This is a genomic window from Streptomyces sulfonofaciens, assembly GCF_014656295.1.
Lineage (GTDB): Bacteria > Actinomycetota > Actinomycetes > Streptomycetales > Streptomycetaceae > Streptomyces > Streptomyces sulfonofaciens.
The window spans coordinates 115,343-228,540 of sequence record NZ_BNCD01000010.1; the positions used below are offsets into that span (position 1 = coordinate 115,343).

Consider the following 113,198-nt stretch of genomic DNA (forward strand, 5'->3'; position numbering starts at 1 on the left):
CGTGACAACTCCCTGGCGGCCGGCCCCGACGACGTCGGCGTGCCCTGGGCGATCGGCTCGGCGGACGGCGGCCACGACGCGGTCCACCCGGACCTGGGCACCATCGACGACTTCGACGCGTTCGTGCGGCGGGCCGCGGGTCTGCGCCTGGAGGTCGCACTCGACCTGGCCCTGCAGTGCTCGCCCGACCACCCCTGGGTGCGGGAGCACCCCGAGTGGTTCCGGCACCGGCCGGACGGCAGCATCGCCCACGCGGAGAACCCGCCGAAGAAGTACCAGGACATCTATCCGCTCAGTTTCGACGAGGACATGCCGGGACTGGTCGCGGAGACCACCCGCATTCTGCGTTTCTGGATGGCGCACGGCGTGCGCATCTTCCGGGTGGACAATCCGCACACCAAACCCGTGGTGTTCTGGGAGCAGGTCATCGCGGACATCAACGGCACCGACCCGGACGTCATTTTCCTGGCGGAGGCATTCACCCGCCCCGCCATGCTGAGGACGCTGGCCGCCGTCGGATTCCAGCAGTCGTACACCTACTTCACCTGGCGGAATTCCAAGCGCGAGATCACCGAATACCTCACCGAACTCTCCGGCGAGACGGCCGCCTACCTGCGGCCCAACCTCTTCGTCAACACCCCGGACATCCTCCACGCCTACCTGCAGGAAGGCGGGCGGCCGGCGTTCGAGGTGCGGGCGGTGCTCGCGGCGACGCTCTCGCCGTCCTGGGGCGTGTACAGCGGCTTCGAATTGTGCGAGAACACTCCGCTGCGCACGGGCAGCGAAGAGTACCTGCATTCCGAGAAGTACGAACTGCGCCCGCGTGACTGGGACGCTGCGGAACGCGAGGGACGCACCATCGCACCCCTGATTGCGGCACTCAACCGCATCCGGCGCCGCAACCCCGCCCTGCAGCAGTTGCGGAACCTCCACTTCCACAAAACCGACGACAACTCCGTCATCGCTTACTCAAAAGCTGCCGCAGGCACCCGTGGCTCGAATACCGTTCTGGTGGTCGCAAACCTCGACCCCCACCACACCCACGAGACCACGGTGTCGTTGGACATGCCGCGGCTGGGGTTCGACTGGCACGAGCCCCTGCCGGTGCGCGACGAGCTCACCGGCGAGACCTATCACTGGGGCAGGGCCAACTACGTGCGTCTGGAGCCGAGCCGCGCTGCTGCGCACGTCTTCACCGTCCTGCGACCGTCCCCGCCGATCGGAGGGTCACCCACATCATGATCGTCAATGAACCCGTCCCGGACACCTTCGAGGACACTCCCGCAAAGGACCGGGACCCCGAGTGGTTCAAGCGTGCCGTCTTCTACGAAGTACTCGTCCGGTCCTTCCAGGACAGCAACGGCGACGGCATCGGCGACCTCAAGGGCATCACCGCCAAGCTCGACTACCTCCAGTGGCTGGGCGTGGACTGCCTCTGGCTGCCGCCGTTCTTCAAGTCGCCGCTGCGCGACGGCGGTTACGACGTGTCCGACTACACGTCCGTGCTGCCGGAGTTCGGCGACCTCGCCGACTTCGTGGAGTTCGTGGACGCGGCGCACCACCGCGGCATGCGGGTCGTCATCGACTTCGTGATGAACCACACCAGCGACCAGCACCCGTGGTTCCAGGAGTCCCGCACCGATCCGGAGGGACCCTACGGCGACTACTACGTCTGGGCGGACGACGACAAGAAGTACCAGGACGCCCGGATCATCTTCGTCGACACGGAGGCGTCCAACTGGACCTTCGACCCGGTGCGCAAGCAGTACTACTGGCACCGGTTCTTCTCCCACCAGCCGGACCTCAACTACGAGAACCCCGCGGTGCAGGAGGAGATCCTGGCCGCGCTGCGGTTCTGGCTGGACCTCGGCATCGACGGCTTCCGCCTCGACGCGGTGCCGTACCTGTACGCGGAGGAGGGCACCAACTGCGAGAACCTGCCCGCCACCCACGCCATGCTGAAGCGGGTGCGCGCCGAGATCGACGCGCACTATCCCGACACCGTGCTGCTGGCCGAGGCCAACCAGTGGCCCGAGGACGTCGTCGACTACTTCGGCGACTTCACGGGCGGCGGCGACGAGTGCCACATGGCCTTCCACTTCCCGGTGATGCCGCGGATCTTCATGGCGGTCAGGCGGGAGTCGCGCTACCCGGTCTCGGAGATCCTGGCCAAGACCCCGCAGATCCCCTCCGGCTGCCAGTGGGGCATCTTCCTGCGCAACCACGACGAGCTGACCCTCGAAATGGTCACCGACGAAGAGCGCGACTACATGTACGCGGAGTACGCCAAGGACCCGCGGATGCGCGCGAACATCGGCATCCGGCGGCGGCTCGCCCCGCTGCTCGACAACGACCGCAACCAGATCGAGCTGTTCACCGCCCTGCTCCTGTCCCTGCCCGGCTCGCCGATCCTCTACTACGGCGACGAGATCGGCATGGGCGACAACATCTGGCTGGGCGACAGGGACGCGGTGCGCACCCCGATGCAGTGGACGCCCGACCGCAACGCCGGCTTCTCGTCCAGTGACCCCGGCCGGCTCTACCTGCCGACCATCATGGACCCGGTCTACGGCTACCAGGTCACCAATGTCGAGGCGTCCATGTCCTCGCCGTCCTCGCTGCTGCACTGGACGCGCCGGATGATCGAGATCCGCAAGCAGAACCCCGCCTTCGGCCTGGGCAGCTACACGGAGCTGCCGTCCACCAACCCCGCCGTACTGGCCTTCCTGCGCGAGCACGGCGACGACCTGGTCCTGTGCGTGCACAACTTCTCGCGGTTCGCCCAGCCGACGGAGCTGGATCTGCGGGCCTTCGAGGGGCGCCACCCGGTGGAGCTGATCGGCGGGGTGCGGTTCCCCGCGATCGGCGAGTGGCCCTACCTGCTCACCCTGGCGGGCCACGGCTTCTACTGGTTCCGGCTGCGCAAGGACACCTCCACCGCGACGGCCGCGGTGGCCTCCCTGGGCACGGGCACGGGGGCGTCCACCACGGGCGCCACGGCCACGAGCGGTGCACAGGACCGGACGGGCACCGGCACCGCCACGGTCCCCTCCCCGGCCCCGGCCCCGGTCGCGGGCGGGACGACCGGCCACGGCGTCGGCGCTGCGGACGCCACCGCCCGGTCCGCCGCGTCCTGCTCCACCGCGTCCCCGGCCACCGGACCCGGCAGGTAGCGCCGGGCGCCCGGGCGGCCCCGGCCCACCGCCGTCCGCCCGGGCGCCACACCCCGCCGAGTCCGTAAGGACCACCCTGACCCGACACGTCCCGTACAGCCGCGCGGTGATCGCCGCATTCCGGGACACTGACGCGCAATTCGAGTGGTGCCTGGGGAAAGGACGAGACGCCATGTCGGAAGCCGCCACACATCCCGGCACGGCGTCCCTCGCCTGCCCCGAACTGCTCGTCTCGCTCGACGCGCTGCTGCGCGGCTGGCTGCCACGGCAGCGCTGGTTCGCCGGCAAGGGCCGGCCCGTCACCGGCTTCTCGCTGGTCTCCGCGACCGAGTTGCTGCCCGCCGCCCCGCCCAGCGCCCGGGACGTGGCAGCCGACACCGGTCCCGGTCTGCTGCACCTGCTGGTACGGGCCGAGCAGCCGGCTCTCGGCACCCGCGGGGGCCCCGCCCGGCCCGGCGACTGCTACCAGTTGCTGCTAGGCGTGCGCGAGGGCCTTCCGCCCGACCTGGCCCCCGCGCTGATCGGCGAGGTCGCCCAGGGTCCGCTGGCCGGCCGCACGGTCTACGAGGCGCTGTACGACCCGCGCCTCGCCGAGGTCCTGCTGGAGGCGTTGCGCAGGCGCGCACGCATCGGCGGACTGCGCTTCGAGCGCGACGCGGACGCCGAGATCGGCCGGGGCCTGGTGCCGCGGGTACTGGGCGCGGAGCAGTCCAACTCCTCGCTGGTCTACGGGGACAGGTTCATCCTCAAGCTGTTCCGGCGCATCGTGCCGGGCACCAACCCCGACCTGGAGCTGCCGCACGCCCTGGCCCGTACCGCCTGCCCGCGGGTGCCGCCGCCGGCCGCCTGGTTCGTGGCGGACGCACGGGGCACTGCCGGCGGGCAGGGCCCCGTGGGGGCGCGCGGCACGGCGGACACGCGCGGCACGGCGACCGCGCGGGGCACGGCCGCGTACCCCTCCGCCCCAACCGGCCCGGCCGGTCCGTCAGGCCCGTCAGGTCCGTCAGGTCCTTCAGGTCCTTCAGGTCCTTCCGCTGTGCCCGGGCCCGGTCCGCACGGGCCGCGGCCGGGCCCCGGCACGGACGGCCACCGGCGCGCGGGCCGGGGCTGCTGCCCACCGCCGGCCGCGGGCCGCCACGCGGCCGGGCCGGCCGAGGACGTCCTGGTGCTCGGTGTGCTCCAGCCCTTCCTCAAGGGCGCCGCGGACGGCTGGGAGCTGGCACTGAGCGAGCTGGCCAGGGGCGAGGACTTCCGCGCCGAGGCGCGGGCACTGGGCCGTGCCACGGCCGAGGTGCACACCGCCCTCGCCCGTGCGCTGCCGACGGTCACACTGGGCCGCCGCCAGATGGAGCGGCTCGCACGGGGCATGACGGACCGCCTGGACGCGGCGGTGCAGGCGGTGCCGGCGCTGCGACCCTACGCACCGGGGCTGCGGTCCGCCTATGACGCGCTGGCCACCCTGGGCACCCGGGGGGACCTCTGGTCGGCCCAGCGCGTGCACGGCGACCTGCACCTCGGGCAGTGCCTGCGGGCGCCGTCCGGCGAGTGGTCGCTGATCGACTTCGAGGGCGAGCCGGCGCGTCCGCTGGCGGAGCGCCGGATGCCGCAGCCGCCCGTGCGGGACATCGCCGGGATACTCCGCTCCTTCGACTACGCGGCCCGCTCGCACCGGCCCTGGGCGCCCGCCTGGGCACACGGCTGCCGCGGCGCGTACTGCACGGGCTACGCGGAGGTGTCGGGCCACGATCCCCGCGCGGACCCGGTACTGCTGCGGGCCTACGAGACGGACAAGGCGATCTACGAGGTGATGTACGAGGCGCGGCACCGTCCCGACTGGCTGCCCGTCCCGCTCGCCGCCATGCACCGCCTGGCCACCGCAGACGACCTGTGAGACCCGACGCCGACGACCTGTGAGACCCGACGCCCACCTCCCCCAGCGCCGTCCAGGCCCTGGGTGGCACCCCAAGGAGGCTCCCCCGTGACCCGCCCACGCTCCGGCCGGCCCTCGTCCCCCGGCAAGACCCCGGCTCCCGCGCAGCCGCCCGCCACCGCGTCCGTACCCGCCGCGACCCGCTCACCGGAGGACCCGCCAGGCAGGGGGGACACGGCGGTGGGGAACCCCGCGGGGGACCGGCAGCGGACGGCGGGGACGGTAAGGCGGACGGGGACCGCCGGACAGCGCACGGCCGCGGCCGCGGCCGGGAAGGGGACCGCCACCACCGGACAGCGCACGGCCACGACCGGCAGGCGGACCGCCACCACCAGGCAGACGGCAGCCACCACCACCGGGAAGGCCACCACCAGGAAGACGGCAGCCACCACCACCGGGAAGGCCACCACCGGGAAGGCCACCACCGGGAAGGCCACCACCGGGAAGGCATCCGGCCGCCGGGCGGCCTCGGCGGGCGGGCGCGGGGCGGGCCCCGGGGTCGGAGCGGCGCGTACCGAGGGGACGGCGCGCACCGGTGGGGCGAGCGCGGGCGGCACCGGCGGCGCGGGTGCGGGCGGCACCGGCGGCGCGGGTGCGGGTGGTCCGGGCCGGGCCCGGGCGGCCCGGACGCCGCGCGGGGCCGCCGGGCCGGTGGGCGCCCGGACGACCGCGGTACCGGACCCGGACCGGGAGCGGCTGCTCGCGGGGACGCACCACGACCCGCACGCCGTGCTGGGGGCGCACCTGGCCGGGGACGAGGTGGTGTTCCGCGCGCTGCGGCCCTGCGCGCGGGCGGTCACCGTGGTCGCCGGGGACGCGCGCACCGAGTTGCGGGACGACGGCGGCGGCTTCTTCTCCGGGACGCTGCCGCTGACCGCCGTCCCCGAGTACCGGCTGCTCGTCGCCTATCCCGGCACGGCGGCGGACACCGCGCAGGACGGCGGCCCGCGGACGGGCACGCCACCGGCACCGCGGGCGGACGCGGCGACCGGCACCGGCAGAGGCACCGGGACGGGTACCGGCACCGGCAGAGGCACCGGAACCGGCAGAGGCGCCGACACGAAGGCCGCCGGCGGCCCCCCTCCGGTCGCTCGCGCGGGGGCCGCCGACGGTACCGGGCCGGACGCCCGCACCCGGGCCGCCGCCGAGGCGCGCGTGCCGGACGTCGTGCACGAGACGGAGGACGCCTACCGCTTCCTGCCCTCACTGGGCGCGTTCGACCTGCACCTGATCAGCGAGGGCCGCCACGAGCAGCTCTGGCTGGCGCTGGGCGCCCGGCCCATGGTCCACCAGGGCGTGGCGGGCACCCGCTTCACCGTGTGGGCGCCGAACGCGCGCGGGGTGCGGGTGGTCGGCGGCTTCAACTACTGGGACGGCACCGGCTTCGCCATGCGCTCGCTCGGCTCCTGCGGCGTCTGGGAACTCTTCGTGCCGGGCGTCGGCGAGGGCGAGCTGTACAAGTTCGAGATCACACGCCCGGACGGCACCAGGACGCTGCGCGCGGACCCGCTCGCCCGCCGCACCGAGGCACCGCCCGCCACCGCGTCCGTCGTCTTCGCCTCGCACCACGAGTGGCACGACGACGCCTGGCTCGCGCGCCGCGCCCGCGGATCGGTGCACGAGGCACCGTTCTCCGTGTACGAGGTGCACCTGCCCTCCTGGCGCCCCGGGCTCTCCTACCGCCGGCTCGCCGAGCAACTGCCCGCCTACGTCTCCGACCTGGGCTTCACCCACGTCGAGTTCATGCCGGTCGCCGAACACCCGTTCGGTGGCTCGTGGGGGTACCAGGTCACCGGGTTCTACGCGCCGACGGCCCGGATGGGCACCCCGGACGACTTCAAGTTCCTCGTGGACGCGCTGCACCGGGCGGGCATCGGGGTGCTGATGGACTGGGTGCCCGCGCACTTCCCGCGAGACGAGTGGGCGCTGGCCGAGTTCGACGGCCGCCCGCTGTACGAGCACCAGGACCCGGTGCGGGCCGCGCATCCCGACTGGGGGACGCTGGAGTTCGACTACGGACGCCCCGAGGTGCGCAACTTCCTGGTGGCCAACGCGGTGTACTGGTGCGAGGAGTTCCACATCGACGGGCTGCGGGTGGACGCGGTGGCCTCCATGCTCTACCTGGACTACTCCCGCGGTCCCGGCCGCTGGACACCGAACGCGCACGGCGGCCGGGAGGACCTGGACGCCGTGGCGTTCCTCCAGGAGATGAACGCCACCGTGTACCGGCGCGTGCCCGGTGTGGTGACCATCGCGGAGGAGTCCACGGCCTGGGACGGCGTCACCCGCCCGACCCACCACACCGGCGCCGGCGGCGCGGGCGGCCTGGGCTTCGGACTGAAGTGGAACATGGGCTGGATGCACGACTCGCTCGGTTACCTGGCGCACGAACCCGTGCACCGCAAGTACCACCACCACGAGATGACGTTCTCCATGGTGTACGCGTACAGCGAGAACTACGTCCTGCCGATCTCGCACGACGAGGTGGTGCACGGCAAGCGCGCCCTCGTCTCGAAGATGCCCGGGGACTGGTGGCAGCAGCGCGCCAACCACCGCGCCTACCTGGGCTTCATGTGGGCCCATCCTGGCAAGCAGTTGCTCTTCATGGGGCAGGAGTTCGCGCAGGGCGCCGAGTGGTCGGAGGGGCACGGCCCCGACTGGTGGCTCCTGGACCCGTCCTACCCGGCGGAACCGGACCACCGCGGCGTACGGGACTTGGTCCGCGACCTGAACGCGGTCTACTGGGGCGAGCCGGCGCTGTGGCAGCGCGACAGCGACCCGGGAGGCTTCGCCTGGGTGCTGGGGGACGCGGCGGAGGACAACGTCTTCGCGTTCCTGCGGTTCGCCGCGAACGGCTCTCCGCTGCTGTCGGTCTGCAACTTCTCACCCGTGGTGCGGCACGCCTTCCGGCTCGGTGTGCCCGAGGCGGAGGCCGCCTGGCACGAGGTACTGAACACCGACGATCCCCGGTACGGCGGGAGCGGGGTGCGCAACACGGGCGTCCTGAAGGCGGAGCCGGTACCGGCCGGCGGCCGCCCGACGAGCCTGGCGCTGACGCTGCCGCCGCTGGCGACCCTCTGGCTACGCCCCGTGTAGGCAGGCCGGTGCAGGCGGGGCCCGTGCAGGCGGGGCCCGTGCAGGCGGCGCCCGGCGCACGGTGCGGGCGCCGCTCCTGCCCCGGTCCGCGGGCCGCTACGGGACTCCCCGCTCCCGGCCTGCGGGATCCGTACGTCTGGGTTTCCATGGAGACGACCGGTAATCGGCCAGGAGGCTCCCCGACGGCACACGCGATCGAGAGGACCACCCATGCCCACTGTGCAGACCCGTGACGGTGTGGAGATCTACTACAAGGACTGGGGAAGCGGGCGCCCGGTCGTCTTCTGCCACGGCTGGCCACTGAACGCGGACGCCTGGGACGACCAGATGAAGCACGTCGCCGACAACGGCTTCCGCGGCATCGCCCACGACCGCCGCGGTCACGGCCGTTCCGAGCAGCCCTGGGGCGGCTACGACTTCGACACGTTCGCCGACGACCTGAACGACCTGATCAACGCGCTCGACCTGCGGGACGTCACACTGGTCGCGCACTCCATGGGCGGCGGCGAGCTGGCCCGCTACATCGGCAGGCACGGCACCCAGCGGATCAGCCGGGCCGTCCTGCTGTCGGCGATCACGCCGCTGATGATCAAGACGGACGCCAACCCCGAGGGAGTGCCGGCGAAGGTCTTCGAGGACATCAAGAGCGGCATCGTCGGCGAGCGCTCGCAGTTCTGGCAGGACCTCTCGGAGTCCTTCTTCGGCGCCAACCGCCGCGGGAACCGGGTGACGGAGGGCAACCGGGACGCGTTCTGGCTCATGGCGATGCACGAGAGCATCGAGGCCGGCGTGAAGTGCGTGGACGCATTCGCGCGGACCGATTTCACGGAGGACCTGAAGAAATTCGGGGTACCGACGCTGGTGGTGCACGGCGACGACGACCAGATCGTGCCGATCGACGCCACGGGGCGGAAGTCGGTGCGGCTCATTCCCGATGCGACGCTGAAGGTGTACGAGGGGGCCTCGCACGGGCTGGCAATGGTCCCCGGCGACAAGGAGAAATTCAACAGGGACCTGCTGGAATTCCTCACGGGCTGACCGGTCCGCCCTTCGGCGGACCGCCCCGTGCGGCCCGGCGGCCGAGCACCGCCCCGGGCCCGTCCTCGAACACCGGGCGGGCCCGGGGCGGCGGCACGCCCGGTGGGCGCACGGGACCCCGCCGCGGCCCGCCCGGTGGGCCGCGGCGGTCCTACGGCGCGAGGCCGGCCGGCAGGTCACCCGTGTGGACGACGCCGAGCGCCTGGGTCGCCCGGGTCAGGGCGACGTACAGATCGCTCGTCCCGAAGGCACCGGGCTCCACCACGAGCACGCTGTCGAACTCCAGACCCTTCGCCTGCCGCGGATCCAGCAGGACCACCGCCCGCGTCAGATCGGGCTCCTGGCCGGCCGCGGCGCCGGCCACCCGCTCCGCGATCGCCGTGTGCAGCTCACGCGGCGCGATCACCGCGAGGCGGCCCTCCCGGGGCATCAGCTCCGCCACTCCGTCGGCCACGGCCGCCGCCAGTTGCTGCGCACCGGCCGCGCGGACCCACGGCCGCACCCCGGTCGCCCGCACCGAGCGGGGCGGCTCGAAGCCGGGGCGCTCCGCGCGGACCACCGCAGCGGCGAGGTCCATGATCTCCGCCGGGGTGCGGTAGTTCACGGCGAGCCTGGTGTGCTCCCAGCGGTCGGCGACGTACGGGGCGAGGATCGCGTCCCACGAGCCGACGCCGGCCTCCTCCGCGGTCTGCGCGGGATCGCCGACCAGCGTCATGGAGCGCGTCGGGCAGCGCCGCATCAGCAGCCGCCAGGCCATCGGCGACAGCTCCTGCGCCTCGTCGACGATGATGTGCCCGAACGCCCAGGTCCGGTCGGCCGCCGCCCGCTGCGCGGCGCTGCGGTGGTCGTCCTCGTCCTGCCGCTCGGCCATCCGCTCGGCGTCGATGATGTCGTGCGCGCCCAGCACCTCGGAATCGTCGTCGTGCTTGTCGTCGAACTCGTAGGTCCGCGACGCGTACGACACCTCCAGCACGCCCTGCGCGTACGCGACCTTCTCGCTGCGCTCACGCTCGGCGGCCGCGCGCGCCGCCCGGTCGTCCTCCCCCAGCAGCTCCGCCGCCTCGTCGAGCAGCGCCACGTCCGCCGGGGTCCACGCGCGGGTGGTGCGCCGGATCACGGCCGCGTCCTCGTCGCTGAGGTGGGTCGGCTCGGCGAGGAAGTCCGCGACGAGCCGCTGCGGGGTGAGCCTCGGCCAGAGGTGGTCGACGGCGGTCCACACCTCCGGATTCGCGGCCAGCTCGTCCCGGATCTGGGTGATGTCGCTGTCGTCCAGCAGATTGCTGCCGTCGTAGGGGTCGGTGCCGATCCGCTCGGCGAGCATGTCCGTGAGCGTGTTCAGGATGTGGCCCTCGAAGTGCTCCCGCGCGACGTTGTGCGGCAGCCGTGCCTCACGCGTACGGTCCCTGGCCACCCGGACCAGACCCGCGTCCAGCATCAGGACCTCGCGGTCGTGCTCGATGGCGATCACCGGGTCGGGCAGCGCCTGCCGGTCGGCCAGCACGGCCGCCAGCACGTCGGCCATCTCCGCGCGGCCCTTGACGGCGGCGGCACGCGGTGTGTCCCGGCCGGTGGCACGCACGCCCGGGTACAGCTCGCCCGGACTGGCCAGCAGCACACCCGTCTCGCCCAGCGACGGCAGCACCTCGCCGATGTAGCCGAGGAAGGCCGGGTTCGGGCCGACGATCAGCACGGCCCGCCGGGCCAGCAGCTCCCGGTGCTCGTAGAGCAGATAGGCGGCGCGGTGCAGCGCCACGGCCGTCTTGCCGGTGCCGGGACCGCCCTCGACGACCAGGACACCCCGGTGCGGGGCACGGATGATGCGGTCCTGGTCGGCCTGGATGGTCCGCACGATGTCACCCATACGGCCGGTGCGTGCGGTGTTCAGCGCGGCGAGCAGCACCGCGTCCCCCGTGCGGTCCTCGTGGCCGGTGCGCTCCCGGTCGGTCAGGTCGAGCAGCTCGTCGTGCAGCGCCGTGACCTCCCGGCCGTGGGTGGTGATGTGCCGGCGGCGGCGCAGGCCCATCGGCGTGTGGCCGGTGGCCAGGTAGAACGGGCGGGCGACCGGGGCGCGCCAGTCGACGAGGATCGGTGCGCGCTCACCCGTCCCGTCCGGGTGGTCCTCGCGCAGCCCGATCCGGCCGATGTGGTGGTCGCCGCCGTCGGCCAGGTCGATTCGGCCGAAGCAGAGCGAGCCGTCCACCGCGTTGAGCGCGGCCAGCAGCCCCGAGCGCTCGGCGACGTTGATGTCCCGCTCCAGACGGGCCTGCGCACCGGTGCCCACCGGTTCGAGTGCCTCCTGCACGGAGCCCTCCGCCCGGCTCCGCAGGGCGTCCACATGCTCATAGAGGCGGTCGATGAATTTCTGCTCGGCCAGCAATTCCTGGTCAGGAACATCGCCGTGCGATGCGTTTGACAATTCGACTCCCACCCCGATAGACTGCCGCTGTCAGCTTTTGATGAAGGCTTTTACTTGTGCAGGCCTTCCGACGGTGGGTCCGACCGGAGGACGAACCTCCGAGAACACGTCAGGAAGCAGACACGAAAACCCAATATACGCAGCGAAATCCCCCGGCTGTCAATTCGCCGGGGGATTTTTCGTGTGCATGCGAGCACAGAACTCGGCCGCCGCGCCGAGGTGGCCGCCCCGTGCGGCCGGCCGCCTCGAACGACATACGCGAAGGAGCCCGGTGGGCGTCCACGACACCCACCGGGCTCCGCCCCCGCCCCCCTCCCGGGCCGGGTGGACCCGACCGGCGGCCGGGTGCGCCCGCCCGGGACACCCGACCGCGAGCCCCGCCGCCCCTGGGCCACCGCCCGGGACCACAGCGCCTCGGCGCGGGTTACAGCACCTCGGCGAGGTCCTGCATCAGCCGCCGCTTGGGCCGCGCACCCACCATCGACTTCACTGGCCTGCCGTCCCGGAAGACCATCAGCGTCGGCGTCCCCATCACGCCGTACGCCACCGCCGTCGACGGATTCCTGTCCACGTCGAGCTGGACCACCTTCAACCGCTCGGCCTCCTCGCCCGCGATCTCGGCGAGCACAGGACCGAGCTGCCGGCACGGACCGCACCAGTCCGCCATGAACTCCACCAGTACCGGACGGTCCGCACCCACGACCTCGCTCTCGAAGTCGGCGTCCGTCACCTCAGGTACCCCTGCCGCCTTGATCACGGTTGTCGTCCTCCCAGTTCGCAACGGGGCTCCGGACCGTCCGGGGCCAGCGCATCGGCGGCCAGTGCGTCACGTGCCCGCTCCGCGTCGGCCAACTGCGCGCGCACCTGGGCGCGGACCGAGAGCAGGTCGGCGACCAGCCGGTCGAGTTCGTCGAGCTTGCGGCGGTACACGGCGAGCGACGCGGGACAGGAGTCCCCCGCCGGGTGGCCGGCTCGCAGGCACTCGACGAACGGCCGCGTCTCCTCCAGGTCGAAGCCGAAGTCGCGCAGTGTCCTGATCTGCTCAAGCAGCCGCAGGTCGGTCTCGTCGTACGTGCGGTAGCCGTTGGGGCCCCGCCGCGCGGGCAGCAGGCCTCGGGACTCGTAGTAGCGGAGCGTACGGGTGCTCGTGCCGGCCCGTCGTGCCAGTTCACCGATGCGCATGCCCCCGAACGTAAGCCTTGACGCGGGCGTCAAGGCAAGCGCCGGCGCCGCCCAGGCCCCGGACTCCTGCCCGCCCGCCGGACGGGCCCCGCACGGGGCTTCGCACAGGCCCGTGCCGCACGGGGAGTTCATCCCCTCTTCCGCTCCGCTCCCCGCCTCACGTGCGATGCGGCCGGACCCGCCGGGGTCCGCGACCGGGCCACCGGCCGCACCATCGCGGTCCCCCGGACCAGGCCCGCCTCGCGGACGGCTGTCCGCTCCGCGAGAACCGCACCGCCCACGAGCCGTCGCCCACCCGCTTCCGCCGCGGACGGCCGTCACCAGGACCGTGGCCGTCCCGCCCGCGGTCGACCGGAACACCGGGGGCGACACCGGCCGTTGGACCGCGGACCCCTGCCCGGGCTGCCGCTCAGATCCGGTCGGCGAGGTCGGCGACCGCCTGCGCGCAGCCCCAGGACAGGGTGATGCCCGCCCCTCCGTGTCCGTAGCAGGCGATGACGGGCAGGGCGTGGCCCGGCACATGCTCCAGGCGGATGGCGTCCCGGGCGGGGCGCAGGCCCACGGCACGGGAGAGGACGGGCCGGCCGGCCAGGGCGGGCACGAGGGCGCACACCCGGCGGAGGATCTCCCGCTCCGTCCCGGCATCCGGTGCGGTGTCCCAGGACCCGATCTCCCCCGTCCCTCCGCAGACGACCTCCCCGCGGCGGGGCACGACGTACGCGAGACCGCCGGGGTGGTCCTCGTCGGTGATCCATTCGGTGATCCCGGGATCGGGCAGGCGCAGGACCTGCCCGCGCACCGGATACACCGAGTCGTCGTCGAGGAGGTCCCCCGAGCGCATGCCCGCGGCGACGACGACCAGGTCGGTGCCGCCTGCCCGTCCTGCACCGCCCGCGAGGTCGTCGACGCGGCCGACCGTGCGGGTGGCGAACCGCACGCCGAGAGCGGCGCAGCGAGCGCGCAGCCAGGGCAGGTAGTGCGGCATGGAGATCACCGGCAGCACCGCCCGTACGCCCGCCACGGCCCCGGGGGGCAGTTCGTCCGCGGTCGCCTCGCGGTACTTGGGGACGGCCTCGGTCCACGAGCGGTCCGCGTCCGCGCTCCGTTCCACCACGGTGCCCGGCCGCAGGTCGACCCCGGTGCCGCGATCCGCGGCGAGCTGCTCGAAGCGCCTCCTGGCAGCCAGCAGCCACGGCACGAGGAACGGGGACGCGCCGCTGCGGTGCGGAAACCACAGGGCGGCGGCGACCCCGGACACGCTCGCCTCCGCGGTCCGGTCGGCGATCACCGTGACGCTGTGGCCGCGCAGGGCCAGTTCGTGGGCCGTGCTCAGACCCATGACACCCGCGCCCAGCACGCTGACACGCCCCGCCACCATGACGACACCGCCCCTCTCGTCCTCGATCCGGCAATGATCCGGCCTGGGCCCCGGTCCCCGCCAGAGGCCGCTGTGTCCGCCGTATCCGTCACGCGGTTTCCCGACGGCCCCCCGCCGTCCTCGCAGGGCCCGGGAACGGTACGCACACCACGCCGGTGCGGAACGCACGCGGGCCGGCAGCGCGTGAGCCGCACTCGTACCTCCCGCCCGGCAGCCCCCGGGCAGCCGGGCGGAAGCCGGGCTGTTGGCGGGCAACGGCATCCGGCGTTGTCATGACGCACGGTGAGGTATTAGGGTCACTCAGGTGACTGCCGGGTCGGCCATGGGCCATACACGAGTGGGGCACCCGGCCTCGGCGTGAGCCCGAGGCGGGCGAGAGCCCCGCCCTTCCTCCGCGTCCTCCCTCCCAGCGCCCCCACGCGGCGCTCCACAGCGGATCCAGGACCCGGAGACACATCCACACATGCCACAAGATCAGCAGCACCGGCAGAAGCCCGTATCGCCGGGCGCCGTCCAGCTCAACCACACCGCCGTCCACGCCACGGACCGCCACCTGTCGGCCGAGTTCATCGCAGCGGTCCTGGGGCTGGAGGTCGGCGCCCCCTTCGGGCCGTTCCTGCCCGTCGACCTGGCCAACGGGGTGACACTCGACTACTACGAGAAGCGCGACGAGCCGATCCAGTCGCAGCACTACGCGTTCCTCGTGCCCGACGACCGGTTCGACACCATGATCGCCCGACTGGAGGCGGTCGGGGTCACCTACCACGCCGATCCCGGCCACACCGAACCCGGCCGGATCAACCGCCTCTTCGGCGGTCGCGGCGCCTACTTCGACGACCCGGACGGCCACAACATGGAGATCATGACTCGGCCCTACGTCCGGCCGTAGCAGGCCGCCCGGCGCCGTCGGGTCCACGCGCCCTGTGACTCCCCGGCCCGCGCCGCGAGCCAACGCCCGGGTCGCCGAGCCGGTCGGGGAGTCATCGCGGGGATCGCAGCCGCCCAGCGAGAAGCCCCGCTGCCCACGCGCACCCGGCACCCACGCGCACCCGGCAGGCCCGGATCCGCCGACAGGGCGGGGCGGGGGCAGGGCCTTCGGCGGGGTTGGCGCCCCGCCGTCCCGCCGCGGCCCGCGGCCCCGGCCCGCGGACGGCGGGGACCGCCCCGTGGCGACGGCACCGGCCCCGCCGCCCCCGCCCCGGCCGATGACGCAGCCCCGAACCGCTATCGGGGGGCGGGCTCGTTCGACTGCGCAGGCACGGCCGTCTCCCCCGACGTCAGGCCCGCGGTGGACTCGTCGACGAGGGTCGTCTCGTCGAACGGCACCTCGCCCGCGAGTACCTGCTCGACCCGGGCCTTGTCGATCTCCTTGGTCCAGGTGCCGACCAGGACCGCGGCGACCGCGTTGCCCGCGAAGTTGGTGAGGGCGCGGGCCTCGCTCATGAAGCGGTCGACGCCGACGATCAGGCCGACGCCGTCCAGCAGCTCGGGCCGGTGCGACTGGAGGCCGCCGGCCAGGGTGGCCAGGCCCGCGCCGGTCACCCCCGCCGCACCCTTGGACGCGATCACCATGAACACCAGCAGCGATATCTGCTCGCCCGCGCTCAGCGGCTTGTCCATGGCGTTGGCGACGAACAGCGAGGCCATCGTCAGGTAGATCGCGGTGCCGTCCAGGTTGAACGAGTAACCGGTCGGCACGGTGATGCCGACCACCGGCCTGCTGATGCCGAGGTGCTCCATCTTCGCGATCAGCCGCGGCAGCGCCGACTCGGAGGACGACGTGGACAGGATCAGCAGGAACTCGCGCGCCAGATAGCTCAGCAGCCTGAAGATGCTGACTCCCGCGATCAGGCGCAGCAGGGAGCCGAGCACGACGAAGACGAACACGATGCAGGTGATGTAGAAGCCGATCATGATCACGGCGAGTGACTTCAGCGCGGCGACGCCGGTCTCGCCGACCACCGCCGCCATGGCGCCGAACGCACCCACCGGCGCGACCCACATGATCATCGACAGCACGCGGAAGACCAGCCGCTGGATGTGCGCGATACCGGTGAGCACCGGCTGGCCCGCGCTGCCGAGGGCCTGGAGCGCGAAGCCGACCAGCAGCGCCACGAGCAGCGTCTGCAGCACCTCGCCCTCGGTGAACGCGGACAGCAGGCTGGTCGGGATGATGCCGAGCAGGAAGTCCGTGGTGGACGACGAGGCGCCCTCGGCCTGTGCGGCGCCCGCGTGCCGGGCCGCCTCGGTCAGGTGCAGGCCGCTGCCCGGCTCCAGGATGTTGCCGACGACCAGGCCGAGCGCGAGGGCCACCGTCGACATCACCAGGAAGTAGACCAGTGCGAGGCCGCCCACCGCACCGACCTTGGACGCCTTGCGCACCGAGCCGACGCCCAGCACGATCGTGCAGAAGATGATCGGCGAGATCATCATCGTGATCAGGTTCACGAATCCGGTGCCGAGCGGCTTCAGTTCGACGGCGAAGTCGGGTGCGGCGAAGCCGACCACGATGCCGAGCACCACCGCGACGACAACGGTGAGGTAGAGGTAGTGCGTTCTGTCCCGCTTGGCGGCCGGTGCCACCTGAGGAGCTGTCACGGGGGTGCCTCCTTGACGACTGTCCGGTGACTATCCCCCAGGGCGTGGGGACGGTCACGCTTCCGTTCATTTAGTTCATGCTCGAAGGATTGTGGCCCTCTCGCGCCGGCCCGGTCGCAACTGCCCTGCGGCCGATAACAACTTGACACGGCGCGCCCTCGTGTCGACGCACGACCATTGACCCTGCTCACGACCGCCGCTTACGTTCACCGGGCAGCCACCGCCACGCCCGTGGCGACCCGGCCAGTTCCGGCCACGCAGGAGGTTGTGCCCGTGCGCCCCACCGCTCGCTCCGCCACAGTCGCCCTTGCCGCACTGCTCGCCGCCGGCTCCCTCGCCGCCTGCGGCGGGAGTTCAGGCAGCGATCCCGACACCGTCAAGATCGCGTACGAACGCAGCACCGACAACAAGGTCCGCTTCATGGACCAGTTCCTGGAGCAGATGAAGAAGGAGTTCGAGAAGGAACATCCGGGCAAGAAGGTCGACCTCATCCCGATCCAGGCGTCGCAGAACGACTACGCCACCAAGGCGCAGCAGATGATGCGCTCGCCCAAGACCGCGCCCGACCTGGTCTACGAGGACACCTTCCGGATCAACTCGGACATCGAGGCGGGCTATCTGAAGCCGCTGGACGGCTACATCGCCAAGTGGAGCACCTGGGACCAGTTCCTGCCCACCGCCAAGGCGGCGGCGAAGGCGCAGGACGGCAAGACGTACGGCGTCCCGGACGGCACCGACACCCGCGGCCTGTGGTTCAACAAGAAGATCTTCGCCAAGGCCGGGCTGCCCGCGAACTGGCAGCCGAAGACCTGGGACGACATCCTCGCCGCGGCCCGCACCATCAAGAAGAAGGTCCCCGGTGTCATCCCGCTGAACGTGTTCACGGGCAAGGCACCCGGCGAGGTCTCGGTGATGCAGGGCTTCGAGATGCTGCTGTACGGCACCGGCGACGGCCGGAACCCGATGTACGACCCGGCGTCCAAGAAGTGGGTGACGGGCAGCAAGGGCTTCAGGGACGCCCTTCAGTTCGTGAGGACGGTGTACGGCGAGAAGCTCGGCCCGGACGTCTCGGACGCGCTGGACCCCAACGTCAACACCACCTCCGCCAACGAGTGGCTGCCGGAGGGCAAGCTCGCCATCTCGCTGGACGGCTCCTGGCTGGGCCAGTTCTGGATCAGCAACGGGTCGCACGAGTGGCCGGCCTGGAAGACGGACCTCGGCCAGGCGGCGATGCCCACCCAGCACGGGCAGGCGCCCGGGAAGGTCTCCATGTCCGGCGGCTGGGCCTGGTCGATCCCGCAGAAGGCCGGCAACCCGGACCTCGCCTTCGACTTCGTCAAGACCATGCAGAAGCCGGCGAACGCGGCGCACTGGGACATCGTCGACGCGCAGATCGCGGTCCGCAAGGACGTCGCCGCCAACCAGGAGTACCTGCACTCGATGCCCGGCATCGACTTCTTCACGCAACTGGTGAAGTACACGCACTACCGTCCCGCGCTGCCGGTCTACCCGCAGGTCTCGTCCGCGATCGGCGACGCCATGGAGTCGGTCACCACGGGCGACGCCTCTCCGTTGGCCGCGGCGAAGACCTATGACGGCCAGTTGCGGGACATCGCCCAGGGCGCCGTGGTGACGAAGTGAGCGCCGTCGAGGCGGCGGGGCCCGCGGCCGCGTGCCGCGGCGGCGCCCCGCCGCCCCCGCCCGGCGGGCGCCGGGCCCGCGGGGCGGGGCCGCTGCGCTGGCTGCCCGTCGTCCCGGCGACCGTGCTGCTCCTGCTGTTCCTCGCGGGGCCGATCGTCTACTGCGTCTACACGGCGTTCACCGACATGCAGCTCACCGGGTCGTCGCACACGGACTTCGTCGGCCTCGACAACTTCCGGCGGGCGTTCACCGACCCGGAGTTCCGCAACGCGGTGTGGCTGACGCTGGTCTTCACCGTCATCTCCTCGATCGTCGGGCAGAACACGCTCGGACTCGTGCTCGCGGGTCTGATGCGGCAGGCGGCGAAGTGGGTGCGCACGCTCACCGGTTCGTTGGTGATCACGGCCTGGGTGCTCCCGGAGATCGTCGCCGCGTTCCTGCTGTACGCGTTCTTCCGCCGCGAGGGGACCCTGAACGCCATCCTTCACTGGCTCCATCTGCCGTCCCAGAACTGGCTGTTCACGCTGCCGATCCTCGCGGTGTCCTTCGCCAACGTCTGGCGCGGCACCGCCTTCTCGATGCTGATCTACTCGGCGGCGCTCTCCGAGGTGCCGAAGGAGATCACCGAGGCCGCCGAGGTCGACGGTGCGAGCGGCTGGCGGCGGGTGTGGCACGTGACGCTGCCGATGATCAGCAGGTCCATCGGCACCAATCTGATGCTGAACACCCTCCAGACGCTGTCCGTGTTCGGCCTGATCTGGGCCATGACCCGAGGCGGCCCCGGAAACCGGTCCACGACCCTGCCGGTGATGATGTACGACCAGGCGTTCAACAAGAGCCTGATCGGCTACGGCACGGCGATCGCGCTGCTGTTGCTGCTGGTGGGGGCGCTGTTCTCGCTGGTGTACCTGCGTCTTGTACGAACGGAGGTGTGAGGGCCGGTGTCCCTGCCGTCCTTGCTGCGGGTGCCGGTGCTGCGGCGCCCGACGCGTGCCAGGATCGCCGCGAGCGCCGCGCTGCTGGTGGCCGCGGTGGCCTTCGCGCTGCCGCTGGTCTGGCTGGTCCTCTCGTCCATCGACTCCCAGGCCGACCTGCGGGTCAAGCTGCCGTCGTCGCCGTCGTTCGGGAACTTCTCGGCGGTGCTGACGGACGAGATCACCTTCACCCCGATGCTCAACAGCCTGGTGCTGTGCGGCAGCGCGACCCTGCTGACGGTGGTGTGCGCGGCGCTGGCCGCGTACCCGCTGTCCCGCTACCGCGGCCGCTTCTCGCGCCCCTACCTGCTGACGATCCTCTTCTCCACCTGCCTGCCGATCACGGCGGTGATGGTGCCGGTCTACGGCCTCTTCGTGCAGGTGAACCTGATCGACACCATGTCGGGTACGGCGCTGTTCCTGGCCGCCTCCCAACTGCCGTTCGCCATCTGGCTGATGAAGAACTTCATGGACGGTGTGCCGCTGGTCCTGGAGGAGGCCGCCTGGACGGACGGCGCTTCCGGCCTGCAGACGCTGGTCCGGGTGGTGCTGCCGCTGATGGGCCCCGGGCTGACCGTGGTGACGATCTACAGCTTCATCATGATGTGGGGCAACTTCTTCGTCCCCTTCATGCTGCTGCTCACCCCGGACCAGCTACCCGCCTCGGTCTCGATCTTCACGTTCTTCGGCAACCGCGGCCAGGTGATCTACGGTCAGCTCGCGGCGTTCTCGATGCTGTACTCCGTGCCGGTGATCCTGCTGTACGCGCTGATCGCCCGGCGGCTCGGCGGCGGCTTCGCGCTCGGCGGCGCCGTCAAGGGCTGACGGTCGGCCTCCGTGACGCGGTGCCCGCCACGTACGGGAGGAAGGTCTCCCACGCCGCGGCGGTGAGGCTGAGGCGGGGGCCTTCCCTGTCCTTCGAGTCCCGGACGTGCACGGCGGTGGGGCAGGTGGCTATCTCCACGCAGTCGCCCTCGCTGCCGCTGCTGTAGGTGGACTTGTGCCAGGTGAGGGCGACCTCTACGCAGTCGCCGTCGCTGCCGCTGCTGTACGTGGACTTGTGCCAGTCGAGGGCGACCTCTACGCAGTCGCCGTCTCCGCTGCTGCTGTAGGTGGACTTGAACCACTTACGTCCGGTGCTGCTCACAGCTCTCCCTTCATCTGTTCCAGTAGGCGCACCGAATCATCCAAGGTGAGGGCTTGTGAGCGCATCCTGGCGTATCGCTTCTGAAGCACGCTGATCTCCTTGGAGTCAGAGATGAGGAGGCCGCCGCGCTGTGCCTCGTTGTAAGCGAACCACTGGTGGTCGGGAGTCTCCAGCAACTGCATGGGGCCTCCTAGCCCAGCATGCGCTTTCCTGCTCACGGGCATGATCTGGATTTCGACGTTCCGCAACTCGGCGACCTCCAGAAGGTGCCCGATAGCCCCCCGCGTCACTTCCCGTCCGCCCAGGCCCCGCAAGAGCAGGTGCTCTTCGAGGATAAAACTGTATGACGTGTTCGGGTGCTCTCGGAGAAGCCTTTGCCGTTCCAACCGAGCTGCGAGCTGGAGCTCGATCTGATCGTCGTCCAACGGCGGAACAGCATTCACGAACAGTGTCCGCGCGTACTCCTCGGTCTGCAACAACCCAGGGATCAACCGGCACTCGTATGTACATAGGCAGATCGCGTCTGCCTCCAAGTGTGCCCAACGCCGAAACCACACTGCCAACCCAGGCTTCCGGGAAAGATGACGCGCCGCCCTCCGCAACGCCCCCGTGTCCCCCAACACCCCCTCCGCCGCCTCGACGAAGTCGGCATCCGGCATCCGTCGCCCCTGCTCGACGGATGCCACCGTGTGCTTGGAGAACCGCACCAGTTCGCCGAACTCCTCACGGCTGAGCCCCGCGTGCTCACGCAGGCCCTGGACCACCGCCCCGAACGTCCGCAGGCTGTCCGACGGCTCCGGCTCCCCGCACCCCGGACCGCTCGCCGCACCCGTCTCCTCGGCCGTCACCGATATTCCCTCCCCTGCCGGCAGCACGACATCCCGGTGTGATGAACGGCCCTGGAACGGCGAGGGTTACGAGGGGAGCGCGTACGCCCGCAGCCGGTGTCGCGTACGCCGCACAGCCGTACCGCGTACGCGGGGGCCCGTGTACGCGGTACGGCGCGGGGTCAGCGCCGGGCCGCCGCCAGTGCCTCGGTGATCTCCGAGGCGGGGGCGTGCGCGGCCGGGTCGTTCATGAACCCGGCGTCCTTGCTCGCCGCGTAGGGCAACCCGTAGACCGGGGTGCCCGGCTGGAACCGCCAGCTTTCGGTGAGCGGCCCGACGTCCACGGCGTCGTAGCCGAGGAGCGAGAGCAGCTCGGTGGCGTGCTGCTTCGCGGTGGTGTCGTCACCGGCGATCGGCAGGGCGGTGCGGTCCGCAGCGCCCACCGGCCTCGGCAGGTCGGCGAGGTGCTTGTAGAAGATGTTGTTGAACGCCTTCACGACGTGCGCCCCGGTCAGGTGCCGCTGGAGCAGCTCGCTCTCGGTGACCTGCTTCGCCTCCAGCTCCGGGAAGGTCCCGTCGCGCTCGGGATAGTAGTTTCCGGTGTCGATGACCGTCTTGCCGGCGAGCGGCTCGCGGGGCACCTTCGTCAGGGCGTGGAACGGGATCGTGACGACGACCCAGTCCCCGGCTTCCGCCGCCTCGGCGGGGGTCGCCGCCCGGGCCCGGGGGCCGAGTTCCGCGACGAGGTCGGAGAGCGTCTCCGGTCCGCGCGAGTTGCTGAGCACGACGTCCAGTCCTGCGTCCACCGCCAGGTGGGCGAGCGTGCCTCCGATGAGGCCGCTGCCGATGAGTCCAAGAGTTGCCATATGCGGATGAACCGCTCATGGCAGGATTCTGTTCCCCTCCGGCGAGGAAACCCCCGATCGGCCGAAACATCCCCCCGCTCCGCACTCGGCCGTTCGTCCTCCCCGCCGGTTCGGCAGCGCGGCGGTGCGGGCGGTGCAGTGCGTGCGGTGCGGCGGGCGGCGCCCGGCGGCTCGGCGGGGGACGCCTAGAACACCGACTCGGCCTCGTCCATCCGGTGCTTCGGGACCGTCTTCAGTTCGGTGACGGCCTCGGCGAGCGGGACCATGACGATGTCCGTGCCGCGCAGGGCCGTCATCCGGCCGTGGTCGCCGCGGTGCGCCGCCTCCACCGCGTGCCAGCCGAACCGGGTGGCGAGCACCCTGTCGTAGGCCGTCGGGGTGCCGCCGCGCTGCACATGGCCGAGGATGACGGGCTTGGCCTCCTTGCCCAGGCGGCGGGCCAGCTCGAAGGCGAGGGCGGTGCCGATGCCCTGGAAGCGCTCGTGGCCGTACTGGTCGATCTCGCCCTTCTGGTAGTCCATGCTGCCCTCGATCGGGTGGGCGCCCTCGGCGACGCAGATGACGGCGAACTTCTTGCCGCGGTCGAAGCGCTCCTCGACCATCTTCACCAGGTGGGCCGGGTCGAAGGGCCGCTCGGGCAGGCAGATGCCGTGCGCGCCGCCGGCCATGCCGGACTCCAGCGCGATCCAGCCCGCGTGCCGGCCCATGACCTCCACGACCATCACCCGCTGGTGGGACTCGGCCGTGGTCTTCAGGCGGTCCATGGCCTCGGTGGCCACGCCGACCGCGGTGTCGAACCCGAACGTGCGGTCGGTGGAGGAGATGTCGTTGTCGATGGTCTTGGGCACGCCGACGACGGGCACCCCGGCGTCGGACAGCATCCGCGCCGCGGTCAGCGTGCCCTCGCCGCCGATCGGGATCAGCACGTCGAAGCCGTGCTCGGTGGCGAGCTGGCGGGCGTTCTCACAGGCCGCGCGGAACCGGTCGCGGGCCAGGCGGGAGGAGCCGAGGACGGTGCCGCCGCGGGAGAGGATGCCGCTCACCGCATTGAGGTCGAGCGTGCGGTAGCGGCCGTCGAGCAGGCCCGCGTAGCCGTCCTCGAAGCCGATCACCTCGTCGCCGTAGTGCGTCACGGCCCGGTGCACGACCGACCGGATCACTGCGTTCAGGCCAGGGCAGTCGCCGCCTGCGGTGAGAACTCCGATGCGCATCGTGCTCTGTCTCCTGCTCCCTGCCGCCGTTGATGTGCCGATCCGATTGTTTCACGCCCTGCCCGCGGCCCTCTCCGGAACGGCCCGATACCGGCCGGGCCGCATGCCACCGGGGTGGCTTACCCACCCGGCACGGTATTGTCAAGAGGGCCCTTGCTCACACGGTCCGCCCCCGAGCAGTCACGCCGTCCGATGTGAACCCTGTCCCCCCGGGGCGACACGGGCGGGGCCGGCCGGTGACGTCCGCGTGAACCGGGGACGCCACCGAGAAGCCCGGCAGCACAGTGGTGAAGACGGCGATGGAACGGAGAGCATGCGTGACGCGCAGCGTGTACGTGACCGGGATCGAACGGGGCGACGGCCGCCAGGTCGTCGAGCTGGGCGTCATGGAACTGCTGACCCGCCGGGTCGACCGGGTGGGCGTCTTCCGCCCGCTGCTGCACGAGGCGCCCGACCGCCTCTTCGACCTGCTGCGCACCCGCTACCGGCTGTCCCAGGACCCCGCCACCAGCTTCGGCATGGACTACCGCGAGGCGGCCGCCGTCCAGGCCGAGCTGGGCACCGACGAGCTGGTCTCCCGGCTCGTCGACCGCTTCCACCGGGTGGCCCGCGACTACGAGGCCGTCATCGTGCTCGGCACCGACTACGCGGACACCCAGTTGCCCGACGAGCTGGCCCTGAACGCCCGGCTCGCCAACGAGTTCGGCGCCCCCGTGCTCCTCGTGATCGGCGGCCGCGGCCAGAGCGACGGGTCCGTGGCGGCCGAGGCCCGCAATGCCCACCGGGCCTACGAGAGCCTCGGCTGCGAGATCGCCGCGCTGTTCGTCAACCGTGCGGCGCCCGCGGACCGTGCCGCGATCGCCGCCGAGTTGTCCGCCCACCTCCCCCTGCCCTGCTACGTGCTCCCGGACGAGCCGGCGCTCGCCGCGCCCACGGTCGCGCAGACCGCCCACGCCCTCGGCGGGACTGTCCTGCTCGGCGACGAGGCGGGCCTGGCCAGGGACGTCATGGACTTCGTGATCGGCGGCGCGATGCTGCCCAACCTGCTCGCCGCACTCACCCCGGGCTGCCTGGTGGTGACGCCGGGCGACCGCGCCGACCTGGTGGTGGGAGCGCTGGCCGCGCACAGCGCCGGCACGCCGCCGATCGCCGGGGTGCTGCTCACCCTGGGCGAACGGCCCGGCGGGGAGATCCTGTCCCTGGCCGCCCGGCTCGCGCCCGGCACCCCGGTGATATCGGTGGCGGGCAACACCTTCCCCACCGCCACCCGGCTCTTCACGCTGGAGGGCAAACTGAGCGCGGACACGCCCCGCAAGGCGGAGACGGCGCTCGGCCTCTTCGAGCGGTTCACCGACCCCGACGAGCTGCTCGGCGGGTTCTCCGCGCCGCGCAGCACCCGCGTCACGCCGATGATGTTCGAGCACCGGCTGCTGGAGCAGGCGCGCAGCGCCCGGCGCCGGGTGGTGCTGCCGGAGGGCACCGAGGAGCGCATCCTGCGCGCCGCCGAGGTGCTGCTGCGCCGCGGCGTGTGCGACCTGACACTGCTCGGGCCCACCGAGCAGATCCGCAGGAAGGCCGCCGACCTCGGCATCGACCTCGCCGACGCCCAGTTGCTGGACCCGGCCGCCGCGGAGCTGCGGGACCGCTTCGCCGGGCGGTACGCCGAGCTGCGCGCCCACAAGGGCGTCAGCAGGGAGCTGGCGCTCGACGTGGTCGCGGACGTCAACTACTTCGGCACCCTGATGGTGGAGCAGGGCCTCGCGGACGGCATGGTCTCCGGTGCCGTGCACTCCACCGCGGCGACCATCCGGCCGGCCTTCGAGATCATCAGGACCCGCCCGGACGCCTCGATCGTCTCCTCGGTCTTCTTCATGTGCCTCGCGGACACCGTGCTCGTGTACGGCGACTGCGCGGTGAACCCGGACCCCGACGCCGAGCAGTTGGCCGACATCGCCATCCAGTCGGCCGCCACCGCCGAGCGGTTCGGGGTCCAGCCGCGGATCGCGATGCTGTCGTACTCCACCGGCACCTCGGGCTCCGGCGCGGACGTCGACAAGGTCCGCGCCGCCACCGAGCTGGTGCGCGCCCGCCGTCCCGATCTGAGCACCGAGGGCCCGATCCAGTACGACGCCGCGGTGGAGCCCTCGGTGGCCGCCACCAAGCTGCCGCTCTCGGAGGTGGCGGGCCGCGCCACCGTCCTCGTCTTCCCCGATCTCAACACCGGCAACAACACCTACAAGGCCGTGCAGCGCTCCGCGGGCGCGGTCGCCGTCGGCCCGGTCCTCCAGGGGCTGCGCAAGCCGGTCAACGACCTCTCCCGGGGCGCCCTGGTCGGCGACATCGTCAACACGGTCGCCATCACGGCGATCCAGGCGCAGCAGCCCTCCTGAGCAGCGAGGGCGGCCACCCGGTGCCCTCGAGTCCGCCCGCCCCCCAGCAGAAAGCGCACCGTTCGTGAACGCTTCGTCCGTGCACGCACCGCCCCCGGCCCAGGACGCCGGGCCGGACCACGTCCTCGTGCTCAACTCCGGCTCCTCCTCGCTGAAGTACCAACTGATCGACATGACCACCGGAGCCAGGCCGGCCACCGGCCTGGTCGAGCGGATCGGCGAGGAGACCTCCCGCGTGGTGCACACGCCGGCCGCGGGCAGGGGGTCCCGCCGCGAGCGCTCGGGCCGGGTCGCCGACCACCACGCGGCCCTGCGGACCGTCGCGCGGGAGCTGTCCGCCGACGGGGTCGGCCTCGACTCGCCGCGGCTCGCGGCCATCGGGCACCGGGTGGTGCACGGCGGGCAGGTGTTCACCGAGCCCGCCGTCGTCGACGAGGGGGTGCTCGCCGAGATCGAACGGCTCGTCCCGCTCGCACCGCTGCACAACCCGGCGAACCTCGCCGGCATCCGCACCGCCATGGACCTGCGGCCCGACCTGCCCCAGGTGGCCGTCTTCGACACCGCATTCCACACCACGATCCCGCAGGCCGCGGCACGCTACGCGATCGACGTGGACACCGCGGACGCGCACCGCGTACGCCGCTACGGCTTCCACGGCACCTCCCACGCCTACGTCTCACGGGCCACCGCCCGCCTGCTGGGCAAGGACCCGGCGGACGTCAACGTGATCGTGCTGCACCTGGGCAACGGCGCCTCCGCGGCCGCCGTGCGCGGCGGGTGCTGTGTGGAGACCTCGATGGGCCTCACCCCCTTGGAGGGCCTGGTCATGGGTACCCGCTCCGGAGACGTGGACCCCGCGGTCGTCTTCCATCTGATGCGGGTCGGCGGAATGTCGGCCGACGAGGTCGACGAATTGCTGAACACGAGGAGCGGACTGCTCGGGCTGTGCGGGGAGAACGACATGCGGGAGATACAGCGGCGCCGTGCGGAAGGCGATCAACAGGCCGGGCTCGCCTTCGACATCTACGCGCACCGGCTGCGGAAATACATCGGCGCCTATTACGCGGTACTCGGCCGGCTCGACGCGCTGGCGTTCACGGCGGGTGTCGGGGAGAACTCCGCGCAGGTGCGCGAGGCCGCCGTTGCGGGGCTGGACGGACTCGGCCTCGCGGTGGACGCGGAGCGGAACACGGCGCCCGGCGGTGGCGCGCGGCTGGTCTCACCGCCCGGGGCGCGGGTCGCGGTGGCGGTGGTGCCGACCGACGAGGAAATGGAGATCGCGAACCAGACATACACCCTGGTAAAGCCCTGAAAAAACCCGACACCTGAGCATGGCGCCGCCCATGTGTCACTTCTGCACGTCGGTGGACTCTGGATAATTCCGCCCTGAAACAAACCGATAGGATCCGACCTATGCGCCGTTCCAAAATCGTCTGCACACTGGGCCCCGCCGTCGACTCGTACGAGCAGTTGAAATCGCTCATCGAGGCCGGGATGAACGTGGCCCGCTTCAATTTCAGTCATGGCTCCCACGCCGAGCACGAGGAGCGGTACCACCGCGTCCGCAGGGCCGCGGAGGACACCGGCAGGGCCGTGGGCGCCCTCGCCGACCTGCAGGGCCCCAAGATCCGCCTGGAGACCTTCGCCGAAGGCCCTGTCGAGCTGGTGCGGGGCGACGAGTTCATCCTCACCACCGAGGACGTCCAGGGCGACAAGTCGATCTGCGGCACCACCTACAAGGGCCTGCCCGGTGACGTCGCCATCGGCGATCCGGTCCTGATCAACGACGGCAACGTCGAGCTGCGCGTCGTGGAGGTCAGCGGGCCGCGGGTGAAGACCATCGTCGTCGAGGGCGGCGTGATCTCGGACCACAAGGGCATCAACCTCCCGGGCGCGGCGGTGAACGTGCCCGCGCTCTCCGACAAGGACGTGGAGGACCTGCGCTTCGCGCTGCGCCTCGGTTGCGACATGGTCGCGCTGTCCTTCGTCCGGGACGCCAACGACATCAAGGACGTCCACGCGGTCATGGACGAGGTGGGCCGCCGGGTCCCCGTCATCGCCAAGGTGGAGAAGCCGCAGGCGGTGGCCAACATGGCGGACGTCGTGATGGCGTTCGACGGTGTGATGGTGGCCCGCGGCGACCTGGCCGTCGAGTACCCGCTGGAGAAGGTGCCGATGGTGCAGAAGCAGCTCATCGAGCTCTGCCGCCGCAACGCCAAGCCGGTGATCGTGGCGACCCAGATGATGGAGTCGATGATCACCAACTCCCGGCCCACCCGCGCGGAGGCGTCCGACGTCGCCAACGCCATCCTGGACGGCGCCGACGCGGTGATGCTCTCGGCCGAGTCGTCGGTGGGCGCCTACCCGGTCGAGACGGTCAAGACCATGTCGAAGATCGTCATCGCCGCGGAGCAGGAGCTGCTGTCCAAGGGCCTCCAGCCGCTGGTGATGGGCAAGAAGCCCAGGACCCAGGGCGGATCGGTGGCCCGGGCCGCCTGCGAGATCGCGGACTTCCTCGGGGGCAAGGGCCTGGTCGCCTTCACCAAGTCCGGCGACACCGCGCGCAGGCTCTCCCGCTACCGTGCGGTGCAGCCGATCGTCGCCTTCACCACGGACGTGTCCACCCGCAACCAGCTCACGCTGACCTGGGGCGTGGAGGCCTTCGTGGTGCCGCACGTGGACAACACCGACGCGATGGTCGAGCTGGTCGACGCGGAGCTGGTCAAGCTGAACCGCTTCAACCAGGGCGACATCGTGGTGATGACCGCAGGCTCGCCCCCCGGGGTGCCCGGCACCACCAACATGGTCCGGGTGCACCACCTGGGCGCGGCCTGACACTCCCCGCGCGGCCGGCCACGCGCTTCCCCGCCCGCGGGGTGCGCACCCCCTCGGGGGGCGGTGGCCGGGCCCCGGGAACAGCCTCCACGCACCGTGGCCCGCACCCCTGACGGGATACGGGCCACGGTCTCGGGTGCGGCGCCCGGCGGGCTCAGCCGGTGAGGTACTGGTGCAGGCCGGGCACGGTGAGGTTCCCGCCGAACTGGCCGGCCTGGACGATGTTGACGTGCGTGAAGAGGGCGACCGGGACGTTCAGCGGCGGCGGGTGCTCCGGGTCGAACACGATCGGGATGACGCCGAAGAGGTTGCCCGAGAGCCTCTCCGTGTACATCGTCACCTGACCGCCGCGGATCGTGGACGTCGAGCCGGGTGCGGCCTGGACGTGGTACGTCTTGCCGTCCGGACCGGCCACCGTCTGGTGCAGGTCGCCGATGTCGACGCCGCCGTCGGTGGTGAACTTCAGGGCCTGCTTGGTCCGGCCGTTGGGCATCGTCAGGTTGACGACGCCCTTGTAGTCGAGGCCCTTCAGCAGCAGCGAGCTGGCCTGGAGGTTCCACGGCTGGTTAGGGATCGGCACCGGCGGGGTCTCGTCCTCGCCCGCGGACTTCTTCTCGACCACGCACGGGTACGCGTCCTTGCCGCTCGCGTCCGGTGCCAGCGGGTTGTCTGCGGACGAGGACGGCTCGACCGCCTTGCCCGCGGCGTCCTTGACGCCGTCCGTGACGTGCTCCGCCGTGTCCGCGACCTTGCCGACGGTGTCCTCGGCGGTGCCGGCGACCTTGTCCACCACCGAACCGGAGTCCTTGCCGCTGCCGGTGGCCGAACCGGCCGACGGCGACGGGCTGGACTGCGGTGCGGCCGACTCGTGCCGTCCGGGCGACAGGACGCTGCCGAGCGCGCCGCCGAGATCACCCAGCAGGCCGCCGTCGGAGTCCTTCGAGGACGACGACGCGGACGGGGACGGCGCAGGGTCGGTGCCCGCCCCGTCCGACGACGGGGAGCCGGGCGTCCCGGACGGCGTCGCGGAGTCGGACGGGGCGGGCGTCGCCGAGGCTCCGCCGCTCTTGCCGTCGCCGGCCTCGTCCGAGGTGTCCTTGCCGGTACTGTCGCCGGCCTTGCCCGTCTTGCCGTCCTTGTCGCCGGCCTTGCCGTCCTTCTCGGCGTCGTCCGGGGACTCGTCCGGCTGGGTGACGCAGGGCCCGTCCTGGAACGGGTTCTTCGGCAGCGGTTTGGCCTGGGCGAGCGTCGGGGTCAGGCCCATGCCCATGAGGACGGCGGTGGGCATCGCCGCGAGGGCTATCGCCTTGCCCGCCGGCATCTGGAGCCTGGTGAAGAGCGGCCGCCTGGGCGCCGCGTGCCGCCCCGCGGCATGCCGTCCGCCGGTTCTCTCCCGGGACTCGCCCTCGAAGTCCTCGTGGTGCACCTCGTCAGCCCGCACGGTGCCTCCCGTTCGTCCCCTTCGATGGGCTGTTGCCAAACAGGTCCCTGGGCTCACCGCTCACCACATAGGTGGCGCCGGCGACGGCCGGGGGCGCAACGGGCCGCTCGTCGGGCTCCCCGGGGCCGTTGCCGCCCGGGCCGCCCTCGGCGCCCTGGGACGACGCCCTGCCCGGCGCCCAGGAGATCGCGAGGGCGCCGCCGACGAGCGCGAGCAGGAAGCCGACGAAGAAACCGCCGAAGTTCGAGACGACCAGCGAGACCAGGGCAAGCAGGATCGCGGCGACGCCCGCGAACACCCGCGAGTACTTCTGGTACCACATCGTCAGACCGAGCACGATGAGCAGCACACCGATGATCAGGGAGCCGGCTCCGGCCGTGGTGGCCATCCGGATCGTCATCGTGCCGAGCGTGAAGTTCGCGTACGGGAAGTACATGATCGGGATGCCGCCCAGCAGCGTCAGCAGACCACCCCAGAATGGGCGCTGCCCGCGCCACCCTCGGAACGATCGGCGCATCCGGCCGAGCCTTGCGCCCGACCCTGCCTGCGCTTCGGCGCTCATGTCGTACAGCTCCTCGGGAATGGCGTTGGTTCTGTGATCGTGCGGTGGGCTCCCAGGCCGTGCGGCGCTGGGTGCAGGGCACGGGGACGGACGGGGAGTGACCCGCGCCCCCGCGCCCGGCCGTTCAGCCCAAGTGTCTCAGCGTCGAGACGCTCAGTAGCACTCGTGCTTGCCCTTCTGGACCTTCATACCGAGGCCGGAGAGCTTGAAGGTACCTGCCGTCGTCGCCCAGGCCCGCTGCTTCACGTCGGTGAACGTGGCGGATTCGGCCTGCTGGGAGAAGCTGTCGGGAAGGTACTTGTCGCCCTTCGACGGGCCCGGGCCCTTGGTGGTGCTGTCCACCGAGGTACCGATGTCGATGTTGTTGAAGGTCGCGTTGGTCTGCAGGTCGTCGGCGTCGATGTAGAGCTTGTTCGCCTTGACCCTCTCGCCGCCGGGAGCACCGGCCTTGAGGGTCATCGACACATCGCCGAAGACCGGCACCGGCACGACCACGGACTGGCAGAGGTTGGTGATCTCCGCGTCGTCGAAGCCGACCACGGCCACCGGGTGGTCACCCGACTTGCCGCTGTCGATAGCGCCGTACTGCACGAAACCAGTGCCGTCAAGACGGTCGGCAGTCACCTTGAACTGCTGACCGGACACGCTGAACGATGCCGCAAGCGCTCCCTGCGAAAGGGCCACGCCTATCGCGGCGGTCGCCGCGACGCTCGGCACCATGACCACGGCGAACCGCTTCCATCTGGTTCCGCCACGAGCCACGGACTCCATGACTTTCCTCCTTCTCGGACGTACATCTCCGGCCCGGACCGCACCTCGTTGGAGGGTGCAATCGGGCAGGGATGGGAGAAGTGCTACGTCCTCGGAAAGGAGAGCGCCCGCTTCGGAGGCACTGCATGCGCCCAAAAACCGGCGATCACCCCCGAGCGACAACCACTTTGGCTGCGCCTTCACGCATATACGCAACCTTCCGGACAGGCCCTGCCGTAAGCGGCAAGGACCCCCCTGTCCAAGGCCGGCACCAGCGGTGCCCGCCCCGCCCGGTGGGGACCCACACCCTTCGCGCACGACTGGCCGTCGGGCTAGGGGAATGGACCGAGCGTCGCCGATCGTGGTGCATTCTCGTCGCCCGCACAAGGGGGTTCGTTACTGAGCAGTAACGGACGGATAACCGAATCACGACAGCCCGATACCGAGTGATCACACGGAGTGTTGCGCGCCGTGACACCGGATCACCCATGAAGGGGCGTATACGGACAGAGCAACGAGTGGTTCTTACTGCGAGTAACAGCGGCCGCTTTCCCCAAGTTTTGGCAAAGTGCGGCCGCCGCATCGCTTCCTCAAAGAACCTTCACCCGGGCATCACAAGGCCCGGTGTTTAGCGACTGGTCAGAAGAGCGCGCGTGCAAGTGCCCTGCGCGCGGCCGCCACCCGCGGGTCCTCGGCACCCACCACGTCGAACAGCTCCAGCAGGCGCAACCGGATGCCCTCACGGTCGTCACCTGCGGTGCGTGCGACCGTGTCGACAAGTCGGCCGAAGGCGTCCTCCACGTGACCGCCCACCAGATCCATGTCCGCCGCGGCGATCTGCGCGGCGGCGTCGCCCGGGTTCCTGGCCGCCTTCTCGCGCACCTCCTGCGGGTCGACGCCCTGGACGCGCTGCAGCAGCTCCGCCTGGGCGAGGCCGAGCTTGGCCTCGGGGTTGCCCGGGTCCTGGGCGAGGACGTTCTTGTACGCCTGCACGGCGCCGCCGAGGTCGCCGTTGTCCAGCGCAGCGACGGCCGCTTCCAGAAGGGCGTCGTACGGGCCCGCGGGCTCGGCCGGCGCACTCTGCTCGGCCGGGGCCTCGGCGTCCGGGTCGACCGTCAGCCCGGTCAGGCCGAAGCGCTGCTCGGCGACCTGCACCAGTTGGTCGAGGGTCTGGCGGATCTGGGGCTCGGGAGCGGCACCCTGGAAGAGCGGCAGCGCCTGGCCGGCCACCACCGCGAAGACCGCGGGGATGCCCTGGATCCCGAACTGCTGCATCAGCATCTGGTTGGCATCGACGTCGATCTTGGCGAGCACGAAGCGGCCGTTGTACTCGACGGCGAGCCGCTCCAGGATCGGGCTGAGCTGTTTGCACGGCTGGCACCACTCGGCCCAGAAGTCGATGACGACGGGAACCTCGGCGGAGCGCTGGAGGACCTCGCCCTCGAAGTGCGCCTCATCGACGTCGATCACCAGACTCGCGGGCGAGACGGCGCCGCCCCCGCCCTGCCGCGCGGCCTCCGCCCGCGCCTGCTCCGCCTTCGCCCTGGCCTCCTGGGCCGCCTTCACCGCGCCGAGGTCGACGACCCCGCTCATGGACATGTTCCGTGGCTGCATGAGTACATCCTCCCCCTTCCGCGCGCCCATCGAAAAGCTTGAACGAAAGCCCGGGCCGCGGCGCGTCCTCGGCGGGCCGCCGGGACGGTCGCGGCAGGCGCGCGCCGGTGCCCGAGTGCCTCACGCACCGGCCGGCCGCCCGCCGGTCGGCGCGGGGGCTCCGGCGCCCGGCCGTACCTGCTTTCGCTACGCGTCGTAGCGTAACTTCCACGGCGCGCCTCCGGGACGGGCAGGCCCCGGATCCGCCGTGATCTCGCTCACGGGGGGCGGGTCCCGCGCCGCCTCGGCTACCCGCCGGTATGGTCGCTTGCATGGCACCCCGCAGCCCTGCCCGCACCGGCCGACCGCGCAGTGCCGCCGCGGACGCCGCCATCCTGGAGGCCACCCGCGCCGCGCTGGTCGACCTGGGCTGGTCCAAGCTGACGCTGGGCGATGTCGCCACCCGTGCGGGCGTCGCCAAGACGACGCTGTACCGGCGCTGGGCCGGGAAGAACGAGTTGGTCGTGGATGCCGTCGCGGCGCTCTTCGACGAGTTGGAGCTGCCCGACCGGGGCAGCCTGGCCGCGGACGTCGAATACGTGGTGCGCCAGTTCGCGGCACTGCTCGACCGGCCCGAGGCGAAGACGGCGCTGATGGCGGTGGTCGCCGAGTCGACCCGCGACGAGCCGTTGCGGGCCCGCATCCGGGACTCGATCGTGGACCGCCAGAAGCGTCTCGTGCTGGTGGGCCGGGCGCGCGCGGAGGCCCGCGGGGAACTGCCGCGCGCGCAGGGCGCGCAGGACGCGGCGCGCAGCGCGGATCTCATCTTCGACGTGGTGGCGGGTGCGGTGGTGCACCGGATGCTGGTCAGCGGACAGGCCGTGGACTCGCAGTGGGTCCACGGCCTGGTGGCCCTCCTGGCCGGCGGGCTGCCGTCCGCGGTCTCGCCGCTGCCGTCCGACGCGTAGTCCCGCGCCGCTGCCGTCCGACGCGTAGCCCCCGCCCCGCGCCGCTCCCGGCCGGGGCCATGGCCCGCGCCCCGTGCGCGCCCGCCGCGCCCGTCCCCCGCGGGTCGCCATCGGCCGAGGGAGCGCTCCGGCGCGTGGCGCCCCCTCGGCCGGTGGCGGCCCGTGCGAGGGCGGCGCCACCACCGGCCCGAGCCGGCCCGCAGGAGCGGTCGGGGGCCGCGGGCGGAGCCCTCGGGCGGGCACTCGCGGACAGGCACTCGTGGGCGGGCGCCCGCCCACGGGCGCCCGCAGGAGTCGGCGGGGCTCAGAACCCGGGCGGCTCCGTGTAGACGCCCCATTCCTCACGCAGGGCGTCGCAGATCTCGCCGAGCGTCGCCTCCGCGCGCACCGCGTCGAGCATCGGCTCGATCATGTTCGTACCGGACCGGGCGGCGGCCGCCATGGCGTCGAGGCCGGCGCGCACCCGGGCGTCGTCGCGGGCGGCCCTGCGCTCGCCGAGCGCCCGCACCTGCTCGCGCTCCACCTCGTGGCTGACCCGCAGGATCTCCAGCTCGCCGGTGACGGACTCCGGGTGGGAGTTGACGCCGACGACGTGCTTCTCGCCCTTCTCCAGCGCCCGCTGGTACCGGAAGGCGGCCTCGGCGATCTCACCGGTGAACCAGCCGTCCTCGATGCCGCGCAGGATGCCGGAGGTCATCGGCCCGATGGGATGCCGGCCGTCCGGGTGGGCCAGCTCGCCGCGCTCCCTGATCCGCTCGAAGATCTGCTCGGCGTCCGCCTCGATGCGGTCCGTGAGCTGCTCCACGTACCAGGAGCCGCCGAGCGGATCGGCGACGTTGCCCACGCCGGTCTCCTCCATCAGCACCTGTTGGGTGCGCAGCGCGATCTCCGCGGCCCGCTCGCTGGGCAGCGCGAGGGTCTCGTCGAGGGCGTTGGTGTGCAGGGAGTTGGTGCCGCCGAGCACCGCGGCCAGGGCCTCCACCGCGGTGCGCACGACGTTGTTGTACGGCTGCTGGGCGGTCAGGGAGACGCCTGCGGTCTGGGTGTGGAAGCGCAGCCACTGCGCCCGCTCGGTCTTCGCGCCGTACACGTCGCGCATCCAGCGGGCCCAGATGCGGCGCGCCGCACGGAACTTGGCGATCTCCTCGAAGAAGTCGACGTGGGCGTCGAAGAAGAAGGACAGGCCGGGCGCGAAGCGGTCCACGTCCAGCCCGCGGGAGAGGCCGAGCTCGACGTAGCCGAAGCCGTCCGCGAGCGTGTAGGCGAGCTCCTGGGCGGCCGTGGAGCCGGCCTCGCGGATGTGGTAGCCGGAGACCGACAGGGGCTTGTACGCGGGGATGCCGGCCGCGCAGTGCTCCATCAGGTCGCCGATCAGGCGCAGGTGCGGCTCGGGCTTGAAGAGCCACTCCTTCTGGGCGATGTACTCCTTGAAGATGTCCGTCTGCAGCGTGCCGTTCAGCACGGTGGGATCGATGCCCTGCCGCTCGGCCGCGACCAGGTACATGCAGAAGACGGGCACCGCGGGGCCGCTGATCGTCATCGAGGTGGTGACGTCGCCCAGCGGGATGTCCGAGAAGAGGTCCTCCATGTCGGCCGCGGAGTCGATCGCGACGCCGCAGTGGCCGACCTCGCCCAGGGAGCGCGGGTCGTCCGAGTCGCGGCCCATCAGGGTCGGCATGTCGAACGCGACGCTCAGGCCGCCCCCGCCGGCCTTGAGGATCATCTTGTACCGCTCGTTGGTCTGCCGGGCGTTGCCGAAGCCCGCGAACTGGCGGATGGTCCAGGCCCGGCCCCGGTAGCCGGTCGGATACAGGCCGCGGGTGAAGGGGTACTCACCGGGCCAGCCGATCCGCTCGAAGCCTTCGTAGGTGTCGCCGGGCCGCGGCCCGTAGACCGGCTCCACGGGGTCTCCGGAGAGCGTGGTGAAATCCGCGCCGCGGGTGTGGGCGGCGTCGTACCGGGCCTGCCAGCGACGGCGGCCCTCCTCGATCGCGTCAGCGTGCATACCGTCGAATTTTACTAGGACGTCCTAGTAACTGTCGACGGAGGACCGTGTTCCGTGTGGCGACCGGGGCCCGCGGTGCCGCGCCGGCACCGCGGGCCCCGGGAGCGGTCAGGCCTTGACCGGCTGCTGCGCCGCCTCGGCGATCTTCGGCTCCAGCTCACGGCTCACCCGGCGCTCCACGAAGAAGGCGGCCGTCGGGATCGTGCCCGCCAGCAGCACCCAGAGCAGTCGGCCGAAGGGCATCCGGGCCTTGGAGCCGAGGTCGAAGGCGAAGATCAGGTACACGACGTACAGCCAGCCGTGCGCGATGCCGACGGCGGTCACGAAGCCCGCGGCGCCGTCCATCTGGAACCCGTACTTCGCGATGCAGCCGAGGGTCAGCAGCACCAGGAGCACACCGGTGACGTAGGCCATGACGCGGTAGCGCGTCAGCACGCTTTTCCTCATGGCAGGAGGGTAACCGTCCGATTTGCGCGCTCTTCGGGCGCCCCCGGCTGTCGGCGCACCGGGCCCGTCAGGCGTCGTCGAAGTCCTTCGCCGCCACCCGCAGCGGCCTGAGTATCGCGAAGATCTCCCCGCACTCCTCCGCGTCGTAGGCGCCCAGGCCGAAGTCCATGGCCATCAGGTCGCGGGTGGCCGACTCCACCACCTCACGGCCCTTGTCGGTGATGGAGGCCAGGGTGCCGCGGCCGTCGTTGGGGTTGGGGCGCTTGGCCACCAGGCCGGAGCGCACCAGGCGGTCGACGGTGTTGGTCACCGAGGTGGGGTGCACCATCAGCCGTTCGCCGATCTTGGACATCGGCAGTTCGCCCGCCTTGGAGAAGGTGAGCAGCACCAGGGCCTCGTACCGTGCGAAGGTCAGACCGTACGGCCGGACGACCGCGTCGACCTCGGCGAGCAGGATCTGCTGGGCCCGCATGATCGAGGTGATGGCGGCCATGGACGGCACCGATCCCCAGCGCTGCTTCCACAGTTCCTCGGCGCGGGCGATCGGGTCGAACGCGAGACTGAGCGGCTTTGACACGCTTCCGACCTTACCCGTCCGCACTTTCCGGCCACCCGGATGGCGGGCACCAGCGTCTCACCCCTCGGCCGGACCGGCCCGCGCCACCGGCTCCCCCGCCTGCCGTCGCCCCTTCCCCGTCCGCCGTCGCCGTGCCCCGCCCGCACGCCGTGCCCGGCGCCCCGCCCGCCGTCGCGACTTGCGCACCCGCCGTGCCGCGGCCGCATCCGCCGCACACGTCGCCGTGGGCGCCGCCCCCGGGTCCGCGGGGTGGGCAACGGCCCCCGACCCGCCCGGGCCGACGGCACGCTCGCCGCCGCCCGGTGCCGCCCGGTGCGGCGAGCACGCCCGCCGCCTCGGCGGCACCGGGCCGGTGCTGGGCCGGTGCCGGGCCGGTGCCGGGCCCGAGCGCCTCCACCCGGCCGGACGTGGTGAGCGGCTCCGCGCCGCCCTGGCGGGCCACGGCGGCCCACGTCGCGCGGCACCGGGGCGCCGTGGACGGCACCCGCGGGACGGGAAGCCCGGGGTGCCGGCGCGGATGCCGGACCGCGGGCGGGCGACGGCGCTCGCCCACCGGCTCTAGATCGCCCCCGCCGGTCTCCGCGCCCCCGTCCTCGCTGCGCGACGCGGGGCCGCCGGCGGCGCGCGGTACGGGCACCGGGTGCGGTACGAGCGCGCGTCGCCGGGCACCGCACCGGCCGCGGGCGGTGCCTGACGGTGTCGCAGCCCGGACAAATGGGACATTCGTGCCAGGATGACCGCACACCACGACCGCACACCATGGCGGCGGGGGCCGCGGCTCCGGGCCCGTGGCCTGGCCCGCCACCACCTCGCCCAAGGGGAGCAGGATGTCCCGGCTGATCCGTACCTTCGCCGCTCTGGCGCTGCTCGGGGGGCTCGGGCCCCTGGCGGGATGTTCGTCCGACTCCGAGGCCGAGGAGACCGCGGTGCGGGGCCCGGCGCGCGAGGCGGCGGCCCCCTTCTGGGTGGACCCGGCGAGCCCGGCCGCCTGGCAGGCCGACGACTTCCAGCGGCACGGCAGGGAGGCCGACGCGCGGCTGCTCCAGCGGATCGCCCGGCAGCCCACGGCGATCTGGCCGGGCGGGGACGACCCCGGCCCGATGATGCGGGCGGCCACCGAGGGCGCGCGGAAGGAGGGCAGGACCGCGCTGTTCGTCGCGTACAACATCCCGCACCGGGACTGCGGCCAGCACTCGGCGGGCGGTGCCCCGGACGGGGCGGCCTACCGGCAGTGGATCGAGCGGTTCGCGTCGGCCCTCGGCGACGCGCGTGCCTGGGTGGTCCTGGAGCCCGACGCGGTCGCGCACGCCGTGGACGGCTGTACGCCGATGGAGTACCAGGCGGAGCGCTACGCGTTGCTCTCCCAGGCGATCGAACGGCTCAAGCGGCAGCCGCACACCCGGGTGTACCTGGACGCGGGCAACCCGGCCTGGATCTCCGATCCGGCGCGCCTGGTGGAACCGCTGGGGCACGCCGGGATCGCCGGTGCCGACGGCTTCGCGCTGAACGTGTCCAACTTCCAGACCACCGACACCGCCAAGGCGTACGGCCACAAGCTGTCCGCGGCCCTGCAGGGCATGGGCACCAAGCACTTCGTGATCGACACCAGCCGCAACGGCAACGGCCCGCTGGCCGGCGACCACAGCACGGCCTGGTGCAACCCGCCGGGCCGTGCCCTGGGCACCCCGCCGACCCTGAGGACCGGCGACCCGCTGGTGGACGCCTATCTGTGGATCAAGCGGCCGGGCGAGTCGGACGGGCAGTGCAGGGGCGGGCCCGCGGCGGGCACCTGGTGGCCGCAGTACGCGCTGGGGCTGGCCAGGGACGCCCACGGCTGACGGCACCGCACACCGCCCGGACGGACCCCGGACGGCCCCCGGGGGCCGGGGACCGGGCGGACCCCGACGGCCCTCGGCGGGCCGGGGCCCCGTCCATGCCGGTTCCCTAGTTGCCTCCCGTCGTCGAGCCGCTGACCTTCGTCGCCGCCCCGCCCACCCGGCTGACGGGCGTGAGCGGGTGCAGCGGCTCCGGTTCGGGCTCGGGGGCCGGTACCGCGGTCGCGGCAGGGGTGCGCACGGCGGTGGCGACGGCACGGGCCGGACGGCGCAGACGGGCCGCGACGAGGCCGCCCAGCCAGATCGCCGGCGGTCCGAAGCAGACGGCGAGGGCCAGGCAGGCCCAGGTCCGCATGGCCGCATGGGTGTGGTGCAGCACCACGGAGGCGGCGAGGGAGGCGACGAGCACCGCCGCCCAGGACAGGTGGATACGGAAGGTCATGATCCGGTCGGCGCCGCCCGTGCCGCCCTTGGGCGTGACGACGAACCGGCTCGGCCTGCGCAGCACCGCGCTCCACAGCGACCTGGCGTAGATGGGCGCCGACATCGCGGACATCACCATGCCCGCCAGACCTCCGGAGCCCTCCGGCTCGTGCGGCGAGACGTTGTGCCGCCGGTTCCACAGGTACAGGCCGATCTGCAACGCCGCCGCGTCGCTGTAGAGCATCAGCCACACGGACGCCGCGACCTGCGTCCCGGACGCGCCGAACCACAGGAACAGCACGCAGCTAACGATGCCCAGCAGCCAGTTGACGGCGGTCATCGGGTAGTAGACGAGCATCAGCGTGTACGAGAAGCAGCGTCCGGCGGGCATGGTGAACGGCGCCCTCCAGTACTGCTTGAGCAGCGTCTCGTAGGTGCCGCGCGACCAGCGCATCTGCTGGGTGAAGAAGTCCGTCCAGGTGACCGGGCCCTCCCCTATCGCCAGCACGTCCGGGGTGTAGACGGACCTCCAGAACCGCCCGGTGTAGGGGTTCCTGCGGCGGTGCAGCTCGAAGCCGGTGGCCATGTCCTCGGTGATCGAGTCGTACAGGCCGCCGATCTGGAGCAGGGCCGGGATGCGGACGACGTTGTTGGTGCCGACGAACATGGGTGCGCGGTAGCGGTTGCCGGCCCGCTGGATCAGGGCGTGGAAGAGGAACTGCTGCGACTCCGCGGCCTTGGTGACGGCCGAGTCGTAGTTGCCGTAGACCTGGGGCCCGACGACGAAGGCGACGTCCGGGTCGCGGAAGTAGCCCATCATCCGCTCCAGGAAGTTGGGCAGCGGTACGTGGTCGGTGTCGACGGAGGCGAAGTAGTCGTAGTCGCGGCCGTGCAGGGCGAGCCAGGCGTTGTAGTTGCCGTGCTTGGTGCCCGCCTTGTGGGGGCCCTTGGCGCGGTTCCACTCGGGCACGCCCCTGCGTGAGAAGTGCCGGACGCCGAGTTCGGCGCACAGGTCCTTGGCCTCGTCGCTGTCGCCCTCGTCCAGCAGCCACACGTCGAGCGCCCCGGCGTGCCGCACGCGCACGGCGCCCTGGAGGGTGGCGCGGACCATGGACAGCGGTTCCTTGCCGGGCACGTAGGTGGTCAGGAAGGCCACCCGTGTGCCCTCCTCGGGGACGACCGCTATCGGGTCGCGGGCGACGAGGGTGGCGTGCGCGATGGACAGCACGTTGACGAGCATGAACAGCTCGATGAGGCCGATGATGGCCAGCATCGCCATGTCGAGCACGGTCAGCCACGGCTGGGAGCCGTCGCGCTCGGTCCAGTGCGTGGGCCAGACGAGGTAGACGAGGAGGACCCCGGTGAGCACCGGCGCCAGCGCCATCAGGAGGACGGCGCGGACGCGGTGGGGCTCTTGGGCGAGCAGCGAGCGGTAACGGACCCGGTAGGGGTCCTCGTCCGGCTCGGTGAGGGGTCCTGCGAGCGTGCTGTGGGTGTCGTAGTCGTAGCCCTCCGGCCGCACAGCGCCCTCCATGTGGTGGTGTCGAAAGAGCCGCTACATCCACGAAAAGGGACATCACGGCCACTGTCGAACCAGGAGGGTCCGTGCGGGGGTGCCTCCGGCGGGCCGGGGCAGCCGCGTTGCCGGGCGGGAGCCCCGGCGTTGCGGGCGGGAGCGGCAGCGGTCCCGGGCGGGAGCCGCGGCGGCTCGGGACGGCGGGCCGCCCGCCTACGCCGAGAGGTGCCGCTCCACGGCCGCCACCTTGGAGGTGAGCGCATCGGTGACACCGGGACGGATGTCGGCCTTGAGGACGAGGGAGACCCGCGGCGCGCGCTCCTCGACGGCGGCGACGGCCCGCCGTACGACGTCCATCACCTCCTCCCACTCCCCCTCGATCGAGGTGAACATGGCGTCGGTGCGGTTCGGCAGGCCGGACTCGCGGACCACCCGGACGGCGTCGGCGACGTACTCGCCGACGTCCTCGCCGACGCCCAGCGGTGTCACCGAGAAGGCGACGATCATGCGTTCACCACTCCCTCGCGGCGCGCCCGGTCGGCGATCGCGGCGTCCCGGAACTCCCGCCTGAGCCTGCGCTCCGCGAAGAAGCCGCCGGTCGGCAGGACGGCCAGCACGAAGTAGAGGATGCCGGTGCCCTTCGACCACTTGGCACGCTTCCAGGCGTCCAGCCAGAAGAGCACGTACAGGATGAACAGCACGCCGTGGACGGAGCCCATGACCGGGACGGCGTTGAAGTCGGTGGTCCGCTTGAGCACCGAGCAGACGAGCAGCAGCAGGAAGGAGACGGCCTCCGGTGCGGAGACCAGCCTCAGGCGGCGGAGTGCGGTGGCGGTCTTGAGGTCCACGGGTCACCTTCGATGAGGAGTGCGACCGGCCCGGCGGGCCGGGGTGCCGGATTTCCGGGGGCCCGGCCGGCGCCGGGTCCGGGAAGCGTTCTTGTGAATACGGGCACAAGCATGCCCATTCTGACGCAGACCCGTTCCGCGGCCGCGCGCAGGGGTCCTGATCCCGACGGCAGTCCTGCGCCGGGATGTCCGCTACCGCTACGGTCGGGCACGTGGCTGTGTTTCGACTCCAGGGCAGCAGGATGCTGGCCGTCGAGCTGGACGGGGACGCCGTCAGGGCGAAGAGCGGCTCGATGGTCGCCTACGACGGCCGGATGACCTTCAAGAAGCTGACCGGCGGCGGCGAGGGCCTGCGCGGCATGGTGACCCGCCGGCTGACCGGCGAGCAACTGTCCGTGATGGAGGTGAAGGGACACGGCACCTGCTGGTTCGCGGACCGGGCCACGGAGATCAACCTGGTGCGCCTCACCGGCGACAGGCTGCACGTGGAGTCGGGCAACCTGCTGGTCACCGAGGCGGGTCTGCGCACCGGCACCACCTTCACCGGGCTGCGCGGCGCCTCGCAGGGCGGCGGCCTGTTCACCACCACCGTGGAGGGCCACGGGCAGGCGGCGATCATGTCGGAGGGGCCCGCGGTGGCGCTGCGGGTCTCGGACCGCCACCCGCTCACGGTGGACCCCGGCGCGTACGTCGCCCATCAGGGGAACGTACGGCAGAGCTTCCAGTCGGGTGTGACCTTCCGCACCTTCCTCGGCGAGGGCGGCGGCGAGGCCTTCCAGATCCGCTTCGAGGGCGAGGGCCTGGTGTACGTGCAGCCCAGCGAGCGCACCACCTTCGCAGGGGAGGTGTGAGATGCCCTTCCGTGCGGTCAACCCGAAGATGGTGGAGGCGACGGTGCTGCCGGGGCAGACCGTCTACAGCCAGCGCGGTGCGATGCTCGCCTACCGGGGCGAGGTGTCCTTCACGCCGAGCATCCGGGGCGGGCAGGGCGGCCTGATGTCGATGCTCGGCCGCCGGGTGGCCGGCGAGGCCGCCCCGCTGATGACGGTGGAGGGCAGTGGCACGGTGCTGTTCGGGCACGGCGGGCACCACATCGAGGTGATGGTCCTGGGCGGCGAGACCCTGTACGTCGAGGCGGACCGGCTGCTCGCGTTCGACGGGAGCCTGCGGCAGGGCACGATGTTCATGGGTTCGCAGGGCGGGGTGATGGGCATGGTGCGCGGGCAGGTGACCGGCCAGGGCCTGTTCACGACCACCCTCGCGGGCCACGGCAGCGCGGCGGTGCTGGCGCACGGCGGTGTGGTCGAGCTGCCCGTCGCACCGGACCACCCGGTCCACGTGGACCCGCAGGCCTACGTCGCCCACCGCGGCGAGGTGCGCAACAGGCTCTCCGCGGCGCTCGGCTGGCGGGAGATGGTGGGGCGGGGCTCAGGAGAGGCGTTCCAACTGGAGCTGTCCGGCACCGGCACCGTGTACGTCCAGGCATCGGAGGAAAAGCTGTGAGCGGTTGCCCGGCCGCCCAGGGACCCGTCGTCCACGACCCCTCGTCCCTGCCCGCCGACGACAACGTCAACGCGTACACCTTCTGCGTGGAACTGGCCGGCACCCAGTGGTTCCTCCAGAAGGGCAAGATGATCGCCTACTACGGCACGGTGGAGTTCGACGGCGTCGGGCACGGCCGTCTCGACCGGCTGGTGCGCACGTCCTTCCACTCCCCGCTGCACGCGAGCGACTGGGTGGTGGCCGGGGGACACGGCAAGATGCTGCTGGCCGACCGCGCCTTCGACGTGAACTCGTACGACCTCGACGACGGCAATCTGACGATCCGCTCCGGCAATCTGCTCGCTTTTCAGCCAAGTCTCTCGCTCAAGCAGTCCATCGTGCCGGGCTTCCTCACCCTCATCGGTACGGGGAAGTTCGTGGCCGCCTCCAACGGCCCGGTGGTCTTCATGGAGCCGCCGATCCGGGTGGATCCGCAGGCCCTGGTCGGCTGGGCCGACTGCCCCTCGCCCTGCCACCACTACGACCACGGGTACCTCACGGGTGTGCTCGGCGGGCTGCGGGCGCTGACGGGGGTCGGCGGGGCGTCCGGCGAGGAGCACCAGTTCGAGTTCGTGGGGGCGGGCACCGTGCTGCTGCAGTCCACCGAGACGCTGATGCCCGAGCGGGCCGTCGGGGAGGTGGCGCGGGGGGCCGGTGTGCCCGGCGGCGGCCCCTGCGGGCCGGAGGGCGGGCCGGGGGCGGGGTCGCGCCCGTCCGGACAGCTCGGCGGACTCCAGCGTCGCTTCGGGCTGTGAGCGGTAGTCTGCGCAGTGTGACGCCGACGAGGGCGCGCACCCCTCCCCCGTCGGCTCGAAGTCAGGGGAGGTGCCCCTGATCACAGCGACTTACTCGTTCGTATTTCAACTTCTTAGGTAGAATCGATTCCATGGAGACCGAGACGGCCACGCGCTGGCTGACCGACGCGGAACAGTGCGCGTGGCGCACTCATCTCGACGTCAACCGGCTGCTGGTTTACCAGTTGGAGAAGGACCTGCAGCCCTTCGGGCTGACCATGAACGACTACGAGATCCTGGTCAATCTCTCGGAGTCCGAGGACCAGCGGATGCGGATGAGCGATCTGGCCTCGGCCACCCTGCAGTCCAAGAGCCGCCTCTCGCACCAGATCACCCGCATGGAGGGGGCCGGTCTGGTGCGGCGGGAGAACTGCGAGTCCGACCGGCGCGGCCTGTACGCGGTGCTCACCGACCTCGGCATGGAGACCATGCGGAAGGCCGCGCCTCACCACGTCGACTCCGTCCGGCGGCACTTCATCGACCTGCTCTCCCCCGAGGCCCTGGCCGAGCTGCACACCTCGCTCGCCCCGATCGCGGAGCACCTGCGCGCCCAGCGCAACCGCGCCTGACGGCCGAGAGGGGCGCGGAGGTGCCCCGGCCGGACCCGGGGCGCCTCGGACGACCACCGCACACCCGCGGCCGGCTCCCGGGCGCCCGGGAGCCCCGCCCCCCGAGGGGCGGGGAAGGGTGCACGAAGGACGCGGCGGGCCCACGCCCCGCCTCGCCCGGGCTCAGTGCCGCGTGACGCCCGCCACCAACTCGTCCGCGGCGCCGTAGGGATCGAGTTCTCCCGAGACGACCCGCTCGGCCAGGGCGCTCACGCGCCGGTCCCCGTGCAGGTCCCCGATCCGCTCGCGGAGCGCGGTGACCGCGATGGTCTCGATCTCCTTCGCCGCACGGGCCAGCCGGCGCCCGGCGAGCACCCCGCGCTCCTCCATCCAGGCCCGGTGCTTCTCCAGGGCCTCCACGACCTCCTCGACGCCTTCCTGCCGGGCGGCGACGGTCTTCACGATGGGCGGGCGCCAGTCGTCCGGAGCTCGGGACTCGCCGAGGCCGAGCATGTGGTTGAGCTCGCGGACGGTGGCATCGGCGCCGTCCCGGTCGGCCTTGTTCACGACGTAGACGTCGCCGATCTCCAGGATGCCGGCCTTCGCGGCCTGGATGCCGTCGCCCATCCCCGGCGCCAGCAGGACCACGGAGGTGTCGGCCTGCGAGGCGATCTCCACCTCGGACTGCCCGACCCCCACCGTCTCGACCAGGACCACGTCGCACCCGGCCGCGTCCAGTACCCGGATGGCCTGCGGGGCGGCCCAGGCGAGGCCCCCGAGGTGGCCGCGGGTGGCCATCGAGCGGATGTAGACGCCCGGGTCCGAGGCGTGCTCCGACATCCGCACCCGGTCGCCCAGCAGCGCTCCCCCGGAGAACGGCGACGACGGGTCCACGGCCAGCACACCGACCCGCTTCCCGGTCCGCCGGTAGGCCGTCACCAGCGCGGAGGTCGAGGTCGACTTGCCGACGCCGGGCGATCCGGTGAGCCCGACGACGTACGCCCGGCCGGCCAGCGGCGCCAGGGCCGCCATGACCTCCCTCAGTTGCCCGGAGGCCCCCTCCACCAGGGAGATCAGCCGCGCCACAGCCCGCGGTCTGCCCTCCCTGGCCTGGGCGACCAGCGTGGCGACATCCTGCATCACAGCTCCGTTCGTCCGCACGGCCCGCGGCCGCGGCCGCGGTACCACCACCGCAGGCCCGCCGCGGACCTGCTCCTCGGGCGCGCCTGCTGGCTCGACGGCGCGTGCCCTCAGGCGCCGGGCACCCGCACGATCAGGGCGTCCCCCTGGCCGCCGCCACCGCACAGGCCCGCCGCGCCCACGCCGCCGCCGCGCCGCTTCAGCTCCAGCGCGAGGTGCAGCACGAGCCGCGCACCGGACATCCCGATCGGGTGACCGAGGGCGATCGCGCCGCCGTTGACGTTCACCCTTTCAGACGACACGTCCAGGTCCTTCATCGACTGCACGAGGACCGCCGCGAACGCTTCGTTGATCTCGATCAGGTCGAGGTCCTGGACGGTGAGCCCCTGCTTCTTCAGGGCGTGCTGGATGGCGCCTGAGGGCTGGGAGTGCAGGGAGTTGTCCGGTCCCGCGACGTTGCCGTGCGCGCCGATCTCGGCGAGCCAGGTGAGGCCGAGCGCCTCGGCCCGCGCCCTGCTCATCACGACGACCGCCGCGGCGCCGTCGGAGATCTGCGAGGAGGAGCCCGCGGTGATGGTGCCCTCCGCGTGGAAGGCCGGCCGCAGCCGGGCCAGGGTCTCGACCGTGGTGTCGGCCCTGATGCCCTCGTCCGCGGCGAGGACGACCGGCTCGCCGCGCCGCTGCGGGATCCGCACGGGCGTGATCTCCTCGTCGAAGAGCCCGGCTTCCCGAGCGGCGGCGGCCCGCTGGTGCGAGAGCGCGGCGAGGGCGTCCTGCTCGGCCCGGCCGATGCGCAGCCGGGCGTTGTGCCGCTCGGTGGACTCGCCCATGGCGATGTCCTCGAAGGAGTCGGTCAGGCCGTCGTGCGCCATGGCGTCCAGCATCTCGATGGCGCCGTACTTGAAGCCCTTGCGGGATCCCGGCAGCAGGTGCGGGGCGTTGGTCATGGACTCCTGGCCGCCGGCGACGACCACGTCGAACTCACCGGCGCGGATGAGCTGGTCGGCGAGCGCGATGGCGTCGAGTCCGGACAGGCAGACCTTGTTGACGGTGAGCGCGGGGACGTCCATGGGGATGCCCGCCTTGACGGCGGCCTGCCGCGCCGGGATCTGGCCGGCGCCGGCCTGCAGCACCTGCCCCATGATCACGTACTGCACCTGGTCGCCGCTGATCCCGGCCCGTTCGAGTGCGGCCCTGATGGCGAAGCCGCCCAGGTCGGCGCCCGTGAAGGGCGACAGGGAGCCGAGCAGCCGCCCCATCGGGGTGCGGGCGCCCGCGACGATCACTGAGGTGGTGCCGTTGGTTGCAGACATGACGTGCGATTCCCTTTCCAGCGTACGGCTGAGACGGCGGCCGGCCGAGCGGGCCGGCCGCCCGGGTGGCGGGACGGGTGGCGGGACGGGTACGGCGCGGGCGGCGCCGGACCGGCCACCGCGCGCGTCCCGCGGACCACCCGTACGGCCGATAACGGCCGTACGGCCGATACGGCCCATACGACTGATGCGGCGAGGAGTGGATGAGGGGTAGTAGGGCGGATACGGCAGATGATGCAGACGGACCTTCGACAACTGCGGGAGTGACATCGGTACTCCCGGGCTCTCGGGTCCCCGGGGCCCCGGCCGCGGTGCGGTGGGGCGGACAGGGGCAGTGAACGATGGTTCACTTGAATGTACTGGCCGGTACGCCGTCCGTCATCGTCGCGGTAGTGTGATCGCGCGCACGTTGCGTAACCACACCCCGAGACGCTGCACTGTGGGCCATGCTGACGAGAATCGACCACATCGGAATCGCCTGCTTCGACCTGGACGCGACCGTCGAGTTCTACCGCGCGACCTACGGCTTCGAGGTGCACCACACCGAGGTCAACGAGGAGCAGGGCGTGCGCGAGGCCATGCTGCGGATCAACACCACGGACGACGGCGGCGCCTCCTACCTGCAACTGCTCGAACCGGTCCGGGAGGACTGCGCCGTCGCCAAGTGGCTCGCCAAGAACGGGGAGGGCGTGCACCACATCGCCTTCGGCACGCCGGACGTCGCCGCCGACGCCGCGGACATCGGGGACAAGGGCGTGCGCGTCCTCTACGACAGCCCGCGCACCGGCTCGATGGGCTCGCAGATCACCTTCCTGCACCCGAAGGACTGTCACGGTGTGCTCACCGAACTGGTGACGTCCGCCCCGGCCCGGCCCGCCGCGCCGCCCGAGCACTGACCCCCTGCGGGCCCGGCCCCGCAGGCCGCCCGCCGTGCCCGCCGTGCCCCGGCGCGGGCGTACGCGGTGCGCCCGGCGGAAAAGCCCCTCGGCCAGGCCAACCGGAAATGCGGGAACGGTAGGGTTGTCAGCGGTCGTCCGGGCTTGGAGTTTCACCAGTGGCGGCCGCGACCGGGGTCCGGGTTTCGGGGGGCGAGCGTCGGGGCACCAGCCCGTGTTCCGCCGTTGATCTGACACCATTTCCCCGGGGGCCCTGTCCGGTCGGACGGGCGGGGCTCGTTCGGAGAACTTGCGACCATGGGACGGATGGGACCGCATAGTGCGGGGCTACGAACGCCAGGAGCGAGAGCGGGCTGAGGTCGACCACCTCTCTCGGTTCGAGGCCGAGATGGAGCGGCTGAAGACCGAGCGGGAGAAGGCCGTCCAGCACGCCGAGGACCTCGGCTATCAGGTCGAGGTGTTGCGCGCCAAGCTGCACGAGGCGCGCCGTGCTCTGGCGACCCGTCCCGCCTACGACGGCGGCGACATCGGCTACCAGGCCGAGCAGATGCTGCGCAATGCCCAGACCCAGGCCGACCAGCTTCGCGCCGACGCCGAGCGCGAGCTGCGCGAGGCCCGCGCACAGACCCAGCGCATCCTCCAGGAGCACGCGGAGCAGCAGGCCAGGATGCAGGCGGAGCTGCACGCGGAGGCCGTCTCCCGCCGCCAGCAGCTCGACCAGGAGCTGGCCGAGCGCCGCGCCACCGTCGAGTCCCACGTCAACGAGAACGTCGCCTGGGCCGAGCAACTCCGCGCCCGCACCGAGCAGCAGGCCCGCCGGCTCCTGGACGAGTCGAGGGCCGAGGCCGACCAGGCCATCACGGCCGCCCGCGCCGACGCCGAGCGGCTGACCGCCCAGGCCCGCCAGCGGCTGACCGAGGAGGCGGAGGCGGCCCGGGCCGAGGCGGAGGCGCTGCTGCGCCGCGCCCGCGCCGACGCCGAGCGGATGCTGAACGCCGCCTCAACCCAGGCCCAGGAGGCCACCGACCACGCGGAGGCGCTGCGCAGTTCCACGGCCAGCGAGTCGGAGCAAGCTCGGCGGCGCGCCGCCGAGCTGAGCCGGGCCGCAGAGCAGCGGATGGCCGAGGCCGAGAGGGCCCTTCGGCAGGCCCAGGCCGACGCGGAGAAGGTCCTCACCCAGGCCAAGGAGGAGGCGGCCAAGCGGATCGCCGGCGCCGAGGCCACCAACGAGCAGCGCACCCGTACGGCCAAGGAGCAGGTCGCGCGGCTGGTCGCCGAGGCCACCAAGGAGGCGGAGGCAGGCAAGGCGGAGGCCGAGCAGCTCGTCGCCGACGCCAGGGCCGAGGGCGAGAAGCTGATCGCCCAGGCCGCCGAGAAGGCCCGTACGGTCACCGCGGAGGAGACCGCCTCCCAACTGGCCAAGGCCGCGCACACCGCGGAGGAGGTGGTCACCAAGGCGTCCGACGATGCCAAGGCGACCACCAAGGCCGCCGCCGAGGAGGCCGAGCGGATCCGCCGCGAGGCGGAGCAGGAGGCCGACCGGCTCCGCTCCGAGGCGCACGACATCGCCGAGCAGCTCAAGGGCGCCGCCAAGGACGACACCAAGGAGTACCGCGCCAAGACGGTCGAGCTCCAGGAAGAGGCGCGCCGGCTGCGCGGCGAGGCCGAGCAACTGCGTGCCGAGGCGGTGGCCGAGGGCGAGCGGATCCGCGGCGAGGCGCGCCGCGAGGCCGTGCAGCAGATCGAGGAGGCGGCGAACAGCGCCGAGGAGCTGCTGACCAAGGCCAAGGCCGACGCGCACGAGATGCGCACCACCGCGAGGACCGAGTCGGAGAAGGTGCGCACCGACGCCATCGAGCGTGCCACCGCCCTGCGCAAGCAGGCCGACGAGGCGATGGAGCGCAGCCGCGCCGAGGCCGAGCGGCAGCGCACGGAGGCCGCCGAGCAGGCCGAGAAGGTCAGGTCGGAGGCGGACCGCGCCGCACGGGAGCGGCAGGAGGAGACCGCGCGGGCGATCGCGGCCCGGGAGGCGGAGTCCGACCGTGAGGTGGCGCGCAAGCACGCCGAGGCCGAGGAACGGCTGACCGCCGCCGAGCAGGCCCTGAAGGACGCGCGCAACGAGGCAGAACGGCTGCGCAGCAAGGCCGCGCAGGAGACGGACCGGCTGCGCACCGAGGCGGCCGAGCGCATCAGGACCCTCCAGACGCAGGCCGAGGCGGAGGCGGAACGGCTGCGCACGGAGGCCGCGGCGGACGCGTCGGCGGCCCGTGCCGAGGGCGAGAACATCGCCGTGCGGCTGCGTTCCGAGGCCGCCGCGGAGGCCGAGCAGCTCAAGTCGGAGGCCCAGGACTCCGCGGACCGCATCCGCAGCGAGGCCGCCGCCGCCGCCGAGCGGGTCGGCGCGGAGGCCGCCGAGGCGCTGTCGGCCGCCCAGGAGGAGGCCGCGCGGCGGCGCCGCGAGGCCGAGGAACTGCTCGGCTCGGCCCGCGCGGAGGCCGACCAGGAGCGCGAACGGGCCCGCGAGCAGAGCGAGGACCTGCTGGCCTCCGCGCGCAAGCGGGTGGCGGAGGCCCAGGCGGAGGCGGTGCGGCTGGTCGACGAGGCCGACCGGCGCGCCGGCGAGTTGGTCTCCGCCGCGGAGCAGACCGCCCAGTCGGTGCGGGACTCGGTGGCCGGGCTGCACGAACAGGCCCAGGAGGAGATCGCCGGGCTCAGGTCGGCGGCGGAGCACGCCGCGGAACGCCTCCGTGCCGAGGCGCAGGAGGAGTCCGAGCGGGTCCGTTCCGACGCCTATGCCGAGCGGGAGCGGGCCGGCGAGGACGCGAGCCGCATCAGGCGCGAGGCGCAGGAGGAGTCCGGCGCCGCCAAGGCGCTCGCCGAACGGACCGTCAACGAGGCGATCGCCGAGGCCGACCGGCTGCGCACCGAGGCCCGCGAGGACGCCAACAAGCGCAGGTCCGACGCCGCGGAGCAGGCCGACAAGCTGATCGCGGAGGCCACCGGCGAGGCGGAGCGGGTGCGTGCCGAGGCCGCGGAGACGCTCGGCTCCGCGCAGCAGCACGCCGAGCGCACCCGCACCGAGGCGGAGCGCGTCAGGACGGAGGCGGCCGCGGAGGCCGAGCGGGTCACCACCGCGGCCCGCGAGGAGGCGGACCGGCTGCTGGACGAGGCGCGCAAGGACGCCAACAAGCGCCGCTCCGAGGCCGCCGAGCAGGCCGACACCCTCATCACCGAGGTCGCGGCGGAGGCGGACAAGCTCACCGCCCAGGCCCAGCAGGCCGCGCAGCGCACCACGGCGGAGGCCGAGACGCAGGCCGACACCATGGTCGGTGCGGCCCGCAGCGAGGCCGAGCGGCTGGTCTCCGAGGCGACCATCGAGGGCAACTCGCTGGTGGAGAAGGCCCGCGCGGACGCCGACGAGCTGCTGGTCGGCGCGCGCCGGGACGCCACCGCCATCCGGGAGCGCGCCGAGGAGCTGCGCGAGCGGATCACCAGCGAGATCGAGAAGCTGCACGACCGGGCCCGGCGGGAGTCGGCGGAGGCGATGAAGTCCGCGGGCGAGCGCTGCGACGCACTGGTACGGGCCGCGGAGGAGCAGCGCGCCGAGGCGGAGGCCAAGGCGTCGGAACTGCTGGCGAAGGCCAACTCCGAGGCCAGCAGCATCCGCATCGCCGCGGTCAAGAAGGCCGAGACGCTGATCAAGGAGGCCGAGCAGAAGAACGCCGAGGCGACCCGCGACGCCGAGCGGATGAGGAGCGAGGCCGAGGCGGAGGCGCACCGGATCGTCACGGAGGGCAAGCACGAACTGGACGTGCTGGCCCGCCGCCGCGAGGACATCAACGCCGAGATCTCCCGGGTGCAGGACGTGCTGGAGGCGCTGGAGTCCTTCGAGGCTCCGGCCTCCGGCAGCGGCAAGTCGGGCTCGGGCGGCGGTGCGGGTGGCTCGGGGGTCAAAGCGGCCGCAGGAGCGGGTGCAACTCCTTCGAGTGGCAAGTCGAAGGAAAGCTAGCCAGGCGGGTAACTTCTGTGGTTATAGGGACCCTTGGGGCTCCGCTGGCAAGAGGTGCGGCGGTTCCCCACCCAAAAGGGGTGTCAATCTCCAGATCAAACGGGCATCTGCTCGATGCCACGCCGTTTGGACCCCTAGGATTCCCTCTATCACCTCACCGGTCTCATTCGACAGGAACCCCATGAGCGACACTTCCCCCTATGGCTTCGAGCTTGTGCGGCGTGGGTACGACCGCGCTCAGGTGGACGAACGGATTTCCAAGCTCGTCTCCGATCGTGACGGCGCCCTCGCCCGCATCACCGCTCTGGAAAAGCGCATCGAAGAGCTCCACCTCGAGACGCAGAACGCTCAGGCCGCGATCAACGACTCCGAACCGTCGTACGCCGGTCTGGGCGCCCGCGTCGAGAAGATCCTCCGGCTCGCCGAGGAAGAGGCGAAGGATCTGCGCGAGGAGGCCCGGCGCGCTTCCGAACAGCACCGCGAGCTGGCCGAGTCGGCGGCCCAGCAGGTGCGCAACGACGCCGAGTCCTTCGCCGCGGAGCGCAAGGCCAAGGCGGAGGACGAGGGCGCGCGGATCGTCGAGAAGGCCAAGGGCGAGGCCAGTGCGCTGCGCTCCGAGGCGCAGAAGGACGCGCAGTCCAAGCGCGAGGAGGCGGACGCCCTCTTCGAGGAGACCCGTGCGAAGGCCGCGCAGGCCGCCGCCGACTTCGAGACGAACCTCGCCAAGCGCCGGGAGCAGTCCGAGCGGGACCTGGCGTCGCGTCAGGCGAAGGCCGAGAAGCGGCTGGCGGAGATCGAGCACCGGGCGGAGCAGTTGCGTCTGGAGGCCGAGAAGCTGCGGACCGACGCGGAGCGCCGCGCCCGGCAGACGGTGGAGACGGCGCAGCGCCAGGCCGAGGACATCGTGGCCGACGCGAACGCCAAGGCGGACCGCATCCGCAGCGAGTCCGAGCGGGAGCTCGCGGCGCTCACCAACCGGCGCGACTCCATCAACGCCCAGCTCACCAACGTGCGGGAGATGCTGGCGACCCTCACGGGTGCGGCCGTGGCCGCGACGGGTGTGCCGGCGGACGACGAGCCGGTGTCCCGCGGGGTGCCGGCCCAGCAGAGCCGCTGACCCTTTGGCATTCGGATGCCCCGTACCGCTGCGGCGGTACGGGGCACTGTTTTTTGTCCATGGCCGGTATTTCGCCCGTCGCCGGGCATTGCCCCTTGACCGGTAAAGGGAGGAACAAAGCGCGGCACGCCGGAACGCCAGCGCGCCGGTGGCCGCGAGCCCCCTTAGCGTGGGGGCATGATCGAAATGGTGGCGCTCACCAAGCGATACGGCGAGAAGGTGGCCGTCGACCACCTGACCTGCGCCGTCCGCCCGGGAGTCGTCACCGGATTCCTCGGCCCGAACGGCGCGGGGAAGTCCACCACGATGCGCCTGATCCTCGGCCTGGACAGACCCACGTCCGGCCGGGTGACCGTGGACGGCAGACGCTACGACCGGATCAGGGAGCCCCTGAAGGACATGGGCGCCCTGCTGGAGGCCAGGGGCGCGCACGGCGGACGCAGCGCGTTCCACCATCTGCTGGCCCTGGCGCAGAGCAACGGAGTCCCCACCCGCCGGGTCCACGAGGTCCTGGAGACCGTGGGTCTGACGGCGGTGTCCGGGAAGAAGGTGAAGTCGTTCTCGCTGGGCATGAGCCAGCGCCTGGGCATCGCGGTGGCACTGCTCGGCGATCCCCGGATCCTGATGTTCGACGAGCCGGTGAACGGCCTGGACCCGGAGGGCATCCACTGGGTCCGCACCCTGATGCAGTCGCTCGCCGCCGAGGGCCGCACCGTCTTCGTCTCCTCCCATCTGATGAGCGAGATGGCGCTGACCGCGGGGCACCTGGTGGTGATCGGGCAGGGCCGGCTGCTCGCCGACCTGCCGATGGAGGAGTTCATCCGCCGGCATTCGCGGTCGTACGTCCGGCTGCGCTCCCCGGAGGTCGAGCGGCTGCTCGATGTGCTGCACACCGCGGGCATCGCCGTGGCACGGGCCCCCGACGGCGCGCTGGAGGTGGCGGAGGGCGACGCGGCACGGCTGGGCGAACTGGCAGCCGCGCACCGGCTGGTGCTCCACGAGCTCAGCCCGCAGCGGGCCTCGCTGGAGGAGGCGTTCATGCGGCTGACCGCCCGGTCGGTGGAGTACCACTCCCACCCGGGTCAGCCGGGCGGGCCGGCGGAAGCCGCACGGGACGGGGCCGCGTGGGGTGCGGACTGGAAGCCCCGGAAGGGCCGCTGAGATGCCGGCGGTGCAGGTCATGAGGTCGGTACAGGTCATGAGGTCGGAGTGGACCAAGGTCAGGACGGTGGCGTCGACCGTGTGGACGCTGTCCGTGGCCGCGGTCGTCACGGTCGCCCTGGGCATGCTGATCAGCTATCTGTCGCGGCGGGACTTCGCGAGCATGAGCGCCGAGGAGCAGCTCACGTTCGACCCCACGTTCATCAGCTTCGCGGGGACCAGCCTGGGCCAGCTTGCGATGATCGTCTTCGGGGTGCTCGTGGTGTCGAACGAGTACAGCACCGGCATGATCCGCACCTCGCTTGCGGCGGTGCCGCAGCGGGGCACGTTCCTCTTCGGCAAGATCGCCGTGGCCGCCGGACTCTCGCTCGCGGTCGGCATGGTGACCAGTTTCGCCGCCTTCTTCCTCGGGCAGGCCGTCCTCGGACCGTACCGCGCGCACATCGGGGACCCGGGAGTGCTGCGGGCGGTGTTCGGCGGCGGGCTCTACATGACGCTGATCGCGGTGTTCTCCATGGGCGTGGCGGCGATGCTGCGCGGCCCGCTGCTCTCGCTCGGCATCCTGATGCCGTTCTTCTTCCTGATCTCCAACATCCTCGGCAACGTCTCCGCGACCAAGAAGGTGGGCCGCTACCTCCCGGACCAGGCCGGGAACAGGATCCTGCGGGTGTCACCGCTGCTCGACCCCACTCCCTACGGCCCCTGGGGCGGCCTCGGCATCATGGTGCTGTGGGTGCTCGCGGCACTGGCCGGCGGCTTCCTGCTCCTCAAGAGGCGGGACGCGTAGGGGCCGGCCCCCGCCGCCGGCGCCGGGCGCCGCAGCCGGTGCCGGGACGGGCGGCGGGCCGGGGCGCGCCCCACGGGCCCCGCCGCCCGCGGCGCGTCTCCCAGGCGGCCCGCTCCCGGTGGAACCACGGGCCCCCCTACTAAGCTCCTAAGCCTCATGGGGCGTGCGCCCCGACGACCTGATCTGTCGATGGGTGCGGAGCATGATCGAGGCAGTCGGCCTGACCAAGCGCTACGGCGCCAAGACGGCCGTGGACGACCTTTCCTTCCGGGTGCGGCCCGGGACCGTGACGGGGTTCCTCGGGCCCAACGGCTCCGGCAAGTCGACGACCATGCGCATGATCCTCGGCCTGGACCGGCCCACCGCGGGGCACGTCACCATCGGCGGCTATCCGTACCGCAAACTGCCCAACGCGCCCCGCCAGGTCGGGGCGCTGCTCGATGCCAAGGCGGTGCACGGCGGCCGGTCGGCGCGCAACCACCTGCTCTGCCTCGCCCAGTTGTCCGGCATCCCCGAGCGCAGGGTGGACGAGGTGCTGGGGGTGGTGGGCCTGAAGGACGTGGCCAGGAAGCGCTCCAAAGGGTTCTCGCTCGGCATGGGCCAGCGCCTGGGCATAGCGGCGGCGCTGCTCGGCGACCCGCAGGTGCTGCTCTTCGACGAGCCCGTCAACGGCCTGGACCCGGAGGGCATCCTCTGGGTGCGCAACCTGATGAAGCTGCTGGCGTCCGAGGGCCGCACGGTCTTCGTCTCCTCGCACCTGATGAGCGAGATGGCACTCACCGCCGAGCACCTGATCGTGATCGGCCGCGGCCGGCTGCTCGCGGACATGAGCGTCAAGGACTTCATCTCGCACAACTCCGCCGACTTCGCCCGGGTCCGCGTCCCCGCCATCGAGCCCCAGCAGCGCGAGAAGCTGACGGCTGCGCTGACCGGGGCGGGCGGGCAGGTGCTGCCCGAGGCGGGCGGCAGCCTGCGGGTGACCGGTCTTTCGCTGCCCCGGATCAGCGACCTCGCCCACGAGGCGGACGTCCGCCTCTGGGAGCTGTCGCCGCACCAGGCATCCCTGGAGGAGGCGTACATGCGGATGACGCAGGGCGTCGTCGACTACCGCTCGACGGCCGACCGGCGCTCGGGCCTCCAGGAGCCGCTGCCGCCCGGGATGCAGCCGCTGCCCGTCGTGCCGCCGGCCGGCCAGGGGCAGCCCGGCTGGTACGCCCCGCCGCCTCCCCAGCGGGGCGGCACGCCCTTCGCCATGCCCCGGCCGGCGGACGACGGGTACGGGCAGGACGGCGGTGGCCGGGCCGGGCGCACCGGGCCTGCCGGGTACGGCGCGCAGGGCTCGGTCGCTCCGCAGGCGTATGGGGTGCAGGCACCCGGCGCGGGCCGGCTAGAGCCGAGCGCGGCCGCGCCACCCGCTCCCCCCGCCAGTGCTCCCCCCGCAGGCGCCCCCGCCCACGACACGACCGAGCGCGACAGTGAGGACCGCCGATGACAGCGCAGCCGACGCCGCGGACACCGTCCCCGGGGGCCGTTCGGCAGGCGGCGCCGGAGACCTCGTACACCTCGCCGATCCCGATCCGGCGCACCCATCTGGGGCATGCGATCACATCGGAGTGGACGAAGATCCGGTCGCTGCGGTCCACGGTGTGGACGCTCGGCATCTACCTGGTGCTGGTCGTCGGCATCGGGCTGCTGGTCGCCACGAAGACCCACGACACCGACTACGTGGACATGCCCTACACGATCCCCGCGTTCTTCGGGCTGATCCTCGGGCAGATCTGCCTGATCACGCTGGGCGTGCTGGTGATCTCCTCCGAGTACGGGACCGGCATGATCCGCACCACGTTCACGGCGTCACCGCAGCGCCACCGGGTGCTGGCCGCCAAGATGACGGTCTTCTTCTGCGTCGCCTTCGCGGTGTCGGTGCTCTCGGTGGGCCTCGTGGGCCTCGTGACGTCCCGGCTGCACAACGACAGCTCGAACCGGGACTGGCTCGACACCGTCTTCAAGGGCTCCCTCTACGTGTCGCTGCTGGGAGTGCTCGCGCTGGCGGTGGGCTCGATCCTGCGGCACTCGGCCGGCGCGATCACGACGGTGCTCGCGCTGGTGCTGGTGCCGGCCATCCTGCCCGCGTTCCTCCTGATCCCCCACAGCACGCGGCCGATCGGCAACAAGATGATGGAGTACAACGCCCCGAACGCCCTCGCCAAGATCTTCCACATCGACAAGGGCATTGACGGCGGCACCGCACAACTGTGGGTGCTCGCCGCCCTCACGGCGGTGGCGGTCGCCACGGCATTCGCCCTCCTGGAACGCCGCGACGTGTAGCCGCGCGGGGCGGGGCGCCGCGGGGCGCAGCAGCCGGGCCCGCCTCAGTACCGGGGAGCGTTGCGGGACCGCTGGACGCGCGTGCCCCGGCGGTCCTTCGCGTTCCAGCACGCCTTGTGCCAGTGCCGCCGCTCGTCCACCCCCGCGTACTCCGGCCAGGCCACCACGTGCGGCACCCCGGAGGCGATCTCCTGGTCGCATCCGGGGCACCGGTACGTCTTGCCCGCGGCACTTGCCCCGGCGACATGGCGCACGCTCCAGTCGTCGCCCTGCCAGCTCTCCGTGCGCTGGTAGCCGCCGTACCTGTCGCCGGGCTCCGTCGCCGCGCGCTTGCCTGCCGAGTCCTCGGCCCGGCGGGACGAAGGGCGGTTTCGACGCGGGGACACGGCACACCTCACGGGCAGTACGGAGCGGTTTCACGGCCTGCCTTCAGCGTACGCGTCACCGTGCGGCAGCCGAGGATCTCGCCAACACGGGCATCTTTCCTATTGAGCGGTAAATCAGCCAATCGACGCCCCAGGCCGTGCCTTTGGCACGTGTCAAGCGTTGTTGCCGGTAGCGGCAGCGTTGCCTTGGGGGAGCCGCGTCGGTGCCAGGAAGGCAGGAATGCGATGCGTGTAGGAACATTCGTCCTGGCCGGCCAGTACCCCGGCCAGCGGCAGGGGGAGGCGCTGCACCGCGCGGTGCGCACCGCGGAGGTGTCCGAGGAGTCCGGCCTGGACGCGGTCTGGCTCGCCGAGCACCACTTCGTCCCGTACGGCACGTGCCCGTCCGCGGCCACGCTCGCCGCCCTGCTGCTCGGCCGCACCCGCAGGATCCAGGTCGGCACCGCCGTCAGCGTGCTGCCCACGCTGCACCCGGTGGCCCTCGGCGAGCAGACCGCGCTGCTGCACATCGCCTCCGGCGGCCGCTTCTCGCTCGGCGTGGGACGCGGCGGGCCCTGGGTGGACCTGGAAGTCTTCGGGACGGGTGTCGAGGCCTACGAGAAGGGGTTCCCCGAGTCCCTGGACCTGCTGCTGCGCTGGCTGCGCGAGCCGCGTGTGGCCGCCGACGGTGCGCACTACGCGTTCCGGGAGGTGTCCGTCGTGCCCCGGGCCGCGGAGCCGTCGGGTCCCGTCCCGTCCCCCGGCCCCGAGGTCCTCGTCGCCTGCACCTCGCCGGGAAGCGTGCGGCTCGCCGCTGAGCGTGGACTGCCGATGCTGCTCGGCATGCACTGCGACGACCAGGAGAAGGCCGGCATGGTCGCCCTGTGGCGTGCGCACGCGCACGCCACAGGGCGGTCGGACGAGGAGATCAGGGCCGCCGGGCATGTGTCGGCGGGCATCGTGCAGATCGCGGACCGCACGGCGGACGCGGAGCGCACCCTGCTGCGGGCCATGCCCGGCTGGTTCCGGCAGGGCCTCGGCGCGCACGTCACGGTCGACGGCCGCCCCCGCCCGATGCGCGATCCGCTCCCCTACACCGAACTGCTCTGCGGGCTCCACCCGGTGGGCACGCCCGAGTTGTGCGCCGACCGGCTCGCGGCGACCGCACAGCGCACCGGTATCAGCCGCTTCGCCCTGCTCGCGGAGGGCTCCGGCGACCTGTCGAGCACGGAGGAGAACGTACGGCGGCTCGGCGCGGAGGTGCTTCCCCAGCTTGCCTGAGCGCGTCCCGGAGGACCGAAACCCACGGCCGGGGGCGCTGTACGGGCCCCGAGGCCGCCGCTGCGGCTCCGGGGGCCGCCGCTCCGGGCCCGGGCGATCGCCCGGAGCGGCGGGTGCGCGTCAGCAGTCGCGGAGCTCCGGCGACTGGTTGAGCAGCTGACCGCGGATCGAGGTGAACCGCGCCAGCCTTTCGTCCACGGCGGCATCGAGCGGGAACACGGCGACCCGATGGCAGTTCTGGAACGCAAGGCGCACACCGAAGTGCCGCTGCAACGCGCCGCGTATGGCGTCGCTCGCGAGTGCACGCAGCAGTTGGCCGCGTGCCTGCTCGTCCGGCGGAGGCGTCTGGTTGTCGGCGAACTCGCCGCCGTCAACCTTGAGCTGGGCCACCAGAGAGCTGATCATCTCCCACGCGTAGGGCAGGGAGGTCCGGACGCAGTCGACGAAGGCTGCTTCGTCGACCTCGCCTCGCTCGGCCTGTTCTAGTAGGGCCGGTGAGACGTCGAGCGACATGGGTTCTCCTCTCGCACCCCCGCGCTGACACGGGGGCTGACGGACAGGGAAGAAGTCCGGATACGCAGCGTGCACGAATCGCGACCTCGTGCATACACGGTAAGCATCCCGTCCCGCCTGCACCAGGAGAAGGCACGTACAACCGGCCACCGGTGAACGGGGCAACAAGGGCACCCGGCACCGGCGCCCGCATCCGGAAGGCCGGCGGCGGCTTGGGGGGCCGGGGCGAATCGCCCACGGGGGCCGGTGTCGAGTAGCGTTGCCGACCATGCGTCTCGTCATTGCCCGCTGCTCCGTCGACTACGCGGGCCGGCTCACCGCCCATCTCCCGTCGGCACCCCGCCTGATCCTCGTGAAAGCGGACGGCAGTGTCTCGATCCATGCGGACGACCGGGCCTACAAACCCCTCAACTGGATGTCCCCGCCCTGCACCCTCAAGGAGGGTACGGGGGATGACGCCGGTGTCTGGACCGTCGTCAACAAAACAGGGGAGAAGCTCATCATCACCATGGAGGAGGTCCTGCACGACTCCTCGCACGAGCTCGGCGTCGACCCGGGCCTGATCAAGGACGGCGTGGAGGCACACCTCCAGGAGCTGCTCGCGGACCGGATCGAGACCCTGGGCGAGGGCTACACCCTGGTCCGCCGCGAGTACCCGACCGCCATCGGCCCGGTGGACATCCTGTGCAGGGACGGCGACGGCGGCACCGTCGCGGTGGAGATCAAGCGGCGTGGCGAGATCGACGGGGTCGAGCAGCTCACGCGGTACCTGGAGCTGCTCAACCGCGACCCCCATCTGGCTCCGGTGCGCGGCGTCTTCGCCGCCCAGGAGATCAAACCGCAGGCCCGGGTGCTGGCCACGGACCGCGGCATCGGCTGCACCGTCCTGGACTACGACGCCCTGCGCGGCATCGAGGACGACAAGCTCCGCCTCTTCTGAGCCACCCCCGGACCCGGCGCGTACGGGAAAGGGCAACACGCGCGCGTACGGCATCTGTCGGAGTCCTGGACGAGGCTCACCGTGTTCGGGCGTCCCGTACGCGCGCGTAAGGCGTCTCCGTAAGGCATCTCGCCCCGGCACCCATCGGCGCACGGTGAGGGCGCGTAGTCGTCCGCGCGGCAGGTGCGCGTGCGTCTCGGGGCCGCGGCGTGCGCCGGTCCGGGGAGCAGGCCGGGGCTCCCCCGCGGGCGCCGCCGCGCCGAACGACCCCATGCCCGGACCGCGGGACGCCCGCATTCCCGGACCGCGGGACGGCAGCGCGCCCGGACCGCGAGGCCGCGTGGGCGGACCGCTGGGCTACGTGGGCGAACCGAGGGGCCGCGCACCCGGACCGCGGGACCGCGCGGGCGGACCGGCACGCCGGACGGCCGCGCAGGACGGCCACGCCGGACGGTCACGCAGGACAGCCGCGCAGGACGGCAGCGCCGCCGGAGACGACCCGCTTGCGGTGCAGCCGGTATCCCGGTGCCGTGGCCGGTGTGCGGGTGCCGGAGCCGGTACCCGGGTTCCGTGACCGGTGTGCGCGGGGGCCGGAGCCCGTGCTCGGATGCAGCAAGCAGGGCGCCGGCGCGCAACTGCGCGCCGGCGCAGGGTCGTGCGCTCGGGCAGGAACCGGCCAGGACCGCCGGTTCGACGTCAGGCCAGGGTGCTCAGGCTCAGGCCAGGGTGCTGCTCGCGGACGCGCTGGACGGCGGCGCATCCGTGCCGGTGGGGCTTCCGACCGTGGTGCTGGGCACCGGGCCGCTCGCCGAGTCCGAGGCACCGGGCGGCGACGGGTCGTCCGTGGGTGAGCCGGACGGCGGCGAGCTGGGCGACTGGGACGGCGGCTTCGAGGTGGGCGGCCGGCTGGTCGGCGGCTTGTGGCTGGGCGATTCCGTCGGGGGCTCGCTGGAGGGCTGGTGCGTCGGGCCCGAGGACGTGGTCGGCCGGTGCGGGGAACCGCCGCCGGGCGCCGTGCTCGTGGAGTCGCCCGGCGCCCGGCTGTCGGAGGCACTGGGGCTGCCGCTGGTGGCCGAGCCGGTCGGGTCCGGTGTGTCGCTGGGGCTCTGCGCCGGCTGGTCGGCCGTGATGCCGCTGCCGTCGTCCTGGCTCATGGACGGGTCGGGGCCGACCTTGGTGGACGGCTCGTCGTGGTCCGACGTGGCGCCGAGGGTGACCACGGTGCCCAGCACTGCGGCGAGCACCGCACCCGCGCCCGCGGCCGCCAGATTGCGCCGGGTGTTCTTCGTCGCGGTACGCCGGTGCCCCGCAGACCGTCCGTCAGTGCCGTCGCCCGGCGCCTCGCCGCGGTGCCCCACCAGGGGGGCCGTACCGCCGTCGCCCGGCCCACGGGCTCCGAAGGTGCCCGAGTCCGGTGCGCCCGCGCCCTCCGGACGGCCCGCGGCGGGCAGTCGGGCGGTCAGTGCGGTGCCGCTCGGCGCGACGGACGGGAGCTTGGCGGTCACGGGGTCCGCATCGGCCGCGGCGGCGCCGGGTGCCGCCGGAAGGGCGGCCGCGAACGAGGTCTGGACGGCGGCGGAAGGGGTCCGGCCCTGCGCATCGGGAACGGGTCCGGCAGGCATCGGCGCTGCCTGGCCCGGCGGCAGCGCGAGGGGGCGGGAGCGGTCCTCCACCAGGGCGAGGGCGCGCCGCCCCGCGACGGTGCCGCGCTTGTCGGCGAGCGCGCCCCGAAGCCCGATGGACGCCTCCAGCTCGGCGCGGGCCCGGTCGAGGCGGCCGTGGCAGAGTGCGAGGACGCCCAGTTCGTGGTGGAAGTAGGCCTCTTCCGCGACCTCGCCCGAGCGGCGCGCCGCCTCCTGTCCCGAGCGCAGGGCACGTTCCCAGACGCCCCAGTCGAGCCCGGCGGCGAAGGCGGGCGCGGCGGTGCGGGCCAGCCGGACGGCGAGACTGCGCTCACCGCCCGCGGTGTGCTGGGTGGTGGTCCTCGGGATGAGGGCGGCGAGGGCGGCGAGGACGGCGTCCGCCTCGGCCAGCACCCGTTCGGGCCCGACCGAGGGGTGCCCGGCCCACCAGGCGTAGTGCTCTCCCGCCACCCGGGCGCGTTCCTCGGCGTCGTCGGCGAACCCGGACGCCTCCAACTGCGCCTGGACGCCCGCGGCAAGGCGGTAGCGGCCTCCGACCGGTGTGATGAGGCCACCGGCCAGCAGCTCGGCGAGGGCGGCGTCGGCGCGCGGCTCGGAGAGCAGCGCGGGCAGTTGCGCGCGGTGCGGCACCTCGCCGCCGAGGGCTACGGCGAAGCGCAGCGCGGTGCGGGCGGACGCGCTCAGCAGGGAGGCGAGCAGCGCGACGGGCGCGGGGCCCTCGGCCAGGGAGGGCAGCGGCAGCTCGGGGACGGCCCCGGCGGCCTCGGATTCGGCGGGGTCCGCGGCCCCGGCGCGCAGTTGGTCACGCCGCCGCAGCAGGGCGCCGGCCTGGACGAAGCGCGCCGGCAGTCCTCCGGACTCGAACCACAGGTCGCCGGCCCACTCGGTCTCCTCCTCGGTCAGCTCGCGGCCGACGGTGTGCCTCAGCAGCTCCATGCCGGCCCCGCGGCCGAGGCCGCCGAGGAAGATCTCCTCCAGGTGGGAGTCGGCCGAGGGCGCGGTGACGTCCGGCGTGGTGGCGAGTGCGAAGGCGCACTCGGGCGTGGCGTCCAGCAGTTCGTCGAGCGCGCTCCCGCCGAACTCCAGGTCGTCCAGGATGACGACCGCCCCTATCTCACGGACCAGCTCGCCCTGGGAGGCGGCCGCCGGCCGGTGCAGGTCGCTGCGGTAGACGGTGCGGAACAGCTCGTGCAGCACGTCCTTGACGGTGCGGCGGTGCCCGGACAGCCGGATGACGCCGTCCGGGGCGAGGCCCGCGCAGTCCTCGGCGACGGCGTCCAGCAGGGTGCTGCGGCCGGATCCGGACGGTCCGGTGAGCCGGACGGAACGGCCGCGGGACAGCAGGCGGCCCAGCCTGGCGCGGTCCCCGTCGCGTTCGAGGAGCGGGAGCCCGGAGGGCAGGGGGCCCGAGGGCAGGGGCGGGCGGGCGGCCCTGGCCAGCTCGGCACGCTCGGCGGCGGTGCGCTTGACCGGGCGGGGCGGACGGCGGTCCGGCGGGCACGGCTCGACCTCGCTGCCGTCGACCGGGTTGACGGTGACGAGGAGGTCGCCGGAGACCAGCCGCACGGCGCGGGCGGGCCTCGGTGCGCTCTTGTCCTCGGCGGCCGCGAGCGGGTCGCCCGCCTGGCCCTGGCCGCCCGCGGGGCCGTCGCCTGACACGCCCGAGGCGGCGGGGGTGGCCGCGTCGGCGGGGTCGCCCGCAGGACTGCGGTGGTCTTCGGGTCCGCGGTTCATCGGATCCATGGTGAGTGCCCCCAAGAGCGTTGCCCGCCGAGCCGTCCCGGCCTCGTGCACACCGCGCTGTCGCTTCGGGTCCGGTGCCCGTTGCCCGGGTCTGTCCATACAACGGGTCACCGCACCCTAGACCTCACCCGGTGGCCGGGAACAGCCGGGGTGGCGCAGCACCCGGCTCATCACCGTCTCGCATGGATTGCCCGCGAGGTGCACTTCAGTGGATGTTGTCCGGATATCCGGTTACACGCGGGGCAGGGATTCGAGTCCGATGCCGCCCTCGATGGCGAGGATCCGGTGCAGTCGCGTGGCCACCAGCAGCCGCTGCATCTGGGGAGGCACGTCGCGCAGGACGAGCCGGCGGCCGCACCGCCCGGCTCTGCGGTGCACGCCCATGATGACGCCGAGCCCCGTGGCATCCCAGGAGTCCAGCTCTGACAGGTCCAGCACCAGGTCACCGGCGCCGTCGTCGACGGCCGAGTGCAGGACCGTACGGGCGTCCGCCGCGCTGCGGACGTCGAGGCGGCCCCCGACGACCAGCTCGGTGTGGTCGCCCCTGATGTGCATATGCGCTCCCCGAGAGTGTGGTGTCCCTTTTCGTCTTTCGTCTTTCGTCGCCGCACGTGCCGGCGCGGTCCGCGTGGTCCGCCCGGGCCGCGCGCGGTGCACGCGGTGTCCCCGGCCGTCGGCTGGTCGGGCCGCGCGCGGTGGTCCGGCTGTGCGGAGTCCGTGGCGTCCGTGCCGCGTGACCCGTCGACAGGTCACTGCGACTGACGGCCGTACGGACACGGGAGTTGCTGCTTGCAGGCGAACCGATGCCGAATTCACCCCGGTGGGTGACCATGGGGTTGACACTCGACGTCGGTTCCGTCCGGCGGCCGCTGAGGGGTGCGTGGCGCCGGATCCGGTCGTTCAGTGCGGATAGAAGCCCTGTCCGCTCTTGCGGCCGATGTCGCCGGCGTCGACCATCCGGCGCATCAGCTCGGGCGGGGCGAACTTCTCGTCCTGCGTTTCGGTGTAGATGTTCTCTGCCGCGTGCAGCAGGATGTCGACGCCGGTGAGGTCGGCCGTGGCGAGCGGTCCCATGGCGTGGCCGAAGCCCAGCTTGCAGGCCGTGTCGATGTCCTCGGCGGTGGCCACGCCGGACTCGTAGAGTCTGGCCGCCTCCACGACGAGGGCCGAGATCAGCCGGGTGGTGACGAAGCCCGCCACGTCGCGCCGGACCACGATGCAGGTCTTGCCGACGGACTCGGCGAAGTCCCGTGCGGCGGTAAGGGCTTCGTCGCTCGTCTTCAGGCCGCGGACCAGCTCGCAGAGCTGCATCATCGGGACCGGCGAGAAGAAGTGCGTGCCCACCACGCGCTCGGGACGGGTGGTGACCGCCGCGATCTTGGTGATGGGAATGGCGGAGGTGTTCGAGGCGAGCACGGTGTCGTCGCGCACCAGCTTGTCGAGCGCCCGGAAGATCTCGTGCTTGACGTCGAGCTTCTCGAACACGGCCTCGACCACGACATCGGCGTCCGCTGCGGCGTCCAGATCGGTGGTCGTGGTGATCCGGGCGAGTGCCGCGCCGGCGTCCTCGGCCGTCAGTCTGCCCTTGGCGACGAACTTGTCGTACGAGGCCTTGATGCCGTCGGTACCACGGGTGAGGGCGGCGTCGGTGATGTCGCGCAGGACGACGTCCCAGCCCGCCGCTGCGGAGACCTGCGCGATTCCGGACCCCATGAGCCCGGCGCCGACGACGGCAAGCTTCCGTGCCACTGTGTGACTCCCCTGTCCCGTACTGCCACCGGCACGGCCCCATTGCCGCCCCGGGACGCCATTGACGTGTGCAGGACCCTAGCGCCCGAAGGGCCGCGATGGGGCGTGACGAGATGCGTGTCACGTCCCTCCTGACGCATATCACACCGCTGCCGGGCGCCGGGGGCTCATCCTTGGCCGCGTACCGCGTAGTTGAGCACTGTTTCGCTCAGGATGTCCTCGGTCGCATCCAGTAGGTCGAGCACCTCGCGGGAGACCTCCTCGGGCGAGCGCCCCGTGACCATCCGGCGGCCGATGACGCCCATGACGGTCTGGTGGATCCAGTTGATCTGCCCGGCCATCAGGGTCGGCGTCGGGTCGTCCGGGGCCGCGCCGGTCTCCTCCCGCAGGGTCTGCTCCAGGTTCTCCAGGACGACCTGCCCGACGCTCCACAGCCGGGACCTGAGCGTGGGCGCGTCGTGCACCACGCGCATGAAGTGCTCGTAGCCCTTGACGAGGCCGACCCGGGGTGAGACGGACTCCACCTCGTCCCGCAGCTCGCGCAGTACGGCGCGGGCCGCGGACTCGCCCGCGTCCCGGCCGCGCACCCAGCGCGAGAGGCGGTCCACGACGCCCGACATCCGGTCCAGGAAGAGGTCCTCCTTGGCCGGAAAGTAGTTGTAGACCGTGTTGACGGAGACGTCCGCGGCCTCGGCGACCTCGGCGACGGTGACCGCGTCGAAACCGCGCTCCAGGAACAGGCCCGTCGCGACGTCCGAGATGTACTGCCTGGTCTGCCGCTTCTTGCGCTCCCTGAGCCCCTCTGCCATGCGGCCATCGTACGTTCACTGGAGACAGATGATTTTTGGGGTCATTGCAAAATTTCAGTGTCTCTGTTTTTCTGTTGGGCATGCCCCTCATCAGTACGTCCGGCCTGGCCCGGACCTTCCTCACCGGACGCGGCCCCGTCGAGGCCGTGCGCGGTATCGACCTGTCCGCGGAACGCGGTGAGATCCTCGGCTTCCTCGGCCCGAACGGCGCGGGCAAGACCACCACGCTCCGGATGCTCACCACCCTCCTCGCACCCACCGGCGGCACCGCCACCGTCGCCGGCTGCGACCTGGCGTCGGACCCCGTGGGCGTGCGCGCGAAGAGCGGCTACGTGGCCCAGTCCGGCGGCGTCGACCCCGGCATCCCGGTGCGCGAGGAACTCCTCACCCAGGGCCGGCTCTACCGGCTGCCGAAGGCGGAAGCGGCCGCCAGGGCCGAGGAGTTGGCGCACGACCTGGGCCTGAGCGCGGTGCTCGACCGCCCGTGCGGAGCGCTCTCCGGCGGCCAGCGGCGGCGGCTCGACATCGCGATGGGCCTCACCCACCGCCCCGAGGTCCTCTTCCTCGACGAGCCGACCACCGGCCTCGACCCAGGCAGCCGCGCCGACCTGTGGGAGCTGGTGCGCAGGCTGCGCGACGAGCACGGCACCACCGTCCTGCTCACCACGCACTACCTCGACGAGGCGGACGCGCTCTGCGACCGCATCGTGGTCATCGACCGGGGCACCGTCGCCGCCGAGGGCACTTCGAGCGCGCTCAAGCTCCGCTACGGCGGATCGCTCGACGCCGGCCTCCAGGAGACCTTCCTCGCCATCACCGGACGCGGCCCGGCGTCCTCCGACACCGCTCCCGTCGCCGTGTAGGCCCCACCCGTAGCCGTACGGACCCCGCTGCCGCCCGCTCGCCGCCGTGCGGGTCCCGAACCGTCAAGGACGCCCATCGATGCAAGCCCTGCTCTCCGACACCGCGCTGATCTTCGGGCGCTACGCCCGGCAAACCCTCCAGTCCCGTTTCCAGATGCTCTTCGGCGTGCTGATGCCGCTGCTGTACCTGCTCTTCTTCGGTCCGCTGCTCACCGGTCTGCCGCTGGCACCGGGCGCCAGTTCCTGGCAGGTCCTGGTGCCCGGTCTGCTGCTGCAACTCGGGCTCTTCGGGGCCGCCTTCGCCGGTTTCTCGATCATCATCGAGAAGAACCTGGGCGTGGTGGAGCGGATGCGGGTCACCCCGGTCAGCCGGCTCGCGCTGCTGCTCGGCCGCACCCTGCGCGACACCGCCCTCTTCCTCTTCCAAGCGGTGCTGCTGGTACTGGCCGCGATCGCCATGGGCCTGCGGGCGCCGCTCGCCGGGGTACTGATCGGCTTCGCCTTCACCGCCCTGCTGACCCTCTCGCTGTCCTGCCTGTCGTACGCCCTGGCACTGCGGGTGCGCACACCCCAGGAGTTCGGCCCCGTGGTCAACGCGGTCACCATGCCCTCCATGCTGCTGTCCGGGCTGATGCTGCCGATGGCGCTCGCCCCCGGCTGGCTCGACCTGCTCTCCCACCTCATGCCGCTGCGCTACCTGGTCGACGCGATGCGCGACGCCTACCTCGGCCGGTACGCCACGGCCGGCATGCTGTACGGGACGCTGGTGGCCACCGCCTTCCTCACCCTGGCCCTGGTGGTGGGCACCCGGGTGTTCCGCAGGGCGGGGGCGTAGCAGGGGCCCCGCCCGCCGCTGCGGGCCGCACCGGCAGGCAGGCCGCACCGGCAGGCAGGTCCCACCGGCGGCCCGGTGCCGCCGCACGGGCACGTCCGGCCGCGGCACGGCCGCAGGGCCCGGTGCCCGGCGGCCCGGTCCGGCCTAGGCTGGCCCCATGGTCAAGCTGACACGCATCTACACCAGGACCGGCGACACGGGCACCACCGCCCTCGGGGACATGAGCAGGACGGCGAAGACCGACCTCAGGATCGCCGCCTACGCGGACGCCAACGAGGCCAACGCGGTCATCGGCACCGCGATCGCGCTCGGGCGACTCGGCGAGGAGCTGGTGAAGGTCCTCGTGCGCGTGCAGAACGACCTCTTCGACGTCGGCGCGGACCTGTCCACGCCGGTCGTCGCGGAGCCGGAGTACCCACCGCTCAGGGTGGAGCAGCCCTACGTCGACCGGCTGGAGGCGGACTGCGACCGCTTCAACGCCGATCTGGAGAAGCTGAACAGCTTCATCCTGCCCGGCGGCACGCCCGGTGCGGCACTGCTGCACCAGGCGTGCACCGTCGTCCGCCGCGCTGAGCGCTCCACCTGGGCGGCGCTGGAGGTGCACGGCGAGACGATGAACCCGCTCACCGCCACCTATCTGAACCGCCTCTCGGACCTGCTGTTCATCCTCGCGCGGGCCGCGAACCGCGAGACGGGCGACGTGCTGTGGGTGCCGGGCGGCGAGCGCTGAGCGGACACCGGGAGGCGGCCGCTTCTTTGGCCTGAACGGGTACGTGAGTGCGCTCACACCGTGCGGGGCCACCGTGCACGGCGCGGGCGGCCGCCACCGCCGCGGCGGTGCGCCGGCGTCCGGGGTCCTGCCTGCGGCGCGCGGAGCGCGCACCGGTGCCGTGCGCACCGGGCGCCGCGGGCGGTGCGCGGACGGCACCGCGGACGGCCTGCACCCTTCGGCGTACCGCGGCTGCATCCTTCGATGTACCGCGGCGGCCGCGGGCTCCTTCCCCAGGACCAGGCGCCCGGGGGCCCGGGCGGTGTTGGATGGCTCCATGGCCCTGTCCGCACCGGCCCGCCCGCACCGCGCTGACCACCTCATCGCGGGCGCCGGGCTGCTCAGCGGAGTGCTGCTGTGGGCGCTCGGGCTCACCACGCAGAGCGGGCGACTGCTCGGCGCGGCATGGGTGCCGCTGCCGCTGGTGGTGACCGCGGCCCTGGAACTGCTGCGCAGGACCCGCCCGCACACCGCGCTGCTGGTCGCCACGGCGGCCGTCACCGCGGACCAGTTCACCCCGGGCAACCTCGCCACGGTCCTGATGTTCACCGACATCATGTACGCGGCCGTGGTGTACGGCACGCCGGCCCAGGCCCGGCGCATCCCGATCGTCGCCGGACTGGTCACCGTCTCGCTCACGCTCGGCGTGCTCGCGTGGTGGCGCACCCCGCAGGCGCTGCTCATCGGGGTGTTGTGCGGCCTGGTCGCGTTCACACCGGCCGCCACCGGCGCGCTGGTGCGCAACCACCGGGACGCCGCGGAGACGGAGCGGCTGCGGGCCGAGCAGACGGCGCTGCTCGCCGAGGCGGACCGGGTGCAGGCCGTGACCGCCGAGCGCGCCCGGATGGCGCGCGAGCTGCACGACATGGTCGCGGGCCACCTCTCGGCCATCGCGATCCACTCCACCGCGGCACTGTCCCTGGACGAGCCGCGCACCAGCCGCGAGGCACTCGCCGTCATCCGCGAGAACAGCGTCGAGGGCCTGGCGGACATGCGCCGGCTCATCGGAATCCTCCGTGACCCGGGCAACGACCGCGAGCCCGCACCCGCGCCCACCCTCGACGCTGTGGACGCCCTGGTCTCGGCGGCGTGCGCCAACGGCCTCGCCGTCCGCCTCGACGACACCCGGCCGCCGGGCCGTGCGCTGCCCGCACCGGTGGAGCTGGCCGCCTACCGCATCGTCCAGGAGTCGCTGACCAACGCGCTCAAGCACGCCTCGCCCGGCCGGGTCACCGTCGCGCTCACGGTGTCGCAGGGCGCGCTGGAGGTACGGGTGACCAGTCCGCACGGCCCCGCGGGCGCGCCCCGGGCACCGGGCGCCGGTGCGGGCCTGGTCGGGATGCGGGAGCGTACGGCACTGCTGGGCGGCGCGTTCCACGCGGGAGGGGCGGCGACGGCCGACGGCGCCGTGTGGACGGTGTCCGCCACGCTGCCCCTGGACACCGCGCGGACGGCGGCCGCCGGCGCCTTCGAAGGTGCGTGGCCGTCCGCGGGCCGCGGCGCGGCCGCGCGGCCCGCCGGCGGGGGAGCACACGCCGCCCGGGCTCCGGGCGGTGCGGCACGGGCCGCCGCCGGGGGGACGCACCCCTGCGGCGAGGAAGGAGCGGTATGACCATCCGGGTCCTGGTCGCCGACGACCAGTCCGCGGTACGGGCCGGACTCGTCCTGATCCTGCGCAGCGCGCCGGACATCGAGGTCGTGGGCGAGGCACCGGACGGCGAGCAGGCCGTGGCGCTCGCCCGCCGGCTCCGTCCCGACCTGGTGCTGATGGACGTGCAGATGCCCCGGTTGGACGGGGTCTCGGCCACCCGCCGGGTGGTCGCCGAAGGGCTGGCGGACGTGCTGGTGCTGACCACCTTCGACCTGGACGAGTACGTCTTCGGAGCGCTGCGGGCCGGGGCGGCCGGGTTCCTGCTGAAGAACGCCGAGGCCCGGGACCTGCTGGCGGCCGTGCGGACGGTGGCCGGCGGCGAGGGCACGATCGCTCCCGCCGTCACCCGCCGTCTGATCGCCGAGTTCGCCGCCCAGCCGGCCCCGGACGTGACCGGCCCCGACCGCTCCGTTCTCGACGCCCTGACGCGCCGGGAGCGGGAGGTGCTGTCCTGTCTGGGCGAGGGCCTGTCGAACGCGGAGATCGCCGCCCGCCTGACCTTGGCGGAGCCGACGGTGAAGACCCATGTGAGCCGCCTGCTGGGCAAACTGAAGCTGCGCAGCCGTGTGCAGGCAGCGGTGCTGGCCCAGGAACTGGGCGTGTGAGGGGGTGCCCGAAGGGCGTGTACGGGCGCCCGCCCGGGCTCATGCCGGCGTCGGGCCCGGGCCGCTAGGCGACGTTGACCCGCTGTCCGGGGGGCGCGGCCTCCAGCCACGCCAGGAACCCGGTGAGGGCGTCCTCGCTCATCGCGAGCTCCAACCGGATCCCCCGGTGCTCACAACTGAGCACGATCGCGTCGGAGAGCAGCGCCAGCTCCTCCTCGCCCTCCGGCGTGCGCCGGCCCAGCACCACGATGGCACCGCGCTCCAGGGTCCTGCGCGGCCGCGGCGCATAGGAGAAGACGCGGAACCACTCCACGCAGTCGCCGTTGTAGCGGGCGATGCCGTAGGCCCAGCCCTTGCCGCCGGCCACCTCGTCGCCGGCCCCCGCGAGGGGCTCGGTGCCGTCGTGTCCGCCCACCGCCGGGACGTTCCAGCGCAGGCTGCAGTCGAAGGTCCCTCCGGAGCGCTGGATGAGCCTGCGGCGCACTCCGAAGGCGAGCAGCCCGAGTACGACCAGCGCGACCACCGCGACACCGCTCACCAGCACAGCGAGGATCACCGGCACCGACCTCCTCGCCTCGTAGGTAACGGAACGACCCTGCTTGATCCCGCATTGCCTCAGCCGCGGCCCGGTCCGGAGTGCTCCAGTCCCGGCCGCGGCTGAGCCACAGCACCATGCGCCAGTGGGCTCGCCGCCCCCTGGGGCTCCGGGGAGGTCAGCGCACCGCCACCGCCCGCAGCCGGACGTCGGCCCGCCGCTCCGCCGAGTCGTCCGCCTCGGCCTTGGCCCTCTCCAGGGCACGCTCCGCACGCTGGACGTCGATCTCGTCCGACAGCTCGGCGATCTCGGCCAGCAGCGACAGCTTGTTGTCGGCGAAGGAGATGAAGCCGCCGTGCACCGCGGCGACGACCGTCCCTCCCTCACCCGTGCGGATGGTCACCGGGCCCGACTCCAGCACACCGAGCAGCGGCTGGTGACCGGGCATGACGCCGATGTCGCCGGACGAGGTGCGCGCGACGACCAGGGTTGCCTCGCCCGACCAGACCTGGCGGTCTGCGGCGACCAGCTCGACATGCAGCTCAGCAGCCAAGGGTGGCTCCTCGGGTCACCACCCGGCGGTTGTGCCGGGTGTGGATTGAATTCTAGTGGTCTGTTGATGGGGCGTAGGACAGGGGGCGGGGTGCATGCCCGCGGATGACCCGCCGGGATGCTCCCGCCCCCTTCCGTTGCCCCTGGGACGTTCCCTACGACCCCTCAGGAAACGCCGAGCTCCTTGGCGTTCTTCTTGAGGTCCTCGATACCGCCGCACATGAAGAAGGCCTGCTCGGGGAAGTGGTCGTACTCGCCGTCGCAGATCGCGTTGAACGCGGTGATCGACTCGTCGAGCGACACGTCCGAGCCCTTGACGCCGGTGAACTGCTCGGCGACGTGGGTGTTCTGCGACAGGAAGCGCTCCACCCGGCGGGCGCGGTGCACGACGAGCTTGTCCTCCTCGCCGAGCTCGTCGATGCCGAGGATGGCGATGATGTCCTGGAGGTCCTTGTACTTCTGCAGGATCGTCTTGACGCGCATGGCGGCGTCGTAGTGGTCCTGCCTGATGTAGCGCGGGTCCAGGATGCGGGACGTGGAGTCCAGCGGGTCCACCGCCGGGTAGATGCCCTTCTCGGAGATCGGACGGGAGAGCACCGTCGTGGCGTCCAGGTGGGCGAAGGTGGTGGCGGGCGCCGGGTCCGTCAGGTCGTCCGCGGGGACGTAGATCGCCTGCATGGAGGTGATCGAGTGGCCCCGGGTGGAGGTGATGCGCTCCTGGAGGATGCCCATCTCGTCGGCGAGGTTCGGCTGGTAGCCCACCGCGGACGGCATACGGCCGAGCAGCGTGGAGACCTCGGAGCCCGCCTGGGTGAAGCGGAAGATGTTGTCGATGAAGAACAGCACGTCCTGACGCTGCTCGTCACGGAAGTACTCCGCCATGGTCAGGCCGGCCAGCGCGACCCGCAGACGGGTGCCCGGCGGCTCGTCCATCTGACCGAAGACCAGCGCCGTCTTGTCGATGACGCCGGACTCGGTCATCTCGTCGATGAGGTCGTTGCCCTCGCGGGTGCGCTCACCGACGCCCGCGAACACCGACACACCCTCGTGGTTGTTGGCGACGCGGTAGATCATTTCCTGGATCAGCACGGTCTTGCCGACGCCGGCGCCGCCGAACAGGCCGATCTTGCCGCCCCGCACATACGGGGTGAGCAGGTCGATGACCTTGATGCCGGTCTCGAACATCTCGGTCTTGGACTCGAGCTGGTCGAAGCTCGGGGCCTTGCGGTGGATGGGCCAACGGGTGGTGATGTTGGCGTTCTCCTCCGGGACGTTCAGCACCTCGCCGACGGTGTTGAACACCTTGCCCTTGGTGAAGTCGCCGACCGGCACGGTCAGGCCCTCGCCGGTGTCCACGACCGGGGCCTGGCGGACCAGGCCGTCGGTGGGCTGCATGGAGATGGCGCGCACCAGGCCGTCGCCCAGGTGCTGGGCGACCTCCAGGGTCAGCGTCTTCCTCTCGCCCTCGTGGGCCGGGTCGGCCACCTCGACGTGCAGGGCGTTGTAGATCTCCGGCATCGCGTCGACGGGGAACTCCACGTCGACGACCGGGCCGATGACCCGGGCGACGCGGCCCGTAGCCGTCGCGGTCTCAACAGTGGTGGTCATTATTTGTCACTCCCCGCGGTCGCGTCGGCCAGCGCGCTGGAGCCACCGACGATCTCGCTGATTTCCTGGGTGATTTCGGCCTGGCGGGCCGCGTTGGCAAGCCTGGAGAGGGTCTCGATCAGCTCTCCGGCGTTGTCGGTCGCCGACTTCATCGCGCGCCGGGTCGCGGCGTGCTTGGAGGCAGCCGACTGCAGCAGCGCGTTGTACACCCGGCTTTCGACGTAGCGCGGCAACAGGGCGTCGAGCACGCCCTCCGCCGACGGCTCGAACTCGTACAGCGGCCGGACCCCGCCCCGCTGGGCCGGGCCCTCGGTGCCCGCGCCCTCCGAGGCGTCCGCCACGGCCGAAGAGCTCACCGCGTCCAGGCTGAGCGGCAGCAGGCGCCGGTCGACCGGGGTCTGCGTCAGCATGGACACGAACTCCGTGAACACGATGTGCAGCTCGTCGACGCCGCCCTCGGCCGTCTCCTGCTGGATGGCCTCGATCAGCGGGTCGGCGATCTGCTTGGCGTCCGCGTATTCCGGGTTGTCGGTGAAGCCCGTCCAGGAGCGGGCGATCGGGCGCTCGCGGAACTGGTAGTAGGCGACACCCTTGCGGCCGACGATGTAGGTGGCGACCTCCTTGCCCTCGCCGCGCAGCCGCTGCGTGAGCTGCTCCGCGGACTTGATGGCGTTGGAGTTGTAGCCGCCGGCCAGGCCGCGGTCGCTGGTGAGCAGCAGAACCGCGGCGCGGGTCGGCCGCTCCACCTCGGTGGTGAGCGGGTGCCTGGCGTTGGAACCGGTCGCCACCGCCGTGACCGCGCGGGTGAGCTCGGTCGCGTACGGCGTGGAGGCCGCCACCTTGCGCTGCGCCTTGACGATGCGCGAGGCGGCGATCATCTCCATCGCCCTGGTGATCTTCTTGGTCGCGGAGACGGACCGGATGCGACGCTTGTAGACCCGGAGCTGCGCTCCCATGAGTCAGGTCCCTTCGGTCGTCATTCGGCGGCGGACGTGTCGTCGCCGAGCAGCTTGCCGTCCGAGGTCTCGAACTGCTTCTTGAAGGCCTCCACCGCCTCGGAGAGCTTGTCGATGGTCTCGTTCGACATCTTGCCGCCCTCGACGATCGAGGTCAGCAGCGGCTTCTGCTCGCGGTGCAGGTGGTCGAGCAGCTCCCGCTCGAAGCGGCGGATGTCCTGGACGGGGACGTCGTCCATCTTGCCGTTGGTGCCGGCCCAGATGGAGACGACCTGGTCCTCGGTGGGGTACGGGGCGTACTGCGCCTGCTTCAGCAGCTCGACCATGCGCTGGCCGCGGCCGAGCTGGGCCTTGGACGCGGCGTCCAGGTCGGAGCCGAAGGCGGCGAACGCCTCCAGCTCGCGGTACTGGGCGAGGTCCACGCGCAGTCGTCCGGAGACCTGCCGGATCGCCTTGTGCTGGGCGGAGCCACCGACCCGGGAGACCGAGATGCCGACGTTCAGGGCCGGGCGCACGCCCGCGTTGAACAGGTCGGACTCCAGGAAGCACTGGCCGTCGGTGATGGAGATGACGTTGGTCGGGATGAAGGCCGAGACGTCGTTGGCCTTGGTCTCGACGATCGGCAGACCCGTCATCGAGCCCGCTCCCATGTCGTCGGAGAGCTTGGCGCAGCGCTCCAGCAGCCGGGAGTGCAGGTAGAAGACGTCGCCCGGGTACGCCTCGCGGCCCGGCGGGCGGCGCAGCAGCAGGGAGACGGCGCGGTAGGCGTCGGCCTGCTTGGACAGGTCGTCGAAGATGATCAGGACGTGCTTGCCCTGGTACATCCAGTGCTGGCCGATGGCGGAGCCGGTGTAGGGCGCCAGGTACTTGAAGCCGGCCGGGTCGGACGCCGGGGCCGCGACGATGGTCGTGTACTCCAGGGCACCGGCCTCCTCCAGGGCGCCGCGCACCGAGGCGATGGTGGAGCCCTTCTGGCCGATGGCGACGTAGACGCAGCGGACCTGCTTCTGCGGGTCGCCGGAGCGCCAGTTGTCGCGCTGGTTGATGATGGTGTCGACGGCCAGGGCGGTCTTGCCCGTCTGGCGGTCGCCGATGATCAGCTGGCGCTGGCCGCGGCCGATCGGGGTCATGGTGTCGACGGCCTTGTAGCCCGTCTCCATCGGCTCGTGCACCGACTTGCGCTGCATCACGGAGGGTGCCTGCAGCTCCAGGGCGCGGCGGCCCTCGGACGAGATCTCGCCGAGGCCGTCGATCGGGGTGCCGAGCGGGTCGACGACACGGCCGAGGTAGCCCTCGCCGACGGGGACGGAGAGGACCTCGCCGGTGCGGGTGACCGGCTGGCCCTCCTCGATGCCGCCGAACTCGCCGAGGACGATGGCACCGATCTCGCGCTCTTCCAGGTTCAGCGCGAGACCGAGGGTGCCGTCCTCGAACCTCAGCAGTTCGCTGGCCATGGCCGAGGGCAGCCCCTCGACCTTGGCGATGCCGTCACCGGCCTCGGTGACGGTCCCGACCTCTTCGCGCGAGGCCGCGTCCGGCTGGTACGACTGGACGAAGTTCTCCAGCGCCTCCCGGATCTCCTCCGGCCGGATCGTAAGCTCCGCCATCTGAGTTTCCTGCTCTCCTTGTTGGGCCCGACGTCTGGGGGTCTGGGGGGATCCCCCCAGATATCACTGTGCTACGGCCCAACCAGGGCCGCTCTTCTGCTTTGCGTGGGTGGCGGCTGCGCTCGTGTCAGCCGGCCATCCGGCGGGACGCCTCGTCCAGGCGGTCCGCGATGGTCCCGTTGATGACCTCGTCACCGATGCGCACCGACACCCCGCCGAGGACCTCCGGGTCCACGTCGAGGTTCAGATGCACCTGCCGGCCGTAGATCCTGGCCAGCGCGGTGCCGAGCCGCTGCTTCTGCCGATCGCTGAGCGGAACCGCGGAGACCACGACCGCGACCACGCGGTTACGGCGCGCAGCGGCGAGCTTGGTCAGGGCATCGATCCCTGCATCAAGGCTACGTCCCCGCGGCTGGGTCACAAGACGGGTGAGGAGCCGTTCGGTGAACCGGTTGGCCCTGCCCCCCAGCAGTTCGCCCAGCAGCCGGGCCTTGGCGTCGGCGGGGGCGCCGCGGTCGGTGAGCGCGGCACGCAGTGAGCCGCTGCCGGAGACGATGCGGCCGAAGCGGAACAGCTCGTCCTCGGTCTCGTCCAGCGCTCCGTCCCGCTCCGCGCCGATGATCTCGGCGAGGAAGGCAAGCTGCTCGCTGGTGTCCGCCAGGTCGCGGGCCACCGACCAGCGGGTCCGGACCAGACCGGACACCAGGTCGAGCGCCTCGGCGCCGATCCTGCCACCGAAGAGCGCTCCGACCAGGTCGGCCTTGCGCTGCCCCTCGATGCCGGGGTCGGTCAGGGTGCCCCGCAGTCCGGCCTCGCGGTCGAGCAGGTCCGTCACGGCCAGCAGGTCGCCCGCGAGGGCGGAGGTGTCGACCGCGCTGCTGTCGGTCAGCGCCTCCAGGCGCTCGCGTGCTGCTGCGTTCGACTGACGCGTGGCGTTGCTCACGTGGCGGCGCCCTGCGTCTGCTCGGCCTTGGCGTCGAGCTCGTCGAGGAACCGGTCGACCACGCGGCTCTGGCGTGCGGTGTCCTCCAGGGACTCACCGACGACGCGGCCCGCGAGGTCGGTGGCGAGCCGGCCGACCTCCTGGCGCAACTGAACGGAGACCTGGCGGCGGTCCGCCTCGATCTGGGCGTGGCCCGCCTCGATGATCGACTCCCGCTGGCGCTGGCCTTCCTCGCGCATCTCCGCGATGATCACCGCGCCCTGCTCACGGGCCTGTTCCAGGATCCGCGCCGACTCGTGGCGCGCCTCCGCGAGCTGGGCCCGGTACTCCTCGAGCGTGCGGGTGGCCTCGGCCTGCGCCTGAGCCGCCCGTTCCAGGCCACCCTCGATCGCGTCGTGGCGCTCCGCCAGGGTCTTCTGGATGTTCGGCAGGAGCTTCTTGCCGAGGATGCCGAAGACGATGAAGAAGCAGAGCAGACCGACGACCAGTTCCGCGGTTTCGGGCAGGAGCGGGTTCTGCGCCTCCTCCTGCGCCAGCAAGTGCAACATGTCCGAACCTTTCGTCGAGTGTGGCTACCGTCGGTAACGGCTCACTTCTGGAACACGAAGGGCACGACCAGACCGAGCAGCGCGAGCACCTCACAGAGGGCGAAGCCGAGGAACATGTTCGTGCGGATGATCGGCATGGCCTCGGGCTGGCGGGCCATCGCCTCGATGGAGTGGCCGAAGACCAGGCCGATACCGACGCCGGGGCCGATGGCGGCGAGACCGTAGGCGACCGCGCCCAGGCGGCCTGCGGTGGTGGCGGCGGCGAGGTTAACAACAAGCTCGGCAGACATTTACCTGTCTTCCTTTGTGATGCGGTCCGCTGAGGGACTTCCCAGCGGAGGACTGACGGGATGAGTGCGGTACTCGGGTCAGTGACCCTCTTCGAGCGCTCCGCTGATGTAGATCGAGGCGAGGAGCGTGAAGATGTACGCCTGCAGGAACTGGATCAGCAGCTCGAAGGCGGTCATGAAGGCCGCCAACAGGAACGAGCCGCCGGCGACGACAGACAGGAAGGTCGGGGTCAGCAGGTACCAGCTCGCGATGCTGAACAGCACGATCAGCATGTGACCGGCGAACATGTTGGCCCACAGCCGCACCGCGAGGGTGAACGGCCGGGTGATCACGTTCTGGATGAACTCCAGCAGCACGATCAGCGGGACGAGGGGCTTGGGCAGGCCGCTGATCCAGACCAGGTTCTTGACACCGCCGCGGAAGCCATGCGTCTTGAACGTCAGGAACATGTAGGTGATGAAGACCAGCGCCGCGAGCGCGACCGGGTACGCGAAGCGCGAGGTGGCCGGGAACTGCGCCAGCGGGATGATCGACATGATGTTCATGATCCACACGAAGAAGAAGATCGACGTGAGGAACGGAACGTACTTGTCGCCCTTCTTGCCGATCACCTCGCGGGCGATGCTGCGGGCCACGAAGCTGTAGCCGATCTCACCGGCGAGCTGCAGCTTGCCGGGGACGAGCTTGGGCTTGTTGAAAGCCGCCCAGAAGAATCCGACGACCAGGACCGTGCAGATGACCGCGAGCAGCATCGGCTTGGTGAAGTCGAAGCCGCCGACGCTGAAGATCGGGTCGAAGTTGAACGACTGGAGACCAGGGGCGGGGAATGCGCAGTCTTGCCGGATATGACATCCAGGCTCAGCGAGCAGCGTGTGGGCACTCACCCGTGACTCCTTCGTCGTGACGCATAGGTAACGGCAATCTTGTGTGTCAGCGCGGCTGGCGGGGCCGCTGTTCGGCACTGGGGGCGTGGTGGTGAGGCGGTGCCGCCGCGGTCCACAGGGAGCGTCCGCCGAGGTCCGGTCATCCGGGCTGCCGCGCCGTGGCCACAGCCGTCCGTCCGGATTCGCCGGGGACCGCGGGGGCTTAGCCCTGCCGCGGCCCATGACCGGGGAGAATCCCCGCAGGCGGAAGCGATTCCGGACGATAGCAGATCAGCGTGGAGCGTCTTAACGCAGCCCTTACGCGGCATCGCGGGACTCCGCGCCTGCCGCGCCCGCCGCCTCCTTGGTGACCACGGAGGGTTCGGGATCGACGTAGAACATCCTGCTGGTGAGGCTGTAGCGGACCTGGCCGCCGACCCAGGCCAGGGCGGTGGCCAGCAGGCTGAGGCCGAAGGCCCGGCCGCTGAAGAGGGTGGTGTCCTCGAGCAGGACGATGAAGACACCGATGAGCAGGATCTGCACGGTGTAGACGAGCAGCCCTGCGGTCATGGCCACTTGCGGCTTGTCCTGGGTGATGCGCATCAGCGCATAGGACCCGAGACCGAAGAACACGGCGACCACGGCCAGCGCCACCAGCCCGCCGACCAGGCCCTTCTCACCTGCGACGAACGCGCTGACCACGGTGGCGACGACTCCCACGGGGGCAGCGATCATCGCCGCACCCCGGAGAATCCGGGCGTCGTTGGACTGCATGCGGGCAGCTCCAGCGGAAGTTGGGGGCGGGTTGCACGGGGTGACTGACAGCGACTCGTCAACGATCCACGTTGAGCAGAGGCTAGCGCCAGGAGGCAGGTCCACCTCGGGCCGGAAGACCGTCCTGCACAAGGTCTTTCGGCTCTTCACCTAGTGGTAGTGAACGGTATCACAAACTATTTGATGAGAGCTTTACCTATTCGGTGTGGTCGCCGTCACACATGAGACCGAAACTGCCCGTCTGCGCATCAGCAGGACCCAACTCGACCAGGTTTGCACGCTTTTGTTAAACGCCGATCGCGTTCTGTCGACCCCTCAGCGTGAGGTTCCGGCACCCCTGCGATCCAGAAAGCGCCCGCTGTGACGATGGTCAATTGCCGTCGCGCCGTTGACTCCTGCGGCACCGGAGACGCCTGAACCGGTCGCAGCGCGAGTGGCCTGCGCCGGCTCCGCCGTGGCCACGGACGCCGATTGCGTCCCCTTCTGCTGCATCTCGCCATGGATTCGCCCGTTTTGGGGGTTATCAGAGGGCTCGACGGCACCGGGATCGTCCGACTCGGCCCGGCCGCCGGGTGCTTGGCCGCCCGCGGACGTCTGACCGGAACCGGACGCCTGGAGCGCGCCGGGCCCCCCGGCCCCGCCGCCGCCCGCGCCGACCCCGCCGCCCGCACCCTCGGCACCGGCGCCCTGCGACGCCGCCGAGGCCGTCCTGCGGGCCCGGTAGCGCGGCGGCACCACCCGCTGGGCCCAGCTCGGCACCCGCGGGGTGAAGCGCGGCAGCAGGAGCAGCACCAGGCCCACCGCGCTCAGCGCCACGATCGCCAGCACGATCCACATCGAGGCGGAGTTGACCGAGTAGGCCAGCGCACCGAAGGCGATCAGCGCCGAGAAGAAGTACATGATCAGCACGGCCCGGCTCTGCGAGTGCCCGACCTCCAGCAGCCGGTGGTGGAGGTGGCCGCGGTCGGCGGCGAACGGCGACTGGCCGCGCCAGGTGCGCCGCACCACGGCGAGCACCAGGTCGGCGGCGGGCACCGCGATGATCGTCAGCGGCAGCAGCAGCGGGATGTAGGCAGGCACCATCTGGTGCACCGCGGCCCGCTCGGAGTGCGCGAAGAGCTTCATCGAGTCCGGGTCGACCTGGCCGGTGATCGAGATGGCGCCCGCGGCCAGCACCAGGCCGATCAGCATCGAGCCCGAGTCGCCCATGAAGATCCGGGCCGGATGCATGTTGTGCGGCAGGAAGCCCAGGCAGATGCCCATCAGGATGACCGCGAAGAGCGTGGCCGGGGCGGCGGCCTCCAGGCCGTAGCCGTACCAGATGCGGTAGGCGTACATGAAGAACGCGGTCGCCGCGATGCACACCACGCCCGCCGCCAGGCCGTCGAGGCCGTCGACGAAGTTCACGGCGTTGATGGTGATCACGACCAGGGCGACGGTGAGCAGGGTGCCCTGCCACTGGGTGAGCGCCACCACGCCGACGCCCGGGACCGGCAGCCACAGGATCGTCAGGCCCTGGACCACCATGACGCCGGCGGCGATCATCTGGCCGCCCAGCTTGATCAGCGCGTCGATCTCGAACTTGTCGTCGAGGACGCCGATGAGCCAGATCAGCCCGGCGCCCGAGAGCAGCGCACGGGGCTCGCTGGAGTTGTCGAACACCTCGTTGAGGCTGGGCAGGTGGTCGGCGACCAGCAGGCCCGCGCAGAGGCCGAAGAACATCGCGATGCCGCCGAGGCGAGGGGTGGGCTCGCGGTGCACGTCGCGGGCCCGGATCTCCGGCATCGCACCGGCCACGATCGCGAACTTCCGCACCGGGCCGGTCAGCAGGTACGTCACCGCGGCCGTGATGCAGAGCGTCAGCAGGTATTCACGCACGGGCTTCCCCACAGGTATCGCTGGCCATCTCAGCCCCACACCCTAGCTTCGTGACGTTAGAGGTGAGGACTTCCGGGTAGCGATGATGGTTGCACGTGATGCGGCCTGCCGCGTCACCGAACCCGCCCGGGGTGGCGTTCAAGCCACCCGGCGGACCCGCCGGCCCCTCCGGCCGCGCACCCCCGCCCCGTTGCCCCGCCACTAACCCTGGGGCGCCGGATAGGGCGGAAAGGCACGGGTGAGCCCCCGCACCTCCCGGCGGGCGGCGGGGGCGGCGAGATCGCCGCGCAGCACGGCCGCGAGCAGCTCCGCGATCCGCGTCATCTCCGGCTCCCGCATGCCCTGGGTGGTGACCGCCGCGGTGCCGAGCCGCAGGCCGCGGGCGTCGCCGTGCGGCAGCGCGCAACTGTCCAGCACGATCGCGGCAGCCCCGAGCCGGCCGCGTGCGGTGCGTCCTTCGACGCCGAGCGGGGCGGGGTCGGCGGTCAGCAGGTGGGTGTCCGTGCCGCCCGTGGTGATCAGCAGCCCTTCCGCGGCCAGGGCCTTGGCCAGGGCCCTGGCGTTGGCCACGACCTGGTGGGCGTAACCGCGGAAGTCCGGCGTCGCCGCCTCGGCGAACGCCACCGCCTTGGCCGCGATGGTGTGCATCTGCGCACCGCTCTGGGTGAACGGGAACACCGCGCGGTCGATCCGCTCGGCCAGCTCGGGCCCGCACAGCAGCATGCCGCCGCGGGGCCCGCGCAGCACCTTGTGCGTGGTGGCGCAGACGACGTCCGCGTACGGCACCGGGCTCGGTGCCGCTCCTGCGGCCACCAGGCCGATGGGGTGCGCCGCGTCGGCGATCAGGTACGCGCCCGCCTCGTCGGCGATGGCGCGGAACGCGGCGTAGTCGATGTGCCGCGGGTAGGCGATCGAGCCGCAGACGATCGCCCTGGGGCGGCGGGCCCGGGCCAGCGCGCGTACCTGCTCGTAGTCGATGAGGCCGCTCTCCGCGCCGACGCCGTAGCCGACGAAGTCGAACCAGCGGCCCGAGAAGTTCGCCGGCGACCCGTGCGTGAGGTGGCCGCCGAACGGCAGCCCCATGGCCAGGACCGTGTCCCCCGGCCGCAGCAGGGCCGCGTAGGCGGCCAGGACGGCGGAGGAGCCCGAGTGGGGCTGGACGTTCACGTGACCGGCGCCGAACACCCGCACGGCGCGCTCGATCGCGATCCGCTCCGCGGCGTCGGCCAGCTCGCATCCGCCGTGGTGCCGGGCGCCCGGATAGCCCTCCGCGTACTTGTTGGCCAGCGAGGAGCCGAGGGCGGCCAGCACCGCGGGCGAGGTGAAGTTCTCGGCGGCGATCAACTGGAGCCCCGCTGCCTGGCGCTCGCCCTCGGCCGCGAGCACCTCGGCCATCTCGGGGTCCTGGCCGCGCAGCAGGGCGAAGTCGGCGAGGGGTGCTTCGGCGGGGCGGGTGGGCATGTACGTACCGTAGCCAGGCGGGCACGGACTGTCCCGTCCAGGCACCCGTTCGGAGCACGTCGCGCCGGTCTCCGGCAGCCGCGCGGACCGCGCACCCGACCGCGGGCAGAGGCAGGACCGCCGCCGCCCCTAGGGGCGGTCCCGGCCCGGGGAAGGCGCGGGGAACGGCACGGGGGCCCGACGAGACCCCCGGACCACCACCGCCCCGCAGACCGTCCCGGTCGCACCCGGCCCACCGGACGGGCGGCAGGCGCCTGGCAGGCGGCAGGGCCGTGGCGGGCGGCAGACAGGCGACCGTGACCGGTGACGGTGACCGGTGACCGGTCACCGGTAAGCCGCGCGGCGGCACCCGAGGGGGCCGGGCCGGCGCTACTTTCCGGTCAGGGCCACCACGACCGGTTCCAGGGCCTGCTGGATCTCCTCCCCCACCGAACGGAAGAAGGGCAGCGGAGCCCCGTAGGGGTCGTACACCTCGTCCGCCTCGGCACTGGGCGCGAGCAGCCAGCCGCGCAGCGCCGCCGCGGCCCGCACCAGCGCCCGGGCCCGCTCCACCACGCCCTCGTCGACGGGATCGGGCAGCGTCGCCGGGTCTATCGCCCGGACCAGCCGGGTGAACTCCTTGAGCGTGAAGGTCCGCAGCCCCGCCGAGTGCCCCATCGATATCACCTGGGCGCGGTGGTCGCGGGTCGCGGTGAGCACCAGGTCCGCCCGGATGACGTGCTCGTCCAACAGCTCACGGCCGACGAAGCCGGCCGGGTCCGCCCCGAGGTCGGCGAGCACCGTCTCGGCGTGCGCCTCCATCGGCGCCCCCTCGTGCCCCCAGGTACCCGCGCTCTCCACGATCAGCCCGCCGATCGGCGTGCCCCCGGCGTAACCGGACAGCGGCGACCCGAGGCGCCCGGCCAGGGCATGGCGCGTCAGCCGCTCGGTGATGGGCGAGCGGCAGACGTTGCCGGTGCTGACGTGGAGGATCCTGAAGGTGTCGCCGATGCCTATGCCACGCCCCTCGGGGGTCGTCAATTGGCCACCTCAAGGTCGGGTACGACCTTGCGGAGCTCGTCGGCGCCGAGCGCACCGGCGCGCAGCAGCACGGGCACCTTCCCGGTGACGTCCACGATCGAGGAGGGCACGATGCCCGGGGTCGGGCCGCCGTCCAGGTAGACCGAGACCGAGTCGCCGAGCATGTCCTGCGCGGCGTCGCACGTCTCCGGCGCCGGGTGCCCGGTGAGGTTGGCTGAGGTCACCGCCATCGGCCCGGTCTCGGTCAGCAGCTCGATGGCGACCGGGTGCAGCGGCATGCGGACGGCGACCGTGCCGCGGGTCTCGCCCAGGTCCCACTGGAGCGAGGGCTGGTGCCGGGCGACCAGGGTGAGCGCACCGGGCCAGAAGGCGTCGACGAGTTCCCACGCCATCTCGGAGAAGTCGGTGACCAGGCCGTGCAGGGTGTTCGGAGAGCCGATCAGGACGGGGCTCGGCATGTTGCGCCCGCGTCCCTTGGCCTGGAGGAGGTCGCCGACGGCCTCGGCGCTGAAGGCGTCGGCGCCGACGCCGTAGACGGTGTCGGTGGGCAGTACGACCAGCTCGCCGCGGCGGACGGCGGACGCGGCCTCACGGAGACCGGTGGTGCGGTCCGTGGCGTCATTGGTGTCGTAGCGCCGTGCCATGGGCGGGCCTCCTCGTGCACATACGGGCTCTGGGGGTGGTGGGTGCGGGTGTGGTGAAAGGGGTGGGGAAGAGCATGGTCCTGCAGGTGGTCACGGCAGCGCCTTGCGGGCGGTCGCGAAACGCGGACGGTTGTTGAGGTCGGGGTGGTCGGCCGCGTCCGCCCAGCCCGACGCCTCGCTGAAGATCCACGGCACCTGCCCGCCCTGGGTGTCGGCGTGCTCGACGACGACGATGCCGCCGGGCCGCAGCAGCCGGTGGGCGGTGCGTTCGATGCCGCGGATGGTGTCCAGCCCGTCCTCACCGGAGAAGAGGGCGAGCTGCGGGTCGTGGTCGCGGGCCTCCGGGGCCACATACTCCCACTCCGTGAGCGGAATGTAGGGAGGGTTGGACACGACCAGGTCGACCTGGCCGTTGAGTTCGGGCAGCGCGGTGCGGGCGTCGCCGTGGTGGATGGTGACCCGGGAGCCGGCGGCCTGGTCGGCGTGCCGGGCGTTCTTGCGCGTCCAGACCAGGGCCTCCTCGGACAGCTCCACGGCGTGCACCCGGGAGCGGGGCACCTCCTGCGCCATCGCGAGGGCGATCGCGCCCGAGCCGGTGCACAGGTCGACGATGAGGGGCTCCACGACGTCCATGGCGCGCACCGCCGCTATGGCCCAGTCGACCACCGACTCGGTCTCGGGTCTGGGTACGAACACCCCGGGCCCGACCTGGAGTTCCAGGTACCGGAAGTAGGCGTGCCCGGTGATGTGCTGGAGCGGCTCGCGGGCCTCGCGGCGGGCGACGGCCTCCCAGTAGCGGGCGTCGAAGTCGGCGTCCCCGACGGTGTGCAGCAGGCCCCGCTTGACACCGTGCACGAAGGCGGCGAGCTCCTCCGCGTCGTTGCGCGGCGAGGGCACGCCGGCGTCGGCCAGCCGCTGGGTGGCCTGCGCCACCTCCGCGAGCAGCACGCTGCGGGGTTTGGGGGGTCGCTCCCCAGGATGAGGCTGCACGCTGGTCCTCCGGGACTGAGCAGGTCGTGGTGCGGGGTGCACGGACGGGCGCGGGCGGTTCCTACGCGGCCGCCAGCTTGGCCGCGGAGTCCGCGTCGACACACGCCTGGATGACGGCGTCGAGCTCGCCGTCGAGCACCTGGTCCAGGTTGTACGCCTTGAAGCCGACACGGTGGTCCGAGATGCGGTTCTCCGGGAAGTTGTAGGTGCGGATCTTCTCGGAACGGTCCACGGTGCGCACCTGGCTGCGCCGCGCGTCGGCCGCCTTGCTCTCCGCCTCCTCCTGGGCCGCCGCGAGGAGCCTGGAGCGCAGGATACGCATCGCCTGCTCCTTGTTCTGCAACTGGCTCTTCTCGTTCTGGCAGGAGGCCACGACTCCGGTGGGCAGGTGGGTGATGCGCACGGCGGAGTCGGTGGTGTTCACGGACTGGCCGCCGGGCCCCGAGGAGCGGTAGACGTCGATCCGCAGGTCGTTCGGGTTGATCTCGATGTCGATCTCCTCGGCCTCGGGCGTCACCAGGACACCGGCCGCCGAGGTGTGGATGCGGCCCTGCGACTCGGTCGCGGGCACCCGCTGGACCCGGTGCACGCCGCCCTCGTACTTCAGCCGGGCCCAGACGCCCTGGCCCGGCTCGACGGCGCCGCCCTTGCGCTTCACGGCGACCTGGACGTCCTTGTAGCCGCCCAGCTCGGACTCGGTGGAGTCGATGATCTCGGTCTTCCAGCCGACGCGCTCCGCGTACCTCAGGTACATGCGCAGCAGGTCCCCGGCGAACAGCGCGGACTCGTCACCGCCGGCGCCGGCCTTGATCTCCAGGATGACGTCCTTGTCGTCGCTCGGGTCGCGCGGCACGAGCAGCAGGCGGAGCTTGTCGGTGAGGTCGTCGCGCTGCTGTTCGAGGTCCCGTACCTCGGCGGCGAACTCCGGCTCCTCGGCGGCCAGCTCGCGTGCCGTCACGATGTCCTCGCCGACCTGCTTCCAGGCACGGTAGGCGGCGACGATCGGGGTCAGCTCGGCGTAGCGCTTGTTGAGCTTGCGTGCGCCTGCCTGGTCGGCGTGGACCGCGGGGTCGGCGAGCTTTTTCTCCAGGTCGGCGTGTTCGCCGATGAGGTCCTCGACCGCCTCGAACATCTGAAGGGCTCCTGATCTTGCGACGTACGTCCGTGGGTCACGGCGGGCGTACGCCACTGGGTCGCACGGAAGGGGTGAGCGAGCAAAAACGCCGGTCCCGGCGCCCCGGGCGGGGCGGCCGAGGACCGGCCTGGGGGTGCCTCCCAGGCCGTCGAGGCACTGGGAGGACGGCTCGCTACTTCTTGGAGCCGGCAGCAGCCTTGCCGAAGCGGGCCTCGAAGCGGGCCACGCGGCCGCCGGTGTCGAGGATCTTCTGCTTGCCCGTGTAGAACGGGTGGCATTCGGAGCAGACCTCGGCACGGATGGTGCCGGATCCGATGGTGCTACGGGTGGTGAACGACGCGCCACAGGTGCAGCTCACCTGCGTCTCGACGTACTCGGGGTGGATTTCGCGCTTCAAGGTGTCTCCTAGGTTCGGGAGGGCGCCGGGTCGCCGCCCGCGGGATGCGGGAGCGTGAACCGGAGCCGACGTACCAGTCTGCCAGGACCGGCGTCATCCCCCAAAACCGGGTCGGGCCCCCGGATATTCCCCGCCCCGGCAGGGCCCCGGAACCGGGCGGCCGGGCCGGCCGCCGAGCAGAGCGCGCCGCATCCGGCCCGGCCCGGACGGCCGATGCCAGGTGCCGGTGCCGGTACCGGTACTTGTACTGGTGGCAGCAGGCACCGCCGGGGCGGACTGCCGCGCCCCACCGGCTCGGCCGGGCGTCCACGCGTCGGCAGCGGCGGCCCCGGGCCGCCGGCCGGCGGCGGAACGCTTTCGCCCGCACGTGCGACGGCTCAGCCGCCGGTGACCACGCGCCCGGCGGCGCCCTTGTCCCCCGCGGAGCCCCTGGTCGCGGCGGCGGGCACGGGCCGGTCCGCCTTGAGCGCGGACCACACCCGGCGGTCCTGCGCGGCGAGCGGCAGGACGCGGTTGGCGTTCTGCGGGTCGTAGGCGACGGGCAGCGTGACCATGGCGGTGCCGTCCGGTCCGATGCCCTTGAGACCCCCGGCGAAGCCCGCGAGCCGCTTCACCGAGGCGAGGTCGGAGTCGGTGGTGACGGCGCTGGTGGCGGTGTCGGCGAGCTCGTAGAGCTTCTTCGGGTCGCTGACCACGCCGACCTGCCTGACCCGGGCGAGCAACGCCTTCACGAACGCCTGCTGGAGCTGGATGCGGCCGAGGTCGCTGCCGTCGCCGACACCGTGCCGGGTGCGGACCAGACCGAGGGCCTGCTCGCCGTCCAGGGTGTGGGTGCCGGGTGCCAGGTGCAGATGGCTCCTGTCGTCGTCGATGGCCTGCCGGGTCGTGACGGGCACACCGCCGAGGGTGTCGACGAGCTTCTTGAATCCCGTGAAGTCGACCTCGACGTAGTGGTCCATCCGGATGCCGGAGAGCGACTCCACGGTCTTCACCGCGCATGCCGGGCCGCCGACCTCGTAGGCGGTGTTGAACATCTGCTCGCGCCCGCCGGGCACCGTGGTTCCGTTGCGGGCGGTGCAGTCCGGCCTGGTGACGAGGGTGTCGCGGGGTATCGAGACCACGCTGGCCCTGCGGTGGCCTCGGTAGACGTGCACGACCATCGCGGTGTCGGAGCGGGACCCGCCGCCGTCCCTGCCGTACCTGGCGTTGGCGCCGGCACGGGAGTCGGAGCCCAGCACCAGGATGTCCATGGAGCCGTTGTCGACGTTCCTGGGCCGGTCCTTGCCGAGGGCGGCGTTGATGTCGACGCCGCTGAGGTTGCCGTTCAGCTTGAGGTAGACGTAGCCGAGGCCACCGCCGCCGAGCAGCACCAGGGCGGCCGCCGCCCAGGCCGTGGCGACGAGGGCCTTGCGGCCCGCGCTCCGCGGCTTGCGCCGGCGCCCTTTCCCGCCGCGCCGCGCACTCGCGCCCGTGGGTGTGTTCTCGTCGGCCATGTGCTCCCCAGTTCGTCGCTGCCCGATTACCCCCCGCCGTCCGCCTCAGTCCGTTCCGCCGCCGTCGGCCGCCCGCACCGGCCCCCGCGGCCCGCCGGCCGCGGCCGGGAACCAGGCAGCAGCGTTGCACAATGCCCCGGTTTCGTCCGGTTGTCTCTTGTGTACGCTCCGTGCCGGACGCAGCCGGCTCCGCCATTCCGAACTGGGATTTCGGGGGTGGGAGCGGAGTGGGCCGACGACGTCGCCGTGTGGCGAACGTCTCGCCCTGCGGGGCCTCCCCCGGGCGCGATCGCGCCGGGGCGGCGGTGCACGGCACGGCGGCGCCGGACACGGGCCGGGGCGGGCCCACGCGAAGGGCCGCCCCCCTCTCCGATGTGATGGCGAGGGGGGCGGCCCTTGAACCGCGTCGGCCGACCGTGCGGCGACCGACCGTTGCGGCGCGCGACTAGTCGCCGTTGCCCGGCGTGGGAGTCGTCTTCTGGATCTGGAGCAGGAACTCCGCGTTCGACTTCGTCTGCTTCATCTTGTCCAGCAGCAGCTCGATGGCCTGCTGCTGGTCCAGCGCGTGCAGCACCCTGCGCAGCTTCCACACGATGCCCAGCTCCTCACCGCTGAGCAGGATCTCCTCCTTGCGGGTGCTGGACGCGTCGACGTCCACCGCCGGGAAGATGCGCTTGTCGGAGAGCTTCCGGTCGAGCTTGAGCTCCATGTTGCCGGTGCCCTTGAACTCCTCGAAGATCACCTCGTCCATGCGCGAGCCGGTGTCGACCAGCGCGGTGGCCAGGATGGTCAGCGAGCCGCCGTCCTCGATGTTGCGGGCGGCACCGAAGAACCGCTTCGGCGGGTAGAGCGCGGTGGAGTCGACACCACCGGACAGGATGCGGCCCGAGGCGGGCGCCGCGAGGTTGTAGGCGCGGCCCAGACGGGTGATGGAGTCCAGCAGCACGACCACGTCGTGACCCAGCTCGACGAGCCGCTTGGCGCGCTCGATGGCCAGCTCGGCGACGGTGGTGTGGTCCTCGGCCGGGCGGTCGAAGGTGGAGGAGATGACCTCGCCCTTGACCGACCGCTGCATGTCGGTGACCTCTTCCGGACGCTCGTCGACGAGGACGACCATCAGATGGCACTCGGGACTGTTGTGGGTGATCGCATTGGCGACCGCCTGCATGATCATGGTCTTACCGGTCTTCGGCGGGGCCACGATCAGACCGCGCTGCCCCTTGCCGATCGGCGAGACCAGATCGATGATGCGGGTGGTCAGCACGCCCGGGTCGGTCTCCAGACGGAGCCTGTCCTGCGGGTACAGCGGGGTGAGCTTGTTGAACTCGGGGCGGCCCCGGCCGTGTTCCGGCGCCATGCCGTTGACCGAGTCCAGGCGGACCAGGGCGTTGAACTTCTCCCTGCGCTCGCCCTCCTTGGGCTGGCGCACCGCGCCCGTGACGTGGTCGCCCTTGCGCAGGCCGTTCTTGCGGACCTGGGCCAGCGAGACGTAGACGTCGTTGGGGCCCGGGAGGTAGCCCGAGGTGCGGATGAAGGCGTAGTTGTCGAGGATGTCCAGGATGCCCGCGACGGGGATCAGGACGTCGTCGTCGGTGATCTGCGGCTCGCCGACCCCCTCCTCGCGGCCGCGCCGGCCGCGCCGGTCGCGGTAGCGGCCCCTGCGACCCCTGCGGCCGCCGCCGTCGTCGTCGTAGCCGTCGTCCTGGCGGCCGCCACCGCCGCCCTGCTGCCGCGGGTTCTGGCCCTGCTGGCTCTGCTGGTCGTCGCCCTTGCCCCGGCGGTCCCCGCGGTCGCGGTCCCGGTCACGGTCGCGGTCACGCCCCCGGCCGCGGTCCCGGTCGCGCCGGCCCTGGCGGCCGTCGCCGTGCTCGCCGGAGCCGTCGTGCTTCTCCGCGTGCTCGGTCCTGGTCTCCGGCTTGGTCTCGGTCTTGACGTCGCCCGCCTCCGCCCTGGCGTCGGGGCTGCCGGCCTCGGCGGTGACGCGGCGCCTGCGGCGCTCGCCGACCGGCTGGTCGTCGCTGGCGGGCTGGCCCGGGATGTCGATCTGCTGCTGTGCGACGGCCTGCCGCGCGGCCGCGTCACCGTCACCGGAGGCGGCCTTCTCGGCACGCTCGGGGGACACGGCGCGACCCGCCCTGCCGACCGTCTCCGCGGCGCCTTGCTGGCCCGCTCCTTCGCCCTGGTCGGCCCGCTTGCCCGCGCGGTCGGCCTTGGCGTTCCCCTCGGCCTGGGCGTCGTCGCCGGTGCGCGCCCGGGAGGTGGCCCGGCGCTTGGGCTTGGTCTCGGACGGGGCGCTCTTCGACGGGGCGCCCGACGTTCCCGAAGCGGCCTGGGAGGTTCCTCCCTGGGCCTGGGCCTCCTTGATGACCTCGATCAGTTGGCTCTTGCGCATCCGCGCGGTGCCCCTGATCCCGAGGCCCGATGCGACCTGCTGCAGCTCGGCAAGCACCATGCCTTCGAGGCCGGTGCCGCGGCGCCGCCTGGTTCCGGCCGATGCACCGGCAGGCGCAGCAGAGGCGTCCGTGGCGGGCGCGGCAGCGGTGTCGACCGTGCTGTCGGCGCTCACGCCCATCAGATCGGTGGTGTCGCTCACGAAGGGTCCTTCCCTGGAGCGGACGTCGGCCTGTCTGGCTCGGCGACCGGTTGTGCTGTCCGGCAGTGGTCCTTGTGGTGGGGACCGTGCCGGGGCGGTGGTCCGCCAAAGCGGCGGAAGAAACAACTGGTGATGGCGATTCCCGGAGCCGTGTCACGGAATTTCTGTGCCATGCGGCTCGGTCACGCCGGTTCCGGAGCTCCCCCAGCTATCGCTGGGAGGTACCTCCACCCAGCGGCTACTGGGCGGTACACCCACTCCGCAATACCGCTCGGTGCGGGGCACAGAGCGATTCGGGGGGCTCCCGGAAGAATGTCTGTCCCGGACGGGGACACGAAGCACCTCGCCATGGTGAGGTCGGGTGCAGACTTGAGGTTAACACTACCGGATCCAACAAACATTCCCCCTCTCGAAATCCGGCAACCGTATCGGGGCAGTCGCGTCACTCGGCCCTCGGCGGCGAAAGGGGCAGCACACTCGCTCCGGCCGAGTCCAGGACCAGGCGGTTCGCCGCCCATCCGTCCCCCGCGAGCAGGGCCACCTTGTCCGCCTCGTCGCACTGCGCCAGCGCGAGGACGGTGGGCCCGGCACCGGAGATGACCGCGGGGACGCCATCGGCCCGCAGCCGCTCCACGAGGGCGGCGCTCTCCGGCATCGCCGGCGCGCGGTACTCCTGGTGGAGCCGGTCCTCCGTGGCGGGCAGCAGCAGCTCGGGGCGCCTGGTCAGTGCCTCGACGAGCAGTGCGGCCCGGCCGGCGTTGGCCGCTGCGTCCACATGGGGGACGGCGCGCGGCAGCAGTGCGCGTGCCGTCTTCGTCAGTACCGGTTTACCCGGTACGAAAACCACCGGAACGATGGAATCGGCAGCATCCATCCTGATCGCGCGTGCCACGCCGCCATCCATCCAGGAGACGGTGAAGCCGCCGAGCAGGCAGGCCGCGACGTTGTCGGGGTGGCCCTCGATCTCCGTGGCGAGTTCCAGCAGGGCGGCGTCGTCGAGCCGGGCCTCGCCGCCTATCGTCACGGCGCGGGCGGCGGTGATGCCCGCGCAGATCGCGGCGGACGAGGACCCGAGGCCGCGGCCGTGCGGAATGCGGTTCGCACAGACCACCTCCAGGCCGCGGGGCTGGCCGCCGAGCAGGTCGAACGCGGCGCGCAGGGAGCGGACGAGCAGGTGCTTCTCGTCGCGCGGAAGCGTGTCGCTGCCCTCACCCGCGATGTCGATGTGCAGGCCGGAGTCGGCCACCCGGACGACGACGTCGTCGTACAGGCCCAGCGCGAGACCGAAGGCGTCGAAGCCCGGGCCGAGGTTGCCGCTGGTGGCGGGGGTGCGCACCCGGACGGCGGCGGCGCGGAAAGCGGGACCGGCCATCGCTCGATGACTCTCCTTGAGCTGCGTGATGTGCGTGGTGTCGAGATGCGTGGTGTCGATGTGCGTGCGGGCTGCGGAACCCGGGGGGTTCCGGTTGCGGGTTGCGGGTCTGCGTGACGTGGGGGCGACGGGTCTGTTCTACGGACGGCATGCGACACGTGGGGGAACCCGGAGCCCGGCGCAGGGGCAGCATCGCGGCATATGCGGCGAGGGGTTCGGTACAGCCTATCGAAGGAAGGTTCTGCGGCGACACAGGGCGCACAGGAGGCGCACGATGCGTGTCGTTTGCTCTTCTGTGCACCCCCTGGTCGGTGCTTCCCGTCGTGTGCGGCTCCCGCGTCGGGTGTGCGGTGGGCACGGCGCCCGGGGCCGCATATGCGCCCCCGGCCTCGCCCACCAGGCCCGATGTGCCCGGCCGACCCCCCGTACCACCCGCACGGGCGCCCTCGCGGGTGCCTAGCCGAGGCCCAGCCGGTCCGCGGCGGCCGCGGCGTCCACGGGCACGGTGAGCGGCTGCGGGGCACCGGCCACGGCCCAGTCGGGATCCTTGAGTCCGTTTCCCGTGACGGTGCAGACGATGCGCTGGCCCGGGTCGACCCTGCCCTGCTCCGCGGCCTTCAGCAGCCCCGCCACGGACGCGGCGGACGCGGGCTCGACGAACACGCCCTCCTGGGCCGCCAACAGCTTGTAGGCACGCAGGATCTCACGGTCCGTCACCTCTTCGATGAGACCGCCGGACTCCTCCTTCGCGGCCAGCGCGAACTGCCAGGACGCCGGGTTGCCGATGCGGATCGCGGTGGCGATCGTCGTCGGGTCCTTGACGACCTCGCCGCGCACGATCGGCGCCGCGCCGGACGCCTGGAAGCCCCACATCCGCGGCGTGCGGGTGGCGGGGCCGTCCGCCGCGTACTCGCGGTAGCCCTTCCAGTACGCGGTGATGTTGCCGGCGTTGCCCACCGGCAGGACGTGCACGTCGGGCGCGTCGCCGAGCGCGTCCACGATCTCGAACGCGGCCGTCTTCTGGCCCTCGATGCGGACCGGGTTGACCGAATTGACCAGCGCCACCGGATAGTTCTCCGAGAGCGCGCGGGCCAGCGTCAGGCAGTCGTCGAAGTTGCCGTCGACCTGGAGGATCCGGGCGCCGTGCACCAGCGCCTGGCCCATCTTGCCCAGCGCGATCTTGCCCTGCGGCACCAGCACCGCGCTGACCATGCCCGCCCGCACGGCGTACGCGGCGGCCGAGGCGGATGTGTTGCCGGTGGAGGCGCAGATGACGGCCTGCGCGCCCTCCTCCTTGGCCTTGGTGATGGCCATGGTCATGCCGCGGTCCTTGAACGACCCGGTCGGGTTGGCGCCCTCGACCTTGAGGTGCACCTCGCAGCCCGTGCGCTCGGAGACCACCTGGGCGGGCACGAGCGGCGTACCGCCCTCGCGCAACGTGACGACCTGCGTGCTTCCGGACACCGGCAACCGGTCCCGGTACTCCTCGATGATTCCGCGCCACTGATGGGTCATTGCTGGTTACTCTCCTTCAACCCGCATCATGCTGGCGACACCACGCACGGTGTCGAGGGTGCGCAACGCCTCGACCGTCCCGGTGAGGGCGGCGTCGGACGCGCGGTGGGTGACGACGACGAGGGACGCCTGACAGGCCCTGTCGCCCTCGTCCTGCCGGCTCTGCTGGCGCACCGTGTCGATGGACACGCCGTGCTCGGCGAAAACGGTCGCGACCTGCGCCAGCACACCCGGCTTGTCGGCCACGTCGAGGCTGATGTGGTAGCGCGTGACGACGTCGCCCATCGGCGACACGGGCAGCATGCTGTACGCGGACTCGCCCGGGCCCGTGGCCTCGCCGAGGCGGTTGCGGCAGACCGCGACGAGGTCGCCGAGAACCGCGGAGGCGGTCGGCGCGCCGCCCGCTCCCGGCCCGTAGAACATCAGTTGTCCGGCCGCCTCCGACTCGACGAAGACGGCGTTGTACGCCTCCCGTACGGAGGCCAGCGGGTGGCTGCGCGGAATCATCGCCGGGTGCACCCGGGCGGTGACCGAGCCGCCGTCCGCGGCGCGCTCGCAGATCGCGAGCAGCTTGATGGTGCAGGCCATCTCCCGCGCCGAGGCGAAGTCCGCTGCGGTGACCTCGGTCATGCCCTCGCGGTAGACGTCGTCGAGCCGCACCCGCGTGTGGAAGGCGATCCCGGCGAGGATCGCGGCCTTCGCGGCGGCGTCGAAGCCCTCGACGTCCGCGGTCGGGTCGGCCTCCGCGTAGCCGAGCGCGGTGGCCTCGTCCAGGGCCTCCTGGTAGCCGGCGCCGGTGGTGTCCATCTTGTCGAGGATGAAGTTGGTGGTGCCGTTGACGATGCCGACCACCCGGTTGACGTGATCACCCGCGAGGGACTCGCGCAGCGGCCTGAGCAGCGGGATCGCGCCCGCGACCGCCGCCTCGTAGTAGAGGTCGCGGCCCTGCCGGCCGGCGGCGGCGTGCAGCGCGGGACCGTCCTGGGCGATCAGCGCCTTGTTGGCGGAGACCACCGAGGCGCCGTGCTCGAAGGCGGTGGCGATCAGGGTCCTGGCCGGTTCGATGCCGCCGATCACCTCGACGACGACGTCGATGTCGCCGCGTTTGACGAGGGCGGTGGCGTCCGTGGTGATGAGCGCGGGGTCGACGCCCTCCCTGACCCTGGACGGCCTGCGCACGGCGACGCCGGCCAGTTCCAGGGGGGCACCTATCCGGGCGGCGAGGTCGTCGGCGTGCGTCGTCATGATGCGCGCCACCTCTGAGCCGACGTTCCCACAGCCCAGCAGCGCCACTTTCAGCGGACGCGTACGCATCATCCGACCTCGCTCTCATCCTCACCCACTGCCTTCAGGGCGTGGGAGGTACCCCCAGGGACACTCCAGTCTCACGCACCGGACGGGAGTTTCTGCCCCCCGTCCGGATCCTGAGATAATGATTTCTTTTAGCCGACATCGAGACGCAAGAGATCTTCCTCCGTTTCGCGTCGGACGATCACCCGTGCCGCACCACCGGTGACGGCGACGACGGGCGGGCGCAGCGCGTGGTTGTAGTTGCTCGCCATCGAGCGGCAGTAGGCGCCCGTGGCCGGCACCGCGATCAGGTCGCCGGGTGCCAGGTCGGCGGGCAGGAAGGCGTCCCGCACGACGATGTCACCGCTCTCGCAGTGCTTGCCGACGACACGCACCAGCATCGGCTCCGCGTCGGACGCGCGGGATGCCAGGACGACACTGTATTCGGCGTCGTACAGCGCGGTGCGGATGTTGTCGGACATCCCCCCGTCGACCGACACATAGGTGCGCAGCCCGTCGAGCGGCTTGATGGTGCCCACCTCGTAGAGCGTGAAGGTGGTGGGGCCGACGATGGCGCGGCCCGGCTCCACGGAGATCCTCGGCACGCTGAGGCCCGCGGCCTCGCACTCCCGCTCGACGATCTCGCCCAGCGCCTTGGCGATCTCCTGGGGTTCGCGGGGATCGTCGTCCGAGGTGTAGGCGATGCCGAGGCCGCCGCCGAGGTCGACCTCGGGCAGCTCCACCCCGTGCTCGTCGCGCACCTGCGCCAGCAGCGACACCACCCGCCGGGCGGCGACCTCGAAGCCCGCGGTGTCGAAGATCTGCGACCCGATGTGGGAGTGGACCCCGGCGAGCTCCAGGCTGTCGAGCGCCAGGACGCGCCGCACCGCCTCGGCGGCCGGCCCTCCCCCGGCCTCCGGCTGGGAGGTGCTGCCGGCGAGCGCGAGGCCGAACTTCTGGTCCTCGTGCGCGGTGGCGATGAACTCGTGGGTGTGCGCCTCGACACCGACGGTCACCCGGATCTGCACGCGCTGCCGCCGGCCCAGCCGCCGCGCGGTGTGCGCAACCCGGGCGATCTCCTGGAACGAGTCGAGCACGATCCGCCCCACCCCGGACTCCACGGCGCGCTCGATCTCGGCGTCGGACTTGTTGTTGCCGTGCAGGGCTATGCGCTCCGGAGGCATGCCCGCGGCGAGGGCGGTGGCCAGCTCGCCGGCGGAGCAGACGTCGAGGTTCAGGCCCTCCTCGCACAGCCAGCGGACCACGGCGCGGGAGAGGAACGCCTTGCCCGCGTAGAAGACGTCGGCGTCGGGGCCGAAGGCGGTCCGCCAGGCGTGCACCCGCGCCCGGAAGTCGTCCTCGTCGAGGAAGTACGCCGGGGTGCCGAACTCCTCTGCGAGGCGGGCGACGTCCACGCCGCCCACGGTCAGCACACCGTCCGCATTGCGGCTCACGGTGCGGGACCAGACCTTGGGATCCAGGTCGTTGAGGTCGGCGGGCGGTGCGGCGTGGTGCCCCTCGGGCAGCACATCGGCGTGCCGGGGCCCGGCGGGATGTGCGGAACGGCTCATGGTGCGCTCTCTCGGGTCTGCGGGCGGGTGGGTCCTGGTCGCTCTGCGGGTGGGGCCTGGGGCGCTCTGCGGGTGGCCGCTGTGCGGTCCCGGTCCGCTCCGCGCTCCGCCGGGAACCGGCCGCGCTCCGTCGCGGCGGCCGGTGACGGCTGCGGTCAGATGGTGTCGGGTGCGTCGATGCCGAGCAGGTCGAGGCCGCCTGCCAGCACCGTCCCGGCGGCTTCGGCGAGGGCGAGCCGGGCGCGGTGGGCGGCCGTGGGTTTCTCGTCACCGACGGGCAGGACCCGGACGGCGTCCTGGTACGCGAGGAAGGCGTCGGCGATCCGCACGAGATGCCGTGCCAGGCGGTCCGGCGCCGGGCCCCGCGCCGCGGCGGCGAGGACACGGGGATGGTCGGAGAGGGCGGCGAGGAGGTCGGCGGCCGGGTCGGTGCCCGGGACCGGGCCCCTACCCGGCCCCACCGGGAGCGGGCCCCTCGCCACGGGCAGCTCCAGGTCGCCGGGGACGGGGCCGAAGCCCAGGTCGGCGGCGTTGCGGACCAGGGCGCGGGTGCGGGAGTGGGCGTAGCGGACCCGGAAGAGGGGATTGCTCTCGCGCTGCACGAGGTGGTCCTCGGTGATCCGGGGCCGGTCATGGGCGGCGGGGTGCAGCAGCGCCCAGCGCCCGGCGGCACGGCCGAGCGGGAGCGGGTCGGCGGGGGGTGGGACGGGGTGGATACGGATGAGGGGTGCGGGGGCTTCGCCGGGGTGGGTACGGACGGGGGGTGCCGTGGCTTCGACGGGGGTCTCGGGGGCGGTCGCGGTGGTGGCAGTGGCGGCGGTGTGAGGCTCGACGGCGTGGGGCTCGGCGGCGCGTGCGCGGGGCGTGGGGTCGCGGGGGTCGGAGGGCTGCGGCTCGACGGCGCGTGCGCGGGGGTCGGCGGGGGGCGTGTCGCAGGGGGCGGCGGGGTGTGCCGGGTGCGGCGTGAGGCCGAGGGCGGCCCATGCCGGGTCTGCCGGGGCAGGTGCTTTGGCTGTGGCGCCCGCATGCAATGCGTCGGCCCCGGGCTGGAGGCGCTCGCGCTCGCGGATCCCGGGGGCTCTGCCGTGTTCGCCGGAGGATTCGCCGCGCTGAGGGGACAGGCACCCCTCGGGGGGCCGGGGCCCTTCCGGCCCGTGCGCCTCGTATGACTCATCCGACCCGTACGACTCATCCGACCCGTACGACCCGCAGGACCCGTAGGACGACTCGTAGGAAAGCAGCGCCGTGACGCCCTGGGAGCGGAGGATCCGTACGACGGCGTCGGCGACCACGGCGGCGCGGATGCCGGGGGCGACCTGGAGGCGCACGGGCCCATGGGCTCGACCGTCCTGGAGATGACCGTCCGGGAGATGACCGTCCTGGAAGCGGACGTCCTGGAAGCGGGCGTCCTGGACGGCACCGCGGGCGGCGACGGTCCCCTCACCGGTGGAGCCGCCGGAACCGGAGGAGGAGCCACCGGGGCGGGAGGGGCGGAGGACCGCGCCGCCCGCGTGGTCCGTGCGGCCCAGAGGGCTGCGGGGGCTGTGGGGGCCGGCGCCGGTGCCCGTGGGGGTCGCCGCCGGCCCGGATGCCTTGGGGGCCACGTGCCCGTAGGCCGGGCCACTGCGCAGGATGTCCCGCACCAGACCGGAGAGCTCCGCGTCGGCCAGGGTGATGTTGAGGAACCCGGGCCCGGTGATCTCGATTCCGGCCACGCCGGGAACGGTCAGCAACCGCTGCCGCAGCACCTCCGCGACCTGCCGCGGCGGCCGTCCGGCGGGGCGTGCGAGTTGCAGGGCGATCCCGGTGGCGTAGTCCCCGCACCCGCCGGGCCGGGGCCGCTCGACCACGGCCCGCACCGGTACGGCGACACTCAGCTCCCCCTCGTCCACGGCACGGCGCACCGCGTGCAGCACGGTGCGGGAGAGCTCTACGGGAGTCACGGGACAAGCGTATGGGAGGCAGGGGGTGGGGATGCGAGTTGGTTTCGGATGGTGGAAAGGGCCGAGCCGACCGTTGGCCACGCGGTACCCGGACCGTAGCCCGGCATTGGCCCGTCCTTGTGCGTGGCGTGGCCCGGCGGACTCCTGGGGCGGTCCTAAAACCCGCGGCCCCAGCCGGCACGCTCGGTCTCCTCGGCGCCGCCACCGAGGTCGGACCGCCCTCCGCCCAGGCCCGTACGGCCGACGGGTCCGCCCTGGCCGGGAAGATCGGCCGACCCGTCGGGACGGAGCTGATCGCCGAGCCCGCGCGGACCGCTGCCGTCCCCAGAGCGACCGGTGAAACCACGCGGGCGCCCGGCGATGTCGCCGGGGCGTCCACCAGGATCACCGACCTCACCACCGAGTTCGGGACGGCCGGGATCAGCGGCACCGCCACACTCCGAACGATCACCGAGGTCGGAACGCTCGCAGTGGTCCACGCGCTCCCCGGGATCACCGTGCTCGGCGAGATGATCGGAGAGATCGGTACGGGGCCCGATCGCCACGGCGGCGTCCCGCTCAAGCAGTAGCCGAACGGTCCGCACCAGCTCCGCGGGCTCGAACGGCTTGGCGACGAACGCATCGATACCGGAAGCGGGACCGACCCCCGCCTCCTGTGGCGTACAGCCGCTGACTATGACGACGGGCAGGGAGCGGGTACGGGGGTCCGACCGGAGCAGCGCTGCGGTACGCACACCGTCGAGCCGGGGCATGACCACGTCGAGGGTGATCACATCGGGCTGCACCTGGTGCACGACGTCAAGGCACTCGGCACCGTCGGCCGCGGTCACGACCTCGAAACCCTCCAGTTCGAGGTTGACCCTGATCAGTTGCCGGATGACCTTGTTGTCGTCCACAACAAGCACCCGCCCAGTAGCCCCAGGCACAAGTCGAGCCTAGGCGGACCGGGGGCGCCGCGTCCGGGTTTTCCCCACTTCCACCCCCTCCGGGGGACCGAGCCCCTCCGCACCGGGCCTGCCACCCCTGGGAAGCCCCCGCCGCCCGGACCGGCCGCCCGGACGCAACACGCCCGGCAGCCCCGGCACCGCACCCGGCAAAACCCGTTCATGACCACCCCGGACAAGCTGATAGGGTTCTACCCGTCAGAGCGCAACAGCGCGAGACACGCCCCCGTAGCTCAGGGGATAGAGCAACGGCCTCCGGAGCCGTGTGCGCAGGTTCGAATCCTGCCGGGGGCACTCGTCGAGGATCAGCAGAAAACAAGCGCTGACCAGGGCGGATGCCAGCACGAGAGAGCGGGAACCAGTCTCACTGGGTCCCGCTCTTTGTCGTTGTTTCGCGCTGGTCGCGACAGACCTGCGATAGAGGCAATCGCCGCCACGTCAGGACTAGGAGGGCGCCTCGTCCAGCCGCTCCAAGGTGAGCTGATAGGCGTTCCTCAGCCGCGTGAAGTCATAGAAGTCACCCTGCGGCTCGCGCTTGACGGTCAACAGCCCCTGCGCCTCAAGCTCCTTGCGTCCCTTGGTCCACGTGTCCGAGGACAGGCCGTATCGCTGACGCCTCGCCGTGTGGATGTATCGCGGCTCCGAGTGCCCTCCGAGGGCTTCTCTTAGGGCAAACAGAAGAGCCGTTGCCGTCGGCGACAACTGGAGGAGCCAACCGCGCGTCCAGAACTCAACCGGCATGCCGACGTAGCGGCCTTCCTCCCTTGGCTGCGTGTACACCCCTCCATCACCGGCGGCACTCAGCAGCGTGATCGCTGAGGGCCGCCCCCACTGCGGCTGGAGCTCGATGAACTTGTTCTCTTCGAGCCACTTCAAGTTGCTGGCAACTCGCCTCGGTCCCGTCTTTGAGTCGAGTGCCAGCATCTGCGTCCAGCCGTTCGGGCCCGGTGGTCTCCGCAGGTCAAAGGGCTCTTTCGTGGCCATCATGGTGATGCACATGTAAAGCCGGAGGCGCACCATGCCCCCGCGCCCGCCCTGGATGAGCCGAGCAAGCGGCGGAGGCGTGTCGTCGTCCTCAGATGCGATGACGAACGCCGGCGGGAACGGGATATGGCCCCGCCTCTTCGCCTTGTCCGCTACCCCCCGCAGGTAGCCGAGCGCCTCGCACTGACGTCCATCAAGCGGCACGACTTTTACCTTCCTGCAGGAGAAACAGGGATATGGGGCTTACAGGGGTACACGGGGGTGATCGGAGCTTCCTTTAGATCCCGTCACAGGAGTCGAGAGACTACAGCAAGAGCGCAGACCTCCACAGTAGAAGAGAAGATGACTCCGCCACTGATGGCAAGTTCCTCCTTCACAAACAACAAACACCCCTTTTGACCTGCTGTTTTCTCCCTGCCAACATCGCCTCAGTCAAGCCGGAGATCGTCGAGCGGCCCACCTGGATGCTGCCGCGATTCCACTGATGAGGGGATTGATACAGGTTGTCCAACCACGAATCATCGCTCCGAGGCCTCTGGGCGGCAGTCATCGTGCTCGGTGCACTCATGACCGCAATGCTGAGCACCGCCGCCCTCTGGACGGTGGGAGCGCCTGCGTACGCCGCGCTTGGGGCAGGGGGTGCCACCTTCATCGGCGTAGCCACCCTGGGGTTCACCCTGAGGAAGTTCTTGACTGAGTAAGACGTGCTTCTCGTGAGGCTCTGAGGTGCCGACGGCGGGGCGTGGGACGCATACGTCCGACGCCCGCCTTCAAGCTCACCTCCGAGAGTCGCTCTCGCTCCAACCCATCGCCTTTTCGATCTTCTTGTTGTTCTCCTCCTCGCTGTTGTCGAGGCAGCCTGCGTAGTGGCGGTCGATGACCTCTGGAAATGTGCCGGCGCGGCGGGCCACCTCAGCGATGGGAACTCCTGCATTGAGCCATCGCGTGATACACGCCTGCCGCAAGTCGTACGGGCGCCCGGCCAACGGCGACTCGACACGATCCGGCGTAAGCGCGTACTCCGGCGCCTCCTCCCATACCCGCCAGTAGGTGGAAGAGCCCACCACTCCCCCGCGTTCGTTACCGAACATGCGCCCTTCCTTGGCGGTCCCGAACTCCTTCAGGTGGGCCCGGAGGATGGCGACCAAGACGGGCGGGATGGGTACAGGGCGGTCGCTGGTCGCCTCCCGCGCCTTCAAGCCGCGGCGGTCGTGCCGCTCCCCCGAGTCGGTCCATTGCTTGCCCGAGACGGGGCGTGTCTCCCGCAGCGTGAGCATGCCCCAACCCGTCTCCGACAGGTGGCAGTCAGAGCGCCTCAGCCCGACCGTCTCAGCGGGCCGCAGTCCCGCGTAGTACAGAACCGCGTAGAAGGCTGCCAGGCGCCGCCCACGGCAGCGGTCCCACGATCCGACGTAGGAGACGGCCGTGAGCAACTGCCGGGCCTGTACGGCGTTCACGAGGACGCGGCGGTCCACCACATCGTTGGAGCCGACGTATTTCCGTCGGGCGCGCTGGAGTGGATTCTCCGGGAGTTCCCCCGTGACCACGGCGTGTTCGAGAGCAGTGTTCAGGGCGCCTCGCCGCCGCTTGTACGTGTCGCCCGCCGCCGGGGTGCCGTCCAGCTTGTACCCGAGGCGGTACAGCACATCCTCGAACACGGGACTGCTACAGACAAGGGTGGAGCAGGTTCCCCGAGTCGTGCCGGACAAAGTGTCCGGGTAGCGCTCTTCCCGGCCGAGGATCCGTGTGCTGCAGTGCGCGCACGCGCCGCGACCTCAGCCGCTGAGATTGAGCCACAGTGCCGAAGATCCTATGGCGATAGTCAACCCGTTGGGTGACCTTTTCCTGAAGTCAGAGGTGATTCCATTGAAGGCACTCGAACAGTTTTTCGAGGGGTGATCCACGGCTGATTAAAACCCCTTCGGCAAGAAGCGTATCCAGCATGCACCAACCGGAGCCGGCGTCAATACGGCGCCGGTTCGGTCAATTCACAACGCCACGCCATTGATCTTTCGATTGACAGACTAGGGCACGCCATGGAGCTTGTACCATCCTCGCGGTGCATCAGTGACCACAGGGGGTGGGGGCAAGAATGGCACCTGCTGGCGCATCCACAAGCGGCCCTACGGAGCAACTCCTAGAACACAAGTCGGCCATCTTGGAGCTGCAGGATAAAATCCGGACGCGGAAGATACAGCTCCGAGGTCTGTACGGCAGTGGGCTTGTAACCGTATTCAGTATCCTCGCGATCTATGTTGCGACAGTAGCCACATGGCGGACCGTCGACATTGGGAAGGTAAACCGGATCGCGATTCCCTTGACCATCGCTTGCGGAATTTCCTTCATCGTCCAAGCCATCAGGGAGAACAATCGCTTGGAGCGCAAGTCCGTCCGACAGCTTGAGCTAGAGCTAGAGATAGCCGAAGAGCGCAGAATTTTGCAGGCGAAGCAACTGGACTTCCCGGTTGATCAGCGACAGTTCAGCTACAAAGACTCACTTCCCCGGGAACTCGATCAGCTACGCTCCGAGGCCCAGCACTACCGACGCATTCACAATGCGTTTCAGTCCGTCATTATTATCGGCTCTCTAGGTACCACAACAGCAGCCAGCATCGCTGACACCCCGTCCTACCTGAAGTGGGTAACCGTGAGCCTCAGCTTCGCCGTCGGCGTGTCGGCTGGATTCACCGGATACTTCAAGTACCGGGAACGAAGCTTCTATCTGCAGCAAACCGCTGATGCCATTGAGCAGCACGCCACCGCATTCGAACTCGGGATTCCTCCGTATATTGGTGAAGAAAACGATAATCTCGCCAAGTTGACCAAGGAAGTTGAAGCCCTGCGCGTCGAACAGCGCAAGCGAGAGCAGCAGCTCGACCAACCTCACGAAGGTAGAGACGGAACCGTCTAGGCAACGCCCACGCCGACACCGCCACCAACATGAGGGGCGAATTATGCAGCTCTCCACAAAACGCTGGCTCCTGTCTCCGGTTACACAGTGGCGCGCATGCCGGTTCCTGAAACACCAGAGAGGAGGAATGACTATAGAAACAGCTTGGATTCTCGTACGACTCAGACGCAATCCCACCGAAGCCAACTATGCCATCGCACGAAGCTTCCTAGCCGTCAGCGAAAATCCGGGGCTCAAATTTGACGACTGGTCCTCGCTCCCGCAAGAGGAAAAGGATCGCCGCTGCTCCTGGCTGAGGCGGCATGGACGCTCCCCCTTCCAACAACTTGGCATCAGCGAGCACTTTCTCTTACAAGCGGGTATAAGCGTGACGGACTGGGGGCCCCAGAACGAGGAAGACAGAGACTGAGCGGTCGTGTGCCAACTGTCCCAGTACTACGACTGACCTCAAGTGCGGCAGCCAATCTCGCGTAGCCCCCATGATAGGGCTGTGCTCCTCGCAGAGTGCAAAGCGCTCCCGTTCCAGCGCCCGCGTGGTGTGCGTCCCACTGTCCGGCTGTCCCGTTAAGTCCGTCATCTGCACGGACAGACCGGACAGCTCTTGAACCTGCTGTCCGGACTGTCTGCGTCACCGAGGCTGCAACACCCCGGTGTTGCAGCGCGCAGGTTCGCATCCTGCCGGGGGCACTCGCCTAAGCACCTACCGAAACTGGTACGTGACCAGGGCGGATGCCGACTTGCACGAGTGGGAGTCAGTCTTACCGACTCCCACTCGTTCTCATTCAGGTGCACTGTTCGCGACGCATACGCGACCCACTCTCAGGACCCGTCTCCCTCCTCTTCCAGGAAGCACGTGATCTTCTCGCTCGCAGCCCCTTCATGGCCGTCGATGCAGCCGTGATATCGGCGGTGGATCACCCCTGGCGAGTTGCCGACCCGTCGAGCCACTTCGCCGATGGGCACCGGGTGATGCAGGGCATGCCGCAGGTCGTACGGGCGGCCCGCAAGGGGCGAGTCAACCCTGTCGAGTGGCAGGGCATCCGCCCTGGCCTCTTCCCGCGAGTTCGTGACCTGGCTCGCCCGGCGCGGCCGGTGGCTGTCTCAAGGGCCGGCCCACGGGCTTGCGGCTGATCGTCCGCAAGGGAGGCCGCAGGGGAGGCCCCGCACCCCGGCACCCGACTCCGCTTGACCGACGCCAAGGGCGTGCGCCTGACATGCTGCACCGCCGGCACCAAGAACGTCCCGACCGCGGCGCTGGAGCCACCCCACCGCCGGGGCCCGCGCCGAAGACCGCATCGGTGGCGCGCGCGGCGCCGGCCTGCGCAACCTTCACCTGCACGATGCCGCTCTGCACCAGCAGAGACGGGGTCGTCAGCAGAGTGAGGGGCTTTCATTCAGGATCGAGGCCAGGAGCCCCGCCCATCACATGCGCCTCGAAGTAGTACTCGGCCTCGGTCACGATGATCATGGTGTCCAGTGAAAGTGAAAGAAACTGCCAGGGCTCCTCGATTGCTTCGCGCACGGTCGCCATCCACCCCTGTGGCGGAATGCGGCACTCCAACCAGGGAACGATTCCGAGGTGGCTTGCCACATATACGCGTCCGGTCACGGCGTGTTCTGACAAAAGGCCCTCGATCCAGGCGTCGAGTTCCTCCGGTGCGGCATCGTCGCGAAGTTTCTCGGACGGCTCCGTGAAAATGTCCCACGACCGGGTGATGGCCTCTCCGACCCACTCGGGAAGTGCGTCGGATTGCAGGGAGTCTCCAGTAAGCAGGTTACCGAGGCTGTGTTCGATGCGTTGCAGGGCGGCTTTCTCCCGGCGCTCCCTCAGCTTCTGCTGCGACTTACTCTCCATAACAACTTTTCTGTGGGTAGTAGAGGTGGTGCTTCGGCATGATCTGCTTGTAGGTCTTGCCCTGCATGTTGATGTCCCCGGGAGCGCCTGCCGGGGGCTTGCCCGCGTGGAAGTGCGGGTGCGGCGCCAAGGGGTCAGCGGTGTGTTCGGCGATGACCCTGGTGCCGTTCGGTGTGTCGTACTGGTAGTAGCGGCCCCAGCCGGCCCGTGGGTCCCTCGTCGGGTCGGCGTTCGGGTCGTAGGGCCGGTACACGTAGTTGGGCCGGTGCGCCTGGGTGGGGTCCCCGCCGATCTCCCATTGCCGGGTGGGTTGGGCTGAGTGTGGAACGCCCGCCATGTCCTTGGCGTGGTTGAAGGCCTCCCGCCGTGTGTCGAACTCGGGGTTGTAGTCGGATCCGAGACCGAGCGAATCCGTCCACTGGAGGGGGTTGTGGATATACGTCACCGGATTAGGCGCGGGGCCGAGACCAAGGGGGTCAGGGGTGACGTACCGGGCGACTTCCGGGTCGTAGTGCCGGAAGAAGTTGTAGTGGAGCCCCGATTCGGGATCGTAGTACTGACCTGGGAAGCGTAGCGGGGTGTACGTGATTGCGGATCTGTTCCATGTCGTGGTGCCCCACAGCGTGGTGCGGGTGCGCCAGGCGACCGTGCCCTGGTCGTCGATGAGTTCGGTGGGGGTCCCGACCAGGTCCGTGATGACGGCGAAGAAGCGGGAGGCTATCTCGTCATCGGACGTGACGTCCGCCGGCCGGTCCTCTTCGGGTGTTGCCGACGTCAGCGTGGTCAGCATCGAGAGGGATGACGAAGACGCGGGCGAAACCCCGGCGAGTTCCGCCCCGGCCGCACTCGGGATGATCCGTTCCGTTTGGGTCAGCGGATGCAGGCCGTTGTGCTCCCAGGTCAGGGTGACCGGGTGCGGTTGCGCGTCGCCGGTCGTGACCTGTTCACACAGGGTTGTGCCGTCCCACGTGAACGTGGTCTGTTCGATGACCGTTTCGCCGTCCCCTGCCAGACGTTGTTTCGCGGTGCGACGGCCGAGGGGGTCGTAGGTGTAGCGCCAGCGACTGCCGTCCGGGGTCACCAGCCCCGTCAGACGGTTTTCTGCGTCCCAGGTGTAGCGCCAGATGTCGGGCTTCCGCGAAAGGCGGGCCTTGCGGCGCAGGGTGATGCGGCCGGCGGCGTCGTGTGTGTAGTGCACATCGCCCGCGCGGGTGACACGGGTGCCGGTGTAGGCGCGGGAGCCGCGTGCCTCCCTGCCGGGATGGCTCTCGGGCCAGCTCGCCTCGGTCTGGTTGCCCATCTCGTCGTAGGCGTACCGCTCCGACCAGTTCGCCGCGTGTACCGCAGTGACGCGACCTGCCCGGTCCAGCTCGAAGCGACGCGTGCCGGTGCGGGTGTCCTCGATTCCGGTCAGGCTGCCGTCGGCGCGATAGGTGTACGTTCGGTGCGCCACGGCCCGGCCGCCGCGGGCTTCGGACGGCCTCTGGTACAGGGACTGTGAGGTGAGCCGGCCGAGTTGGTCGAATGTATGCGCCAGAGTGACCCCCGGGCCGGCGGCGCCCTGTCCGAGGTGCCGGGCGAGTTCGCGGCCCGCAGCGTCGCGGTCGAAGGTGAGCGTACGGCCCGCGGTGGTGAGGGTCGCCGGTCGGCCCGCGGCGTCATAGGCCCAGGCGGACTCGACGCCCGAAGGCGTGGTGCGGCGGGTGCGGCGGCCGAGGGCGTCGTAGCCGTACGCGAGGACGCGCCCGTCGACCGTCTCCGACTGCACGCGTCCGTACTGGTCGCGCAGGAGTGTCATGGTGGTGCCGTCGGGACCGGTGGCCTGGGCCAGTTGGTCGGTGAAGTCATAGGTGTAGGTGGTGACTCCGCCTGCCGCGTCCTTGCGGGTGACCCGCCCCAGCGCGTCGTGCTCGAAGGTGATGGTCTCCCCGAGGGTATTGGTGCGGGAGGCGAGGCGGCCGACCTGGTCGTGAGTGTAGGTGAGCCTGCGACCGTCGAAGTCGGTCTCGGCCGTGAGGCGGCCTTCCGAGTCGTGCTCGTAGTCCCAGGTCAGGCCCTGCGGGTTGGTCACGCGAGTGAGAAGCAACCGGGTGTTGTGAGAGAACTCGTGGCGCGCGCCGCTGGGGTCGGTGCGCGCGGTGAGGAGGTCGAAGTGGGTGAACTCGAAGAGGGTGGTGCCCCCGACGGGGTCGGTGTGGCTGGTGCAGTTGCCTTCGCCGTCGTAGGTCCACGCCTCCACGGCGCCGTCCGGCCCGGTGCGGCGCGCGAGGTACCCCTCCACCGTCCATTCCAGGCGGGTGACCGCCCCCAGCGGATCAGTGAGCGTGATCAGGCGTCCGAAGGCATCGTGTTCGTAGCGGGTCACGGTGCCGAGCGGGTCACGTATCTCCAGGGGGAGGCCCGCGCGGTTGCAACGGATGTCGGTGCGGTGCCCCATGGCGTCGGTGACGGACGTGAGGTGGCCGGCTTCGTCGTAGGAGTAGGTCGTGGTGGCGCCGGTGGGGTCGGTGAGGGTGGTGCGGTTGCCACGGGTGTCGTAGGTCTGGTGCCAGGTCAAGCCGTCCGGGCCGCTGACACGTACTGGCAGGGCAGCCGGCATCAGATGCCCAGCAGGCATGGCGGAGTCGGCGTCCCCGATCCCGACCTGCCCGTCCGTCTCCGAGTGATCCGCCTCCAGCAGCGCGTACTCCGCTCGTGACTCCCGCCCGTCGGGCCGTACCACCCTTGTCAGGTTGCCCGCCGGGTCGTAGTGGAACGCAGTGGTGTGGCCGAGGGGGTCGGTCTGGGAGAGCAGGCGATGATGGCGGTCGTAGTGGTAATGGGTGACGTTGCCGAGGGTGTCCGATTCGGCGATGACCTGGCAGTCGCTGTTGATGAAGAAGCGGCGGGTACAGCCATCGGGGGTGGCGGTCGTGGTGACGTGCAGACCGGTTTCCAGGTCCGTCTCATAGGCGAGGCGCAGGGTCATGTGGCCTGCTTCGCCGCCTTCGGCGACGCAGCGGCCCTGGGGGTCGTACTCGTAGGTGTACGAACGGGCGTTGGTGTCCGTCCAGGACGTGACCCGACGCTCCTCGTCGTACGTGAAGGTCATCGGACGGCCGCAGGAGTTGGTGACGTCGGCCAGGTTGCCGTGCCCGTCATAGCCGTAGCGGAGGAGTTCCTGGTCCCCTCCGGCGGGGTCCGCGCCCGCCAGGCGCAGTGCGGTGATGCGTGTGCCGGGGCCCTGCCCGGTCGCCTCGAGTACGAGGTGGTAGCCACCGCTGTGGGTGATGCCGGTGGGTGCACCGGTGTCAGGGTCGTAGGCGAAGGAGATCCAGTTGCCGTTGCGGTCGTCGACCTGTTCGAGGACCGAGATGCGTGCCCCGCCGCTGTACCCGCCCTCATCGTCTTCCCCGTGGTCGTGTGCGACCTCGTCGGCGAAGTGCCAGACCGATCCCGCGGCGGGGTCGCGGATGACGTATCCAGCGCCGTCGTCAGCCCGCAGGAGAGGCCAGCGGGGGCCGTGGCTCGGCAGGACGGGCTCACCGGGCCTCGCGGGGTGCGGGTAGGCCAGCAGCAGTCCGTCCTCGTGGACGAAGACGATCCCCTCGTCGTCGACCTCCAGTCGCTGATCGACGGTGCTGGACCAGGAGGGCCCGAACCACCGCCCAAGCCGGTACCCCGAGTCCACCCGCCGCCGGAACACCAACGGCAACGCTCCCGGCAGCGTCACATCCGTCTGCGGCAGGAACATCCGCCCTGTGGCCAGATCAATGGGGTCCGTGCCCCGGCACACCTTGCTCTCACGGCTATGCAGCCCTCGCGCTCGGCGGGCGGCTGCGGCGGTGTCGGCGAGTTCGTCGGCGGTGCGTGCGGCTTTGACGCCGGCTCCTGCGCCGTCGGTGGCGATGGTCAGCGCGATGTCCGGGACCAGCCGCCCGAGGCCCTCGGCGGGGTCTTTCATGAAGTCGGTCACCATCTGCTTGCCGGCGCCCCAGGGGTCGTTGGCGACGGTGACCAGGCCGGCGGCGAGGCTGTCGAGATTGGTGACGTACTCGGCGGGGTGGGTGATGTTGTACGGGTCGAGCGGGTTGATGCCGCGCACGAAGTTGTTCAACCCCGCGGTGCCCTTGAGCAGGCCCCCCTCGAAGTGGTCGATCATCAGCGGCACTTCGTCGAGGCCGGACTTGAGCTGGTCCGTGTACGACGGCTTGGGCGGGGCCTTGTCACGAGCCGCGCGGATCTTGGCCGCTGCGGCACCGGCTGCCGTGTTCCGCTGTTTGCGGGCCTCGGACAGGATGTCCTGCGCGTCCTGCATCAGCTTCTTGCCCGGATCGTCGAAACTGCCCGCCGGCTTCGGCGGCAGGGACGAGGGGTCGCGCTTGTCGGAAGGCTGGGCGTTGTAGCGGTCGACGGCCTTGTTGTAGTCGTCGACCTTCTTCTTGTGCGCGTCGGCGGCGTCCTGGGATGCCTTGGTTCCGGCCTTCCACTTGTCGATCGCCGTCTGCGCCTGCCCCTGCGCCCAGGAAACCGTCTCCGCGAACGCCTCCAAAGCCTTGGCGGCCTCGTCGAAGGCGTCGGCGCCGGTGAACCACTTCGGCGGCTGGATATGCACGCTCTTGCGGAACGCCTCGGCCGCCTCACCCTTCAGGCGCTCGGAGTTGAGGCCCTTCAGCCCGTCGCCCACATCGTCGAAGGACTTCTGCAAGGTGTGCAAGTGACCTGCGGTCGAGCGAAGCTTGCCGGGGCTGCCGTAGATGAGTTCGGTCTTGTCGTCGGTCTGCCCGAGGTCCATCTCGTCGACCTGGGCACCCATCCGGTTGGCCACCGAACGCGACTGCTCACGCACCCAGTCCGCACCGGAGTCCCAGCCGAGGTCGTCCAGCCGATCAGCCGTCCAGTCACCTGCGTCCTCGACGCGGTCACCGACCCACTCCGTGCCCTTCTCGACGGCGTGCTCGATCGGGTCGGGAATGAAATCACCGATACCCACAGCTCACTTACCCCCGTCCCGCCCCTGGCCCTGCTGCTCATTCTGCTGCTGGGCGGCACGTTCGTCCGGTGACGGGCCGAAGACGCGATCCAGATCGCGGTCGAACTCCTGGTCGTCGACACCGGCGATCTGGTTGCCGATGTCGGAGATCCTCCCACCCTGCCCCTCGGTCAGCAGGGAACGGCCGGTGTCCTTCCACGTCTGCGCCATCTCGTGACCGGCATTCTTCCAGGACTCGGCGCTGTAGTCGGGGTGCAGCGAGTCCGGGGTGAACACATCCCCCCAGGACTGCTTCTCGATGTCCTCCTCCGACGCATACGGGTTCCCACCCGCCAGCGAATTCGTGATCACCTTCAGCGAGCCCTGGACGTACTGGTCCTCCGCCCACTGCGTGCCCGCCGCCAACCCCAACCGCTCGGCGATCTCGCTGGCATCGTGGATCAGCGAGCGCACGCCCCAGTCCCACCGCTCGCAGAAGTCCTCGAAATCCACCGAGAGATCGTGGTCGCCGGCCTCCATACCGGTCATCGCCAGCTCGGAGAACCCCTTGCCCATCAGCGAACCGGTACCGTCACCGATCTCACCGAGCTCCCCGACAGCGGCACGCAAGCCCTGCGTGATCTTCCCCACGCTGGCCTTGTCGAAGTGCAGATCCATCCCGTCACCACTGCCCATGGCCGCCCCCCTCCTGCCCGATGCCACCCTCTCCCGCGTCCACGGCCGCCTCATCGGGCACGACGCCGGCTACCGGCGGGAAGACCATCGCCCCGTCCGGGGTGGCCACATCCACCACGAGACCGGCCGCCTCACCCATGGCCGGCACGATCTCATCCAGCAACCGCTCACCCAGCAGCGCCGCGAACTCCCACGACTCGTCCCCCGACCCGTGGCGCAACGCGAACCGGGCCAGCGCCGCCTCGTCCGTGAACGCACACACCCACCGCACCCCGCCCCACCGCGCCGTCCACAGCCCGCCGCCCTCCAGCGGCACCAGCAGCACCGTCCGACGCACCGCGGCCAGCAGTTCCGCCGGGTCGCCCAATCCGGCACGCCGCTCGGCTATCCGCTCCACAAGCCCCGCGCCCGCCCCCGAGCTCACCAGGCATCCCCCTCGCTGCGAACAACAACCGGCCGGCTCACGACACCATAAACGGAGACGTCACCATCCGGCAGACCGTTCCCCAGCGCACCCGAGGTCCCGGTGCTGGGAGACACGGGTCTGGGCGCATGCCGGCGTGCGCGTTCCTCGCGAGAGCAGTAGTGCCCCGCCCCGACTCGGCGGGACCGGGCAGAGAACGACTGGCACAGCAAGCGGTCCACGCCGTACGGCGGCTGCCTACCACCGGCCCCGGTCGTCCGGGCGCGGGCCACCCGGCCCACTCGGCTCCCATCGCCCCGACCCGGGCAACCGCCGTCGAGGGCGGGCAGCGGGCCGAGGACGGGGGGCCGGGCCGGACAGCAGCCGCATCCGGCAGACGGCCACTCGGGGTGGCGGGTTGGCGGCCCGGCGGGTTGGCCACCACTCGGGTTGGCGGGGTCTCTCGCAGGCGCCGTCCGGTGCGGTGCCCGCGCAGATTGGGTGGTGCGCACAGATTCGGTGGTGCGCGCACCGGCCTGGGCGGGCCTGTGCGTCAGCGCCGCAGGAGCCAGTGGGCGCGCCCCGGCCCGAGCGAACCGGTGGGTCAACGCCACGGGGACCAGGCTGCGCGCACCGGCCTCGGCGGGCCGGTGGGTCGGCGCCGCGAGGGCGGGGGTGATCGGCGCCCGGTCCAGGACGTGCGGATGGGTCCCAGCACACCCAGAGGGCTGTGTTCCGGTTGCAGCCAGTCAGTCCACATGCTCTTAATGTGCTAAATGCCCGACAGTGCTTCTGTTCGCCTGGCTTCGAGGGCACGTTCCCACTCCCCGGGAGGAGTCTTGTCCGTCTACACGCCTCCGCAGACCGGTCCCGGCGCGGGGCAGGGCGCATCGCAGGCCCAGCAGCCCTACCCCCAGCCCCAGACTCCCCAGTTCGAGGCCGGCCAACCGCAGCATGCCGACATCCTGAAGGCGCTGCCGTACATCGCCGCACTCGCGAGCGTCTTGCCCACCGGACAGCAGGCCGCGGCACAGCAGATGCAACCGCAACTGTTCGGGATCCCCATCGAGCAGATGATCAAAATGGCCCGAGACGCCCCACCAGGATCGGGGCCAAAGCAGGAATCGCCAGGCCTGAACGCGGGAGACCTACTGATAGGGCTCGCCAGACTGGGAGCCGGCCTCGCCGGACTGGCCACAGCCGGCGCCTCCCCCACCGGACAGCAGGCCGGGGCACAGCAGATGCAACCGCAACTGTTCGGCATCCCCATCGAGCAAATGATCAAAACGGCCCGAGACGCCCCACCAGGATCATGGCCAAAGCAAGAAACGCCAGGCCTGAACGCGGGAGACCTACTGATAGGGCTCGCCAGACTGGGAGCCGGCCTCGCCGGACTGGCCACAGCCG

The 113,198-nt window shown here is 71.5% G+C and carries 90 protein-coding genes, 1 tRNA gene and 4 pseudogenes (1 of these 95 cut by a window edge); 36 read left to right on the forward strand and 59 right to left on the reverse strand.

From position 1 onward, the window contains the following. From IE313_RS17780 to IE313_RS17805, 5 genes and pseudogenes are all read left to right on the forward strand, one after another. A protein-coding gene (locus IE313_RS17780) for an alpha-1,4-glucan--maltose-1-phosphate maltosyltransferase (protein WP_229924729.1) crosses the window boundary here: on the forward strand, positions 1 to 1,242 show its 3' portion. The gene continues 900 nt to the left of window position 1, outside the view; 1,242 of the gene's 2,142 nt are visible here — the last part of the coding sequence; the start codon falls outside the window, past its left edge; it ends in the stop codon at positions 1,240 to 1,242. Next, a pseudogene (gene treS / locus IE313_RS17785) lies at positions 1,239 to 2,942 on the forward strand (maltose alpha-D-glucosyltransferase); the annotation flags it as partial. The gene IE313_RS17780 and the pseudogene treS, both read left to right, overlap by 4 nt. A 403-nt stretch (positions 2,943 to 3,345) precedes the next feature. Continuing rightward, positions 3,346 to 5,064 (forward strand): maltokinase N-terminal cap-like domain-containing protein, encoded by a 1,719-nt coding sequence (locus IE313_RS35265; RefSeq protein WP_229924730.1) that lies wholly within the window; start codon positions 3,346 to 3,348, stop codon positions 5,062 to 5,064. 87 nt (positions 5,065 to 5,151) lie between these two features. Continuing rightward, complete coding sequence (glgB, locus tag IE313_RS35270; RefSeq protein WP_229924731.1) at positions 5,152 to 8,199, forward strand: 1,4-alpha-glucan branching enzyme; 3,048 nt, start codon at positions 5,152 to 5,154, stop codon at positions 8,197 to 8,199. A gap of 210 nt (positions 8,200 to 8,409) precedes the next feature. Next, the gene (locus IE313_RS17805) at positions 8,410 to 9,237 is read left to right on the forward strand and encodes an alpha/beta fold hydrolase (protein WP_189933296.1); all 828 of its coding nucleotides are present in this window, start codon (positions 8,410 to 8,412) and stop codon (positions 9,235 to 9,237) included. A gap of 151 nt (positions 9,238 to 9,388) precedes the next feature. Here the strand turns inward: IE313_RS17805 and IE313_RS17810 are convergent, their stop codons facing one another. The 4 genes from IE313_RS17810 to IE313_RS17825 all read right to left on the reverse strand — a co-directional run bounded on the left by IE313_RS17810 (position 9,389) and on the right by IE313_RS17825 (position 14,213). Further along, entirely contained in the window at positions 9,389 to 11,614 is a 2,226-nt protein-coding gene (locus IE313_RS17810) for a HelD family protein (protein WP_189933563.1), read from the reverse strand. Positions 11,615 to 12,077: 463 nt separating this feature from the next. Next, positions 12,078 to 12,410 carry a thioredoxin gene (gene trxA, locus IE313_RS17815; protein ID WP_189933298.1) on the reverse strand — a complete coding sequence of 111 codons (333 nt, stop codon included), beginning with the start codon at positions 12,408 to 12,410 and terminating at the stop codon, positions 12,078 to 12,080. Next, positions 12,407 to 12,835: a MerR family transcriptional regulator gene (locus tag IE313_RS17820; protein WP_189933300.1), complete on the reverse strand. Its 429-nt coding sequence runs from the start codon at positions 12,833 to 12,835 to the stop codon at positions 12,407 to 12,409. Before IE313_RS17820 ends, trxA begins: the two co-directional genes overlap by 4 nt. A 409-nt stretch (positions 12,836 to 13,244) precedes the next feature. Continuing rightward, positions 13,245 to 14,213: an FAD-dependent oxidoreductase gene (locus IE313_RS17825; protein ID WP_189933303.1), complete on the reverse strand. Its 969-nt coding sequence runs from the start codon at positions 14,211 to 14,213 to the stop codon at positions 13,245 to 13,247. Positions 14,214 to 14,676: 463 nt separating this feature from the next. Between IE313_RS17825 and IE313_RS17830 the strand changes: the two genes are divergently transcribed. Continuing rightward, positions 14,677 to 15,102, forward strand: a complete 426-nt coding sequence (locus IE313_RS17830; RefSeq protein WP_189933304.1) for a VOC family protein — start codon at positions 14,677 to 14,679, stop codon at positions 15,100 to 15,102. A gap of 335 nt (positions 15,103 to 15,437) precedes the next feature. On the opposite strand, the gene IE313_RS17835 is transcribed toward IE313_RS17830, so the two are convergent. Beyond that, positions 15,438 to 16,811 (reverse strand): cation:dicarboxylate symporter family transporter, encoded by a 1,374-nt coding sequence (locus IE313_RS17835; protein WP_229924732.1) that lies wholly within the window; start codon positions 16,809 to 16,811, stop codon positions 15,438 to 15,440. Between the two features lie 267 nt (positions 16,812 to 17,078). On the opposite strand from IE313_RS17835, the gene IE313_RS17840 reads away from it, so the two are divergent. Genes IE313_RS17840 through IE313_RS17850 form a run of 3 tightly spaced genes read left to right on the forward strand, consistent with a single transcriptional unit; the run spans position 17,079 to position 20,251 of the window. Further along, the gene (locus tag IE313_RS17840) at positions 17,079 to 18,452 is read left to right on the forward strand and encodes an ABC transporter substrate-binding protein (RefSeq protein ID WP_373317020.1); all 1,374 of its coding nucleotides are present in this window, start codon (positions 17,079 to 17,081) and stop codon (positions 18,450 to 18,452) included. Then, a complete protein-coding gene (locus tag IE313_RS17845; RefSeq protein WP_189933308.1) occupies positions 18,449 to 19,387 on the forward strand; it encodes a carbohydrate ABC transporter permease in 939 nt (312 codons plus the stop codon). The genes IE313_RS17840 and IE313_RS17845 overlap by 4 nt, the downstream gene beginning before the upstream one ends. Before the next feature lie 6 nt (positions 19,388 to 19,393). Next, the gene (locus IE313_RS17850; RefSeq protein WP_229924733.1) at positions 19,394 to 20,251 is read left to right on the forward strand and encodes a carbohydrate ABC transporter permease; all 858 of its coding nucleotides are present in this window, start codon (positions 19,394 to 19,396) and stop codon (positions 20,249 to 20,251) included. Here IE313_RS17850 and IE313_RS17855 read toward each other — a convergent pair. From IE313_RS17855 to IE313_RS17870, 4 genes are all read right to left on the reverse strand, one after another. Beyond that, positions 20,241 to 20,573 (reverse strand): DUF397 domain-containing protein, encoded by a 333-nt coding sequence (locus tag IE313_RS17855; protein WP_189933310.1) that lies wholly within the window; start codon positions 20,571 to 20,573, stop codon positions 20,241 to 20,243. The two genes, IE313_RS17850 and IE313_RS17855, sit on opposite strands and share 11 nt — an antisense overlap. Next, the gene (locus IE313_RS17860; protein ID WP_189933312.1) at positions 20,570 to 21,421 is read right to left on the reverse strand and encodes a helix-turn-helix domain-containing protein; all 852 of its coding nucleotides are present in this window, start codon (positions 21,419 to 21,421) and stop codon (positions 20,570 to 20,572) included. Before IE313_RS17860 ends, IE313_RS17855 begins: the two co-directional genes overlap by 4 nt. 161 nt (positions 21,422 to 21,582) lie before the next feature. Then, complete coding sequence (locus tag IE313_RS17865) at positions 21,583 to 22,266, reverse strand: NADPH-dependent F420 reductase (RefSeq protein WP_189933314.1); 684 nt, start codon at positions 22,264 to 22,266, stop codon at positions 21,583 to 21,585. Between the two features lie 185 nt (positions 22,267 to 22,451). Beyond that, complete coding sequence (locus tag IE313_RS17870) at positions 22,452 to 23,477, reverse strand: ATP-dependent 6-phosphofructokinase (RefSeq protein ID WP_189933316.1); 1,026 nt, start codon at positions 23,475 to 23,477, stop codon at positions 22,452 to 22,454. Positions 23,478 to 23,794: 317 nt separating this feature from the next. Here IE313_RS17870 and pta point away from each other — a divergent pair, with 317 nt between their 5' ends. The 3 genes from pta (at position 23,795) to pyk (ending at position 28,702) form a co-directional block, all read left to right on the forward strand. Next, a complete protein-coding gene (pta, locus tag IE313_RS17875) occupies positions 23,795 to 25,867 on the forward strand; it encodes a phosphate acetyltransferase (RefSeq protein WP_189933318.1) in 2,073 nt (690 codons plus the stop codon). 64 nt (positions 25,868 to 25,931) lie between these two features. After that, the gene (locus IE313_RS17880; protein ID WP_229924734.1) at positions 25,932 to 27,179 is read left to right on the forward strand and encodes an acetate kinase; all 1,248 of its coding nucleotides are present in this window, start codon (positions 25,932 to 25,934) and stop codon (positions 27,177 to 27,179) included. 101 nt (positions 27,180 to 27,280) lie between these two features. Then, entirely contained in the window at positions 27,281 to 28,702 is a 1,422-nt protein-coding gene (gene pyk / locus IE313_RS17885) for a pyruvate kinase (RefSeq protein ID WP_189933320.1), read from the forward strand. Positions 28,703 to 28,856: 154 nt separating this feature from the next. On the opposite strand, the gene IE313_RS17890 is transcribed toward pyk, so the two are convergent. The 4 genes from IE313_RS17890 to IE313_RS17905 all read right to left on the reverse strand — a co-directional run bounded on the left by IE313_RS17890 (position 28,857) and on the right by IE313_RS17905 (position 33,069). Further along, positions 28,857 to 30,143 (reverse strand): hypothetical protein, encoded by a 1,287-nt coding sequence (locus IE313_RS17890; protein ID WP_229924735.1) that lies wholly within the window; start codon positions 30,141 to 30,143, stop codon positions 28,857 to 28,859. Beyond that, positions 30,133 to 30,705, reverse strand: coding sequence for a DUF6114 domain-containing protein (locus IE313_RS17895; RefSeq protein ID WP_189933322.1), 573 nt, complete (start codon positions 30,703 to 30,705; stop codon positions 30,133 to 30,135). The genes IE313_RS17890 and IE313_RS17895 overlap by 11 nt, the downstream gene beginning before the upstream one ends. A gap of 153 nt (positions 30,706 to 30,858) precedes the next feature. Further along, a complete protein-coding gene (locus IE313_RS17900; protein WP_189933324.1) occupies positions 30,859 to 31,476 on the reverse strand; it encodes a DUF6230 family protein in 618 nt (205 codons plus the stop codon). 618 nt (positions 31,477 to 32,094) lie between these two features. Then, positions 32,095 to 33,069, reverse strand: coding sequence for a tetratricopeptide repeat protein (locus IE313_RS17905; protein ID WP_189933326.1), 975 nt, complete (start codon positions 33,067 to 33,069; stop codon positions 32,095 to 32,097). A 311-nt stretch (positions 33,070 to 33,380) separates the two neighbouring features. On the opposite strand from IE313_RS17905, the gene IE313_RS17910 reads away from it, so the two are divergent. Then, positions 33,381 to 34,016 (forward strand): TetR/AcrR family transcriptional regulator, encoded by a 636-nt coding sequence (locus tag IE313_RS17910; RefSeq protein ID WP_189933328.1) that lies wholly within the window; start codon positions 33,381 to 33,383, stop codon positions 34,014 to 34,016. 304 nt (positions 34,017 to 34,320) lie between these two features. Here the strand turns inward: IE313_RS17910 and icmA are convergent, their stop codons facing one another. The 3 genes from icmA to IE313_RS17925 all read right to left on the reverse strand — a co-directional run bounded on the left by icmA (position 34,321) and on the right by IE313_RS17925 (position 37,045). Then, complete coding sequence (gene icmA, locus IE313_RS17915) at positions 34,321 to 36,021, reverse strand: coenzyme B12-dependent isobutyryl-CoA mutase large subunit (protein WP_189933329.1); 1,701 nt, start codon at positions 36,019 to 36,021, stop codon at positions 34,321 to 34,323. Between the two features lie 108 nt (positions 36,022 to 36,129). After that, positions 36,130 to 36,468 (reverse strand): DUF3817 domain-containing protein, encoded by a 339-nt coding sequence (locus IE313_RS17920; protein ID WP_189933331.1) that lies wholly within the window; start codon positions 36,466 to 36,468, stop codon positions 36,130 to 36,132. A 67-nt stretch (positions 36,469 to 36,535) separates the two neighbouring features. Beyond that, positions 36,536 to 37,045, reverse strand: coding sequence for a MarR family winged helix-turn-helix transcriptional regulator (locus tag IE313_RS17925; RefSeq protein ID WP_189933333.1), 510 nt, complete (start codon positions 37,043 to 37,045; stop codon positions 36,536 to 36,538). Between the two features lie 827 nt (positions 37,046 to 37,872). Here IE313_RS17925 and IE313_RS17930 point away from each other — a divergent pair. Continuing rightward, on the forward strand, positions 37,873 to 38,883 hold the full coding sequence (locus IE313_RS17930; RefSeq protein ID WP_189933335.1) for a glycoside hydrolase family 6 protein: 1,011 nt from the start codon (positions 37,873 to 37,875) through the stop codon (positions 38,881 to 38,883). A gap of 106 nt (positions 38,884 to 38,989) precedes the next feature. On the opposite strand, the gene IE313_RS17935 is transcribed toward IE313_RS17930, so the two are convergent. The 3 genes from IE313_RS17935 to IE313_RS17945 form a co-directional block, all read right to left on the reverse strand. After that, positions 38,990 to 40,837 carry a glycosyltransferase family 2 protein gene (locus IE313_RS17935; RefSeq protein WP_229924736.1) on the reverse strand — a complete coding sequence of 616 codons (1,848 nt, stop codon included), beginning with the start codon at positions 40,835 to 40,837 and terminating at the stop codon, positions 38,990 to 38,992. A 195-nt stretch (positions 40,838 to 41,032) separates the two neighbouring features. Next, a complete protein-coding gene (locus tag IE313_RS17940) occupies positions 41,033 to 41,326 on the reverse strand; it encodes an MTH1187 family thiamine-binding protein (protein WP_189933337.1) in 294 nt (97 codons plus the stop codon). After that, positions 41,323 to 41,667 carry a DUF3817 domain-containing protein gene (locus tag IE313_RS17945; protein WP_189933339.1) on the reverse strand — a complete coding sequence of 115 codons (345 nt, stop codon included), beginning with the start codon at positions 41,665 to 41,667 and terminating at the stop codon, positions 41,323 to 41,325. Before IE313_RS17945 ends, IE313_RS17940 begins: the two co-directional genes overlap by 4 nt. A gap of 212 nt (positions 41,668 to 41,879) precedes the next feature. Between IE313_RS17945 and IE313_RS17950 the strand changes: the two genes are divergently transcribed. The 4 genes from IE313_RS17950 (at position 41,880) to IE313_RS17965 (ending at position 44,572) form a co-directional block, all read left to right on the forward strand. Beyond that, the gene (locus tag IE313_RS17950; RefSeq protein WP_229924737.1) at positions 41,880 to 42,518 is read left to right on the forward strand and encodes an AIM24 family protein; all 639 of its coding nucleotides are present in this window, start codon (positions 41,880 to 41,882) and stop codon (positions 42,516 to 42,518) included. Position 42,519: 1 nt separating this feature from the next. Further along, the gene (locus IE313_RS17955; protein ID WP_189933343.1) at positions 42,520 to 43,170 is read left to right on the forward strand and encodes an AIM24 family protein; all 651 of its coding nucleotides are present in this window, start codon (positions 42,520 to 42,522) and stop codon (positions 43,168 to 43,170) included. Next, positions 43,167 to 43,964, forward strand: a complete 798-nt coding sequence (locus tag IE313_RS17960) for an AIM24 family protein (RefSeq protein WP_189933345.1) — start codon at positions 43,167 to 43,169, stop codon at positions 43,962 to 43,964. The genes IE313_RS17955 and IE313_RS17960 overlap by 4 nt, the downstream gene beginning before the upstream one ends. Positions 43,965 to 44,095: 131 nt before the next feature. Beyond that, positions 44,096 to 44,572: a MarR family winged helix-turn-helix transcriptional regulator gene (locus tag IE313_RS17965; protein WP_189933347.1), complete on the forward strand. Its 477-nt coding sequence runs from the start codon at positions 44,096 to 44,098 to the stop codon at positions 44,570 to 44,572. A 162-nt stretch (positions 44,573 to 44,734) separates the two neighbouring features. Here IE313_RS17965 and meaB read toward each other — a convergent pair whose 3' ends face one another. Together meaB and IE313_RS17975 are read right to left on the reverse strand one after the other, a co-directional pair. Further along, positions 44,735 to 45,691, reverse strand: coding sequence for a methylmalonyl Co-A mutase-associated GTPase MeaB (gene meaB, locus IE313_RS17970; RefSeq protein ID WP_189933349.1), 957 nt, complete (start codon positions 45,689 to 45,691; stop codon positions 44,735 to 44,737). A gap of 110 nt (positions 45,692 to 45,801) precedes the next feature. Beyond that, a complete protein-coding gene (locus IE313_RS17975) occupies positions 45,802 to 47,004 on the reverse strand; it encodes an acetyl-CoA C-acetyltransferase (RefSeq protein ID WP_189933350.1) in 1,203 nt (400 codons plus the stop codon). Between the two features lie 446 nt (positions 47,005 to 47,450). On the opposite strand from IE313_RS17975, the gene mce reads away from it, so the two are divergent. From mce to IE313_RS18010, 7 genes are all read left to right on the forward strand, one after another. Beyond that, positions 47,451 to 47,900, forward strand: coding sequence for a methylmalonyl-CoA epimerase (gene mce, locus IE313_RS17980; RefSeq protein ID WP_189933352.1), 450 nt, complete (start codon positions 47,451 to 47,453; stop codon positions 47,898 to 47,900). 319 nt (positions 47,901 to 48,219) lie between these two features. Further along, a complete protein-coding gene (scy, locus tag IE313_RS17985; RefSeq protein WP_189933354.1) occupies positions 48,220 to 51,909 on the forward strand; it encodes a polarized growth protein Scy in 3,690 nt (1,229 codons plus the stop codon). Positions 51,910 to 52,090: 181 nt separating this feature from the next. Next, positions 52,091 to 53,026, forward strand: a complete 936-nt coding sequence (locus tag IE313_RS17990) for a coiled-coil domain-containing protein (RefSeq protein ID WP_189933356.1) — start codon at positions 52,091 to 52,093, stop codon at positions 53,024 to 53,026. A gap of 177 nt (positions 53,027 to 53,203) precedes the next feature. Further along, positions 53,204 to 54,187, forward strand: a complete 984-nt coding sequence (locus IE313_RS17995; RefSeq protein WP_189933358.1) for an ATP-binding cassette domain-containing protein — start codon at positions 53,204 to 53,206, stop codon at positions 54,185 to 54,187. A 19-nt stretch (positions 54,188 to 54,206) separates the two neighbouring features. Then, positions 54,207 to 54,974: an ABC transporter permease gene (locus IE313_RS18000; RefSeq protein WP_189933360.1), complete on the forward strand. Its 768-nt coding sequence runs from the start codon at positions 54,207 to 54,209 to the stop codon at positions 54,972 to 54,974. Positions 54,975 to 55,176: 202 nt separating this feature from the next. Continuing rightward, complete coding sequence (locus IE313_RS18005) at positions 55,177 to 56,466, forward strand: ABC transporter ATP-binding protein (RefSeq protein ID WP_189933362.1); 1,290 nt, start codon at positions 55,177 to 55,179, stop codon at positions 56,464 to 56,466. After that, positions 56,463 to 57,302, forward strand: coding sequence for an ABC transporter permease (locus IE313_RS18010; protein ID WP_189933364.1), 840 nt, complete (start codon positions 56,463 to 56,465; stop codon positions 57,300 to 57,302). Before IE313_RS18005 ends, IE313_RS18010 begins: the two co-directional genes overlap by 4 nt. 44 nt (positions 57,303 to 57,346) lie before the next feature. Here the strand turns inward: IE313_RS18010 and IE313_RS18015 are convergent, their stop codons facing one another. After that, entirely contained in the window at positions 57,347 to 57,688 is a 342-nt protein-coding gene (locus IE313_RS18015; protein ID WP_189933366.1) for an Rv1322 family protein, read from the reverse strand. A 225-nt stretch (positions 57,689 to 57,913) separates the two neighbouring features. On the opposite strand from IE313_RS18015, the gene IE313_RS18020 reads away from it, so the two are divergent. Next, positions 57,914 to 58,948, forward strand: a complete 1,035-nt coding sequence (locus tag IE313_RS18020; RefSeq protein WP_189933368.1) for an LLM class flavin-dependent oxidoreductase — start codon at positions 57,914 to 57,916, stop codon at positions 58,946 to 58,948. 120 nt (positions 58,949 to 59,068) lie between these two features. On the opposite strand, the gene IE313_RS18025 is transcribed toward IE313_RS18020, so the two are convergent. Continuing rightward, the gene (locus IE313_RS18025) at positions 59,069 to 59,461 is read right to left on the reverse strand and encodes an SCO5389 family protein (protein WP_189933370.1); all 393 of its coding nucleotides are present in this window, start codon (positions 59,459 to 59,461) and stop codon (positions 59,069 to 59,071) included. A gap of 268 nt (positions 59,462 to 59,729) precedes the next feature. Here IE313_RS18025 and nucS point away from each other — a divergent pair, with 268 nt between their 5' ends. Continuing rightward, entirely contained in the window at positions 59,730 to 60,401 is a 672-nt protein-coding gene (nucS, locus tag IE313_RS18030) for an endonuclease NucS (RefSeq protein WP_189933372.1), read from the forward strand. Between the two features lie 716 nt (positions 60,402 to 61,117). On the opposite strand, the gene IE313_RS18035 is transcribed toward nucS, so the two are convergent. The 4 genes from IE313_RS18035 to IE313_RS18050 all read right to left on the reverse strand — a co-directional run bounded on the left by IE313_RS18035 (position 61,118) and on the right by IE313_RS18050 (position 66,345). After that, positions 61,118 to 63,787: an ABC transporter ATP-binding protein gene (locus IE313_RS18035; protein ID WP_189933374.1), complete on the reverse strand. Its 2,670-nt coding sequence runs from the start codon at positions 63,785 to 63,787 to the stop codon at positions 61,118 to 61,120. A gap of 231 nt (positions 63,788 to 64,018) precedes the next feature. Continuing rightward, positions 64,019 to 64,342 carry an STAS domain-containing protein gene (locus tag IE313_RS18040; protein WP_189933376.1) on the reverse strand — a complete coding sequence of 108 codons (324 nt, stop codon included), beginning with the start codon at positions 64,340 to 64,342 and terminating at the stop codon, positions 64,019 to 64,021. 345 nt (positions 64,343 to 64,687) lie between these two features. Then, complete coding sequence (locus tag IE313_RS18045; RefSeq protein WP_189933378.1) at positions 64,688 to 65,536, reverse strand: 3-hydroxyacyl-CoA dehydrogenase family protein; 849 nt, start codon at positions 65,534 to 65,536, stop codon at positions 64,688 to 64,690. Positions 65,537 to 65,703: 167 nt separating this feature from the next. Next, positions 65,704 to 66,345 carry a TetR/AcrR family transcriptional regulator gene (locus tag IE313_RS18050; RefSeq protein ID WP_189933380.1) on the reverse strand — a complete coding sequence of 214 codons (642 nt, stop codon included), beginning with the start codon at positions 66,343 to 66,345 and terminating at the stop codon, positions 65,704 to 65,706. An 80-nt stretch (positions 66,346 to 66,425) separates the two neighbouring features. Between IE313_RS18050 and IE313_RS18055 the strand changes: the two genes are divergently transcribed. From IE313_RS18055 to IE313_RS18075, 5 genes are all read left to right on the forward strand, one after another. Beyond that, entirely contained in the window at positions 66,426 to 67,208 is a 783-nt protein-coding gene (locus tag IE313_RS18055; RefSeq protein WP_189933382.1) for an ABC transporter ATP-binding protein, read from the forward strand. Positions 67,209 to 67,287: 79 nt separating this feature from the next. Next, positions 67,288 to 68,043 (forward strand): ABC transporter permease, encoded by a 756-nt coding sequence (locus IE313_RS18060; RefSeq protein ID WP_189933384.1) that lies wholly within the window; start codon positions 67,288 to 67,290, stop codon positions 68,041 to 68,043. A 157-nt stretch (positions 68,044 to 68,200) separates the two neighbouring features. Then, entirely contained in the window at positions 68,201 to 68,773 is a 573-nt protein-coding gene (locus tag IE313_RS18065; protein ID WP_189933385.1) for a cob(I)yrinic acid a,c-diamide adenosyltransferase, read from the forward strand. Positions 68,774 to 69,089: 316 nt separating this feature from the next. Then, entirely contained in the window at positions 69,090 to 70,424 is a 1,335-nt protein-coding gene (locus IE313_RS18070) for a sensor histidine kinase (protein WP_229924738.1), read from the forward strand. Further along, positions 70,421 to 71,068: a response regulator gene (locus tag IE313_RS18075; RefSeq protein WP_189933387.1), complete on the forward strand. Its 648-nt coding sequence runs from the start codon at positions 70,421 to 70,423 to the stop codon at positions 71,066 to 71,068. Before IE313_RS18070 ends, IE313_RS18075 begins: the two co-directional genes overlap by 4 nt. A gap of 64 nt (positions 71,069 to 71,132) precedes the next feature. Here the strand turns inward: IE313_RS18075 and IE313_RS18080 are convergent, their stop codons facing one another. From IE313_RS18080 to IE313_RS35280, 26 genes and pseudogenes are all read right to left on the reverse strand, one after another. Next, positions 71,133 to 71,624 (reverse strand): DUF2550 domain-containing protein, encoded by a 492-nt coding sequence (locus tag IE313_RS18080; RefSeq protein ID WP_189933389.1) that lies wholly within the window; start codon positions 71,622 to 71,624, stop codon positions 71,133 to 71,135. Positions 71,625 to 71,781: 157 nt separating this feature from the next. Then, positions 71,782 to 72,156, reverse strand: a complete 375-nt coding sequence (locus tag IE313_RS18085) for a F0F1 ATP synthase subunit epsilon (protein ID WP_189933391.1) — start codon at positions 72,154 to 72,156, stop codon at positions 71,782 to 71,784. Positions 72,157 to 72,320: 164 nt separating this feature from the next. Beyond that, entirely contained in the window at positions 72,321 to 73,763 is a 1,443-nt protein-coding gene (gene atpD, locus IE313_RS18090; protein ID WP_189933393.1) for a F0F1 ATP synthase subunit beta, read from the reverse strand. After that, entirely contained in the window at positions 73,763 to 74,719 is a 957-nt protein-coding gene (locus IE313_RS18095) for a F0F1 ATP synthase subunit gamma (RefSeq protein WP_189933395.1), read from the reverse strand. The genes atpD and IE313_RS18095 overlap by 1 nt, the downstream gene beginning before the upstream one ends. Before the next feature lie 20 nt (positions 74,720 to 74,739). Then, positions 74,740 to 76,326 (reverse strand): F0F1 ATP synthase subunit alpha, encoded by a 1,587-nt coding sequence (gene atpA / locus IE313_RS18100; RefSeq protein ID WP_189933397.1) that lies wholly within the window; start codon positions 76,324 to 76,326, stop codon positions 74,740 to 74,742. A gap of 127 nt (positions 76,327 to 76,453) precedes the next feature. After that, positions 76,454 to 77,269: a F0F1 ATP synthase subunit delta gene (locus IE313_RS18105; protein ID WP_189933398.1), complete on the reverse strand. Its 816-nt coding sequence runs from the start codon at positions 77,267 to 77,269 to the stop codon at positions 76,454 to 76,456. After that, on the reverse strand, positions 77,266 to 77,817 hold the full coding sequence (locus tag IE313_RS18110) for a F0F1 ATP synthase subunit B (RefSeq protein WP_189933400.1): 552 nt from the start codon (positions 77,815 to 77,817) through the stop codon (positions 77,266 to 77,268). The genes IE313_RS18105 and IE313_RS18110 overlap by 4 nt, the downstream gene beginning before the upstream one ends. 41 nt (positions 77,818 to 77,858) lie before the next feature. After that, positions 77,859 to 78,107 carry an ATP synthase F0 subunit C gene (gene atpE / locus IE313_RS18115; protein ID WP_189933402.1) on the reverse strand — a complete coding sequence of 83 codons (249 nt, stop codon included), beginning with the start codon at positions 78,105 to 78,107 and terminating at the stop codon, positions 77,859 to 77,861. 78 nt (positions 78,108 to 78,185) lie between these two features. Then, the gene (gene atpB, locus IE313_RS18120; protein ID WP_189933404.1) at positions 78,186 to 78,992 is read right to left on the reverse strand and encodes a F0F1 ATP synthase subunit A; all 807 of its coding nucleotides are present in this window, start codon (positions 78,990 to 78,992) and stop codon (positions 78,186 to 78,188) included. Between the two features lie 297 nt (positions 78,993 to 79,289). Continuing rightward, the gene (locus tag IE313_RS18125; RefSeq protein WP_189933405.1) at positions 79,290 to 79,745 is read right to left on the reverse strand and encodes a Cg1360 family ATP-synthase-associated protein; all 456 of its coding nucleotides are present in this window, start codon (positions 79,743 to 79,745) and stop codon (positions 79,290 to 79,292) included. A gap of 315 nt (positions 79,746 to 80,060) precedes the next feature. Beyond that, positions 80,061 to 81,623, reverse strand: coding sequence for an MraY family glycosyltransferase (locus IE313_RS18130; protein ID WP_229924739.1), 1,563 nt, complete (start codon positions 81,621 to 81,623; stop codon positions 80,061 to 80,063). A 201-nt stretch (positions 81,624 to 81,824) separates the two neighbouring features. Further along, entirely contained in the window at positions 81,825 to 83,084 is a 1,260-nt protein-coding gene (gene glyA / locus IE313_RS18135; protein ID WP_189933409.1) for a serine hydroxymethyltransferase, read from the reverse strand. 369 nt (positions 83,085 to 83,453) lie between these two features. Next, positions 83,454 to 84,104 carry an arsenate reductase/protein-tyrosine-phosphatase family protein gene (locus tag IE313_RS18140; protein ID WP_189933410.1) on the reverse strand — a complete coding sequence of 217 codons (651 nt, stop codon included), beginning with the start codon at positions 84,102 to 84,104 and terminating at the stop codon, positions 83,454 to 83,456. Beyond that, positions 84,101 to 84,748 carry an L-threonylcarbamoyladenylate synthase gene (locus IE313_RS18145; RefSeq protein ID WP_189933412.1) on the reverse strand — a complete coding sequence of 216 codons (648 nt, stop codon included), beginning with the start codon at positions 84,746 to 84,748 and terminating at the stop codon, positions 84,101 to 84,103. The genes IE313_RS18140 and IE313_RS18145 overlap by 4 nt, the downstream gene beginning before the upstream one ends. A 90-nt stretch (positions 84,749 to 84,838) precedes the next feature. Then, a complete protein-coding gene (prmC, locus tag IE313_RS18150; RefSeq protein WP_189933414.1) occupies positions 84,839 to 85,738 on the reverse strand; it encodes a peptide chain release factor N(5)-glutamine methyltransferase in 900 nt (299 codons plus the stop codon). A gap of 61 nt (positions 85,739 to 85,799) precedes the next feature. Continuing rightward, on the reverse strand, positions 85,800 to 86,870 hold the full coding sequence (gene prfA / locus IE313_RS18155; RefSeq protein ID WP_189933416.1) for a peptide chain release factor 1: 1,071 nt from the start codon (positions 86,868 to 86,870) through the stop codon (positions 85,800 to 85,802). 175 nt (positions 86,871 to 87,045) lie between these two features. Beyond that, the gene (gene rpmE, locus IE313_RS18160) at positions 87,046 to 87,270 is read right to left on the reverse strand and encodes a 50S ribosomal protein L31 (protein ID WP_189933418.1); all 225 of its coding nucleotides are present in this window, start codon (positions 87,268 to 87,270) and stop codon (positions 87,046 to 87,048) included. A 377-nt stretch (positions 87,271 to 87,647) separates the two neighbouring features. Continuing rightward, the gene (locus IE313_RS18165; RefSeq protein WP_189933420.1) at positions 87,648 to 88,763 is read right to left on the reverse strand and encodes an LCP family protein; all 1,116 of its coding nucleotides are present in this window, start codon (positions 88,761 to 88,763) and stop codon (positions 87,648 to 87,650) included. A 445-nt stretch (positions 88,764 to 89,208) separates the two neighbouring features. Next, complete coding sequence (gene rho / locus IE313_RS18170; RefSeq protein ID WP_189933422.1) at positions 89,209 to 91,356, reverse strand: transcription termination factor Rho; 2,148 nt, start codon at positions 91,354 to 91,356, stop codon at positions 89,209 to 89,211. A 442-nt stretch (positions 91,357 to 91,798) separates the two neighbouring features. Continuing rightward, positions 91,799 to 92,728: a homoserine kinase gene (gene thrB, locus IE313_RS18175; protein WP_189933424.1), complete on the reverse strand. Its 930-nt coding sequence runs from the start codon at positions 92,726 to 92,728 to the stop codon at positions 91,799 to 91,801. Between the two features lie 456 nt (positions 92,729 to 93,184). Then, a complete protein-coding gene (thrC, locus tag IE313_RS18180; protein ID WP_189933426.1) occupies positions 93,185 to 94,243 on the reverse strand; it encodes a threonine synthase in 1,059 nt (352 codons plus the stop codon). Positions 94,244 to 94,249: 6 nt separating this feature from the next. Next, positions 94,250 to 95,560: a homoserine dehydrogenase gene (locus IE313_RS18185; protein WP_189933428.1), complete on the reverse strand. Its 1,311-nt coding sequence runs from the start codon at positions 95,558 to 95,560 to the stop codon at positions 94,250 to 94,252. A gap of 125 nt (positions 95,561 to 95,685) precedes the next feature. Continuing rightward, on the reverse strand, positions 95,686 to 97,104 hold the full coding sequence (lysA, locus tag IE313_RS18190) for a diaminopimelate decarboxylase (protein WP_189933430.1): 1,419 nt from the start codon (positions 97,102 to 97,104) through the stop codon (positions 95,686 to 95,688). Between the two features lie 155 nt (positions 97,105 to 97,259). Further along, positions 97,260 to 98,708 carry a DALR anticodon-binding domain-containing protein gene (locus IE313_RS36430; RefSeq protein WP_444546252.1) on the reverse strand — a complete coding sequence of 483 codons (1,449 nt, stop codon included), beginning with the start codon at positions 98,706 to 98,708 and terminating at the stop codon, positions 97,260 to 97,262. Next, positions 98,709 to 99,047, reverse strand: a pseudogene (locus IE313_RS35275) (ArgS-related anticodon-binding protein NrtL); the annotation flags it as partial. 554 nt (positions 99,048 to 99,601) lie between these two features. Next, positions 99,602 to 99,973 (reverse strand): annotated as a pseudogene (locus IE313_RS35280) (response regulator); the annotation flags it as partial. Positions 99,974 to 100,213: 240 nt separating this feature from the next. On the opposite strand from IE313_RS35280, the gene IE313_RS18210 reads away from it, so the two are divergent. After that, a tRNA-Arg gene (locus IE313_RS18210) sits at positions 100,214 to 100,285 on the forward strand. 150 nt (positions 100,286 to 100,435) lie between these two features. Here IE313_RS18210 and IE313_RS18215 read toward each other — a convergent pair. Both IE313_RS18215 and IE313_RS18220 read right to left on the reverse strand, forming a co-directional pair. Further along, positions 100,436 to 101,179 (reverse strand): hypothetical protein, encoded by a 744-nt coding sequence (locus tag IE313_RS18215; RefSeq protein ID WP_189933433.1) that lies wholly within the window; start codon positions 101,177 to 101,179, stop codon positions 100,436 to 100,438. A gap of 572 nt (positions 101,180 to 101,751) precedes the next feature. Next, on the reverse strand, positions 101,752 to 102,633 hold the full coding sequence (locus IE313_RS18220) for a tyrosine-type recombinase/integrase (RefSeq protein ID WP_308439188.1): 882 nt from the start codon (positions 102,631 to 102,633) through the stop codon (positions 101,752 to 101,754). Between the two features lie 500 nt (positions 102,634 to 103,133). Between IE313_RS18220 and IE313_RS18225 the strand changes: the two genes are divergently transcribed. Together IE313_RS18225 and IE313_RS36625 are read left to right on the forward strand one after the other, a co-directional pair. Beyond that, entirely contained in the window at positions 103,134 to 103,886 is a 753-nt protein-coding gene (locus IE313_RS18225; RefSeq protein ID WP_229924740.1) for a DUF4231 domain-containing protein, read from the forward strand. A 1,091-nt stretch (positions 103,887 to 104,977) separates the two neighbouring features. Further along, positions 104,978 to 105,234: pseudogene (locus IE313_RS36625) on the forward strand (IS1380 family transposase); the annotation flags it as partial. Positions 105,235 to 105,276: 42 nt separating this feature from the next. Here the strand turns inward: IE313_RS36625 and IE313_RS18230 are convergent. From IE313_RS18230 to IE313_RS18245, 4 genes are read right to left on the reverse strand one after another with little or no spacing between them, the layout of a single operon-like run. Then, positions 105,277 to 105,741 carry a hypothetical protein gene (locus tag IE313_RS18230; RefSeq protein ID WP_189933437.1) on the reverse strand — a complete coding sequence of 155 codons (465 nt, stop codon included), beginning with the start codon at positions 105,739 to 105,741 and terminating at the stop codon, positions 105,277 to 105,279. After that, positions 105,731 to 110,713, reverse strand: a complete 4,983-nt coding sequence (locus IE313_RS18235) for a putative T7SS-secreted protein (RefSeq protein ID WP_189933439.1) — start codon at positions 110,711 to 110,713, stop codon at positions 105,731 to 105,733. Before IE313_RS18235 ends, IE313_RS18230 begins: the two co-directional genes overlap by 11 nt. A 3-nt stretch (positions 110,714 to 110,716) precedes the next feature. After that, positions 110,717 to 111,388: a hypothetical protein gene (locus IE313_RS18240; RefSeq protein ID WP_189933441.1), complete on the reverse strand. Its 672-nt coding sequence runs from the start codon at positions 111,386 to 111,388 to the stop codon at positions 110,717 to 110,719. Next, positions 111,375 to 111,815, reverse strand: a complete 441-nt coding sequence (locus IE313_RS18245) for a hypothetical protein (protein WP_189933575.1) — start codon at positions 111,813 to 111,815, stop codon at positions 111,375 to 111,377. The genes IE313_RS18240 and IE313_RS18245 overlap by 14 nt, the downstream gene beginning before the upstream one ends. Positions 111,816 to 112,630: 815 nt before the next feature. Here IE313_RS18245 and IE313_RS18250 point away from each other — a divergent pair. Further along, a partial coding sequence (locus IE313_RS18250) for a hypothetical protein (RefSeq protein WP_189933443.1) occupies positions 112,631 to 113,198 on the forward strand: 568 nt, incomplete at its 3' end.

Excerpts from the sequence above, each read along its gene's own strand:
- IE313_RS17905 (WP_189933326.1), bottom strand. The coding sequence starts at position 33,069 with ATGCAGCCACGGAACATGTCCATGAGCGGGGTCGTCGACCTCGGCGCG.
- glyA (WP_189933409.1), bottom strand. The coding sequence starts at position 83,084 with ATGCCCACCCGCCCCGCCGAAGCACCCCTCGCCGACTTCGCCCTGCTG.
- IE313_RS17870 (WP_189933316.1), bottom strand. The coding sequence starts at position 23,477 with ATGCGCATCGGAGTTCTCACCGCAGGCGGCGACTGCCCTGGCCTGAAC.
- IE313_RS18055 (WP_189933382.1), top strand. The coding sequence starts at position 66,426 with ATGCCCCTCATCAGTACGTCCGGCCTGGCCCGGACCTTCCTCACCGGA.
- IE313_RS17975 (WP_189933350.1), bottom strand. The coding sequence starts at position 47,004 with ATGTCTGCAACCAACGGCACCACCTCAGTGATCGTCGCGGGCGCCCGC.
- icmA (WP_189933329.1), bottom strand. The coding sequence starts at position 36,021 with ATGCACGCTGACGCGATCGAGGAGGGCCGCCGTCGCTGGCAGGCCCGG.
- IE313_RS18185 (WP_189933428.1), bottom strand. The coding sequence starts at position 95,560 with ATGATGCGTACGCGTCCGCTGAAAGTGGCGCTGCTGGGCTGTGGGAAC.
- thrB (WP_189933424.1), bottom strand. The coding sequence starts at position 92,728 with ATGGCCGGTCCCGCTTTCCGCGCCGCCGCCGTCCGGGTGCGCACCCCC.
- IE313_RS18035 (WP_189933374.1), bottom strand. The coding sequence starts at position 63,787 with ATGGATCCGATGAACCGCGGACCCGAAGACCACCGCAGTCCTGCGGGC.
- IE313_RS17900 (WP_189933324.1), bottom strand. The coding sequence starts at position 31,476 with ATGGAGTCCGTGGCTCGTGGCGGAACCAGATGGAAGCGGTTCGCCGTG.
- IE313_RS18040 (WP_189933376.1), bottom strand. The coding sequence starts at position 64,342 with ATGCACATCAGGGGCGACCACACCGAGCTGGTCGTCGGGGGCCGCCTC.
- IE313_RS18020 (WP_189933368.1), top strand. The coding sequence starts at position 57,914 with ATGCGTGTAGGAACATTCGTCCTGGCCGGCCAGTACCCCGGCCAGCGG.
- IE313_RS17965 (WP_189933347.1), top strand. The coding sequence starts at position 44,096 with ATGGAGACCGAGACGGCCACGCGCTGGCTGACCGACGCGGAACAGTGC.
- IE313_RS18050 (WP_189933380.1), bottom strand. The coding sequence starts at position 66,345 with ATGGCAGAGGGGCTCAGGGAGCGCAAGAAGCGGCAGACCAGGCAGTAC.
- IE313_RS18230 (WP_189933437.1), bottom strand. The coding sequence starts at position 105,741 with ATGGAGAGTAAGTCGCAGCAGAAGCTGAGGGAGCGCCGGGAGAAAGCC.
- IE313_RS17825 (WP_189933303.1), bottom strand. The coding sequence starts at position 14,213 with ATGGTGGCGGGGCGTGTCAGCGTGCTGGGCGCGGGTGTCATGGGTCTG.
- lysA (WP_189933430.1), bottom strand. The coding sequence starts at position 97,104 with ATGAGCCGTTCCGCACATCCCGCCGGGCCCCGGCACGCCGATGTGCTG.
- IE313_RS18095 (WP_189933395.1), bottom strand. The coding sequence starts at position 74,719 with ATGGGAGCGCAGCTCCGGGTCTACAAGCGTCGCATCCGGTCCGTCTCC.
- IE313_RS17920 (WP_189933331.1), bottom strand. The coding sequence starts at position 36,468 with ATGAGGAAAAGCGTGCTGACGCGCTACCGCGTCATGGCCTACGTCACC.
- IE313_RS18075 (WP_189933387.1), top strand. The coding sequence starts at position 70,421 with ATGACCATCCGGGTCCTGGTCGCCGACGACCAGTCCGCGGTACGGGCC.
- atpA (WP_189933397.1), bottom strand. The coding sequence starts at position 76,326 with ATGGCGGAGCTTACGATCCGGCCGGAGGAGATCCGGGAGGCGCTGGAG.
- thrC (WP_189933426.1), bottom strand. The coding sequence starts at position 94,243 with ATGACCCATCAGTGGCGCGGAATCATCGAGGAGTACCGGGACCGGTTG.
- IE313_RS18070 (WP_229924738.1), top strand. The coding sequence starts at position 69,090 with ATGGCCCTGTCCGCACCGGCCCGCCCGCACCGCGCTGACCACCTCATC.
- prfA (WP_189933416.1), bottom strand. The coding sequence starts at position 86,870 with ATGTTCGAGGCGGTCGAGGACCTCATCGGCGAACACGCCGACCTGGAG.
- IE313_RS17830 (WP_189933304.1), top strand. The coding sequence starts at position 14,677 with ATGCCACAAGATCAGCAGCACCGGCAGAAGCCCGTATCGCCGGGCGCC.
- IE313_RS17820 (WP_189933300.1), bottom strand. The coding sequence starts at position 12,835 with ATGCGCATCGGTGAACTGGCACGACGGGCCGGCACGAGCACCCGTACG.
- IE313_RS17935 (WP_229924736.1), bottom strand. The coding sequence starts at position 40,837 with ATGGAGGGCGCTGTGCGGCCGGAGGGCTACGACTACGACACCCACAGC.
- IE313_RS18240 (WP_189933441.1), bottom strand. The coding sequence starts at position 111,388 with ATGGGCAGTGGTGACGGGATGGATCTGCACTTCGACAAGGCCAGCGTG.
- atpE (WP_189933402.1), bottom strand. The coding sequence starts at position 78,107 with ATGTCTGCCGAGCTTGTTGTTAACCTCGCCGCCGCCACCACCGCAGGC.
- IE313_RS17955 (WP_189933343.1), top strand. The coding sequence starts at position 42,520 with ATGCCCTTCCGTGCGGTCAACCCGAAGATGGTGGAGGCGACGGTGCTG.
- nucS (WP_189933372.1), top strand. The coding sequence starts at position 59,730 with ATGCGTCTCGTCATTGCCCGCTGCTCCGTCGACTACGCGGGCCGGCTC.
- IE313_RS18110 (WP_189933400.1), bottom strand. The coding sequence starts at position 77,817 with ATGTTGCACTTGCTGGCGCAGGAGGAGGCGCAGAACCCGCTCCTGCCC.
- IE313_RS17995 (WP_189933358.1), top strand. The coding sequence starts at position 53,204 with ATGATCGAAATGGTGGCGCTCACCAAGCGATACGGCGAGAAGGTGGCC.
- IE313_RS17940 (WP_189933337.1), bottom strand. The coding sequence starts at position 41,326 with ATGATCGTCGCCTTCTCGGTGACACCGCTGGGCGTCGGCGAGGACGTC.
- mce (WP_189933352.1), top strand. The coding sequence starts at position 47,451 with ATGCTGACGAGAATCGACCACATCGGAATCGCCTGCTTCGACCTGGAC.
- IE313_RS18145 (WP_189933412.1), bottom strand. The coding sequence starts at position 84,748 with ATGGCACGGCGCTACGACACCAATGACGCCACGGACCGCACCACCGGT.
- IE313_RS17805 (WP_189933296.1), top strand. The coding sequence starts at position 8,410 with ATGCCCACTGTGCAGACCCGTGACGGTGTGGAGATCTACTACAAGGAC.
- IE313_RS18005 (WP_189933362.1), top strand. The coding sequence starts at position 55,177 with ATGATCGAGGCAGTCGGCCTGACCAAGCGCTACGGCGCCAAGACGGCC.
- IE313_RS35265 (WP_229924730.1), top strand. The coding sequence starts at position 3,346 with ATGTCGGAAGCCGCCACACATCCCGGCACGGCGTCCCTCGCCTGCCCC.
- IE313_RS18000 (WP_189933360.1), top strand. The coding sequence starts at position 54,207 with ATGAGGTCGGTACAGGTCATGAGGTCGGAGTGGACCAAGGTCAGGACG.
- IE313_RS17895 (WP_189933322.1), bottom strand. The coding sequence starts at position 30,705 with ATGAGCGCCGAAGCGCAGGCAGGGTCGGGCGCAAGGCTCGGCCGGATG.
- IE313_RS18010 (WP_189933364.1), top strand. The coding sequence starts at position 56,463 with ATGACAGCGCAGCCGACGCCGCGGACACCGTCCCCGGGGGCCGTTCGG.
- pyk (WP_189933320.1), top strand. The coding sequence starts at position 27,281 with ATGCGCCGTTCCAAAATCGTCTGCACACTGGGCCCCGCCGTCGACTCG.
- atpD (WP_189933393.1), bottom strand. The coding sequence starts at position 73,763 with ATGACCACCACTGTTGAGACCGCGACGGCTACGGGCCGCGTCGCCCGG.
- IE313_RS17930 (WP_189933335.1), top strand. The coding sequence starts at position 37,873 with ATGTCCCGGCTGATCCGTACCTTCGCCGCTCTGGCGCTGCTCGGGGGG.
- IE313_RS18065 (WP_189933385.1), top strand. The coding sequence starts at position 68,201 with ATGGTCAAGCTGACACGCATCTACACCAGGACCGGCGACACGGGCACC.
- IE313_RS18125 (WP_189933405.1), bottom strand. The coding sequence starts at position 79,745 with ATGCAGTCCAACGACGCCCGGATTCTCCGGGGTGCGGCGATGATCGCT.
- meaB (WP_189933349.1), bottom strand. The coding sequence starts at position 45,691 with ATGCAGGATGTCGCCACGCTGGTCGCCCAGGCCAGGGAGGGCAGACCG.
- IE313_RS17865 (WP_189933314.1), bottom strand. The coding sequence starts at position 22,266 with ATGGCAACTCTTGGACTCATCGGCAGCGGCCTCATCGGAGGCACGCTC.
- IE313_RS18165 (WP_189933420.1), bottom strand. The coding sequence starts at position 88,763 with ATGGCCGACGAGAACACACCCACGGGCGCGAGTGCGCGGCGCGGCGGG.
- IE313_RS17910 (WP_189933328.1), top strand. The coding sequence starts at position 33,381 with ATGGCACCCCGCAGCCCTGCCCGCACCGGCCGACCGCGCAGTGCCGCC.
- IE313_RS17990 (WP_189933356.1), top strand. The coding sequence starts at position 52,091 with ATGAGCGACACTTCCCCCTATGGCTTCGAGCTTGTGCGGCGTGGGTAC.
- IE313_RS18025 (WP_189933370.1), bottom strand. The coding sequence starts at position 59,461 with ATGTCGCTCGACGTCTCACCGGCCCTACTAGAACAGGCCGAGCGAGGC.
- IE313_RS18060 (WP_189933384.1), top strand. The coding sequence starts at position 67,288 with ATGCAAGCCCTGCTCTCCGACACCGCGCTGATCTTCGGGCGCTACGCC.